104 protein-coding genes, 1 tRNA gene and 5 pseudogenes are annotated in these 112,227 nt (G+C 63.4%); 51 read left to right on the plus strand and 59 right to left on the minus strand.

Annotated elements, in window-relative coordinates; genetic code table 11:
- From K309_RS36565 to K309_RS42445, 7 genes and pseudogenes are all read left to right on the plus strand, one after another.
- The coding region (locus tag K309_RS36565; protein WP_051320464.1) for an aminotransferase family protein at window positions 1-1,236 on the plus strand (1,236 nt) is incomplete at its 5' end.
- A gap of 156 nt (window positions 1,237-1,392) precedes the next feature.
- Window positions 1,393-2,406 carry an ABC transporter ATP-binding protein gene (locus K309_RS36570; protein ID WP_051320477.1) on the plus strand — a complete coding sequence of 338 codons (1,014 nt, stop codon included), beginning with the start codon at window positions 1,393-1,395 and terminating at the stop codon, window positions 2,404-2,406.
- 90 nt (window positions 2,407-2,496) lie between these two features.
- Window positions 2,497-3,519 carry an extracellular solute-binding protein gene (locus K309_RS39205; protein WP_051320465.1) on the plus strand — a complete coding sequence of 341 codons (1,023 nt, stop codon included), beginning with the start codon at window positions 2,497-2,499 and terminating at the stop codon, window positions 3,517-3,519.
- Between the two features lie 62 nt (window positions 3,520-3,581).
- Window positions 3,582-4,403: an ABC transporter permease gene (locus K309_RS0114640; protein WP_051320466.1), complete on the plus strand. Its 822-nt coding sequence runs from the start codon at window positions 3,582-3,584 to the stop codon at window positions 4,401-4,403.
- Window positions 4,400-5,185 carry an ABC transporter permease gene (locus K309_RS0114645; protein ID WP_029047126.1) on the plus strand — a complete coding sequence of 262 codons (786 nt, stop codon included), beginning with the start codon at window positions 4,400-4,402 and terminating at the stop codon, window positions 5,183-5,185. Before K309_RS0114640 ends, K309_RS0114645 begins: the two co-directional genes overlap by 4 nt.
- Window positions 5,186-5,537: 352 nt before the next feature.
- Window positions 5,538-6,677 (plus strand): porin, encoded by a 1,140-nt coding sequence (locus tag K309_RS0114650; protein ID WP_035877541.1) that lies wholly within the window; start codon window positions 5,538-5,540, stop codon window positions 6,675-6,677.
- 206 nt (window positions 6,678-6,883) lie between these two features.
- Window positions 6,884-7,005 (plus strand): annotated as a pseudogene (locus K309_RS42445) (transposase); the annotation flags it as partial.
- 48 nt (window positions 7,006-7,053) lie between these two features.
- On the opposite strand, the gene K309_RS43955 reads toward K309_RS42445, so the two are convergent.
- The 3 genes from K309_RS43955 to K309_RS0114665 form a co-directional block, all read right to left on the minus strand.
- Window positions 7,054-7,560, minus strand: a complete 507-nt coding sequence (locus K309_RS43955) for a 5'-nucleotidase (protein ID WP_084402434.1) — start codon at window positions 7,558-7,560, stop codon at window positions 7,054-7,056.
- Window positions 7,561-7,743: 183 nt separating this feature from the next.
- Window positions 7,744-7,992: an XRE family transcriptional regulator gene (locus K309_RS0114660; RefSeq protein WP_029047129.1), complete on the minus strand. Its 249-nt coding sequence runs from the start codon at window positions 7,990-7,992 to the stop codon at window positions 7,744-7,746.
- A 695-nt stretch (window positions 7,993-8,687) separates the two neighbouring features.
- A complete protein-coding gene (locus K309_RS0114665) occupies window positions 8,688-8,999 on the minus strand; it encodes an H-NS histone family protein (RefSeq protein WP_029047130.1) in 312 nt (103 codons plus the stop codon).
- A 666-nt stretch (window positions 9,000-9,665) separates the two neighbouring features.
- Here K309_RS0114665 and K309_RS39950 point away from each other — a divergent pair.
- Window positions 9,666-10,040, plus strand: a complete 375-nt coding sequence (locus K309_RS39950; RefSeq protein WP_084402435.1) for a PHA-granule associated protein 4 — start codon at window positions 9,666-9,668, stop codon at window positions 10,038-10,040.
- 63 nt (window positions 10,041-10,103) lie between these two features.
- Here the strand turns inward: K309_RS39950 and K309_RS0114675 are convergent.
- The 5 genes from K309_RS0114675 to K309_RS0114695 all read right to left on the minus strand — a co-directional run bounded on the left by K309_RS0114675 (window position 10,104) and on the right by K309_RS0114695 (window position 14,631).
- Window positions 10,104-10,191 (minus strand) — tRNA-Ile (locus K309_RS0114675).
- 272 nt (window positions 10,192-10,463) lie between these two features.
- Window positions 10,464-10,919 (minus strand): hypothetical protein, encoded by a 456-nt coding sequence (locus K309_RS0114680; protein ID WP_029047132.1) that lies wholly within the window; start codon window positions 10,917-10,919, stop codon window positions 10,464-10,466.
- A gap of 455 nt (window positions 10,920-11,374) precedes the next feature.
- Window positions 11,375-12,373: a Bug family tripartite tricarboxylate transporter substrate binding protein gene (locus K309_RS0114685; RefSeq protein ID WP_029047133.1), complete on the minus strand. Its 999-nt coding sequence runs from the start codon at window positions 12,371-12,373 to the stop codon at window positions 11,375-11,377.
- A gap of 17 nt (window positions 12,374-12,390) precedes the next feature.
- Complete coding sequence (locus K309_RS0114690) at window positions 12,391-13,809, minus strand: amidase family protein (protein ID WP_029047134.1); 1,419 nt, start codon at window positions 13,807-13,809, stop codon at window positions 12,391-12,393.
- Between the two features lie 108 nt (window positions 13,810-13,917).
- Window positions 13,918-14,631, minus strand: coding sequence for a FadR/GntR family transcriptional regulator (locus K309_RS0114695; RefSeq protein ID WP_232232388.1), 714 nt, complete (start codon window positions 14,629-14,631; stop codon window positions 13,918-13,920).
- Between the two features lie 349 nt (window positions 14,632-14,980).
- Between K309_RS0114695 and K309_RS0114700 the strand changes: the two genes are divergently transcribed.
- From K309_RS0114700 to K309_RS41700, 3 genes are all read left to right on the plus strand, one after another.
- Window positions 14,981-15,922 (plus strand): histone deacetylase family protein, encoded by a 942-nt coding sequence (locus K309_RS0114700; RefSeq protein WP_029047136.1) that lies wholly within the window; start codon window positions 14,981-14,983, stop codon window positions 15,920-15,922.
- A gap of 289 nt (window positions 15,923-16,211) precedes the next feature.
- Window positions 16,212-16,454, plus strand: a complete 243-nt coding sequence (locus K309_RS41695; protein ID WP_255360113.1) for a KUP/HAK/KT family potassium transporter — start codon at window positions 16,212-16,214, stop codon at window positions 16,452-16,454.
- A gap of 918 nt (window positions 16,455-17,372) precedes the next feature.
- Complete coding sequence (locus tag K309_RS41700; protein WP_156914370.1) at window positions 17,373-17,531, plus strand: hypothetical protein; 159 nt, start codon at window positions 17,373-17,375, stop codon at window positions 17,529-17,531.
- Between the two features lie 148 nt (window positions 17,532-17,679).
- Here K309_RS41700 and K309_RS43890 read toward each other — a convergent pair whose 3' ends face one another.
- Together K309_RS43890 and K309_RS42935 are read right to left on the minus strand one after the other, a co-directional pair.
- The gene (locus K309_RS43890; RefSeq protein WP_369796430.1) at window positions 17,680-18,186 is read right to left on the minus strand and encodes an EAL domain-containing protein; all 507 of its coding nucleotides are present in this window, start codon (window positions 18,184-18,186) and stop codon (window positions 17,680-17,682) included.
- Between the two features lie 13 nt (window positions 18,187-18,199).
- A pseudogene (locus K309_RS42935) lies at window positions 18,200-18,901 on the minus strand (CHASE domain-containing protein); the annotation flags it as partial.
- A 610-nt stretch (window positions 18,902-19,511) separates the two neighbouring features.
- Here K309_RS42935 and K309_RS41705 point away from each other — a divergent pair.
- The 3 genes and pseudogenes from K309_RS41705 to gstA all read left to right on the plus strand — a co-directional run bounded on the left by K309_RS41705 (window position 19,512) and on the right by gstA (window position 20,841).
- Complete coding sequence (locus tag K309_RS41705) at window positions 19,512-19,685, plus strand: hypothetical protein (RefSeq protein WP_156914371.1); 174 nt, start codon at window positions 19,512-19,514, stop codon at window positions 19,683-19,685.
- Between the two features lie 87 nt (window positions 19,686-19,772).
- Window positions 19,773-20,006: pseudogene (locus K309_RS0114720) on the plus strand (methyltransferase); the annotation flags it as partial.
- Window positions 20,007-20,232: 226 nt separating this feature from the next.
- On the plus strand, window positions 20,233-20,841 hold the full coding sequence (gene gstA, locus K309_RS0114725; RefSeq protein WP_029047139.1) for a glutathione transferase GstA: 609 nt from the start codon (window positions 20,233-20,235) through the stop codon (window positions 20,839-20,841).
- Here the strand turns inward: gstA and K309_RS43960 are convergent.
- Entirely contained in the window at window positions 20,738-21,535 is a 798-nt protein-coding gene (locus K309_RS43960) for a TauD/TfdA family dioxygenase (RefSeq protein ID WP_369796431.1), read from the minus strand. The genes gstA and K309_RS43960 overlap by 104 nt on opposite strands.
- Between K309_RS43960 and K309_RS39960 the strand changes: the two genes are divergently transcribed.
- Window positions 21,455-22,159: a hypothetical protein gene (locus tag K309_RS39960; RefSeq protein ID WP_051320467.1), complete on the plus strand. Its 705-nt coding sequence runs from the start codon at window positions 21,455-21,457 to the stop codon at window positions 22,157-22,159. The two genes, K309_RS43960 and K309_RS39960, sit on opposite strands and share 81 nt — an antisense overlap.
- A gap of 1,065 nt (window positions 22,160-23,224) precedes the next feature.
- Here the strand turns inward: K309_RS39960 and K309_RS0114745 are convergent.
- Both K309_RS0114745 and K309_RS0114750 read right to left on the minus strand, forming a co-directional pair.
- A complete protein-coding gene (locus K309_RS0114745) occupies window positions 23,225-28,753 on the minus strand; it encodes an AAA domain-containing protein (protein ID WP_084402438.1) in 5,529 nt (1,842 codons plus the stop codon).
- Window positions 28,750-29,967, minus strand: coding sequence for a M48 family metalloprotease (locus tag K309_RS0114750; protein ID WP_029047143.1), 1,218 nt, complete (start codon window positions 29,965-29,967; stop codon window positions 28,750-28,752). The genes K309_RS0114745 and K309_RS0114750 overlap by 4 nt, the downstream gene beginning before the upstream one ends.
- A 155-nt stretch (window positions 29,968-30,122) precedes the next feature.
- Here K309_RS0114750 and K309_RS0114755 point away from each other — a divergent pair, with 155 nt between their 5' ends.
- The gene (locus tag K309_RS0114755; protein WP_029047144.1) at window positions 30,123-30,572 is read left to right on the plus strand and encodes a hypothetical protein; all 450 of its coding nucleotides are present in this window, start codon (window positions 30,123-30,125) and stop codon (window positions 30,570-30,572) included.
- A gap of 113 nt (window positions 30,573-30,685) precedes the next feature.
- Here K309_RS0114755 and K309_RS0114760 read toward each other — a convergent pair whose 3' ends face one another.
- The 6 genes from K309_RS0114760 to K309_RS0114785 form a co-directional block, all read right to left on the minus strand.
- Entirely contained in the window at window positions 30,686-31,066 is a 381-nt protein-coding gene (locus tag K309_RS0114760) for a DUF5676 family membrane protein (RefSeq protein ID WP_369796426.1), read from the minus strand.
- Window positions 30,987-31,652, minus strand: coding sequence for a methyltransferase family protein (locus tag K309_RS0114765; protein WP_029047146.1), 666 nt, complete (start codon window positions 31,650-31,652; stop codon window positions 30,987-30,989). Before K309_RS0114765 ends, K309_RS0114760 begins: the two co-directional genes overlap by 80 nt.
- Entirely contained in the window at window positions 31,652-31,912 is a 261-nt protein-coding gene (locus tag K309_RS0114770) for a DUF2933 domain-containing protein (protein ID WP_029047147.1), read from the minus strand. Before K309_RS0114770 ends, K309_RS0114765 begins: the two co-directional genes overlap by 1 nt.
- Window positions 31,913-32,269: 357 nt before the next feature.
- Window positions 32,270-32,491: a hypothetical protein gene (locus K309_RS0114775; RefSeq protein ID WP_029047148.1), complete on the minus strand. Its 222-nt coding sequence runs from the start codon at window positions 32,489-32,491 to the stop codon at window positions 32,270-32,272.
- Window positions 32,488-34,821, minus strand: a complete 2,334-nt coding sequence (locus tag K309_RS0114780) for a heavy metal translocating P-type ATPase (protein ID WP_232232390.1) — start codon at window positions 34,819-34,821, stop codon at window positions 32,488-32,490. The genes K309_RS0114775 and K309_RS0114780 overlap by 4 nt, the downstream gene beginning before the upstream one ends.
- 342 nt (window positions 34,822-35,163) lie before the next feature.
- Window positions 35,164-36,345, minus strand: coding sequence for a methionine adenosyltransferase (locus tag K309_RS0114785; protein ID WP_029047150.1), 1,182 nt, complete (start codon window positions 36,343-36,345; stop codon window positions 35,164-35,166).
- Window positions 36,346-36,763: 418 nt separating this feature from the next.
- Between K309_RS0114785 and K309_RS0114790 the strand changes: the two genes are divergently transcribed.
- Window positions 36,764-36,943 (plus strand): DUF3606 domain-containing protein, encoded by a 180-nt coding sequence (locus K309_RS0114790; RefSeq protein WP_029047151.1) that lies wholly within the window; start codon window positions 36,764-36,766, stop codon window positions 36,941-36,943.
- A 283-nt stretch (window positions 36,944-37,226) separates the two neighbouring features.
- Here K309_RS0114790 and K309_RS0114795 read toward each other — a convergent pair whose 3' ends face one another.
- A complete protein-coding gene (locus K309_RS0114795; RefSeq protein WP_029047152.1) occupies window positions 37,227-38,087 on the minus strand; it encodes an MBL fold metallo-hydrolase in 861 nt (286 codons plus the stop codon).
- Between the two features lie 83 nt (window positions 38,088-38,170).
- On the opposite strand from K309_RS0114795, the gene K309_RS0114800 reads away from it, so the two are divergent.
- The 5 genes from K309_RS0114800 to K309_RS0114820 all read left to right on the plus strand — a co-directional run bounded on the left by K309_RS0114800 (window position 38,171) and on the right by K309_RS0114820 (window position 40,241).
- Window positions 38,171-38,509: an ArsR/SmtB family transcription factor gene (locus K309_RS0114800; protein WP_029047153.1), complete on the plus strand. Its 339-nt coding sequence runs from the start codon at window positions 38,171-38,173 to the stop codon at window positions 38,507-38,509.
- Complete coding sequence (locus K309_RS0114805; RefSeq protein WP_029047154.1) at window positions 38,503-38,937, plus strand: YeeE/YedE family protein; 435 nt, start codon at window positions 38,503-38,505, stop codon at window positions 38,935-38,937. The genes K309_RS0114800 and K309_RS0114805 overlap by 7 nt, the downstream gene beginning before the upstream one ends.
- 1 nt (window position 38,938) lies before the next feature.
- On the plus strand, window positions 38,939-39,370 hold the full coding sequence (locus K309_RS0114810) for a DUF6691 family protein (protein ID WP_029047155.1): 432 nt from the start codon (window positions 38,939-38,941) through the stop codon (window positions 39,368-39,370).
- Window positions 39,371-39,596: 226 nt separating this feature from the next.
- Window positions 39,597-39,800 carry a YgaP family membrane protein gene (locus K309_RS0114815; RefSeq protein ID WP_029047156.1) on the plus strand — a complete coding sequence of 68 codons (204 nt, stop codon included), beginning with the start codon at window positions 39,597-39,599 and terminating at the stop codon, window positions 39,798-39,800.
- 93 nt (window positions 39,801-39,893) lie between these two features.
- Window positions 39,894-40,241 (plus strand): carboxymuconolactone decarboxylase family protein, encoded by a 348-nt coding sequence (locus K309_RS0114820; protein ID WP_029047157.1) that lies wholly within the window; start codon window positions 39,894-39,896, stop codon window positions 40,239-40,241.
- Window positions 40,242-40,800: 559 nt separating this feature from the next.
- Here K309_RS0114820 and K309_RS0114825 read toward each other — a convergent pair.
- The 9 genes from K309_RS0114825 to fisR form a co-directional block, all read right to left on the minus strand.
- On the minus strand, window positions 40,801-41,328 hold the full coding sequence (locus K309_RS0114825; protein WP_029047158.1) for a hypothetical protein: 528 nt from the start codon (window positions 41,326-41,328) through the stop codon (window positions 40,801-40,803).
- Window positions 41,329-41,411: 83 nt separating this feature from the next.
- On the minus strand, window positions 41,412-42,272 hold the full coding sequence (locus K309_RS0114830) for a sulfurtransferase (RefSeq protein WP_029047159.1): 861 nt from the start codon (window positions 42,270-42,272) through the stop codon (window positions 41,412-41,414).
- 361 nt (window positions 42,273-42,633) lie between these two features.
- The gene (locus K309_RS0114835) at window positions 42,634-43,455 is read right to left on the minus strand and encodes a sulfite exporter TauE/SafE family protein (protein WP_029047160.1); all 822 of its coding nucleotides are present in this window, start codon (window positions 43,453-43,455) and stop codon (window positions 42,634-42,636) included.
- A gap of 26 nt (window positions 43,456-43,481) precedes the next feature.
- Window positions 43,482-43,760, minus strand: a complete 279-nt coding sequence (locus tag K309_RS36585) for a cyd operon YbgE family protein (protein ID WP_051320468.1) — start codon at window positions 43,758-43,760, stop codon at window positions 43,482-43,484.
- Entirely contained in the window at window positions 43,757-43,873 is a 117-nt protein-coding gene (gene cydX, locus K309_RS39560) for a cytochrome bd-I oxidase subunit CydX (protein WP_029047162.1), read from the minus strand. The genes K309_RS36585 and cydX overlap by 4 nt, the downstream gene beginning before the upstream one ends.
- An 18-nt stretch (window positions 43,874-43,891) precedes the next feature.
- Window positions 43,892-45,028: a cytochrome d ubiquinol oxidase subunit II gene (gene cydB / locus K309_RS0114850; protein ID WP_029047163.1), complete on the minus strand. Its 1,137-nt coding sequence runs from the start codon at window positions 45,026-45,028 to the stop codon at window positions 43,892-43,894.
- Window positions 45,029-45,038: 10 nt separating this feature from the next.
- On the minus strand, window positions 45,039-46,613 hold the full coding sequence (locus K309_RS0114855; RefSeq protein ID WP_029047164.1) for a cytochrome ubiquinol oxidase subunit I: 1,575 nt from the start codon (window positions 46,611-46,613) through the stop codon (window positions 45,039-45,041).
- A complete protein-coding gene (gene cydP / locus K309_RS36590; RefSeq protein WP_035877549.1) occupies window positions 46,610-46,804 on the minus strand; it encodes a cytochrome oxidase putative small subunit CydP in 195 nt (64 codons plus the stop codon). The genes K309_RS0114855 and cydP overlap by 4 nt, the downstream gene beginning before the upstream one ends.
- 191 nt (window positions 46,805-46,995) lie before the next feature.
- A complete protein-coding gene (gene fisR, locus K309_RS0114865; RefSeq protein WP_029047165.1) occupies window positions 46,996-48,303 on the minus strand; it encodes a sigma 54-dependent transcription regulator FisR in 1,308 nt (435 codons plus the stop codon).
- A gap of 253 nt (window positions 48,304-48,556) precedes the next feature.
- On the opposite strand from fisR, the gene K309_RS0114870 reads away from it, so the two are divergent.
- Both K309_RS0114870 and K309_RS0114875 read left to right on the plus strand, forming a co-directional pair.
- Complete coding sequence (locus tag K309_RS0114870; RefSeq protein WP_156914373.1) at window positions 48,557-49,423, plus strand: MBL fold metallo-hydrolase; 867 nt, start codon at window positions 48,557-48,559, stop codon at window positions 49,421-49,423.
- A 29-nt stretch (window positions 49,424-49,452) separates the two neighbouring features.
- Window positions 49,453-51,129 (plus strand): bifunctional protein tyrosine phosphatase family protein/NAD(P)/FAD-dependent oxidoreductase, encoded by a 1,677-nt coding sequence (locus tag K309_RS0114875; protein WP_029047167.1) that lies wholly within the window; start codon window positions 49,453-49,455, stop codon window positions 51,127-51,129.
- A gap of 135 nt (window positions 51,130-51,264) precedes the next feature.
- Here the strand turns inward: K309_RS0114875 and K309_RS42940 are convergent.
- Window positions 51,265-51,418: pseudogene (locus K309_RS42940) on the minus strand (Tol-Pal system beta propeller repeat protein TolB); the annotation flags it as partial.
- A gap of 263 nt (window positions 51,419-51,681) precedes the next feature.
- On the opposite strand from K309_RS42940, the gene K309_RS0114880 reads away from it, so the two are divergent.
- Together K309_RS0114880 and K309_RS36595 are read left to right on the plus strand one after the other, a co-directional pair.
- The gene (locus K309_RS0114880) at window positions 51,682-52,725 is read left to right on the plus strand and encodes a UPF0182 family protein (protein ID WP_029047168.1); all 1,044 of its coding nucleotides are present in this window, start codon (window positions 51,682-51,684) and stop codon (window positions 52,723-52,725) included.
- Between the two features lie 178 nt (window positions 52,726-52,903).
- Window positions 52,904-53,323 (plus strand): annotated as a pseudogene (locus tag K309_RS36595) (FCD domain-containing protein); the annotation flags it as partial.
- Window positions 53,324-53,413: 90 nt separating this feature from the next.
- Here the strand turns inward: K309_RS36595 and K309_RS42945 are convergent.
- Window positions 53,414-54,193, minus strand: coding sequence for an MBL fold metallo-hydrolase (locus tag K309_RS42945; RefSeq protein ID WP_232232392.1), 780 nt, complete (start codon window positions 54,191-54,193; stop codon window positions 53,414-53,416).
- Window positions 54,194-54,386: 193 nt separating this feature from the next.
- Between K309_RS42945 and K309_RS41710 the strand changes: the two genes are divergently transcribed.
- Window positions 54,387-54,941 (plus strand): hypothetical protein, encoded by a 555-nt coding sequence (locus K309_RS41710; protein ID WP_029047169.1) that lies wholly within the window; start codon window positions 54,387-54,389, stop codon window positions 54,939-54,941.
- A 216-nt stretch (window positions 54,942-55,157) separates the two neighbouring features.
- Entirely contained in the window at window positions 55,158-56,279 is a 1,122-nt protein-coding gene (locus tag K309_RS42950) for a M24 family metallopeptidase (RefSeq protein ID WP_084402441.1), read from the plus strand.
- On the opposite strand, the gene K309_RS0114905 is transcribed toward K309_RS42950, so the two are convergent.
- Genes K309_RS0114905 through K309_RS0114920 form a run of 4 tightly spaced genes read right to left on the minus strand, consistent with a single transcriptional unit; the run spans window position 56,273 to window position 61,029 of the window.
- Complete coding sequence (locus K309_RS0114905; RefSeq protein ID WP_029047171.1) at window positions 56,273-57,463, minus strand: efflux RND transporter periplasmic adaptor subunit; 1,191 nt, start codon at window positions 57,461-57,463, stop codon at window positions 56,273-56,275. The two genes, K309_RS42950 and K309_RS0114905, sit on opposite strands and share 7 nt — an antisense overlap.
- Before the next feature lie 6 nt (window positions 57,464-57,469).
- A complete protein-coding gene (locus tag K309_RS0114910; RefSeq protein ID WP_029047172.1) occupies window positions 57,470-59,836 on the minus strand; it encodes an ABC transporter permease in 2,367 nt (788 codons plus the stop codon).
- Window positions 59,830-60,582 carry an ABC transporter ATP-binding protein gene (locus K309_RS0114915; protein WP_051320470.1) on the minus strand — a complete coding sequence of 251 codons (753 nt, stop codon included), beginning with the start codon at window positions 60,580-60,582 and terminating at the stop codon, window positions 59,830-59,832. The genes K309_RS0114910 and K309_RS0114915 overlap by 7 nt, the downstream gene beginning before the upstream one ends.
- A gap of 6 nt (window positions 60,583-60,588) precedes the next feature.
- A complete protein-coding gene (locus K309_RS0114920; RefSeq protein ID WP_029047174.1) occupies window positions 60,589-61,029 on the minus strand; it encodes a universal stress protein in 441 nt (146 codons plus the stop codon).
- 493 nt (window positions 61,030-61,522) lie between these two features.
- On the opposite strand from K309_RS0114920, the gene K309_RS0114925 reads away from it, so the two are divergent.
- From K309_RS0114925 to K309_RS0114935, 3 genes are all read left to right on the plus strand, one after another.
- A complete protein-coding gene (locus tag K309_RS0114925) occupies window positions 61,523-63,823 on the plus strand; it encodes a heavy metal translocating P-type ATPase (protein WP_029047175.1) in 2,301 nt (766 codons plus the stop codon).
- A gap of 488 nt (window positions 63,824-64,311) precedes the next feature.
- Window positions 64,312-64,797 carry a lecithin retinol acyltransferase family protein gene (locus K309_RS0114930; protein ID WP_029047176.1) on the plus strand — a complete coding sequence of 162 codons (486 nt, stop codon included), beginning with the start codon at window positions 64,312-64,314 and terminating at the stop codon, window positions 64,795-64,797.
- Between the two features lie 95 nt (window positions 64,798-64,892).
- Entirely contained in the window at window positions 64,893-66,446 is a 1,554-nt protein-coding gene (locus K309_RS0114935; protein WP_029047177.1) for a bifunctional aminoglycoside phosphotransferase/ATP-binding protein, read from the plus strand.
- A 60-nt stretch (window positions 66,447-66,506) separates the two neighbouring features.
- Here the strand turns inward: K309_RS0114935 and K309_RS0114940 are convergent, their stop codons facing one another.
- From K309_RS0114940 to K309_RS0114960, 5 genes are all read right to left on the minus strand, one after another.
- Window positions 66,507-66,869, minus strand: a complete 363-nt coding sequence (locus tag K309_RS0114940) for a TraR/DksA family transcriptional regulator (RefSeq protein WP_029047178.1) — start codon at window positions 66,867-66,869, stop codon at window positions 66,507-66,509.
- Window positions 66,866-67,777, minus strand: coding sequence for a ribose-phosphate pyrophosphokinase (locus K309_RS0114945; RefSeq protein WP_029047179.1), 912 nt, complete (start codon window positions 67,775-67,777; stop codon window positions 66,866-66,868). The genes K309_RS0114940 and K309_RS0114945 overlap by 4 nt, the downstream gene beginning before the upstream one ends.
- A gap of 43 nt (window positions 67,778-67,820) precedes the next feature.
- Window positions 67,821-68,153 (minus strand): ElaB/YgaM/YqjD family protein, encoded by a 333-nt coding sequence (locus K309_RS0114950; protein ID WP_029047180.1) that lies wholly within the window; start codon window positions 68,151-68,153, stop codon window positions 67,821-67,823.
- A gap of 99 nt (window positions 68,154-68,252) precedes the next feature.
- Window positions 68,253-68,939, minus strand: coding sequence for a dienelactone hydrolase family protein (locus K309_RS36605; RefSeq protein ID WP_051320471.1), 687 nt, complete (start codon window positions 68,937-68,939; stop codon window positions 68,253-68,255).
- A gap of 49 nt (window positions 68,940-68,988) precedes the next feature.
- Window positions 68,989-69,492, minus strand: a complete 504-nt coding sequence (locus K309_RS0114960; RefSeq protein ID WP_029047181.1) for a BCAM0308 family protein — start codon at window positions 69,490-69,492, stop codon at window positions 68,989-68,991.
- A gap of 703 nt (window positions 69,493-70,195) precedes the next feature.
- On the opposite strand from K309_RS0114960, the gene ftsH reads away from it, so the two are divergent.
- The 4 genes from ftsH to K309_RS0114980 all read left to right on the plus strand — a co-directional run bounded on the left by ftsH (window position 70,196) and on the right by K309_RS0114980 (window position 76,569).
- Window positions 70,196-72,082: an ATP-dependent zinc metalloprotease FtsH gene (ftsH, locus tag K309_RS36610; protein WP_051320472.1), complete on the plus strand. Its 1,887-nt coding sequence runs from the start codon at window positions 70,196-70,198 to the stop codon at window positions 72,080-72,082.
- An 18-nt stretch (window positions 72,083-72,100) separates the two neighbouring features.
- Window positions 72,101-73,414, plus strand: a complete 1,314-nt coding sequence (locus K309_RS36615) for an erythromycin esterase family protein (protein ID WP_051320473.1) — start codon at window positions 72,101-72,103, stop codon at window positions 73,412-73,414.
- Window positions 73,415-73,533: 119 nt separating this feature from the next.
- Window positions 73,534-75,171 carry a chaperonin GroEL gene (groL, locus tag K309_RS0114975; RefSeq protein WP_029047182.1) on the plus strand — a complete coding sequence of 546 codons (1,638 nt, stop codon included), beginning with the start codon at window positions 73,534-73,536 and terminating at the stop codon, window positions 75,169-75,171.
- Window positions 75,172-75,198: 27 nt separating this feature from the next.
- Window positions 75,199-76,569 carry a nicotinate phosphoribosyltransferase gene (locus K309_RS0114980; protein WP_029047183.1) on the plus strand — a complete coding sequence of 457 codons (1,371 nt, stop codon included), beginning with the start codon at window positions 75,199-75,201 and terminating at the stop codon, window positions 76,567-76,569.
- 16 nt (window positions 76,570-76,585) lie between these two features.
- Here K309_RS0114980 and K309_RS0114985 read toward each other — a convergent pair whose 3' ends face one another.
- From K309_RS0114985 to K309_RS0114995, 3 genes are read right to left on the minus strand one after another with little or no spacing between them, the layout of a single operon-like run.
- Complete coding sequence (locus tag K309_RS0114985) at window positions 76,586-77,242, minus strand: BON domain-containing protein (RefSeq protein WP_029047184.1); 657 nt, start codon at window positions 77,240-77,242, stop codon at window positions 76,586-76,588.
- 23 nt (window positions 77,243-77,265) lie between these two features.
- A complete protein-coding gene (locus tag K309_RS0114990) occupies window positions 77,266-77,892 on the minus strand; it encodes a phosphoribosyltransferase (RefSeq protein WP_029047185.1) in 627 nt (208 codons plus the stop codon).
- Between the two features lie 31 nt (window positions 77,893-77,923).
- A complete protein-coding gene (locus K309_RS0114995; RefSeq protein ID WP_029047186.1) occupies window positions 77,924-78,529 on the minus strand; it encodes a nitroreductase family protein in 606 nt (201 codons plus the stop codon).
- A gap of 439 nt (window positions 78,530-78,968) precedes the next feature.
- On the opposite strand from K309_RS0114995, the gene K309_RS0115000 reads away from it, so the two are divergent.
- From K309_RS0115000 to K309_RS0115010, 3 genes are read left to right on the plus strand one after another with little or no spacing between them, the layout of a single operon-like run.
- Window positions 78,969-79,361, plus strand: a complete 393-nt coding sequence (locus K309_RS0115000) for a hypothetical protein (RefSeq protein WP_232232393.1) — start codon at window positions 78,969-78,971, stop codon at window positions 79,359-79,361.
- A 4-nt stretch (window positions 79,362-79,365) separates the two neighbouring features.
- Window positions 79,366-80,112: an acetoacetyl-CoA reductase gene (phbB, locus tag K309_RS0115005; RefSeq protein WP_029047188.1), complete on the plus strand. Its 747-nt coding sequence runs from the start codon at window positions 79,366-79,368 to the stop codon at window positions 80,110-80,112.
- Window positions 80,109-81,884 carry a PHA/PHB synthase family protein gene (locus K309_RS0115010; protein ID WP_029047189.1) on the plus strand — a complete coding sequence of 592 codons (1,776 nt, stop codon included), beginning with the start codon at window positions 80,109-80,111 and terminating at the stop codon, window positions 81,882-81,884. Before phbB ends, K309_RS0115010 begins: the two co-directional genes overlap by 4 nt.
- A 460-nt stretch (window positions 81,885-82,344) precedes the next feature.
- Here K309_RS0115010 and K309_RS0115020 read toward each other — a convergent pair whose 3' ends face one another.
- The 3 genes from K309_RS0115020 to K309_RS0115030 form a co-directional block, all read right to left on the minus strand.
- Entirely contained in the window at window positions 82,345-83,184 is an 840-nt protein-coding gene (locus K309_RS0115020) for a universal stress protein (RefSeq protein WP_029047191.1), read from the minus strand.
- Window positions 83,185-83,663: 479 nt separating this feature from the next.
- Window positions 83,664-83,942, minus strand: coding sequence for a DUF1488 family protein (locus tag K309_RS0115025; protein ID WP_029047192.1), 279 nt, complete (start codon window positions 83,940-83,942; stop codon window positions 83,664-83,666).
- Window positions 83,943-83,988: 46 nt separating this feature from the next.
- The gene (locus K309_RS0115030; protein WP_029047193.1) at window positions 83,989-84,441 is read right to left on the minus strand and encodes a universal stress protein; all 453 of its coding nucleotides are present in this window, start codon (window positions 84,439-84,441) and stop codon (window positions 83,989-83,991) included.
- A gap of 170 nt (window positions 84,442-84,611) precedes the next feature.
- Here K309_RS0115030 and K309_RS0115035 point away from each other — a divergent pair, with 170 nt between their 5' ends.
- Window positions 84,612-85,151: a flavodoxin family protein gene (locus K309_RS0115035; protein ID WP_029047194.1), complete on the plus strand. Its 540-nt coding sequence runs from the start codon at window positions 84,612-84,614 to the stop codon at window positions 85,149-85,151.
- 129 nt (window positions 85,152-85,280) lie between these two features.
- Here K309_RS0115035 and K309_RS0115040 read toward each other — a convergent pair whose 3' ends face one another.
- From K309_RS0115040 to fnr, 6 genes are all read right to left on the minus strand, one after another.
- The gene (locus tag K309_RS0115040) at window positions 85,281-85,760 is read right to left on the minus strand and encodes a carboxypeptidase-like regulatory domain-containing protein (protein WP_029047195.1); all 480 of its coding nucleotides are present in this window, start codon (window positions 85,758-85,760) and stop codon (window positions 85,281-85,283) included.
- Window positions 85,761-85,822: 62 nt separating this feature from the next.
- A complete protein-coding gene (locus K309_RS0115045; protein ID WP_029047196.1) occupies window positions 85,823-86,290 on the minus strand; it encodes a universal stress protein in 468 nt (155 codons plus the stop codon).
- A 210-nt stretch (window positions 86,291-86,500) separates the two neighbouring features.
- Window positions 86,501-87,337 carry a universal stress protein gene (locus tag K309_RS0115050; protein ID WP_029047197.1) on the minus strand — a complete coding sequence of 279 codons (837 nt, stop codon included), beginning with the start codon at window positions 87,335-87,337 and terminating at the stop codon, window positions 86,501-86,503.
- An 84-nt stretch (window positions 87,338-87,421) separates the two neighbouring features.
- A complete protein-coding gene (locus tag K309_RS0115055; protein WP_051320474.1) occupies window positions 87,422-88,324 on the minus strand; it encodes a TPM domain-containing protein in 903 nt (300 codons plus the stop codon).
- Between the two features lie 182 nt (window positions 88,325-88,506).
- On the minus strand, window positions 88,507-88,968 hold the full coding sequence (locus K309_RS0115060; RefSeq protein WP_029047199.1) for a pyridoxamine 5'-phosphate oxidase family protein: 462 nt from the start codon (window positions 88,966-88,968) through the stop codon (window positions 88,507-88,509).
- A 378-nt stretch (window positions 88,969-89,346) separates the two neighbouring features.
- Window positions 89,347-90,138 carry a fumarate/nitrate reduction transcriptional regulator Fnr gene (gene fnr, locus K309_RS0115065; protein WP_029047200.1) on the minus strand — a complete coding sequence of 264 codons (792 nt, stop codon included), beginning with the start codon at window positions 90,136-90,138 and terminating at the stop codon, window positions 89,347-89,349.
- 368 nt (window positions 90,139-90,506) lie between these two features.
- Between fnr and K309_RS0115070 the strand changes: the two genes are divergently transcribed.
- The 6 genes from K309_RS0115070 to K309_RS39975 all read left to right on the plus strand — a co-directional run bounded on the left by K309_RS0115070 (window position 90,507) and on the right by K309_RS39975 (window position 96,482).
- The gene (locus tag K309_RS0115070) at window positions 90,507-90,929 is read left to right on the plus strand and encodes an Hsp20/alpha crystallin family protein (RefSeq protein WP_029047201.1); all 423 of its coding nucleotides are present in this window, start codon (window positions 90,507-90,509) and stop codon (window positions 90,927-90,929) included.
- Window positions 90,930-90,955: 26 nt separating this feature from the next.
- A complete protein-coding gene (locus K309_RS0115075; protein ID WP_029047202.1) occupies window positions 90,956-91,420 on the plus strand; it encodes a CBS domain-containing protein in 465 nt (154 codons plus the stop codon).
- Window positions 91,421-91,486: 66 nt separating this feature from the next.
- Window positions 91,487-92,134 (plus strand): BON domain-containing protein, encoded by a 648-nt coding sequence (locus K309_RS0115080; protein WP_029047203.1) that lies wholly within the window; start codon window positions 91,487-91,489, stop codon window positions 92,132-92,134.
- A 91-nt stretch (window positions 92,135-92,225) separates the two neighbouring features.
- A complete protein-coding gene (locus tag K309_RS0115085; RefSeq protein ID WP_029047204.1) occupies window positions 92,226-92,879 on the plus strand; it encodes a BON domain-containing protein in 654 nt (217 codons plus the stop codon).
- Between the two features lie 56 nt (window positions 92,880-92,935).
- A complete protein-coding gene (locus tag K309_RS0115090; protein WP_029047205.1) occupies window positions 92,936-95,635 on the plus strand; it encodes a bifunctional acetate--CoA ligase family protein/GNAT family N-acetyltransferase in 2,700 nt (899 codons plus the stop codon).
- Window positions 95,636-95,771: 136 nt separating this feature from the next.
- A complete protein-coding gene (locus K309_RS39975) occupies window positions 95,772-96,482 on the plus strand; it encodes a carboxypeptidase-like regulatory domain-containing protein (RefSeq protein WP_051320475.1) in 711 nt (236 codons plus the stop codon).
- On the opposite strand, the gene K309_RS0115100 is transcribed toward K309_RS39975, so the two are convergent.
- The 6 genes from K309_RS0115100 to K309_RS0115130 all read right to left on the minus strand — a co-directional run bounded on the left by K309_RS0115100 (window position 96,477) and on the right by K309_RS0115130 (window position 103,238).
- Window positions 96,477-96,698, minus strand: coding sequence for a DUF2188 domain-containing protein (locus tag K309_RS0115100; RefSeq protein ID WP_029047206.1), 222 nt, complete (start codon window positions 96,696-96,698; stop codon window positions 96,477-96,479). The genes K309_RS39975 and K309_RS0115100 overlap by 6 nt on opposite strands.
- A gap of 17 nt (window positions 96,699-96,715) precedes the next feature.
- A complete protein-coding gene (locus K309_RS36625) occupies window positions 96,716-97,246 on the minus strand; it encodes a hypothetical protein (protein WP_051320476.1) in 531 nt (176 codons plus the stop codon).
- A gap of 740 nt (window positions 97,247-97,986) precedes the next feature.
- Window positions 97,987-98,634, minus strand: a complete 648-nt coding sequence (locus K309_RS0115115; protein WP_029047208.1) for a response regulator — start codon at window positions 98,632-98,634, stop codon at window positions 97,987-97,989.
- A gap of 287 nt (window positions 98,635-98,921) precedes the next feature.
- A complete protein-coding gene (locus K309_RS39570; RefSeq protein WP_084402442.1) occupies window positions 98,922-100,589 on the minus strand; it encodes a PAS domain-containing sensor histidine kinase in 1,668 nt (555 codons plus the stop codon).
- Between the two features lie 385 nt (window positions 100,590-100,974).
- On the minus strand, window positions 100,975-101,817 hold the full coding sequence (locus K309_RS0115125; RefSeq protein WP_029047209.1) for a universal stress protein: 843 nt from the start codon (window positions 101,815-101,817) through the stop codon (window positions 100,975-100,977).
- Window positions 101,818-101,879: 62 nt separating this feature from the next.
- On the minus strand, window positions 101,880-103,238 hold the full coding sequence (locus K309_RS0115130; protein ID WP_029047210.1) for an MBL fold metallo-hydrolase RNA specificity domain-containing protein: 1,359 nt from the start codon (window positions 103,236-103,238) through the stop codon (window positions 101,880-101,882).
- Between the two features lie 230 nt (window positions 103,239-103,468).
- Between K309_RS0115130 and K309_RS0115135 the strand changes: the two genes are divergently transcribed.
- Window positions 103,469-106,180, plus strand: a complete 2,712-nt coding sequence (locus tag K309_RS0115135) for a cation-translocating P-type ATPase (protein ID WP_029047211.1) — start codon at window positions 103,469-103,471, stop codon at window positions 106,178-106,180.
- A 120-nt stretch (window positions 106,181-106,300) separates the two neighbouring features.
- Here the strand turns inward: K309_RS0115135 and K309_RS0115140 are convergent, their stop codons facing one another.
- Entirely contained in the window at window positions 106,301-106,765 is a 465-nt protein-coding gene (locus tag K309_RS0115140) for a universal stress protein (protein WP_029047212.1), read from the minus strand.
- 267 nt (window positions 106,766-107,032) lie between these two features.
- Here K309_RS0115140 and K309_RS41720 point away from each other — a divergent pair, with 267 nt between their 5' ends.
- The 5 genes from K309_RS41720 (at window position 107,033) to K309_RS0115160 (ending at window position 111,798) form a co-directional block, all read left to right on the plus strand.
- Complete coding sequence (locus tag K309_RS41720) at window positions 107,033-107,308, plus strand: hypothetical protein (protein ID WP_156914374.1); 276 nt, start codon at window positions 107,033-107,035, stop codon at window positions 107,306-107,308.
- Between the two features lie 25 nt (window positions 107,309-107,333).
- Window positions 107,334-108,281, plus strand: a complete 948-nt coding sequence (locus K309_RS0115145) for a lactate/malate family dehydrogenase (RefSeq protein WP_029047213.1) — start codon at window positions 107,334-107,336, stop codon at window positions 108,279-108,281.
- A gap of 50 nt (window positions 108,282-108,331) precedes the next feature.
- The gene (locus K309_RS0115150) at window positions 108,332-109,810 is read left to right on the plus strand and encodes a DASS family sodium-coupled anion symporter (RefSeq protein ID WP_029047214.1); all 1,479 of its coding nucleotides are present in this window, start codon (window positions 108,332-108,334) and stop codon (window positions 109,808-109,810) included.
- A 129-nt stretch (window positions 109,811-109,939) separates the two neighbouring features.
- Entirely contained in the window at window positions 109,940-110,362 is a 423-nt protein-coding gene (locus K309_RS0115155; RefSeq protein WP_029047215.1) for a DoxX family protein, read from the plus strand.
- 329 nt (window positions 110,363-110,691) lie between these two features.
- Window positions 110,692-111,798, plus strand: coding sequence for a hypothetical protein (locus tag K309_RS0115160; protein WP_232232395.1), 1,107 nt, complete (start codon window positions 110,692-110,694; stop codon window positions 111,796-111,798).
- Window positions 111,799-112,227 lie beyond the last annotated feature (429 nt).

Below are 112,227 nucleotides of genomic sequence, written 5' to 3' on the forward strand. Positions count from 1 at the left end.
GCGTCTGGCGGCCCGATGTCCGTCAACATTGGCCACGGCGACGCGCGGATGAAGGCGGCGCTGAGTGAACAGTTCGATCGTTATGCGTATGTCCACCCCACGTTTGCCAACCGCAGACGCGCCGAGCTCTGCGAGGCTCTGGCGACCATCGCCTCACCATCTCTGAATGCTGTTTATCTATGCAGCGGCGGCAGCGAAGCGGTCGATTCCGCGCTCAAGCTTGCCAGGCAATATCACGTACTGACCGGGGCCACCAGCAAATACAAGGTGGTGAGCTACTTTGAGTCCTATCACGGCATGACGCTGGCAACCATGTCGCTGGCAGGCAATCCCGGCTACAGGAAGACCTTCGATCCGGTCATGTCCCCTTGGCTTCACATGGCCCAATACAGCGAAGTTCACATGCCACCTGGCATGAGTCGCGATGCATGGGGCGTGCAGTGTGCGCAAGAGCTGGAGCGAGTGTTGTACTTCAATAACCCAGACACCGTGGCCGCCTTCATTGCCACGCCACATGGCGTCGGCGCGGACTACGGCCTTGTTCCCCCCGCAAGCTATTGGCAAGAAATCCGCCGCATCTGCGACGAGCACAACGTGCTCCTCATTGCGGACGAGGTGGTAACAGGGTTCGGCAGGACCGGCCGGTGGTTCGCAATGGAACATTTTGATGTCGAGCCCGATTTGATGACACTGGCCAAAGGCATCTCCGGTTCAAATCTGCCGCTCGCCGCTGTGCTGGTGAGCGATCAGGTGAACGAGCCCTTCCGCAAAGACGGCGCATATTTCCTGCACGGCTTCACGTACCAGGGCCATCCCATGGCCTGTGCGGCAGGACTGGCAACGCTGCAGATCCTCCAGGAAGACAAGCTGATAGAGCAAACCGCCGCAATGAGCCCTTACTTGTTCGAGCACACCAAGATGCTGAAGGAGCATCCCACAGTGGCTGACGTCCGCGGCTGGGGTCTGTTCATGGCGATCGAACTGGTTGAGTCGAAGGAGCGACGGGAATACTTCGACGTCGACAAAGGGGCAGAACGACTATTCCAGGCCTATGCCCTCAAAAACGGCCTCGCGATCTATGGGACCTTGTATGGCCCCCGTCGTAGTGCGGCGCTACGCAGAGGGTTGCCGATCATGATCTGTCCCCCTTTGTGCATTCGGCCCGACCAGATCGACGACATGATGGATCGGCTGGACACCGCGCTCAGCGAGTGGGAACAACGACTGCTTGGCTGAATTTGCCTCTTCCCTGCAGTTGAACAATCTTTAAGGACTTGGCTGCCTGGGCCTCGGTCCAGGCGCCGCCCGCCTATGCAGACTCATTGTCACGAAAGGTTGAACTCGATGGAAACGACGAGGGACCGAATCATCCGTGCAAATTCGAAGCCGAATATGCCCTCCCTGAAGGGAGATTCCAGGGCGTCATCGCGCTCAAACTCGATCACGCTGGAAGGCCTGGGAAAATCCTATGGCAGCACGACGGTGCTGCATGAGATCGACCTGCACGTCAAGCCGGGTGAACTCTTCACCATCCTGGGCCCCAGCGGATCTGGAAAAACAACGTTGCTGTCTCTGATCGCGGGGATGGCGGCTCCCACTCGCGGCAGGCTGTTGATTGGCGACCATGACGTCACTGCCCTGGAGCCGGCTCAGCGAGGCATTGGCGTAGTGTTTCAGAACTACGCACTCTTTCCCAACCTCTCGGTTTTCGACAACGTGGCCTTTCCGCTTTCGATCAGGCGCCGTCCACGGCACGAGATCGTCGAGAGGGTCAACGAGATGCTGGAAAGAGTTCAACTCACCGCAGTCCGGGACCGGCGCCCTTCGCAGCTTTCAGGCGGTCAGCAGCAGCGGGTCGCGCTTGCGCGTGCACTGGTATTCCGGCCATCGATCGTGCTGCTGGACGAGCCCTTGGGTGCGCTGGACCGGCAATTGCGCGAACGCCTGCAAGTTGAATTGAAGGAGCTGCAGCGGTCTCTTGGTGTGACCATGATTCTGGTCACGCACGATCAGGAGGAAGCACTCTCTCTTTCCGACCGCCTGGCCGTCATCGATCAAGGGCGACTGCAACAAGTCGCGCCTCCGAACGAGGCCTATCTCAGGCCGGCCAATCCCTTCGTCGCGACCTTCCTTGGCATGGCGAACTTCGTCGAAACGCCCGATGGCGGGCAAGCCGTCGTGCGCCCTGAGCGGCTCAGGATTAACCGTGAACAAGACGGCTTCGGTGTGTCGGGCCATGTTCGTCACACCGTCTACCTCGGACCATCCATACGCCAACACATCGCCCTGGACGGCGGTGGTGAGATGGTGGCCAATATCCCGGCGACCGCTCCTGCCGCAAGCATTTCACCGGGGGAGCGCGTGCATGCCTCCTGGCGTGCCGAAGACGCCTGGCCTTGCACCTGAAACATCGATATCACGCCGCGTCCACGGGGCACCCCGCCTCGTCCCGCTTCTAACGGCCCGACACACATCCCATTCCCTGGAGAACGTTCCATGAATCGTCGCGACTTCTTGCTGTCCGCACCCGCAGCCTCCCTGATCGTAGCCTCTCCCAAGGTATTTGCGGCAGGATCCACGAGCATTCGCCTTATCGATTCCGGCGGGACCACTGGTGAATCCATCGCCGCGGCCTACATTCCACCTTTTACTGAGAAGTATGGCGTGCGCGTGATTCGCGAGGCGCCCTCGTCCCTGGGCAAGTTGCGTGCGATGGTGGAGAGCGGCCGTATCAACGCCGCGCTGTTCGAGCTTGGCTCGTCGACCCTGGCACAAGCACGCGAGCTCAACTTGCTGGAGAAGCTCGACTGGGCGGCGATCAATCCGGACCCGATGTTCCCAGAGGCCCGCGATGACTACGGCATGGGCTATCAGTATTTCTCCACGGTCATGGCCTGGCGCGAGGGCAACAAGGCTCCGCAGACATGGGCGGACTTCTTCAATGTGCAACGTTTTCCTGGCAAGCGATGCATGTCTGCCTATCCGCATTACGCGCTGGCATTCGCCTTACTGGCTGACGGAGTGGAACTGGACAGACTGTTCCCTCTTGATGTGAATCGCGCCATGCGGAAGCTGGAAAGCATCAAGAGCCATGTCTCGGTGTGGTGGAAAACTGGTACACAACCGCTTCAACTACTGAAGGACAACGAAGTCCAGTATGCGGTGACCTGGTCGGCCGGTATCGAAAGGGAGCCGGGAATTCGCTCAACCTTCAATCAAGGCATGTACGACATTGCCTGGCTTGTCGTACCGCGCGGGCAGGACCCCGCTACCAAAGACCTGGCCATGAAGTTTCTGCATGAAGTGACTGTCGCGAAGAATCAGATGGTCGCGGCAAAGGTGTTGCCTCTGAGTGGCAATAGCCCGCAACTTGAAGGACTCCTGGGCGCCAAGGCGTTCCAGTCCTTCCCTACTGCGAAGGCCAACCTACAAGCCCAGTTCAAACAGAACGCCCAATGGTGGCAGAAGAACGGACCGGAAGTGAACAAGATCTGGTCGAACTTCCTTCTCAACGCCTGAACGCCTGAACGCCCCACGGTCGCACCATGACTACTATGTCCTCCTCCCGTTGGCATCGAATCATGCCTGACGCAAACGGCTGGCGCGCTTTACCGCTCCTGGCCCTTTTTCTGATCGTCTTTGATTACTCATTGGGCGGCCTGCTGGCGAAGTCGGTGCACGGCAGTGCTGGCCTCACCCTGCAGTACTTCAAAGAAGCGTGGACGACGAAAGCGTATTTTCGCGTTTTCGTGGACACCTTGCGCGTGAGCCTGATCGCTACGGTTGTCTGCGTCCTGCTTGGATATCCACTGGCGTACTGGATGCGCGGACTCCCGGAGCGCCGTCGCGCCGCGGTGATGACGCTGGTATTGATGACATTCTGGGTGAGCATCCTGGTACGCACCTATGCGTGGATTGTTGTCCTGGGAAACGCGGGCCTGGTGAATCGGACTCTCCTCGCCACGGGATTGATCCGCGAGCCGTTGACGCTTTTGTACTCAGAAGTCGGCGTCACGATTGGCATGGCCAATGTACTCCTGCCTTTTCTGGTGTTGCCCCTGCTCACCGCCATGTTGCGTATCGATGATCGCCTCCTGCGGGCGGCGGCGTCACTGGGCGCATCCAGGCGGCAGATCTTCTGGCGGGTCTTCTTCCCTTTGTCATTGCCCGCACTGGGGGTGTCCGCCTTGTTGTTATTCATGCTCAGCCTTGGCTTCTACATTACCCCGGCCATTCTCGGCGGGGGCAAGGTGCCGCTTCTCGGCAATCTGCTCGACACGCTGATCAACGAGACGTCGGAATGGTCGCTGGCGGCCGCCATATCAACAGCGTTGCTAGCGTTTGCGCTTGCAGTCTTTGCGGTCTTCCTTCGCCTGAATCGAATGACGGAGACAACATCATGAATGGGGCACGTATAACGACTGCGCTATGGCTCCGGATCTGGGCTTTGCTGACCCTCGGCTTTCTGTTGATCCCGGTGGCCATCGTGCTACCCATGTCACTCTCTTCAGCAAACGCCCTCACCTTCCCGCCACCGGGATGGTCACTGCGATGGTTTCAGGTTCTATTGTCGGATGATGACTGGATTGATGCGTTCTCCAATAGCGCATTGGTCGCGACGCTGACCGCGAGCGCGGCAGTCATGCTCGGAAGCCTGGCGAGCTATGGTCTGGGTCGCGGGCAACCGCGATGGCGCGCGGTGGCCGAAGCGAATCTGATGCTGCCGCTGATTTTGCCGGGCGTCATTATCGCCATCGCGCTGTATTTCTTCTACGCGCGCTGGAATCTGCTCGGCACGATCACGGGCTTGGTTCTCGCACACACCCTGCTCGCTATTCCTTTCGTGGTCATGGTTCTCAACACAGCGGTCCGCAGCTTCGATATCCGCATGGAACAGGTGGCATGGAGCCTGGGCGCGAGCTGGTCACAGACCATGCGACGGGTGGTGTTGCCGACGCTGGCGCCCAATCTGGCCGCAGCCTGGATCTTTGCCTTCGTGATCAGCTTTGACGAAGTCATCGTGAGCGTGTTTCTCGCGGGCACGATTAACACCGTGCCGAAGAAGATGTACAACGACTTGATGCTGGAGATCACACCGACCATCACAGCAGTGGCGACCGTTCTGATTACCGCGACCGCGCTAGTCCTGCTTCTTGTACGTTGGCTGACGCGACGGAAGCCATGACAGCTCACCAGAAATCGACAGGCTTCGGCTAACTCCATTCGCCGCGGAAGCCTCGCCCGGTCAACCATGATCGGCCGAGTCTGCTCGCCCCTCGTAGCGCGTGAGGCACTCGAGCTGACCGCTGACAGCACGCTGTTGCGGTGCTGTCAGCGTGCATTCACGCGCCGCGGTGTTCCCGCTTGCACGGACCTTCCGGCGTAGTACGTCCACCGCTGGCCCGTGCGGCTCTTGCCCTCTCAGTAGCAGTTCCGACCAGGCCGCCCGTTTCGACACGAACAGGGCGAATGGATGAACACGCCCATAAGAGGCGTCCCCTCATGCCAGAAGACTTCACCACGAAAAGGAGACAGGAATGAAATCGACGTATGGAATCAAATGCCGCAATGCCGCGCTGACGCTGGGCGCTTGGCTTGCCTGTGGCGGTGCGCAGGCTCAATCCGGTGTGTTGCTGTATGGAGGGGTTGACGCCAACCTCGAGTATGTCAATCACTTCTCGACCGTGACTCCGTCCGTCGAAAACGGATTTACCACCGGGCCCGGCACAAGCCTCTACCGCCTGAACTCGGGCGGCTTGTCGGGCTCTCGTTTTGGCATGCGGGGAACTGAAGATCTGGGTGGCGGCCTGAACGCGATCTTTGTGCTGGAAGGCGGCTTCGGTGTGGACAATGGCATGATGCAGCAAGGAGGGCGCCTGTTTGGTCGCCAGGCCTTTATCGGCTTCGATAACAAGGGGATTGGTACCTTCACTTTTGGTCGACAGTACATCAGCTGGTTCGACGCACTGGCGAACTTCTCGCCGACAGCTTTCTCAACGCAGTATGAACCGATCGTGGCACAGATCGGCATGGACTTCCGTTCTGACAACACATTGAAGTACACGGGAGTGTTCGGCCCGCTGACTGCAAGCGCCAACTGGTCGTTTGGCAATGGGTTCCTCGGCAACGGCGAAGTCCCTGGGCAGTTTCGTCGCGACACCGGCTATGGCGCCGCATTGACGTACGATTCCGGCCCCTTTTCCGCAACCGCGGGGTACAACCAGTACAACCCGACGCTGACCACGGCGGGCGACACTGGTAGCTTCAAGAAAGCCGCCGTCGCCGCAAGCTACAGCTTCGACGGGCGCGCCAAGCTGATGGCTGGCTACCGCTGGGGTCAGAGCAGGGGTGCCGATGGCTCAACGGTTTTGCGTGATGACTTCTACTGGGCGGGCGCCAACTACAACCTCACTCAGGCAATTGAGCTGACCTTGGCCTACTACTACGACGACATCAAGAAATTTGGCGATAGGAGTATGAAGAACCCGTGGCAGGTCTCCTTCATTGCCGACTACCGCCTTTCCAAGCGGACTGACATCTATCTGACCACCGCGTATTCAAAGAATGCCGGGCTGAATTTCGACACGTCCGCAGTCAGCTTTATTAACGGATACTTCCTGGGCACCGGACACAGCTCGATGTTCGGCGCGGCTGTCGGCATCCGCCATAATTTCTAATACAGATGCTATTTGCGTCCCCGCAGCAATACTAAGGGGCGGGGACGACAGGAACGTAACCGGTTGACTGGGTTGCGAACTTCACGTACCAGAAAATTCATCATACGATAGGCCGGCCGGTGCTCCAGCTTGTGCACGTAGGCAAAGCTATGGCCGGCTTCGTGACCCAGGGTGCGCTGAAAGAACGCGGGTGAACCATCCTCGGCCATCTTGTCGGCCCGCGCCACACAGAGTGGGTCGTCTATGCTAAGGAGCCGTTCGGCGGCCCCCGGCACGTCCTGGACTACTGGGCCGCTACACGCATCGCGTAGCGATCTCTGCTTCCAGGAGCGAGCCACGGGAGACCTTCGCTCGATGTACGGGCCGTCCGCGGTGGTCAGCGCCATGCAGCTGGAACACTCGTTTGGCGAGATCGATGCCAAGGATATCGATTTCCATGATGACCCCCCCACCTGTCAGGTTGAGGTCGACAGTGTCCACCGAAGGGAGGATCGTTTGCGGAAAGGTAACGCTCCGCCGCTTGGATGGTGGCCAGCTTTTTCAGGAACGGTGCCAGCGGACCAGGACTATGTGGAACATCTATGAGCTGTTGCTCATGGCGATGGAAGGCATCTAGCTGTCCGGCGTGGAAGACCGCTTCGGCAGCATCATCGGCAATGACCCTATCAAAGCCAAATGCAAGGCGTAGCTCATCAGAATCCGTGTCGACAGGCATTGTGCCGGCGAGGACTTGGCCTGCCGCGTGCCCGGCAAGAATCGCCTGACGGACATCTGCCGAACTCGCTGAAAGAAACAAGCTAATACGCAGCGCTTCAATGTAGCGCTGCGGTGCACCGCCCTGTAGAAACAACGCGCGAGTGATATTCAGATTGTAAGCCTTGATGGGGTGATGGTGCTTTCGGTGCTGATTGACACGGTTTCAGCAAGAAAGCCCGTTCTGTATCAACGAGTTGCGCAAAGAGCTTTCCGCGGAATTGTCGTTGTGCACAAACTGTTGATTTCAAAGAGGATTTCTCGCGCCGGCGTATCATTATTCAGCGGAAGCACAATCACCCCCGCTAGCGGGCTAGCTTAGCCGCTTGAGCCAGCCGTGTAGCTCTGTCGCGCGAAAAGCTTGGAACTTGCCGCAAAGGGCCAGGAGCAGATCCGCTTGGGATGCTTCCACGAGGGTGGCGGCCTGGCAAACCGTCAGTCCACGCCCCCGAATCCGTTCGGTGATGTCCCGCACAATGCCCGCCTTAAGCGGGATTTCATCTGCGTCAGCGAAGCCAAGCTGCGCATAGACATTGCTCGTTCCATACTCGAAGCGAAACACGTGGACTCCTTTACTTGTGGACAACAACCCCTTTCTGCCGCTGCTCGGCGGTGGCTGAGGGCGCGATTATTCCGGGAAGGCAATGTAAAGACAACTTCGGGAAAATACCAAGAGTGCCAAAAACATCGAAAGAACTGAGTGGTCCTCGCACGGACGCGTCACTACGGCTGTTCACATCAAGATGTGATATAAAATCCGCTTCGCAATCACGTGAGAGCTCGGGCCGTGGGCATCCCCTACATCGGGGGATGGAAGCGAAGGATCGCCCGATGGCAATATCACTACGCTGGTGGTTGCGACCCGCCAGCAGACGCTCCGCCCTCGGCGTTTTCACGCCGAGGGTTTTCTTTTGGTTCATCGAGGAATACCGGGGAAGGCTGCTGGGTCCGGGCCACTCTTCGCCTTGGCGGTTGAGGGCACGCATGCCGATAAACATGCGCGCTCCATGGACGCACGGCAGCGCGGCTTTTAAGCTTTCGCCAGTTACGCAATTGGCGAATCCGTCGACCCAAAACAAGTGTGCGGCGCGTGGTTGTTGGGCTTTAGGGTAAGTCCAGACAGCGGAAGTTAGCCAGCCATCCGTACGCCAGGTCTAGCCTTGGTTCCCTGCAAGAATGACTTGGCGCTTGCTCAGAAAAGAAAACCCCTGCATGCAGGGGTTGGACGCTATGCTGTCGGACGGGCGAGGGCCTGAATTACGCCGCCTCTGCGATCAGGAACTTGTTGGGGTTCTTGCCCAGCCAGGCCGGTTGGCGACCACGGCCGGACCACGTCTTGCCGGTCTTCGGATCTTGGTATTTCGGGGGCAGCGCCGATTTCGCCTTGACTGTGCCACTGCCTGCCGGACGGCCACGACGGCGCTTCGTAATGTCGTCGACAGTCAGCCCGTATTCGGCCATCAGATTCTGAATCTGTTCGATGACCGATGCGACTTCATTGGCACGTACTTCTTCCAGGTGAGCTTCCAGGGCGGCCTTCTGCGCCATCAGTTCCTTGTAGGTTGCCATTTACTGTTTTCCTTTCCTCGAGAGATCAGATAGAAGGCAGTTTAATACCATTTGAAACTTTATGGCAGAACAATTTACCTCTCTCCGGATTATGAACGGTCAAAAAGCGTGAAGGCTCTAAATCATCACCAGCAACCTAGAGGCAATGCTGGAAAATGACTAGACATCGCCGCGTTGCTGCGAGAAGCGCCATGCGATGACCAATGGGAACAGCGCTATCTGGACGCACATAGAACTATTGACCGGCTGTGTGCCACTCCCCAGGCATGAGCGAGAGGGACCAGCTAACCCGGGAATGCCCCTTACCTTAGTTGAAAGGCAAGGCAGCCTCCTTTCGGGCGAAGCGTATGCCTGATTCAGGTTTTCACAAGGCTGTTGCCACCAATGAGAGCCAGTACAGGATGCAATCGCTCGCTTCCAGGCAATCTGACATGCAACACCTGCCTGACGAAGTACTTGGCGAGAACCGATACCTGCTCTCCGTGCGCTAATTCTGAGCGCTTTAACGGCAACGGGCTTGCTTCTATCTCCCTTCCAGCATTTCAGCTTTTGGGCCTCGTTTTGGCCAAAATCGACGGATTCCGATTACAATTTTGCGACGCAACATGAGGCCTGGGCTATGAAGTGCGCGAACCGGCGCAAGCCCTGCCAGCGTTGGAGGAGAAGATGGGGATAGCTCGAGCTGGCACCAAAGGGCAGGCGCTGAAGCTCCTGGAAACGGCGGGAGTAACAGTCGTGGATCTGGATTACGAGACTGGCTGGCAAGATGCGGTTGAACTTGGCCGGCTGGGGGATAAGCGTGGGGTACGCGTCCAGTATCGCGGCCATGAGAGCATCGCGGTCAACACCCCCGCGGCGCTTGCTGCTGGACTGCGTCGGCGGAAGGAGACGTTCCGTCAGCGCAATCTCTACTGTCAATTTGCATTGAGCGATCTGCCTGCCAGTGAACTGGAGCGCCTGGAGGCAAAAGCGGCGCAGCTCGGGGATTACATTCTCGCGGGACATCTTACGAGGGATGTCGACGCGATATGGAGCGAGTAGCGCCTCGCCAGTCAGCTGGATAAATCGCAGCTCATCGAGCAGTAACGGCAGACGCAAACGTGGTGGTGGGCCGGGTGGGATTCGAACCCACGGTGGGATATCTCCGGCGGATTATGAGTCCGCTGCCTGCGACCAACACGGCGTCCGGCCCTGTAGCGGCGCGCGAGATTCTACCTTGAAGTCCGCACCATGTGCCATTGCAGCTGCTCGCGTACGATCTCGTCGTACCCATCGAGGAACCAATTTGCGCCAGGCGAAGCTAAAGCAGGACTGGCGGAATGAAGGTCGATCGTGACGGCATTGATTTGCCGAAGCGAATCGGCTCGATGTGCGGTCCAGGCGAGCATTAGGCTGGGCGCACGCTGTGCGCCCTCTTTCGTCATCGACCGGTTGGCGAAGTACCGTACCGGTCGAAGGCAACGATCACACCGAAGCGTCGGTTGCCGCGACAGTTGGAGCCACTTTCCTTGCGGCAGCCCGCTTCTTCGGCACGGCTTTCACTGCGGCCTGCGGAGCAGCCTTCGGCGAGGCCTTCGTACCGGCCGCTGCCTTACGCGGCGCCACCTTGGCGGCAACCTTGCGTGTTGCCTTCTTTGCGCCCGCAGCCTTTGCCTTCTTTGCCGCGAGCTTGTCCTTTGCGGCTTGCTTCTCGAAACGAGCTGCGGACTTCGCGGCTTCCGTTGCCTGTGCGACCTCGCGCTTTGCCGCTTCGATTGCCTTCTTCGTGTCGGCGCGCAATTTCAGCAGACGCTTCTTCGCTGCCTGGGCTTCACGTGCGAGCACGCTCGCCTTTTTCGTCGGTGCTGTCAGTTTTCTTGCGGCAGGCTTGCTTTTGGAAACTGCGCTCGTCCGAGTAATTGCTTTGGTTGATGCGGCCACGTCTATATCCGTTAGTTGTGAAGCGGGGAGTATAACCTTTGTGGCGCCCTCACTAATAGCGTTCCAAACTCGTCATGGTGTCGCGAGACTTTTGACTGCCAACGGATTAGCTGGCGTCGAAACGCATCTTTCCTTAAGGCGAATCGTCGCTATGTCTGTGAGATGTGCTTGGAGTTATGGTTCGTGATGTACTCGTGAATTGCGGGACTAGTTCCGGCGTGCTGGTGAATACGCCGCGGCGAAGTCGCTTGGCCCCCGCCAAGCGCGGCCTCGCACCGACCTCTCCCTTACCGTTCTCATCTCCTCCGTGGCCGGTACACGGATCAGCCGTCGCAGTTCCCTTTTGACCCGATCAAGGTGTGCCACACGCCAAGTCCGGATGAAATCGCAGCACTACTGCTGCTTGGCGATGCACCGGATCAACAATGACCGCGCGTCGACCACCACCGTGTCGGTCAATCCCCCTTGAATCCAGACGTCTTGATGACAGGTGCCCAGCGTGCAGCCAGTCCATTCGAGTATTTGGCAACCTCCTCCGCTGACGAACCGGACAAGAGATCGTAGCCGGTCCGATGGAGTTTTTCCCTTACATCGGGCATCGCGAGCGCCTTGCGTACCGCCTGTGACCATTGCGACATGGCATCGGTCGCCGTATTCGACCTGACGTAGAGCAGGTAACGGGACGATGCGACGAGATTCGGGAAGCCGAGTTCGGCAAAGGTGGGCACGTCCGGCAGGGCATCGGCACGCTTTTCGCCCGCCACGGCAAGAACGCGCAGCTTGCCGGCGCGATGGTGTTCCAGGAACGTCGTCGTGGCATCCATGGCGGCCGCGATCTGGTTGCCAAGCAGTTCCGTCACAAGCTGGCCGCCTCCGCGATAGGGTGCGAGAGTACTGCCGATACGCGCTTGCGCCACGAACTCGACCGCAAGGAAATGCAGCAGGGTACCGACCGTGCTGATCCCGATCGCCTGCTCTTTCGGGCGGGCCCTGGCTGCCTGGATGAAATCCCCAAGGTTCCTGTGCGGCGAAGCGGCGTTTACAGCGATGCCGAACTGGACGCCGGTGACATCGGTGAGGGCCTTGAAATCCACGGGGGGGTCATACCGCATGTTGCTGTAGATCAGGGGCCCGATGAACATGGGATCGACCGGTGCAAGCAATACAGTGTTGCCATCGGCCGGCGAGTTCTTCAGGAACTCGGCCGCGACCCGGGTGCCCGCACCGGGACGGTTTTCGACAATGACAGTGCGGCCAAGGAGATCCTTCAATTTTTCGGCCAGCAATCGGCCCATGAAGTCGGCAGGCCCGCCCGCAGGGAACGGCACGATAATGCGGCCAACGGCCTGAGCCAGCGAGGCGGCAGGCAGCATGCCGCTGAGCAGTCCGGCGCCGGCGGACGCAAGAAAGATGCGACGCGACAAGCCGTTTGATGCCGAGGTACGAAAGGTCATGGTGATTCTCGATCTGGTTACAGGGCTTGCCGGTCGGTCAATGGCGTGAAATTGGCGGCGTCTTCGATAACCTGGCCCGCCTGAAGCAACAGGTCCTCCCGAAAGCGCCATGCCACCAGCTGGACGCCGACGGGGATGCCCTCGGCAAGACCCGTCGGCACCGAAATGCCGGGTACACCGAGCATGGCCGTGGCCAGCAAGGGACTCTGCGCGTCGATCAGCGCCCTGGCCTGCTCGAGTCCCGCGATGTCCTCATTCTGCCGCGCCGGCAACTGCCAGGAAACCGGCAACAGCACCAGCGGATAGCGCTGCAGGAAGATCGACCAGCTTCTGGCCAAAGTCTGGCGACGCGCAAGGGCATCGAGAAATCCGTCACGATCTGTCTCGCGCATGCCGGCCAGCATATAGGCCTGGCTGCGCCGCATGGCCTCATCGCCATGCTGTTCGACGCCGGCAATGATGCTGCGGCGGCTATCGTCATTGATCAGGACGCGCCACAGTTCGGCAGCCTCCGCGAAGTGAGGCAGGTCAACTTCCTCGACTTCGTATCCCGCCTGACTCAGCCAATACGCGGCGCTATCCAATGCCTGGCCGACCGCGGGATCGAGCGGAATCCCGGGGCAACGCTTGAACAGCGCAACCCGGACCGGCACATCGGACGCCGGGAATTCGTGGGGAACGGGCACCCAGCCAGGATCGCGCGCATCGTAGCGCGCCATGGCGTGATACCCGATTCGCAAATCTGCAATGCTTCGGCCAAGCGGTCCCTGCACCGACATCATCTGCGGGGTAATGCTGCGTTCCACCGTGGCGCTGGGGTTGAAGGCTGGCACCCGGCCCGTGGTTGGCCGCAGGCCGGCCACGCCGCAGGCATAGGCCGGGTAGCGGATCGAGCCGCCGATGTCGTTGCCGTGGGCCAAAGCGCCCATGCCGCTCGCGACTGCGGCGGCGGCACCGCCACTGGATCCTCCGGGTGTGATATCGGGATGCCAGGGGTTCAGCGTGCGCCCGTGCACCGCGTTGTCCGTGAACCAGCGAGACGAGTATGTGGCCGTGTTGCTGCGTCCCACCATGATGGCGCCGGCGTTGCGCCAGTTCGCCACTACTGGTGCGTCTTCATGGGCGATGTGATCGCGCATGGTGACGACCCCGTTGGTGGTGGCGTGCCCGGCCTGGTCAACATTGATCTTGATGGTGACAGGCACGCCATGCAGCGGACCAAGCGGCCCGCCTCCCGCCACCAGCCGATCGGCGGCATCGGCGCTTGCGAGCGCTTCTTCCGCAAGGACTTCGGCAAGGGCATTGATGCGCGGATTGATCTCTTCAATGCGCGCCAGCACGCTCGTCACGACTTCACGGCACGACACTTCACGTTTTCTTACCGCGGCGGCAATGCTGGCGGCACTCCCGCGCCAGAGGGTTGAATCCAGGCTCATACTTGTGTCTCCGTTTATTTTTGGATAAAACGCTGCCCTCCCCTGGCTGATGGGGTCAGCAACGGAACATGCCAATGGAACCCCGTGGTTGCCACGGGGCGTAGGAACTCAGTCCGGCGCGTCCAGCAGCAAACGCTCCCGGGTTACCCGGACCTCGGCTTCGAGCGCGAGTTTTTCCGCCTGCTCGATGTGCTGGCGCATCAGTTCGCGCGCCCGCTCCGGATCTCGCGCATGGAACGCCTCCATCAGTGCGGAATGGCCATGGAAGATCTCCTCGTCGAACGCGCCGAAGCCTTCCTGCGTGTTGCGCACGGCGATGACGCGCCGAATGATGTCGTTGAGCAGACGGCAAAACAGCGCCAGCATGGGGCTGCTGCACGCGTCGGCAAGCCGGTCATGGAACAGCAGGTCCGCCTCGCGGCGCTCGTTCCAGTCGCCGCTGCCGCCGTGCTCGGGATGGCTGAGCCCGATCAGGGATTCCAGCTCCGACAGATCGTTCTCGGTCAGCCGGGCCGCAACGTTGGCGGCGAGTTCAGGCTCGACCACGCGACGCAACGCATATAGCGTCGCGATGTCGACCGTTTCGAAGTACATGAAGTTGGAAACCGCCTCCAGACAGCGGTCATAAGTCGGCTGCGTCAGCGTCGCCCCGCCATTCGGTCCGGTCTGCGTGGTGATCAGGCCCTGAGCCTGCAAGGTAGCCAGTGCTTCGCGCACCGTTCCCCTGGCTACCCCCAACTGCTCGATGAGGGCAGCTTCCTGGGGCAGCTTGTCACCTACCTGTCGGCGGGATTGCACGATCCAGCGCTTGATATCGCTCACAACCTGGTCGGACCGCTTGGTGCGCCGGGAACCGGCTATGCGTGGCTTGGGAGAGAGCTCCATGTCGAGGCAGTCAATTTATGATCATAAATATAATTATTATCCTCGTTACTCCATGCCTCAATGCGTGTTTACCCAGGCTCAAGAGCTTCGTACGCGCGGTTAGGCGCGCAGCTCATCCGCGGCGCGCTCGCGCCTCTGGCGCGGGACTGAGGGCCGACAGCGCTGCCCTGCCGATTTTGGCTCTACTGATATATTACATATCTGATACGATTGCCGTGACGATCGACGTGAGCCAACCGGTGTGCGATTAGGGAAAGGCGCCGGTTTAAACCGAGTACAGCCGAACATGACAACTACGATCATTTATACCCACACCGCGTGTCTGGAACATCGCCCCGGGCCGCACCATCCGGAGTCGGCCGAACGCCTGAGAGCCGTCGTGCAGGCGTTGCGAAGGCCGGAATTCGCTTCGCTGGAATGGCGCGATGCGCCGATGGGCACCGTCGAGCAGTTGCGATTGATCCACGAGTCGGACTACATCGACGAGATCGCGCAAAGCGCCCCCACCCAGGGATACGTGCCGCTGGACGCGGGCGATACGGTCATGTCGCCGGGGTCATGGGAAGCCGTCATGCGCTGCGTCGGCGCTGCTTGCGCGGGTGTCGATGCGGTGATGGACGGCCAGGCGAACGTGTTCTGCGCAACGCGGCCATGTGGCCATCACGCTGAACCGGCGAAGGCGATGGGCTTTTGCATTTTCAACCAGGCGGCGATCGCGGCAGCCTACGCCTATGAGGTCCACAAACTCGAGCGCGTCGCGGTGGTCGATTTCGATGTGCATCACGGCAATGGAACCCAGGCAGCATTCTTCGACCGCCCGGAGCTGTTCTATGCTTCCAGCCACCAGTCGCCTTTCTATCCCGGTACCGGAGCCCGGTCCGAAACAGGGGTGAACCACAATATCGTCAACGTTCCGTTGCCTCGCGGCTGTGAGTCTGCGCAGTTCCGTGCCGCAATTTCCGCCCTCGTGCTTCCCTCGCTAAGGGCGTTCGCCCCCGAAATCCTCATTGTCTCCGCGGGATTCGACGCGCACCGCCTGGATCCCCTCGCCGGCATGAACCTGGAGGACAGCGACTTCCATTGGATCACCAAGGAACTGATGCAGATTGCCGACGAGACGTGCGACGGCCGCATCGTATCGATCCTGGAAGGGGGCTATAGCCTCGACGCATTGGCCACGAGTGCGATGGCTCATGTCAGCGCTCTGATGCAGCTCGATGCCGAGTGATCAGGCAGCGGTGTTGTTGACTTGGCGGCCCGGCCAGCTATTGCCCCCGCTTCTCTCGACCGGCCGCACGATGACAGGAGGGTTCTGTGACTAAACCAGACCCCTGATAGACTGAGTTGACGCGCCGACAGCGTGGCTAGGGTGGTCAAAGCAGCCGACTCGGGGCCATTGCTATTCTGTAACCCCTCTAATTGAGCAGGCGCGGCGGTATGGCCGTTGTACCCTGGAAGCCGTCCTTACGGTACGCCGGGCATTCGATGCGAACTTCCACGGTGAGGGCACCACCGTCCTGCCAGTTTCAGTTGGCGTGCTGATCGCACTCTGCCTCGTCCTGCGCCACAGCACCGCCATGATCTGGGCGTTCTTCGGGCCCATCATGTTGCTTTGGTTCCTTGCCCTGGCTAGATCAAGCATTCAAGGCATCATCCGCTGCGCTGCGCAGTCGCCTATTGTGCGGCGAGGGCGTTCAGGATGTCTGCCGGCCGATGGCAATCACGTATGGTTTGCCGTCAACATGCTCGATACGCGGTAGGCCGCCCCCAGCAATATGCTGCCTCACCGCGACCAGCAGTTCAGCAGCATTCCATTGCCCTTGCTCAATGAGACCTAGAGCATCGCTAGTGACTGCAAATCGCCCGCCACATGCAGCACAGCGGTATATACGGGTACCACGCGGACGATCGTTAGGATCCAGCCAACGTCGCGCCAGTGCAGCGCATAGCAAGCAAGGAACGGTTGCGATTGTGCTCACAATATGACCCCCCGGCCGACTGCCCCGACTGGCCCCGACGGCCAGGCTAGCGCATTCTCACGTGTTGTCAGCGTTCCACCAGAGGGACAACGCTGACTCTTGGCTCTTGTCTCGCTACCCTAACCCACGCGTGGTCACGGCGAACAGCGACCGCTCGTTAGGAATTTATGCCCGGCAGCCCCGGGACCCCCTATTTCGGGCATCAACATCAGCACAGAACGCAGCACGGCAAGTCCATAGGCAAAAGTGCAAATGTCAAGACCTTCCCGGTCGCGCCAACATGGATATAAGTTTCATTGAGGAAACGTCCCATGGCGAGAGCGAAACGTTTGCCGTGCAACATAACTATCGGGCTGCTCTCCGCGCCGAAGGTCTTCAACTTGGCTCATTCGCCTCTCAGCGGAGGATCATCAGTTTGCCCCGGCCCTGGAGCGGTCCCCGAGCTGGTTTATGACGCAATATTCGGGAGACGGGACCGAGCGCAAGCCGGCTTCGATGCCGTCACGTAGTCACCTAGGTTCGCTACCGCCCGTCGGGTCTGCCTGGCCCTGGCGCCGTGAGCGATGTCGCACAGAGTATGCGCATTGTGGTGTGTCAATGTTTCTATAGAGAAACGGTCCGGATTCGAATATTAATCGCCGCTGCTTACTACGGGTAAACCGGGGGAACGCAGACCCAGGCACATAGCGAGGAGGCGTGATGAGCGACAGCCTTAAGGTGAGTTTTCTGGTCTTAGCTGCACTGGCGGCTGTCACTTACGTTTCAGGAAGAGCTTTGGGGATGGATATGAGCATTGCTGACATGGCGAGGCAACTCGTGCAGCTAGGCACTGATCTGCTGCATCGATTATTGCTCTAAGCAGTCCCCCTCGGTCGTCAAGCTGCCTGGATGTGCCGAAGCGGGGCCAGGTCGCGTTCCGGCATCGAATTGGCGATCTTGACCACATAGCATCTTGCGGATGATCGATCGCTTGCCACATACCTTCAACAATTCGGTCCTGCATGATTCATCTCCCCCTTCTTGCATTGACTGATATTGTCTGCCTGGAGTGCACTGCATGATGCGCGCCGGACTGGCAGTCACGCGCGCATCGGTTGCGGCCCCCGTTGCGGACGAAGCTGCGGTCGATCTTGACCGTATCGATCGGGAAGCGGCTCAGGTAAGCCAGCGACGAATAGCCGGTGCCAAAATCGTCGATTGCCAACCGCACGCCCGTGCGCTTCAGGCGCGATAACCAGTTTGAAGCTTGTTCGGCATCGCGCATGACCATGCTTTCGGTCAGCTCCAACTCGAGCAGGTTGCCTGGCAGGCCGGCTTGCCGCAGCGCATCGATGACGGAACAAACTCGTTCTGCTCCAGCGCGCGATGCAGGTGCGATTCCATGTCGATGCGCCGCTGCAAAGATGTACGCATATCGCGGCAGTAGAACTGGTAGCCGTTCTTGCCAAGTTGCCTGGCCCCGTACATATGGCCAGGTCAGCATGCTTGAGCAGCGTCTGCCATTCGTTGCCATCCTCCGGGAACGAGCTAATGCCGATGCTCGCCGTCATCCGCAACTCCGACTGGTTGACAACGAACCCCGGCGTAAGCGCGGGCTGGATTCTGCTGATCGTCCGACCCAGGATCGTCGGGTCGCCTTTCGGGTCCAGCAGCACCACGAATTCATAGCCACCGAACCGGGTGATCAGTTCTGCGTCGTTCAGGTTTTCGCGCAAGCGGTCCGCCATCACGCGCAGCACCGCATCGCCGGCATTGTGCCCAATGGTGTCGTTAATGACCTTGAACTCATCCAGATCAGCGAAGATGACATGCAGGGTCTGCAGTGCAATGCCGACATGCGGATTCTTTGCCTCGCTGAAGATCAGGCGCCCACTGCTTACCGATTGCCCTGAGTCGCGCGCGCGTTCGAGCGCAGCCAGCCGGCGTGGCTCGGCGCCCATGTCGATACCGATCGATGCAAGGTTGATGTCCAGTGGTTCGACATAGGTCAGGACATAGTGGCCGGGCCGCTTGCCCGGCGGGCGAACGCTGAACGTCACGCCTGCTTCGCGCAGGACCGGGTCGGCGCGCTGCTTTTCGACAAAGGCCTCAATCTCACCGGCCGGCACATACGGCGCGTAGTTCAGCGTCTGAAACCCGGGATAGCGCTGCGGCAGGTTCAGTCCGCTGACGAAGTCGCGAAATTCGCTTCGCGAAACGTGATCGCTGGCGCCGAACAGCGCCTGCATGGTCACCAGTACGTCGGTATAGAGTCGGATCCGCGTATCGATCTGCTGTACGACATCACCGGTATCGTTCTCAAAACGCAGACGAACGTCCCTTTCCAGCAGGTCGGCGCAGAACGCATAGACAACAGCCGTCGTCAACACGCCAAACAGCACGGTGCCCGCCGTAACGGTCCGCGACCCAAGGCGTCCAAGCGTGCGCGCAAGCGTCGGCGCAAGATTGTATCCCCGGCTGTCGATCGTGCCCCGGCTACAGGGCGACAACGACTGATGCTCAGAAAAGCACTTATTGGCTGGGCCTCGTTGTCGGCGCCAGTCCTTATCAATGTCTTAACAATCTATAGCAAGCGCGGGTTGACAGGGACCAATTGCCGAAGCGCAAACACCCCGCTGAAAAGGGGCATGCATGTCCTTCGCGGCGAGAGCGGCATGGGTCAGAGCCGAGGGGAAGGTGGGCTGTCTGCCGCGCCTGGCTGACCAAGGCTCTCCGGCCGTCCGTCCGTCGTGAAAGGGGAGTGGTTCCGTTGCGTCGCAAACACTTCCACCTCCACACGCTACGTTTCTTAAATGAAACTTAGGTTAGTGCTGAATTGAACTGTGAAGGGGTAAGGCTGTGCACGACCGCGACTTGCTCTTTGCCGTCTTTGGGGTGCTCGTGTTTTTGGGCATCCTTTATTTTGGTGGCGTGCCGCTCTACGACCAAGTTACAGCCGGCATTGATGTCATTCATGCTGTCATGGAAACCGCGAATCATGCCGGCGAAGACAGAGCCGGGCGCGTGCGCTGACTGCGGTGCCCGGTCAGTTGCCTGGCAAAGGATTAAAAGACCCCGCGTCTGATCAGCGGTATCTCTTGGGGTGACGCGTTCTCCCACGTGCTCGTGATGGGACACATCCTCTACGATTGGACCTCAGCCAGAAGCTTGAACTCTTGAGGAAATGCTATGCGGCATTGCCACCTGGGGGGATGCCTTATCGTCTACGACGCGGTGATCGACGAGGAGCGAAAGAAAAATGCGTTCGGGCTTCTGATGTGTCTGAATATGCTGATCGAGACGCCTGGCGGCTTTGACTATACCGGAGCCCAATGCTGTGATTGGATGAAGGATGGTTTGCTGCCGCCTCAGGATCCGGCACGTACATTGCTAATCCACACGTAACGCCGATAGGACCTTCCGTACGCATTATGAGGCGGCGACATCCGCTCGCTCCAAGCCGCCGGCCGGCTATTCGACATTCAGCCGGCAAGTTTCCGCAAATTCAGGCATCTGAGTCCAGAGCCGCCGCGGTGTCCACGGCTAACGCAAAAGCCTTATTACTTAGGAAACACAAATCATGAAGCTGTACTACGCTCCCGGCGCATGTTCATTGGCGCCTCATATCGTCCTCATCGAGGCCGGCCTTCCCTTCTCCACCGAGCGCGTCGACTTGCGCGCCCAGCCGCACATAACCGAGAGCGGCATTGACTACAAGACGCTCAATGCCAAGGGCTATGTGCCGACGCTTGCGCTCGACAACGGCGATGTGCTGACTGAGGCGGCAGTGGTCGTCCAGTACATTGCTGACCAAGCGCCGGAAAAGGGCCTCGCCCCGGCGTGCAATACGTTTGAGCGCTACCGCGTGCAGGAATGGCTGAATTTCATTTCGGCCGAGTTGCACAAGGGCTTTGGGCCATTTTGGAAACCGGACACGCCGCAGGAACAGAAAGATGCGACGTGGACGCGCCTGTCGCAGCGGTTCGACTGGCTTGCGCCACAGCTCACGGATAAGGACTATCTGATGGGCCGGTTCAGCATCGCGGATGCCTACCTGTTCACCATCCTCAGATGGCCTGACCATTTCAAACTGCCGCTTGACAGCTGGCCCCCGCTACTCGCGTACCGGGCCAGGGTTGCCGCGCGTCCAGCGGTGCAGCAAGCAATGAAGGATGAAGGCATAGGCTAAGCCAACAGCTTCGTGGCCTTTGGGAGCCTGGTCGCCGTCCTTGCCGGCACGCGCCGCCCTTCTTGCCCGTTCGCGGATGGCGGACAAAGGGATCGAGCACGTTCAGCACTGTCAGGCTGCCGTCGTCGTTCCAGATGGGTTGCAGTCCGCGCTCGGCGCAGAGGGTCTCGACCTTCTTGGGATCGTCGGTTTCAAAAGAGTGGTTCCAGCCGCGCTGGTCCATATGGCCGTACGATGCGCTCTGGTCTGTCGCCTTGGGTCCGAAATTGATCGCGGTGCGGGTGCCCAGCGCCTCGATCCGTCGCACTAGAGCGGGATCCATCTCGTCAACCAGATTCCGGACATCTCCGATCAACGTCTCTCCGCCGACCGGGGCCGTCCTGCGCGAAAAGAAAGCCACGCGACCGGGGTAGTCCCGACGATAGGCCATTTCCGAATGTAGGGCGAGTCGCACTCCCGACGACAGTCGCGTGGCTTCCATGACCCTACCGCTGACAGTCGCGCGCGGCGCGCGGCCGCCCGCATAGCCACCTTCGAACGGTGGGAGCCCTTCGATGAAATCGGCGAAATCGGCCGTGTCAGCGATCGGGAAGCCGCGCAGCACAATGCCGCCATGGGCGACGACAAGGTCATCGAGAACGGGTCGCACCGCACCGAGCCACTCCCGGAACCGGGTGCGATTGTGCAGGGCCACGCCGCGGGGTTCAATGAACAACGGAGGCCGGTCAGGTGCCAGTTCGTGGCACTGCACGTGTCATTCCTGGGCGGGCTGATTGCCGCGAGCCTGCTTTGCCTCGCGGCGTGTGACCGGCGGCCCGCTGATCGAGCACGCTCGAACGCACCAGCGTCGGCCGCGTCTGCGGCATCTCAGGCCTCCGCGTCATCCGCCGAGGCGCCTTCTCCTACCCTCCTCACGTGGAATGCATTCAAAGCCAAGGCTGGCTTTGATGAGGCCACGCCAGAAGAACAGGTCCTTATCTGGGAAATATATCGGGACCAGTTTCTGCCCGCCAATGCGGCCGACCAGGGCGTTACTGTCGATGAGTTGAAACGCCGATTCGAGGCTCAGATCCCCCGCCCTGCGCAAGGCCAGGCCAGCAATGAACGATTCTTAGGCGCCCGCTGCACCCAGGACTGCTCAGGGCATGAAGCGGGCTACGACTGGGCAGCTGACAACGATATCTCTGATCCGGACCAATGCACCGGCGACTCCCAGGCCTTCGTTGAGGGCTGCCAGGAGTATGCAGAGGAGCGCAGAGAAACCAGTAGCAATGCGGAGAATCAAATCGCGGGCGGCGATGAGCGGAATCGACGCTGACCCTGCAGGGACAGTTGATGGCGGCATCGCGGCGTCTCACCGCTTTTGTATGCTGGCGCAAACCGGTGGCCTTCGACGAACGGCGAGGAGAAGATGCTGCCGATGAGTGTTGCCCATCACCATGGCCGGCAGACAGTCTGTCCGAAAGGCCAGCTTTGTCCGAGCCGCCACCACCCATGCGACTGATTCTCGTCACTGGATGAGGTTGGCAGACGTTTTCGAAACGTACGCGATCCGCTGCACGTTGGGTTATTACAGTACGAAAACGGCAAGCGCCCATCCAACCAGGGCCGTTCCGGCAAGGGAAGCGGCAAGCGCCACGGGATCTACAGTCGGATGGTAGTGCATGTAAAGGAGCCTCTTCGGTTGATCTGGTATTCATCAGCAAAGCGCCGGCATTTCTACTCCAAGCCTGCCGAGCGTCCCTGATGTCGATGTTCGTTCGGAATAACGTCGCGAACTCATTATTAAGGTAGTTCCCCGAAGACGGGAGCGCTTTGCTTAGTCCGCCGACCACTTTGCAATTCATGCCTGGTCGAGTGGAGTCCCTGCTCATCAACTTTGATCGGTGCCCCACCTCAGCTCATTCGCTTCGGCCCGCGCGTAAGCGCGGGCGTCACATCGGTAGTTGCCGGCGTATAGTACTAAGCGGAAGGCCCCGCTCGCGCTGGGCTATTCCAAGCTTGCCATGGAGTGCCTTGCAAGATGCGTCTCAGATCCGTGCAAGTACTTGTGGCCCTGACCGTGCTGGGCGCTTGCGCCTCGAAGACCGACGGTACCCAGCCCGGAAAGACGGCCGCGGACGAGCGGCCTGGCGTGCCAGTCGGCCCCAGGCGCGACTGCCAGGCAGAGGCCGACGCGCTTCTCGGGACTGCCCCTCTGTCCGTTGTGCGGGCCGTGTTTAACTCCTGCACGGCGGAGAACCGAGGTAGCAAGCCAGGCCAGTGAGATCCTGGCGTATTCGTTCCGAAAGCGCGCTTGATGGAAGCAAGGACGGGAGAATGGAATTTGGGGAGGTGACGCAATGACGATGGAGCATTTTGCTGACCTCCCGCCTCCCGCGACCTACGCGTCCACGTAACCCTTGCGCAGTTTCTCCGCCACCAGCTTGTCCATCTCGCGCCGGGCCCGCTCGGCGCTGTCGAACGCCTTCACGCTCGTTTGCCCCGCGCTGCCGATGCGGCCATAGGTGACGCAAAGCTCCGCCCCCCGCACGCTGGCCCGCCAGAACTTGCGCGACGTACCCTGCTCGAAGCGCAGCGTCTGCGTGAACGCTTCTTGCACATCCAACGCGGTTGCCGCCGCCTGAAGTTCATCCGTTTCATCCGTTGCGGCTGCGCCGTGCAGGGTGGCAGGCTTCGCCAACGGGGCCGCCATCTCCACCTCCACGTCAAGTGCGCGATCTTCGCCTTTGGCCAGCATGGCTTCGATGCGGGCAAGCACGGCGTCCCGATCGTCGAGCCAGTCCTTGCCCGGGATGTCCAGCACCCGCCAGCCGAAGCTGCGCAGGATGCCGGGACGGAACACATAGCGTTCAGCGGTATCCGTTACCGCCTCCGACGGCGAATCGAGCAGGATTGCCAACGCGTAGCCTTGTCCCGACGGCTCGGCAATGGCCAGGTCGCAGCGGAACTGCGAGCGGCCAACGTTGGCGTGCACCTGGTGGCCGCGCGCGCGCAGCGCCTCGGCCAGAGCGTCGCGGATGCTGTCCGGCGTGGCCTCGCGCGTGAAGACGTCGCGCGCGCCCGGGTTCAGCGTGCCAAGCACCGCCTGGGCACGCGCGAACTGGCCGCGCGCGCTGGCCTGCGCGAACTGCAGGAACGCCCGCAGCGCGGCCGCGCCATCGTTGTGCACATTGGTGATCGCCTCGGCCTGGATCGTCGACACCACCGCCATCCGATGGCGCGCGCGGCTGAAGATCACGTTCAGGCGCTTCTCGCCCCCACGCTGGTTGATCGGGCCGAAGTTCATCAGCATCTTGCCATCCGGCCCCGGCGCGTAGCAGATGCTCAGGATGATCACGTCGCGCTCGTCGCCCTGCACGTTCTCCAGATTCTTGACGAACAGCCCGTTGAACTGGTCGTCGTCCTCGCGCACGTACTCGCGCTCGAGGCGCATCGCGAAGTCCGCGTCTTCGGCGGCCAACGCCTCGAGCGCTGACTCGATGGCGCCCTGCTGCGCCTCGGAAAACGCCACGATGCCCAGGCTCAGCCCGGTCTCGCGGCACAGCATCTCGCGCACGGTGCGGGCGATGTAGACAGCCTCAGGCGCATTGCGGCGGTCCGCATAGACGCCGTCGGCCAGCCAGTGGAAGCTGACTGGCCGTGCCAGCAACGCGTCGGCGCCAGCAATGCCGGCATCCTGCTGGTCCGAGCGAAGCCGAGCCGCCTCATCCTCGGCCTGTTCCAGCACACGGTCGGGAATGGTGACAAGGCGGCCGTCGTAGAAGGCGGCGTTGGAGAAGCTGATCAGCGATTCGTGACGGCTGCGGTAGTGCCACGCCAGCAGCGTCGCTGGCAGGTTGCGCGCGGCCTGGTTCAGCAGGCTGTCCGAATCGAGGTTGATGGCGATGCGGTCGCCCTCCTCCTCCACCACGATCTCGTCGTCGCCCTCGGCGCCACCGGCCGTAAAGAAGCTCGTCGGGGGCAGCTGCATCTCGTCGCCGACCACTACCACCTGGCGCGCGCGGCTGAGCGCGGGCACGGCCTCCTCGGTCGGAATCTGGCTGGCCTCGTCGAAGATCACCACGTCGAACAGGTCCGGCGACAGCGGCAGCGTGTCGGATACCGACAACGGGCTCATCAGCCAGATCGGCTTCAGGTCGTTGATGACGAGGCCGGTCTCGTCGTCGGAGAGATCGCGGATCGAGCGGTGGCGCATGCTCTTGCCGAACTCATGCTCCAGTTCGCGCCGGCCCGTGGCGTATTGCCTCTTGAACGCCTTGCCGTCGGCATCCAGCATCGTCGCCGACAGCGAGGACACGCGCACATGCTCGGCGAAGTGCTTGTGCCGCGTGGCGCGCACCACCTGGGCGTTCAGCGCGAGCAACTCGCGTTGACGCTGCGCCACGGCGCGCGCCGCCTGTGCCAGCGCCGCGCCGCCGCAGCGCGCCAGCACCGGGTTCTCGCGCGCGAGACGGCGCAGCGCCTCGTCGGCGACCAGCGCCTCCAGCTGCGCCGGGGCATGGTCGAGCCACTGCAGCGTGGCGGCGCAGGCGGAGTCGCCCGCATGCACGGCGCGCAACAGCGGCAACAGGTCCGGCAGCTCGTCGAGCGCTTCGCGCAGGTCGCGCAGCAGTTCGGCGATGTCGCCGAGGCGCGCATCGCCGGCCAGCGCCAGCCCGTCGCGCACGCGCTGCGCGAGCTTCTCCAGCGCCTCGCGCGCACCGGCCTCGGCGCGCGCCGCCGCGATCGGATCGACGGCCTGGCGCAGATGCGCGACCAGTTCGCGCGGGCCCGCGCCCGACTGCAGGCGCTGCTCGAGTTCGCTGAGTGCGCGCAGGAAGGCCTGCATCTCGCTCACGCCGTAGCGGCGGCGGCTGTCGGCATCGGCTGCCGCCAGCGCCGCACACGCGGCGTGTTCGGCGGCCAGCGCTTCCAGCACCTTGCCGTAGCCGGGATGGATGGCGTGCTTGCCAAAGTCATAGCGGCGCTTCAGTTCGCCGCGCAGCCGCCACCATGCGGGCTGCAGCCAGCGCGCGATCGACGGCTCCAGCCGCCGCGCGAGCGCCAGCGCCGACTCGGTATCGCCAGGGCTCAGCTTGTCGTGCCAGTTCGACGTGACGGCGCGCGCGTCCGCAAGTGCCTGCGTGCGTGCGTCCAGGTCCGCGCGGACATCGCGCAGTGCCGCTTGTGCCGGCGAGGCCGGATCGAGCAGGTCCAGGTGTGCGGCAAGGCCCGTGTCGAGCAGCCATTGGCTGTCGACGGCAATGGCGCATGCCTGTTCCAGGCTGGTGTCCGGGCCGGTAAGGCTCGCCGTGCTGTCCAGCAGCGGGTCAAGCGCATCGAACAGTGCCTCGGCGTCCTGGCACAGTCGCTCGGCGCGGCCATACGCGCGCTCGTCGGCCACCAGTTGCGCAGACAGGCGCGCGAACGGATGCGCGGCCAGGCTGTCGAGACCGAAACGCTCGCGCATCGCGCGGTGCACGCGGTGTGCAAGATCGCGCTGGCGGTCCCATGCGGCCAGCGCCGGCAGGCGCTCGCGCATCGCGGGCCCCGCTTCTGGCACGGCAGGGAGCGCTACCACGCGGCGCAACAGTGCACGCACGCTGTCGCCGAGTGGCTCAGGCGCCGCGGCCATTGCCGATTCGAAGGCGTCGATACGATGCTGGTGAGCGGCCAGGGCCTCCGCTACCTGCTTGCGGCGTGCCGCCAGTGCATCGCCGTCGTGCGGCTGCGCGATCCACTGCTCGTAGCAGGCGCGCAGGTCGGCAATGAAGGCCTTCTTGTCGGTCTGCGAGTCGTGGATCAGGCAGCACAGCGAATCCAGCCCGCTTTGCTTGAGCCGATGGAACACCACGTCGAGCGCGGCCCGCTTCTCGCAGACGAACAGCACGCGCTTGCCACGCCCCGCGTAGTCGGCGATCAGGTTCGTGATGGTCTGCGACTTGCCCGTGCCCGGCGGGCCCTGGATGATGAAGCTGCGCTGGCCGCGCGCAAGGCCGACCGCAGCGTTCTGCGTCGCATCGGCCGCCACCACGTTCCACTGCTCGGCCGGCGCGAGCGGCGCGGGCGCTTCCGTCTCCACGTCGCGCGGCTCGATCGAGAACACGCGGTCGAACGCCGGATTCGCGCCGGGCTCGTCGAGCAGCTGCGCGTAGTCGCGCACCAGCGACATCTTGCGATAGTTGAAGTTCGCGAGCGTCACCTGCGTCAGGTCCAGATCCCAGGCATAACGGTGGCCCTCGGACGCCTCGAGCACGAAACCCTGGCGCTTTTCGCTTTGCGCCGCGGCGGCGCCGCTCATCTGCGGCTGGCGCGGGCCGGCACCCGGGGGCGCGCCAGCCTCGAAACGCTGCGGCAACTCGCTCGGCCGCACCCAATGCTCGAACAGCGCGCGGCCCAGCGGGCGGTAGTCGTCCTGCGCATAGCTGTACGGCGGCAGCCAGCCGCCCGTGCGCGCAGCGGCCGTGCCTGGCCTGCGACGCTGGAACTGCTGCATCCGCTGCAGCGCCTTCTGCCGCACCAGCCGTACGGCGGCCTTGTCGACGAGGCGCAGCTCCACCGAAGGCTCGGAACGGCGAATCTGCGCGAGAATGCCGGCATGGATCTCCTCGAGCGACGTCTTGCCGAGATCCACGGTCTCCTCGAGCCGGATGTCATAGAGCTGGCTCAGGTAATGGCGCAGCACCGGGTTGAACTCGGCTTCGCCGCCCGCGCACTGGATCACGTACTGGTCGCGCACGCCCTTGCGCCTGACCAGTTCCACCGGCAGCCACAGCAGCGGCGTCACGATGCGCTCGTCCGGCGCCTCCTTCAGGTTGTGCCAGCGCAGGAACGCCACCACCAGGCGCAGGTTGCTGAAGCCATATTCGGCGCGATCGCGGCGCGTCTCGGCGATCAGGCGGTCGAGCGATGCCGGCAGGTATGGCTGGTCGTCGAAGCGCAGCCAGCGCTGCAGCGACACCGGTTTGCCCGCCACCAGATCGGCTGCGAACGGGCCGCCCCAGGTGCAGATATGCTCGGGCCGCACGCTTTCGACCTGCAGCATCAGCGGCACGCTGGCCACCGTCAGGTTGACACTGGCCGCGGTCGGACGGAAGTGCAGCAGGCGGTTGCGCCGCGACAGGTCGAACAGGCGGTCACGCAGGTGCGTGAGCACGGCGGCACGCCGCGGCGTGGCGCCAGTCGTGCCAGCCAGCGCCCGTTCCACGTCCAGGGCTGCCGGCTGCTCGCGCCATGTGCGCAGCCGCGTCACGAGCGCGGCGACATCGGTGGCGCGATCGTGGCGGTTGATCCAGGTCATCTCGACGATCACCGCGGCGACGATCGGGTGCAAGCGCTCGTGCAGCAGGAACAGGTTGCGGCGGTGCGCCACGAAGCTGCGCAGATCGTGCTCATCGGCGAAGTCCAGGCCGCAGGCGAGGCTCGCCAGCACCATGCCGAGCAGGAAGACATCGCCGATCTCGTCATGGTGGCCCAGAAGCCCTTCCCAGCTCGCCGGCCCGCGCAGGTAGACCGGGCGCTCGATCGGCGCGGTGGCATCAAGCTGCAAGGCCAGGTCGGTCTGGTCGCGCTGCCCGTCGTCGGCGTGGCCGAGCTGCAGCGCGCCGACGATATTCAGGCCCGAGGCCGGATGCGGCTGCACGCGATGCACCGCGCCGAGGTCCATGACGGGGAGTTCGCCATCCGGCCGCCGCAGGCGCAGCGCGCCGTCCTCGCTCACCAGTATGCTGTCGGGATCGAGTGCCGCCACCCTGCCCTGCGCATGCAACGCGGCGACCTGCGCGAACAGGGGCAGCACCAGCACCAGGACGTCGTCGACAGGCAGCGCCGCGCCCGCCTGCGCATCGATCAGTGACCGCAGCGTGCGCGGCTCGCCGCTATCGTTCATACCGGCGATGGTGTTCGTGCCGTGGGTCGTGCTGTCATTCATGCCCGGCCCTCCCTGGCCCGTTGGTGATCGGACTGGCGATCGAGCTGGCGCTGGTAGCGGTCCAGTTCGCGCTTGCCGAAGCCGGCGTCGCGGCGCAGGTTACCTTGCAGCGCTTCGACGCTGCCGAGCCCCTGAGCCATCTGGCCGGCGCGCAGCAGGGCCGCGTCCTGCTGGTCGGGGTCCGCGAGTGCCAGGTCCATCATCAATGCGTTCAGATAGCCGCGAACGCTGTCGTCGATCACGCCCTGCCCCAACTTTTCGGGATCGATCGCCGGTTCATCGTCACGCCAGTCCGGGAACATCATGCGCACCTGCGCAAGCACCGCCTCGCTCGCCAGCGGCGTGCCGGCGAGAAAGTGAGCCAGGAATCCGCGCGTGAGCGCCTGCAACCGGACCTGTCCGGGAAGGTCCAGCTTTTCCAGCGCCAACGGGCCGTGCAGGCGGGATTCGATCCACGGATCAAGATCGGCCGCGCCCTCCCACCACAGCGCCAGCGCGCGGGCGCGGATAAAGGTCTCGGGGTGGCTGTGGGCGGCGCTCGCGCCCGGCTCGCTGGATTCGATCTCGACCGCCTGGCGCAGGTAGGCGGCCGCGTCCACGCTGCCCATGCCGGTCTGCACCTTGACCAGCGTCGACACCGCCGGCGCCACCGCACCGGCCGCCACGGCGCCGCCACGGTCGGCAAACAGTTCGGTGTGCAACGCGTAGCGCCGCCAGGTCTCGCGATGGCTGGCACTCGCGCCTGGCGCGGCCAGTGCGTCGTTCAGGATGCGGTCAGCCACCAGGAACTGGTTGTCGTCGCGCGACCACAGCAGGTAGTGGGCCAGCTCGTGGCCGAACACCGCCAGCAGTTCCGGCGGCGCGAGCCGCTCCAGCAGCGGACCCTGCAGGACGATGTGGACCTCCCCGGGCACATAGACCAGCGACGCGTTCATGTCCTGGCCCGGTGACTGGTAGAGCGTTGCGCGCGCTTCGACGCCGAGCCGCGACATCGCCTGCGCCAGCGCCGCGTGGACGTCGGCGTGGGCGTCAGCCTCGATCCGGTAGGTGTCCCGCAGCAGCATCGAGCGCAACGCGTCGCGGTGGTCTGCGCCGGTAGCGCGAGCGCTGGCCCAGCGCCAGACCTCAGGCTCGTGGCGACGCAGATAGTCGACCACCGTTGCGTGATAGGCCAGCGGCAGCAGCGCGCCGCGATCCGGGGCTTGAGAGTCCATGCGGGACGTTCCAGGGTTGGTGGTAGCCGATTCTACAAGGTGGCGATCGCCAGGGGAGCCTCCGCGGCAACTTCCCGCGCGAGCCTGTCCGCATGCCGCGCCGTGTAAACTCCCGCACTGGCCGATCGCCGAACATCTCCTACCTGAGAAAGAACATGACTCGACAACCACTTCGTACGCTGTGCCTGACCCTGCTGCTGAGCGCTGCCATTGCCCCGGCGCTGGCCGATGACCTGAAGAACGCTGCGGGAGGCGGCCTTGGTGGCGCCGCGGGTGCGGCCCTCGGTGGCGCACTAGGCGGCAGCACGGGCGCCGTGATTGGTGGTGCGGTGGGTGGCGGTGCGGGCGGCGCGGTGACTGCCAACAAAAAGGAACGCACGGGCGCCATCGTGGGTGGCGCGCTCGGCGGCGGCGCAGGCGCGGCGGCCGGCAATGCCCTGGGCGGCCGGACCGGCGGCATCGTGGGTGCCGCGGCCGGCGGTGCAGCGGGGTCGGCGCTGGGCGGCAATGTATCCCGCAACAACCATGCCGATAACCACGAAAGCGGCAATCGCGGCAATCGCGGCAAGCACAAGGGTCAGAACAAACATCGCCACAACGACTGAGCGAGACGATGCACGGGCGCCCGGCGGCGCTGGCGAAAGCGTCCGCCGCGGCCGCCAGCCACGGCGTCACTTCGAGGTTTGCATGACCGCCAATAAATCTCGGCGCTCGAGGCTTACCGGTTGCTCGCAAGCGTGTTATAGAGCCAGGCAAAGAAGCTCCCGGCGGCAAAGAACCAGATCGCGAACAGAAAGCCTGGATAGACGATAGACCACCAGGACAGGGGCTCACCAGTTCGCAGTCGTCGGAATTCAAGTCCGTGAAAAAGCGCATTCACGAAATCCATGAAAGGCTCGGGGAATACCAGCCAAACTACGGTGCACAAGGTATAAAACAGCAAGATCGTGGCTGACAGTGTCACGCCGGTTCTAAAGGGCTTCATAGTAGCCTCCATCTCCAACGGTTTCCGCATGACCTCAATGAGGCTTGGCTCGAGGAACGTCACCTTCGCCGAAGTGCGGGATGAAGCCGGGAGTCTTTCTGCGATAATCCTCATACTCCTGACCAAATGCAGCCAGTGCGTCCTGCTCTTCGGCATGGGCAAGTCGTACGTACATCCAGACCAGGATGGGGAACATCACCAGCGTGAGTATCGTCGGCCATTGCAGCAGGAATCCGAACATGATCAGGATGAATGCAACATACTGCGGATGCCTCATGCGTGCATAGAGCCCCGATGTGGCCAAGCGCTGCTCCTGTTGGGCCTTGTACAGGACCCGCCAGGCAGCCGACAGCATCAAGAACCCGCCGAAAATCAGGATGTCACTAGCGATGTGAAATGGCCCCAGGTGCGGATTCCCTTGCCAGCCGAGAATCATCTCCGGGAGATGGCCTGCATCGTGGGAAAGGAAATCGGTACCCGGGAACTTCGCCGACAGCCATGGCAACAGGAAATAGATGGTCAGGGGAATGCCATACATTTCGGTGAAGAGCGCCACAATGAACGCCGAAAAGGCACCGAAGGAACGCCAGTCCCGCGATGTCTTCGGCCTAGTGAAACTGAAGGCGAAGATTAGGAAGACCGCAGAGTTAATGATCACCAGTGACCAGAGACCGTAGCCGCTTTGCGCATTGGATTCCATCATCGTTCTCCCCTCGTGTCCGAGCCCTTCGAGCCGTCACGCTGTCCATGTCCCTGGACATGGCCGTGGTGCATGAAGAGATGCATCAGTGGGCATGCAGCCAGGAGCAGGAACGGCAAGAACTGAATGACGTGCGCCCGGTGCTCCGTCCAGAGAAAGTAGCCAATGACCAGAACGAACCCAATTGTGACTACCTTGGAGCGGGAAATCTTTCGCTCGGTATCGTCCCGGGACTCATGATTGCGGTGGTCGTGATTCATGCCGTCCTCCAATGAGAAGGCCCTCGGATGTCGCTCAGCAGCACCGGCGGCGGCGATGATGTCGGTGCACATGTCCTTCTGGTTCTTGCCGAAAGACTGTGCCAGACGCCTCAGATTCGAAGAGGAGGATGTGCCCCTCGATGTTTTACATGATCGCGTGCGCCGTATTTACCTTGTTGCCGGCGACGGGGTATCGAGCAGTGGCGCTCTACACCCGCGTTGTGTAAGGGCAGCCCACCGTCTTGATTTGTTCGATGGCTCATGAATCGTCGCCACGCTATCAGAGCTGCGACACCCATCCCAAGAAAAATCCACGCCAGAATCTGCGAGAGCCAGGTCATGTGGAGGTCCTCCGCTTCAAGGATTGCCGCGAACCTTGCGCTCACGGTCCACCGCCTGCTGAATGTCGCGTTCGCACTGACGCGAAAGCTGCCAGCTCATCCACATGACGACGATTGGGCAGGAGAGCAGAAGGATAGCGAGCAGTATCGTGAGTGGTGAAATGCCAAACCAGTACACGACGGCGACGGCTAGCAGCGTCGCCAGTGCCGCGCAAATCCATGCGACAGTGCGCCTCATGTTGCCTCCGTACGGGCTTGGCCAAGCCGCACACGCTTAAGCAACGCGGAGTTGGCCACGACGCTCAATGAAGACAGCGCCATGGCCGCCGCTGCAAGTATGGGGTTCAACAGCCCGAGCGCCGCGATTGGAATGCCTATAGTGTTGTAAATGAACGCCCAGAAGAGGTTTTGCTTGATTTTGCGCATCGTGGCGCGGGAGAGCTGGATAGACGCCACTACGTCACGAACATCATTGCGGATGAGGATGATGCTGCCCGTCTCCTTGGCAACGTCAGAGCCAGAGCCGATAGCGATACCGATGTCGGCCGCCGCAAGTGCTGGTGCGTCGTTTACGCCATCGCCCACCATCGCCACGACATCGCCCTGTTTTTGGAGGTCATGGATGGTTTGGACCTTGTCTTCCGGCATGACCTCGGCAATCACGCGGTCGATGCCAACCTGCCGGCCAATGGCTTCGGCCGTGCGGCGATTGTCACCGCTGAGAAGAACCACTTGGATGTTGCGCGACTTCAAGGCGGCCACAGCCTCAGCCGCCTCCGGCTTGACCGTGTCCGCGACGGCCACCACGCCAAGCAGGCTGGTGGCGGCGCCAACCAGCATCGCGGTCTTCCCGTCGGCCTCGAGCCGGCGGAGAACAGGTTCGACATCACCAATCGGAATCCCCTGGCGTGCAAACAGACGCCGGTTTCCCAGCCACACCTGCTGGCCTTCAACCTGTCCGTGAATGCCCATGCCAGACAGCGCAGTAATGCCGGTTGCCATGGGAATGGCCACACCGCGATGCTGGGCGGCACGCACGATGGCTTCGCCCAGAGGGTGCTCAGACCTACTTTCCACCGCGGCCGCAAGGGTCAAGAGAGTTGATTCCTCCTGATTCGACAATGAGATGACATCGGTGACAGTAGGCTCTCCGCGCGTAATCGTGCCCGTCTTGTCAAAGACAACCGCCGTCAGTTTCTCGGCGCGCTCCAGCACTTCGCCACCGCGTATCAGGATGCCATTGTCTGCCCCCTTGCCGACGCCAACCATCAGTGCCGCAGGTGTCGCGACACCCAGGGCACATGGACAAGAAATAATCAGAACCGCGACAAACGCAAGCAGCCCATGGGGGAAATGCCCCGCCACGGTCCACCCAACCAAGGCCAACATGGCAACCGAGACAACCGCCGGCACAAAGTAGCCAGTGACCTGATCAGCGAGGCGCTGAATCTGCGCGGTGCTGGCTTGGGCATCCTCGACCATCCTGATAACTTGGGCGAGCGCGGTGTCAGCGCCGATCTTGGTCGCCTGGAAGGTGAAAGCACCGCTGCGGTTCAGGGTCCCGCCAATGACGGCGGTACCGGGCTTCTTCTCAACGGGCATCGACTCGCCAGTCAGCATCGACTCGTCGACACTGGTCTCCCCCTCGACGATCTTGCCATCCGTGGGAATCTTCTCGCCCGGGCGCACTACGACCGCCTCGCCGACCATGATGCTTTCCGCCGGAATCTCGGTTTCCTTCCCGTCGCGGATGACGTGGGCTACCGCGGGACGCAGGTCAAGCAGTCGGCGAACGGCGGCAGAGGACTTCTTCTTGATGATTTCCTCCATGTACTTACCCAGCAACACGAAGGCGATAATCACCGCGGATACCTCGAAGTAGACGTCCCGCTCTTCCACTTCTACGGGTAGCCACGACGGAAAGAACAGGACCACCACGCTGTAGAAATACGCCACGGATGTTCCCAGGGCGATGAGGAAGTCCATGTTGATGTTGCGCGTCCGGATGGCGTTCCACGCGCCCTTGTAGAAGCTCCAGCCGCCAACGAACTGCACAGGCGTTACCAGCAAGAACAGCCAGATCCCCCACGTGAACCATGGCAGCGCCGGAATCGGTGCCCACGTCAGCAGCGTCGCACCGGCCGCCAACGCCAGGAAGGCGCCGGCCCGTAGCACTGCCAACGCGAGGACGCCGGTGAGCGCTATCGTCACGCGCGTCTTCATGGCCTTCAACTCGCTCTCCGGCGACTCGAAGGTCCGCAGGCAACTCTCGCTGCAGAAGTAGTACTTGCGGTTGCCGCGCTCTGTCGACAGGGCCGTAGGCTTGTCGACCATCATGCCGCAGATGGGATCCTTGGCGAGTTGCCTGGAGCCACCGCGGGGCGGCGCGTGAGTAGTCATGGCGGGCGGCGCAGCGCTAGCATCTGCCAGGGGAAGCTCGCCTGATGGCCGGGGAATATATTGCGCAGGGTTGGCGAGGAACATCTGCTCGCAATGTTTTGAGCAGAACCAATAGCGCCTTTGGTTGACATCTGCACTGGCAGCAGCATCCCCGGGAGAAATTGCCATGCCACATACCGGGTCCCGTACTGGCACGTGACCTGTGCTCGCATCTTGGACGGCGACTTGAGGTGCCTGCGCATCGCCAGTACCGTAGTCGTCCCCTACGGGAGTCATAGACTTGGTCGGCATCTCATCCTCCTGGGGGCGATGGAGCAAGGCAGGACTTACATTTTCAGTATCGACACCCAAGAGAACTGGTTCTTGATGCCAATCAAGGAACGCGAATGCAGCGACGCCGTCGCGTGGCGACCCGGGTGCGCGACAGCGCACGAAAACTCAGGAGATGGTGCGGGACACCGGCGCCGCGCGTTCGGAAGATATGCTCAGCAGTCGCCGGGCCTGCCGGGCTCAGAAGACAGGCAACGTTCCGGTCGCCAGTTCCTTGACTAACGTGGGAAGGTCTGCCAGCTGCTGCCGGGCGATTTCACGGATGTGGTCATGTTCCACGGTCGTGAGCCTGTCTTCTGCAACAACATTGATGGCAACCAGCTGCGGCTGGTCGATTGGCCTTCCAATGCCGGAGAGAAGGCGGACAACAACCATATCCAAATCGGCTACGTCCGTCAGAATGCGCGCAGCCAATTGGTGGGCGAGCACATTGTAGAGCTTGCCAACATGTGCCGCCGGGTTCTTCCCTGCGGTGGCCTCCAGTGACATGGGGCGATACGGTGTAATCAAGCCATTGACCCGGTTTCCCCGACCGACCTGTCCGTCATCGCCGTGCTCCGCGCTCAGGCCAGTGACGGTCAGATAGACGCCACTCTCGTCATGGGCACCCAGGTCGTCCAGAGTATTGATGGCAATCTCGCACGCCGGTTGAATGCGCTCGGCAAGATACGACGCTATCCGCTCCTTCAGTGCGAAGTACTCTTTAACCCCGCTTACGTATCGGTCAACAAACGCCAACGCGATAGTAAGGTGGCGGCTCGCATCGAGCCGACTGCCCATGATCTTGAAATCGTGTCCTGCCACGTTGAAAGCGGCCTTGAATTCACTTGAGCGTAATAGTTGGGCGGATGAAAGCACGGCCATTTCGAGGTTTGAAAGAGGTGCGTAACCCACGCCAAAAGACGTGTCATTGGATAGCGGAATGGTTTGGGTACCAGTCACACGCCGGAGGTTTGGGGCCGACGGTCGAAGGATGGGCTCAATCTCGATTTCGCAACCGATTGTGCCCAGGTGGTCCCTGAAGTACTCGCGGATGGCCGACTCGACGATGACCTCCGCCTTGGCGGATGACAATTCGGTGACGGGTCCCGACACCAACAGGCGCATTGGCCGCAAGAGCTGGCCGCCGCCGAATTTTGGTGCACTGATGCCGCCGATGAGTAAGGCCTTGTCCAGGTTGAAATGCTGGATGACTCCGTAGGCGTCCAGGTACGCCCGACACAGGGCACGGGCCGCAGCCTCAACCGCACCATCGCAAAGGCTATCCGGGTGTCCGACGCCCTTGTGCTCGCACATCTCGGTCGGTCCTATCCACCCTGGGGCAGTAGAAACGGAAATCGCAATGGTCCCGGCGGTCGACATCACTCCCCCCAGCACGGAAGCGCCATATGGCCATTCTATGCTGCCGGCCCATGGCCCTAAGTTTGCCTTTTTCGAATGCTAACCTTCTGTCGAGCCTGCAGCGCAAGCGTTGGATTTGAGCCAGGTATGTGTGCCCGGTCTACCATTAACAACACATACTTTGAATGACCGAGACGGGTTGGCCTGGCCGCAGGCCTCCTCCACCAGGTGGGGCAGCCTTACTTCGGCGGGGTGGGTCATTTTTACATCGGGGCTTACAGGAAAGAACCTGTTGACGTGGATCAATGACCCGCGCCGGCCAGCCACTATCTTGGTGAAGCACAACCCTCACAAGCGTTTGAACGGGCATGCAACGATAACCTACGCACTGGCCCAAACTGTGGGCCGGGTTGCGTGGCAGCACAGACAGGAGAAAAGCATGATTAATGCAACAAGTGAGTTCAGGCCCTTGGATCCTGGCCGCGTCAACTTGGGAGATCCCCTTGAAGTGCAGTACTGGTGTCGCGAACTGGGCTGCAGTGAGCGGGATCTGGAAGACGCCGTGAGTACGGCCGGAGACCACATCGCGGCGGTGCGCGACCAGTTGGAAGCGAAATAGCCAGACACACGGCCTGGCTGAATCCCATTTCCATCCAACCCAGCAGTTCGGGAACGATGGCGACTCACGTTAGCCGCTGCTGCGGCAAATGCCGGCGCATTGCTCAAGTTGCTCGTTAGCCCGGACCTCGGCCAGAGAAATCGCCATGCGAGCAATTGCCGCTGGATAGTGCGTAAATGGAAGCCGAGGTCAAATTGCTCAGAGGAGGACTTGCATGAAGTATCGGAATTCCGACAAGTGGCGTGCCGCCACTGTGGTGTCCCGAATCGCGTGGCAGGCGGCCTTATAAGGCGTTGAGCGGAATCTTCAGATAGCGAACTCCATTCGCCTCAGGCGGAGGCAACTCACCGGCCCGGATGTTGACCTGTACAGACGGTAATATCAGCGTCGGCATCGCCAGCGTTGCATCACGCGCCTTCCGCATGCCCACGAACTGCTCCTCGCTCACACCGTCGTGCACGTGGATGTTGCATTTCCGCTGCTCACGCACCGTCGTCTCCCACGTAGGCCCGCGCCCTTCGGGCGGATAGTCGTGACACATGAACAATCGCGTCTCATCCGGCAGGTCCAGCAGCTTGCGGATGGAGCGATACAACTCGTGTGCGTCGCCTCCGGGGAAGTCGCAGCGGGCAGTGCCGACGTCCGGCATGAACAGCGTGTCGCCGACAAAGACTGCATCCCCAATCTGGTATGCCATGTCAGCAGGGGTGTGCCCTGGCACGTGAATCGCCTTGCCGGTCAGCCCACCGATGGCGAAAGTCTCGCCGTCCTCAAACAGGTGGTCAAACTGTGAACCATCGAGGCGGAACCCCGGCTCCAGATTGAAAAGCTCCTTGAACACGCCCTGCACACGACGGATGTTCTGGCCGATGGCAATGCAGCCACCCAGTTGACGCTTGAGGTAAGGCGCCGCAGAGAGGTGGTCGGCGTGCGCATGTGTCTCAAGAATCCATTCGACCCGCAGCCCATGCTCACGTATGAATGCGATGACCTTATCCGCGCTTGCCGTCGATGTCCGACCTGACTTTGGGTCATAGTCCAGCACCGAGTCGATTATGGTGCACTCGGAGCGCCCCTCTTGATAGATCGCGTAGGTCACGGTCCAGGTGGCCGGGTCGAAGAACGGTTGAATGGTCGGTTGCATGCTTGGCCCCTTGGATGCAAACATTCTATTCACACACATTCTATTTTTCAATATACTATTGATGTACGAAGTGTAGACGACCTATGAACCAGCCGCACCCAACTATCGACCTCGCCACCATGCAAGCTGCCGCAACAAACGCCTGCGCCCTGCTGAAGGTGCTCGCCAATCCGGACCGCCTGCTGCTGATGTGCCAGCTGTCACAGGGCGAACTGTCTGTCGGCGAACTGGAGGCGCAACTCGGCATCCGGCAGCCGACGCTGTCCCAGCAACTCGCCGTGCTCCGCGAAAACGACCTGGTGGCGACGCGCCGCGACGGCAAGAGTATCTTCTATTCGGTGGCAAGCGCACAGGCGCTCGCGGTCATGACCGTGCTTTATCAACAGTTCTGTGCTGACACGTCAGGGGACGCAACATGCTGATTGACCTCGCTAACTTTACGCCTGGCCTGTCACTAGCTGGCGGACTCATCATCGGCGCGGCGGCAGCCGTCCTGGTGCTGTTCAACGGGCGGATTGCCGGCATCAGCGGCATCCTCGGCGGCTTGCTCAGCCTGCCACGCGCCGACATGGCCTGGCGAGTGACCTTCCTCATCGGTCTGGTCGGCGCTCCTGTCATTGCGAGCCTGCTCGGCCAGCCCGCCGTGGCAGATATCCAGGCGAGCTGGGGCCAAATCCTGGTCGCGGGCTTTCTGGTCGGCCTTGGCACCCGCTACGCCAGCGGCTGCACTAGCGGCCACGGTGTGTGTGGCATCTCGCGCGGCTCCGTCCGCTCGCTGGTCGCCACCCTGACCTTCATGGCGGCGGGATTCCTGACCGTCTTCGTGCAATGGCACGTGATTGGAGGCTGATATGACCGCCATTACTGCACTGCTTGCAGGCCTGCTCTTCGGCGTTGGCCTGATGGTCTCCGGCATGGCCAATCCGGCCAAGGTACTGGGATTTCTCGACCTGGCTGGAACTTGGGACCCGTCGCTGGCGTTTGTGATGGTCGGCGCCATCGCTGTCGGCACCCTTGCGTTCATTGTTGCGAGACGGCGCAAGCGCTCATTCCTGGGGCTGCCTGTGCAACTACCGGCCAGCACGACCGTGACGCTTCGGCTGGTACTGGGTAGCGCCGCGTTCGGCATCGGCTGGGGGCTGGCCGGCTTCTGCCCGGGTCCCGCGCTGGTGGCCCTGGGTGCTGGCTATCCCAAGGCAGTTGGCTTTGTCGCCGCCATGATGGCAGGCATGCTCGCCTTCGAAGTCCTCGAGCGGGCGAAATCGAGCCTGCAGCGCGCCTAAGCAGCAGCGATTGCACTACCGCTGGGAAACGTTGAACCGATGGAAAATATCATTGCCAGCAGCGCGCTGCTCGGCGCTGAAGTTGGCCTCATCCTGGCATTGCGCTGAATCATGACCGAACATCCAGATAGACGTCAGAGTGTAAGAGTACGCCGAGGGGAGTGTTGGATGGCCAACCCCAACTGCCCTCGGTTCGCACAATTTCTTCCTTACCAAGGAGCCCGCCATGCAAGCAAATGTTGGAACCATTGACCGAGTCCTCCGCATTGTGATTGGACTGGTCTTGATTAGCCTGGCCGCGACAGGCCGCGTTGGTGCCTGGGGCTGGATTGGCATTCTCCCACTGCTGACAGGTATCGTGCGTGTCTGCCCTGCCTACAGCATTCTGGGCGTGAAGACATGCGCCACATCGAGGTCTGACGTGAAGTAACTTCAATTCGACCGGCCTGGCAGCCTCGGGGCTGCACAGCCACCTCGAACACCTGTCACGCGCCCTGCGCAATTCCCAGAAGAAGGGGTTTTCATGAGTGGTATGCCAGAATTCAAGACCGTGATCAAAGATGTGTCGGCGCAAATGCGCCGCCTGCGCGAGACCCAGCCCGAGTTAATGACAGCATTCAGCCAACTGGCAGCGGCTGGCACCAAAGAGGGAGCGTTGAGCAAGAAGACACGCGAGCTGATTGCGCTGGGTATCGCGGTTGCCTGCCGCTGCGATGACTGCATCGGGTTTCATATCCAGGCGCTCGTCAAGCTGGGCACCACTAGGGCTGAATTGGAGGAGGTGCTCGGAACCGCCGTGTATATGGGCGGCGGGCCTTCGATGATGTATGCCACACACGCGCTCGCGGCCTTTGACGAATTCTCTTCCTAACGCAGCTGGGGCGCTTTCCGAGCTTGATGCGCTGGGGGGGCCAGCGAACATACCCTGCTCTGCTCAAGGATCCCATCGAGCGTGAGCACTTGTAACCCAATGGCAGCGACGACGATGGCAGTGAACAGAGGCGACGCGGGCACCAGATCCCGAAAGCGCGCCGCCAAAGATGGCTGAAACTCCCCGATGCCCCCTCCATACGGCCGACTTCCATCAAGACGAATGCGAAACCGACCAGCGCTCCAGCTCGCGCAGTGTGCCCCTAGTCCTGCACCAAGCACTTTCCACGTATCCAGTTAGGTAATCCAGTTCGAGAGCGAGTGACCGGATTCAAGAAGAGGACCAAGGTATTCGTTGCCTCGCGTGACACCGGGCGCGAACTGCCCTCCCAGCCACGCTGCCAGACGGACCATGAACCCGGATGCACCGAGTCCGTGGCCAGTCAGCAGGAAAGCCAAGAGCAACACCATCCCTAGCGCAACACCGCCAAGAAGGGAGGGCCAGAACGACCGTACCTGCCAGGACGCTGCTTTGTCCTTGGTTGCCAATCCTGAGGAGGCTACCGTGGCATCTGCCTCCACATTTGATGGTTCAGCATCATCTGTTCCATCATCATGTGGTGGAGGTCCATATATTGGTCTGACATGTACTGCCGCTCTCTCAGTTGCTCAGGCGTGAGCTTTGAGTAGTAGCCCCCCATGTTTTGCCACCCCATCATAGGCCCGCCCATCATGCCCCCACCGTGCATTCCCGGGCCACCCATACCCCGCCTACCCGGGCCCCCCATCATTCCCGGTCCCCCTAGCCCACGCATCATGCCCATCGTGCTCTGCATAGTCACCCCGTGGGCTTCAAGCAGCTTCTGCCGTTCCTTTGGATCCTGGGTCTGCCGAATCTTGTCCATTTCTTCTTGCAGCTTCTTGATGTTCTCCTGGACCTGTGCCGCCTGCTTGTCGAACTCGGAAATGTTAACTTTCTCTTGTGTGGTTTGACTGCCCTTGCTCGCAGGCTTTGCTTGCTGCGCTACCGCTGGAACGGTAGAAAGTGCGAACGCCGACAGAACGGTAATGAGAATTTCCTTTTTCATCGTTACTCTCCTCCTATGAATTACTGAAAGAAGACATGCACAGCGAGCTGCGGAGCTTAGCGCTGGGATTCTGGGTGACCGCCCTAGTAGGGCAGGCCCTCTTCAATGGGCAAGGATGGGTCCCTGGACCACTCGTTCCAGGAGCCAAGATAAAGCCGCACGTCTTCGATGCCAGCCTCCTCCAGCGCGACAAAGGTATTGGAAGCACGCGCTCCTTTGAAGCAGAAGACCACAACGGGTGTGTCACGGCGAATTCCGACAGTGGCGCACTCAGCAAGAATTTCCGCTGGTGATTTGAACATTTGCCCAGCCTGCGTCGGCTTCATCATGCGATACCACTCGAGCCAGACTGATCCGGGAATGCGGCCCTTTCGTGGACAGAAGTCCTTGCCATAAGGAGATGAACTCTCCCCAATCCACTCATCGACATCTCGTACGTCGAGTTTTACTGTGTGCGGGTCTGCGACCGCTTTCTTCATCTCGGTCACGTCGACGAGGATGCTGCTTCCAGCCGTTCCGGAAGGGAATGTGACAGGTACCGGCGTAGGCACTTCCGTTGCGCTTGGTAACGCCGCCGCTCGCCATGCGCTGTAGCCACCGTGGAGCACCTTGATTCTGTCCCGAGGATAGCCAAGATAGCGAAGCAGGACGTAACCCCGACAGGACTGCCCGAACCCTGTTGTCATGGACTGCTCATAAATGACGGCAGTTTCCTTCCCGGACAGGCCAGCCTTTGCAAACGCCTCAGTGAATGTTTCGCGCAACGCGGCCAAGCCCTGCGGCGTGGTGCTTGCCAGGTAAGTAAATATCTCGTGGATATTGACCGCCCCGGGCAAGTGGGCTTCCGTGTAGCTTGCCGCATCCCTCGTATCGACCAGGACCACGGGCTCGGCCTTTATGATGGCCGCCAATTCCTCAGGTGTAATGAGAACTCTCGAGTACATGACAAGCCCCTCATACAGTTGCCTCGCACATTCGTTTGCAAACACGACCATGCTTAGTTGGGTAAGGCGCTTTCAGCTGAGGGCCCCTACACGAATGCCAATGCAGGAGCCGATAGGCTGAACATCCGTGAGTGGAATCTAGGTGAGAAGGGGGAGGCCACCTTGATGACCATCAAAGAAACCCTAAGGAGAATGCCGTTAGTGCCCTTGCCGGTCGTCGCCGTACCTGAGCACCTACAATTTGAATTGTGCTGTTCTGCGCCCTCGCGGATCAGCCCTGATTGCCCTTCGAATACACGGCGGAACGCAAGCGCAGCGCGCATCATTCGGCTTGCCTGCCCACGCAGCTTGTTTGTTCGCATCAGCCTGCCATCGCCACCTTCGCCACCATGCCGATAGCGATCAGGCCTGCGACCACGGCAAAACCTTGCTGCAGCCTTGCGCCGCTCAGCCGGCTCGCGAGCAGTCGGCCACCCAGCATCGCCAGCATGGCACCGGCGGCGAACGGCACGCCGACCTGCCAGTCCATGCGTCCGGCAATGGCAGTCGTGATGACGCCCGAAGCCGACACCAGCGTGATGACCGCCAGAGATGTCGCGACAATGGTATGCAGCGGCGCATTGGTGGCCTTCTTCAAGGCGGGAACGATGACAAAGCCGCCACCAACGCCGAGCAGCCCCGAAAGAAAGCCGGCGCCTGCGCCCGACAGCGCGAGGGCACGCGTGCACAAGGCAGTCCAGACAAAGCGTCCCGTCTGGTTGTCGAGCCGGCAAGGCTGCGCGGATTGGGCGGCTTCGGCTGCCTGTAGCGCCCTGCTCCCGGCTGCCTGCCTGAACATCCGCCATGCCACGAACGCCAGCACAGCGGCAAAGAGCAGCGTCAGCGGGCCGTTGGGCAAGCGATGAGCAAACCACAGGCCAACGGGCGAGAACAACGTGCCCGACACCGCCATCAGCAGCGCGGCGCGGTAGCGTACGACGCCGGCACGCAGGCCAAGCATTGCGCCGACGGCCGCCGACAGGCCTACCGCGAGCAAGGCGACCGGTGCCGCCTCCGCCACGCTCAGGTGCAGGACAAAAAGCAACAGCGGTACGGCAAGAATGGCGCCGCCCGCGCCCGTGAGCGCGAGAATGAGGCCGACAACGGCACCCAGTGCCGCGCTGGTGGCAACAATGTTTTCCATCTGGTCATTCACTCAAGATCCGGCGGCTACGCGAATCGCACCGCGAGGCAAGCGGCCAGCGCCATCGCGCTCGCCCAGCCTGAGAGCAGCCGACGTGCCACGGCATGCACCGGAACAAAGCCGACACCGCGAACCAGTGCCGCGCTCATCGCCCAGCACAGCAAGGCCGCGGCAAGATGCGTGCGGCCAGGATTGGCCGCGATCAGAAAGCGGGGATCAACACTGACGACAAGCATGACGACGACCCCCGCCATCAAGGCCGGCCAGTGCATGCCGGGCTGTTGCAGCTTCGCCGGCCGACTCATATGTCTTCCTCCCGGCTGGCGCGGCGCGCCTCCTCGTTCTCGCCCCACATGGCGTTCATCACGGCAAGCAGCACGGCAAATCCCACGCCAAGAACCCAGCTGAAGTACCACATTCGCAAACTCCTTTGATATCAGTAGGCGCTGTGCTCGTTGGCCTTGACGTATTCGACCGTCACCTTGCCGCGCATGACGCGGTAAGCCCATGATGTGTAGCCGATCACGAGGGGCATGAACACGACGGTCGCGCACAGCATGATCGTCAGCGTCAGCTGGCTGGAAACGCTGTCCCAGACCGTCAGGCTGTGGGCCGGCATGCTGCTCGATGGCATGACGAACGGGAACATGCTCGCGCCCGCCGTGCCGATCACGCCTGTCATGCTCAGGCTCGTCGCAACGAATGCGGCAAGCGTGCGCCCCAGCCGCTGAAGCCAGACTCCGGCCAGCGCGCCCGCCACGGCGAGCACGGGCAGCATCCACAGCGCGGGCACGCGTGCGTAGTTGGCCAGCCAGGCGCCGGCCTCGCGCACCACCGCCTTGGCAGTCGGGTCCGCGACGGCGGCCGGTTCGATCGCCGAGGCGATCCTGTACCCGTCCAGCTTGCCGACCCACAGTCCCGCGGCAACGAAGGCCACGCTCATGGCCAGCGCTGCCCAACCGGTGGCGCGGACCGCGCGCTGCTGCAGCGGCCCCTGCGTGCGGTGCGCAAGATACGCGGCGCCATGCATGGTGACCATGGCGCTGCTGACCACGCCGGCCAGCAGGGCAAAGGGATTGAGCAGCGCCCAGAAACTACCCGTGTAGGTCGACACCATGTAGGCGTCGAAATGGTATGGCACGCCCTGCAGCAGGTTCCCGAACGCCACGCCGAAGATCAGCGGCGGCACGGTTCCTCCGATGAACAGGCCCCAGTCCCAGGTACGGCGCCAGCGCGGGTCGTGGATCTTGCTCCGGTAGTCAAAGCCGACCGGGCGGAAGAACAAGGCCCAGAGCACGGCGAGCATGGCCCAGTAGAAGCCGCTGAACGCAGTAGCATAGACCAGCGGCCAGGCCGCGAAGATGGCTCCGCCACCGGTGATGAACCATACCTGGTTGCCATCCCAGTGCGGGCCGACCGTGTTGATGACGACGCGTCGCTCTTCGTCGCTGCGGCCGATGAAGGGCAACAGCGTGCCGACGCCCATGTCGTGCCCGTCCATGATGGCAAAGCCGACAAGCAGCACCCCCACCAGAAGCCACCAGACCAGCTTCAGGGTCGTGTAGTCAAACATGCGAATCTCCTTATGCGTGGGCGTGGGCGTGGGCGTGGACTGGCTCGTTCTGGTAGCGTCCGGTACCGAGGCTGCCGGGCCCCTGCCGCGCGAACTTGACCATCAGGTAGACCTCGACGATCAGCAGGACGGTGTAGAAGCCGACGAAACCGGCCAGTGACCCATACAGACTGGTGACGCTCAACGTGGAAACGCTGAGATGCGTGGGCAGGACGCCGTAGATAGTCCACGGCTGGCGGCCGTACTCGGCGACGAACCAGCCCAGCTCGCAGGCCAGCCATGGCGCGGGCAGCATCCAGATTGCCCAGCGCAGCAGCCAGGGGCGCGAGCGGAATCGTCCCTTCAGCGTGGTCCAGAACGACAGGGCAAACAGTGCCAGCATCGCGAAACCCAGGCCCACCATGGCACGGAACGCCCAGAACATCGGTGTGACGCGCGGAATGGTGTCGCGCACCGCGCGATCGATCATGTCCGGCGTGGCCTGGCGCACGTCCGTCGTATAGCGCTTGAGCAGGAGACCGAAGCCAAGGTCGGCCTGGTGCTGCTTCAGTGTCGCCAGCGCGTGCGCATCGTCACGATGGCTGCGCAGCGTCTCGAGCGCGGTGACCGCCTGGACGCCATTGAGGATCCGCTCGCGGTTGCGCGCCTGGATCTCGTGGATGCCTGGAATCTCCCGGGAGACCGACCGGGTGCCGATCAGGCCCATGACCCAGGGAATCCGCACCGCCCAGTCGTTGCGCTGCGCGCTCTCGTTGATGCCGGCCACGAGGTTGAACGCTGCCGGCGCGGGCTCCGTCTCCCACATTGCCTCGATCGCCGCCATCTTGGTCTGCTGCGCCTCGCCGACCGTGTAGCCGCTTTCGTCGCCGAGCACGATGACCGAGCAGACACTGGCGAGCCCGAAGGCCGCCGCCACGCGGAAGCTGCGCTTGGCGAACTCCACGTCGCGCCCGCGCAGCAGGTACCAGGCCGACACCGACAGAACGAACATCGCCCCGGTGACATAGCCGGCCGAGACCGTATGCACGAACTTGGCCTGCGCATCGGGATTAAAGACGATGGCCCAGAAGTCGGTCATCTCCATGCGCATTGTCTGCCAGTTGAACTCGGCGCCGACCGGGTTCTGCATCCACCCATTGGCGATCAGGATCCACAGCGCCGACAAGTTGGTGCCAAGCGCCATCAGGGCGGTCACGACCAGGTGCTGCACGCGCGAAAGGCGGTCCCAGCCGAAGAAGAACAGGCCGATGAACGTGGACTCGAGAAAGAATGCCATCAGCCCTTCGATGGCCAGCGGCGCGCCGAAGATGTCGCCCACGTAGTGCGAGTAGTACGCCCAGTTCGTGCCGAACTGGAATTCGAGCGTGATGCCGGTAGTCACGCCCAGCGCGAAGTTGATGCCGAACAGCTTGCCCCAGAAGCGGGTCATGTCCTTCCAGACCACATTGCCAGTCATGACATAGACCGTCTCCATGATGACCAGCAGCCAGACCATGCCCAGGGTAAGCGGGACAAATAAGAAGTGATAGAGAGCGGTGGCGGCGAACTGCAGCCGGGAAAGGTCCACCAGTTGTTCCGGGATCACGGACGGGCTCCTTGCAGGCGAAGGTTGCCGGACACCGTGGGTGCGGCGCGCAGGTGCGCGGAGGCAGAGACGGCGTCGACCGGTACGCGCTGTCCGGCGATGAAGGCCAGCCAGAGCCCCAACAGCAGTAACAGCTTGATTGCCAGGACCCAGCCCAGGTGACGCAGCAGGTTTTGATCGGAAGCGTTCATGACGACACATGAACAAGTTCCGTGCCAACCCGATGCGTTGATAAAAAAGGCTGACAAAACAATGGCTTGCCCGTCCAGCGGACGCAGGCGTTCGACTGCCTCGACTGTCAGGCAGGTGTCACCGCTGCCATCGGTGGCACTGAATGGCAGTGATCTGGCAGGAAAACGGCCGTGCGACCGCCTCGGGCGGATCAGCCGATGCCCAGATCCCGTAGCCGGCGGTAGAGCGTGCGCTCGCTCATGCCAAGGGCGCGGGCAAGTTCGCGACGTGTGCCCCGGAACTGGCGGACCTGCGCGCGCAGCGCCTCGTCGTCAGTCTCCCGGGCGCCTGCCATGCGGTGTGCGACCGGGGCCATGCCCGCTTCCCCCAGTCCTGGCGGGAGATCCTTGGCACGGATGACGCCGTCATCGGCGTACAGGCGGGCGCGATCGAGCACATTGCGCAGTTCGCGGATATTGCCCGGCCAGTGATATGCGCGCATCCGAGCCAGCGCCTCCGCGCTCAGGTGGAGCTGGTCCCTGACCCCGCCCCCGCGCTGCAGGATCGACTCCGCCAGCAGCGGAATGTCGTCGGGCCGCTCGCGCAGCGCCGGCAGGTGGATCGGGAAGGCGGCAATGCGGAAATACAGGTCCTGCCGGAACAGCCCCTGGCTGACCATCTGCTCCAGCGGCTTGTGCGTGGCCGCGACCAGCCGGAAGTCTGCCCGCCGCGTTTCCACGCTCCCCACGCGGCGATAGGTGCCGGATTCGATCAGCCGCAGCAGCTTGACTTGCATCGACAGTGGCACATCGCCCATCTCGTCGAGGAACAGCGTGCCGCCATCGGCGGTTTCGACCAGGCCCGGCTTGCGCGTGACCGCCCCCGTGAATGCGCCCTTCTCGTAACCGAAGAGCTCGCTCTCGAACAGGGACTCGGTAAGGCCCGAACAGTCCACCACGACGAACGGCCCGCTGGCGCGGCTGCTGGCCTCGTGCACCGCGCGCGCGAACATTTCCTTGCCGGTGCCGGATTCGCCGAGCAGCAGGACCGGCAGCGAAGAAGGCGCCACGCGCTGCACCGCCTCCAGTGCGGCGTTGAACGCCGCTGAGCGGCCGACCAGCCCCTCCGCACTCGGACGGGCCGATGCGCTGCGCACCGTGCTCAGCCGCTCGACATAGGCAACGACCTGCTGGTCCTCGTCAAGGATCGGGCGCAGTTCGACGTTCACATGCTCCGGACCGCGCGGCGTGTGGTGGATGTGCAGGACGCGGTCCGGGCCCCGCGTCTCGAACGCCTTGCGCATCGGGCAATGCTCGCCGGCCTGGTCGCATGGTACGTCATAGCCATGCGAAATCCGGTAGCAGTACTGACCGAGGTAGGGGCGCTCGACGGCACCGAACTGCCGGCGGTAGGCAGTGTTGGCGGCCAGGATGCGGTAGTCCGTATCGAGGATGATCATCGGCTGGCTTTCCTGTTCCAGGTAGGAAAGGAGAGCCTGGAGCGTGGCTTGGCGATCCATGGGGCGTGGGGGCTTGGGCGGGGCGGCATCGGGGGGGCCGCGCCATTCTGCCAAATCCCGCCATTACTGCCAAGTGGCAGCGCCACGCTTCGCCAGACGGCAGGCGGAACTGGCCGCTGCGCGCAGAAATCATAAAAAAATCAATAACTTAAGAATCAAATCAGTCTTGGCACGAGTTTTGAGTAGAAGCAGCAGTCCTCTCCTGACCTCGAATTGACCACTCATGACACCGACCAAGCCAAGCCCATCGCACATGGAGATTGAAGCCTTCTTCGATCCCGACACCTCGACGCTCAGCTACCTCGTACTGGACCGCGCGAGCCGGCAATGCGCATTGATCGACAGCGTGCTCGACTACGATCCGAAATCCGGACGCACGCACACGACCAGCGCGGATCGCTTGGTCGAGCGCGTACAGTCGCTCGGCGCGACCGTGCACTGGATCCTGGAGACCCATGTGCATGCGGACCACCTGTCGGCCGCGCCCTACCTCAAGCGCAGGCTCGGCGGCCAGACCGCCATCGGCAGCCACATCACCACCGTGCAGCAGGTATTCGGCAAGTTGTTCAACAGTGGCGCCGACTTCGCGCGCGACGGGCATCAGTTCGACCGTCTGCTGCAGGATGGCGACACCTTCAGCATTGGGGGACTGCAGGCACGCGCCATGCACACGCCGGGGCATACGCCGGCCTGCATGACCTATGTGGTCAGCGACGGCAACGATACCGCCGCGTTCGTCGGCGACACCCTGTTCATGCCGGATTACGGCACCGCCCGTTGCGACTTCCCAGGCGGCGACGCGCGCACACTCTACCGCTCCATCAACAAGGTGCTGAGCCTGCCACAGGACACCCGCCTGTACATGTGCCACGACTACCAGCCAGGCGGCCGGGAGCTGCAATACATGACCACGGTCGCGGACGAGCGCGAGCGCAACATCCATGTGCGCAACGGCATCAGCGAAGAGGAATTCGTCGCCATGCGCCAGGCGCGCGACGCCACGCTGTCGATGCCGACGCTGATCCTGCCTTCGGTCCAGGTGAACATGCGTGCGGGTGAACTGCCGCCGCCCGAGGACAACGGCATGCGCTACCTGAAAATTCCCCTCAACGCGCTCTGAGCCACCCGCCCCAAAGGAACAGACAGACCATGCAACCCCGCGCCCTCACCAACGATCTTTCGGTCAGCCAGCAAATTGTTCCCGACGATGTGCACACCCTGGCCGCCATCGGCTTTCGCTCGCTGATCTGCAACCGCCCGGATGGCGAAGGCCCTGACCAGCCAGGCTTCCAGGAAATCGAGCGCAAGGCTTTCGCACTCGGCCTGCAGGTACATTACCTGCCGGTGGAATCGGGCAAGGTCAGCGACGAACAGGCGCAGGCGTTCGGCCAGCTGCTGGACAGCCTGCCGAAGCCGGTACTGGCCTACTGCCGCACCGGCACGCGCTCGGCCACGCTGTGGGCGCTGTCGCAGTCCGCGCGCAGGCCGCTGCCGGACATCATCGAGCGGGCGGCGGCCGCCGGCTACGACCTCAAGGGCGTCGTCCGGCGCATCGCCAACGGCGGCCGTACACCCGTGGACGTTGCCGATGCCAGCCACGCAGTCGTCATCATTGGCGGGGGCGCCGCGGGAATCGCCGTAGCGTCGAGCTTGCTGGCACGCAAGCCGGGACTGGACATCGCCATCGTCGACCCGGCCGACATCCACTACTACCAGCCCGGCTGGACGCTGGTGGGCGGCGGCGTTTTCGAGCCGGCCCATACCGCGCGCACCATGGCTTCGGTGCTGCCGCGCGGCGTGGCGTGGATCAAGGCGGCCGTGGCAGCCTTCGAGCCCGAGCGCGATGCGGTCATTCTCGACGGGTGCCGCGTGGTGAAGTACGAACAACTGGTGGTGTGCCCGGGGCTCAAGCTGGATTGGGACGCAATCGAAGGGCTGCCCGAAACGCTGGGCCGCAACGGCGTGACCTCCAACTACCGCTACGACCTCGCACCGTACACCTGGAACCTCGTGCGCGAGCTGACCCGCAAGGGCGGCGGCAAGGCGCTCTTCACGCAGCCGCCCATGCCGATCAAGTGCGCGGGAGCGCCGCAGAAGGCCATGTACCTGTCTGCCGATGCCTGGCGCCGCGCCGGCATACTCGATCGCGTCGACATCGACTTCTGCAACGCGGGCAACGTGCTGTTCGGCGTGGCGGACTACGTGCCGGCGCTGATGCAGTACGTCGAGCGCTATGCCATTGCCCTGAACTTCGGCGAGACGCTGGTGAAAGTGGACGGCGCCGCGCGCCGGGCGACGTTCCGACGGGCCGCCGCTGGCGGCGAGCCGGAACTGGTCGAGCGCGAGTTCGACATGCTCCATGCCGTGCCGCCCCAGAAGGCCCCCGATTTCATCCGCGTCAGCCCGCTGGCCGATGCCGCCGGCTGGGTCGAAGTCGATCCCGCAACGCTGCGCCACAAGCGCTTTGACAATGTCTTCGGGTTGGGCGATGCCGGCAACATGCCCAATGCCAAGACGGCCGCCGCGGCGCGCAAGCAGGCGCCGGTCGTCGCGCACAACGTGCTGGCCACCCGCGGCGAGGCCGCGGGAGAAGCCCGCTACGACGGTTACGGCTCCTGCCCCCTGACAGTGGAACGCGGCAAGATCGTCCTGGCCGAGTTCACCTACGGCGGCAAGGTCGCCCCCAGCTTTCCGGTCTGGTTCATCGATGGCACGCGGCCTTCGCGGCTGGCGTGGTGGCTCAAGGAGCGGATTCTGCCGCCGCTCTACTGGCAGGGCATGCTGAAGGGGCGCGAATGGCTCGCGACACCCGAGTTGCAGGGATGACACAGACGGAGCTACCCGAATCTGTTGTACAAGGCTGCTGTAGCCTCCCGGCGCTGCTTCCGGAAATGGCATGTCCGATCCGATCCCAACGCCCTCGCCCCCCGACCGTGCCGGCAAGACTTCTGTAACTGCATGAAAGGCTCCCCAGGGCGTCAAGCGAACATCGCCGAACTTGAGGGATCAGAACCTGCCGGGTACGCCCGTCAGTGGGATCCGCCGCCAGCACTGCGCGCTCGTCCGCGGGTGTGGCGTAGAGAATGCTCTTGCCGTTGGCCGCGAAGCTTGGAGCCCTCGTCAGGAAGCCGCCGATGTGCTGGGGCACGCCTCGCTGGCGACGACAGCGCCGTCAGAGCTTGCATGGTGGCCATGGAGCCTCGCTGGTCGCCGCGACTGTCCTAACTGGCTGGTTCCCGGCGCCAGTCTTCTCTCCGGTCTAGAATTGCTGATGAGACATCATCACACACCTGTCCGGTCGGACATGATGATGGGTAGTCAACAGGTGGCCAAACATAGCAGCCAGGGCGAGCGATGCGGTCGGCAGAGAGATCCGGCATGCGCCTTGGACGCTATGCAATCGCGGCTGTAGTAGCCCTCGTCGGCCTGATCATCTTCGCGCTCCTGGCAGACATTCTGGTCGAATGGCTGTGGTTTTCCTCGATCGGCTACGCCAGCGTTTTCCGGGTCGTCCTTTCCGCTCAGGTGCTGGTGTTTATTGCCGTGTTTGCGATCTCGGCGGGCACCATATGGTTGGCAGGGTGGCTGGCGCATCAGTATGCGGGCAGCCCTCGCGTCCTGGCATCGCACGGCTTTCCTTCCGGAAGGCCGCAATTCATTGGCGAGCCCGGCGACCTCATGGCGCGCATTCCCTGGGGTGCCAGCATTGCCGGCGCCGCTGTGATCCTCGGACTGGTCATCGCCGGGAGCGGAATCCAGCAGTGGGACATGGCGCTTCGCTTCCTGCATCAAGTGCCCTTCGGCGAGCGGGACCCGATCTTCGGCAAGGACATCGGCTTCTATCTCTTCTCGTTGCCCGTCTATATTGCGCTGAAGAACTGGCTGCAACTACTGCTGCTCTGCAGCACGGCCATTTCAGGTGTGATCTATGGGGTGCGCGGCGACATCGCGCTCGCGCCGCCGGCCCCGCGGCTCTCTCCCGCCGCTGCGGTTCATGGCTCTGTACTCCTTTGCCTGTTCTTCGTGCTGAAGGCCTGGTCCTACTGGCTCGATCGCTATCTGCTGCTTTACGGCGATAACGGCGTCGTGATTGGCGCCAGCTATACCGACATACACGTCGAGCTGCCGGTCCTGTGGCTGCTTATAGGCCTTGCCATTGCCGCAGCCTTCGGATCGTTGGCCAATGTACGCCTGCGCGACTATCGAGTCGCCGCCGTCGCGGCCCTCCTGGTGTTTGGCGGCTCATTTCTGCTTGCCCTGATCTACCCGGCGCTGTTCCAGCGCTTCTATGTCAAGCCAAGCGAGCTGGAACTGGAAGCCCCTTATATCGCCCACAATATCGCACTGACCCGGAGGGCCTACGGCCTTGACCAGGTCACGATCAAGCCGTTCCCGGTCGAATCGCCGTTCGCACTGGCATGACCCGGTCATTCGGGAGTCGCCCCTACATCGGATTCCGGCCAGTCATATGTCTCGACTCGGAATAGTCCGGCAGGCAGCGTTTCAAACTCGCCCTTCCGACCTTCCTTCACTTTGATCGGAGCAACGAGAAACTCGCATCCCCTCCTTCCCATTCTCAGCCACGTGAGACCTCACTGACACACGGGTGAGGCTCGAAACCGAAGCACTCCGTCTGTCCATTCGCTACGGCGACACGCAATGGGAAGCGCAGTTGCGCGCGGCGTTCGACAACCTCAGCGCCTCGGAGGCCCCCGCCCCTTCGGCGGACCCCGCTGGCTGGGATCAGGCCAACCGGCGCTTCCACGAGGCCCTGATCGCCGCGCACCGCTCGCCGTGGAGCCAATATCTGCTGAAGCTACTTTACCGTCACGGGGAACGCTATCGGCACGTTGCCATCCGTCGCGGGACGAACCAATCTGCCTTCCGCAACGTGCATGAGGAACATGCGTTGATCTTCGAGGCCGCTGTAGCACGTCAGGAAGCGCGCGCTGCGCTCGCGCTGGAGGCGCATATTCGCCTCACCTTCGAGTTGCTGTCGAGCGCCCAAATTGAAATGTAAGCATCCGGCTGCGACTGATTGCTGATTTGAAGATAGAAGAATGGGGGCACCTGGTGGATTATCGTGCACACAGGAGCGGGGGCATGCCGCCTATTGCTTCATGAGAGCGCCATGATTGGGGTGTCGCTGATCGCCCACCATGGCATCGGCGCCGTGATCGGAAAGCTGTGCGTCGAACCAATTGTGCAGGGCAGCTACGAGTGTCTTATCTTCCGAACGGTAGGTCAGTTCCGCTCCTGCAGGAACTTCTTTGTACTCTATTTCGATTTGCCCTGGCTTGGCTGCCTTGAGCTCGGACAGCCCAGGCATAGCTGGGCCATGGATATGTGTGGGGCCAGAGAAATCGCCCTGCGAGAACTGCCGCTGGATAGTGCGTAAATGCTCGCGCACGAGCGAAACTTGTTCCGTATCCGAGGGAACGTTGACGATAACGCGCTGAATACCGCCGTCTTTCGTTTTGGTGAAGATGTGCGTTGTTCCCTTAAGGGTGAATGGCATGACGTCAGCCCCCAGTCTGGCGACTTCTGCCTGACGCTGGACATCCGCGGCCTTGACCGCACCGGCGAACGCGAGGGTGGTTAGAAAGGCTATTGTAAGAAAGGGCTTGCGGTGTGCCATGATTATCCTCCTCTCGCGCCATGTCACGATCTTAACGACTTCGACGATGCCTGCCTTATGCTCTACGCGCAGCCCATGCTCACGTATGAATGCGATGACCTTATCCGCGCTTGCCGTCGATGTCCGACCTGACTTTGGGTCATAGTCCAGCACCGAGTCGATTATGGTGCACTCGGAGCGCCCCTGTTGATAGATCGCGTAGGTCACGGTCCAGGTGGCCGGGTCGAAGAACGGCTGAATGGTCGGCTGCATAAATTGGAGCCGGCGCGCATCAGTACCCACCCGCCACGATGACAACCTCGGCGTCCGGCGCCAGGCTTGGCTGCTGGATGCCCGACGCCCCAACATCCGACATACCATCGCTTCGTTGATCCCAATCAACCCTCGTCCCTGACTGCTGCATACCTTAGACAAAGAATTACCATGTTTTCCCAGGAGGATTCCCATGTCCAGCATTCAGCGGCTCTCTACCCTGGTCACCGTCGCCACCGCGCTCGCTTGGGCGCCAGCGGCTTTCGCGGCGTCGCCAGCTACCGGGACGGAGCATGAACAGCACCATCCTGAAAAATCTGAAGATATGCCTCTGGTCGCAACCACTGGCGTTGCCAGCAATCCAAGGCTGGACGCCCAGGTTGCCCACCTGCGCGCCATCAGAGAGCGGCTTTCTCGGGCCAAAACGCCAGACGAGCGCCAAGCCCTCTTGGTAGAGCGCCACAAGGTGATGCAGGATGCAATGGCCATCATGCAAGATGACATGATGAAAATGGGCGGCCCTGGTCGTATGGCTCCTGGCAAAGGAGTCGCCAAGGGAAACGTCCCTTCAAATCAAATGCACATGTGCCGAGATATGGCGGGCAGTCATATGGCCTTCATGCAGGAAATGATGCAGACGATGGCCAACGACCAGGGTCCAGGTATGGGCCCGGGTATGGGCCCGGGTATGGGCCCGGGTATGGGCCCGGGGAGAGGAATGGGTGGAAGGATGACGCCTGGCGGATGATGGAGTCTGACCGTAAGGTTTGGCCCTCGGGCGCAACATTTCCGTGAGGCCGGATGCCTGCCAACCGCTTACCGTCCGGGTTCGACTAGGCCTTCTTCGAGGGTGCGGTTATCCCTGCGCGGTTGCTCCCTTGAATGGAGCAAGCGCGTGCCGAACTTGTGGCGTAGCGTCGTGGGCGCTGGTACTTGCCAGTATGCCCGAAGTGAGAACCAGATCATGGACAAGCCGGTATTCGATTATGCGGCCCGTTGGCAGCGCGCGGCGGCTTTGATGGAGCAGCATGGCGTAGACGCGCTGCTGCTGATGAAGCCTGCGAATCTTGCGTATCTCACTGGCGACGGTCGACCTTGCGCCCTGGCGCTGCTAACTCGCACTTTGCATTGCGTTGTTGCCGTACCAGCTTGTGATCTCACCAGCATTCGTCGCACTTCCGTCGCAACTGAGCTTCGCTCTTTCAAGAGCGAAGTCGAGATGTTCCATGGCTTCAGCGAAGTTTTAAAAGAACTTGACCTGACCCAGGCCACGATAGCCATCGAGAAGAATTTCTTTGACGCCGCCTTATACGAGGTTTTCGTTGCCCATATTCTACCGAAAGCCCATGTCGTATCCGCTTCCCCTATTGTTTCGCAGCTCCGCATGCTGAAGGACGCGACCGAAATTGCACGGATAAGGGCAGCCGCCAAAGTGGCAGACTCGGCGATGGATGCGGTTTCGCGTGCGTTGCGGCCGGGGGTACCGGAAATCGAGATCGCCGGCGAAGCGGAATTCGCCATGCGAAAGGCTGGCGCTGAGGGATGGGCCTCGGTCACGTATGTCGCCTCAGGGTGGAGATCGGCGATGGCTCACGGTCCTGCATCCCTGAAACCCATCGCGCCCGGTGAAGTCGTTCAGATTCACGTTGCTCCACTTGTGGACGGATACACTGCCGATTTATGCCGGACGTTCCTTGTGGAGCCTATAGCTATTGACGCGGCGAACGCATTGAGAGCCTATGTCCTGGCGCAGGAGCGCGGAATTGCCGCGGCAGTCCCGGGAATGGATCTGATGGGCATAGACCGTGCGATGGCAGCCGCGCTTGAACACGAAGGTTATGGGAGCAAATTCCTACGCCCGATGTTCCATGGTATTGGGATCGAACATGAAGAGGCTCCCATCCCGGGCGGTCACGCAGTGGTCCATGGTGAGCAAAAAGTCGATCACGTGATGGCTGGTATGGTCCTCGGTGTCGGAAACTGCGGCATCTATCGCGACGACTACGGTGTACGGGTCGAGGATACGATTTGGGTAAGCGAAGAAGGTCCGGTTGTTTTGACAGGCTATCCGAAGCTCACTCAATGAGACTTGTTGCGTTCGATCACACGCTTACCTTCCGCCAGATTGTTCGATGGATAGCGGATCAACTGGAGGCCCTCGGGTAGCGGGTCAAGCAATTCGGCCTCCTCGGAATTCCTGTGACCGATCCGCACTTCGCGCCGTGCGGCGCGGCCATTCACGACCGAGAACACGCACCATGACGCCGTGTCACACCGGAAGATGGAACTGACCGGGATCTTGAGCGCATTCTCTCCGCGCCATAGGCGGATCCTGACGATTACCCGAAAGCCATCCCCCAGCTGCGCAGGCGGTTCGATCACGTCAATAATCACATTGGTCCGTTTTTCCTCGATGCCGAGGACCGAGATCTTGGTGAAGGCATGCGGCTCGACCCGCCGCACGATCCCACGGACCAGCGCCTCGCCGCCCCAGCCGTCGATATGCACCGGCATCCCCGCTTGCACCTTCACCGCTTCGGTAGACAGCAGTTCCGCCACGATCTCCAGGTCATGCGGATCGCCGAGCGTCAGCAGCGGCGAGCCTGCGCTCACGATCCGTTCACTGCGCTCCGGCAGTTCCAGCACCACCCCTGCGATTGGAGCCGTCACTGCAACCATGGACGAGGACCCGCGGCTGAGCTCTCGCAATGCCAGCATTCCGGCCTCGGCCACCCGCACCTCCTCCTTCGCGGCGCTGGCCCGTGCCTGTGCCGCTGCCAGTTCATTGCCCGCCGTCACGCCAACATTGGCGGCCTGCTCCCCCGCTTGCGGCGACAGGAAGCGCTCGCGTACCAGGCGGTCGATCCGCTGCCGCTCGCGCTGGGCTTGCGCATAGTCCTCGGCAGCGTGCCGGACCCGTTCCAGCGCCTCCCGATGCATCGCCCGCGCGGCGGCCACCCTCGCCCGTACCTCCTCCTGCTCCCGTGCACTCAGCGGCAACGGTGCCAGTTCGGCGAGAACCTGCCCGGCTTCGACCAAGTCGCCTTCGCGCAGTCCGATGCGCATCAGCCTGCCGCTGACCGGCGCCGTCACCACAAAGCGCTCCTTGCTGCGAGTCTCGCCCTCTTCGCTGGTCGTGACCTCGAGCGAGCCGCGCATGGCCTGCACCGTGTCAACCACCAAGGGCGCAGGCGTCAGCAGGTAGGCGGATCCGGCGATTAGCCCGATGGCGGCGAGAACGATGGCGGCCGTACCGCCCGACAGGCGCATGGCGTGCTACTCCCGCGTTTTCAGCACCGCGACCAGGTCAAGGTGCTGGAGGCGCCGCAAGACAAGCAAGCCCGCGAGAAGCGCCGCGCACGCTGCGGGCACCATGGCGAAGACGAGTGTGGCCCGCTCCAGCGCAAGCGGAATCCGGAAGGCATCCCGGTCGAACACCGGCACCAGCATTGCGCAGAGGCCATAGCCTACGGCGATGCCGAACGGCAACGCCGCAGCCGTCAGCAGCGCCTGTTCGCCAATCAGGATGGTTGCGACTTCGCCCAGCGAGAAACCCAGGACTCGCAGGCTCGCCAGCTCGTTGCCGCGCTCGGAGAGCGCAATGCGGATATTGTTGTAAACCACGCCGGCGACGATGACCGAGGCAAAGCCTGCCAGGACCAGGCTCGAAATAACAAAGGTACGATCCAGCGTATTGCCGATACTTTCCAGCAGCGCACTGCGCACGATGACTGAGCTGATCGCGGGCAGGCGCTTCAGTCTCCTGTACAACGGCTTCGCCATCCGCACGTCGATGCGCAGATGAACGCCACTGATGGCGGGGCTTTCGCCGAGATACCGCGACAATGCCTGACGCTCCACATAGGCGCCAAGTCCTAGCAGGTCGTCAACGGTCGCTGTCACCGGCAGCGTAAGAACGTTGCGCCGTCCCTCGAGCAACGCCACCTCGACCCGGTCGCCGACCTGCAGGTGCAAGGCCGCTGCCAGCCTGGCGGAGATGACCACTCCATCCTCGCTGACCTGCTGGCGCCCCATGGTATGGCCGACCACCTCGCGCAGGTTCGAATCGGCGTCAAGGCCCGTGAGTTCCACCCGCTTCGCGCGGTGGCCGTGGCGTAGCCAGACAGGGGCAACCCGAAAGCCTTCAGCTCGCAGGATGCCGGGCAGCTGCACCACGTCGAAGACGGCGGCGGCAGGTTGTGCGTCGTTGAAGATCAGCGTCACGTCGTCGTGCTGTGCCCGGCCGAACTGCAACGCGAGAATCTGGTTCACGCCGTCCAGTCCGAACCTGCCGACCACCATCAACCCGACGGCCAGGGCGATCCCCATCGTCGAAAGCGCGGCCTTGCCCGGCCGCCGGGCAAGGTTGCGGAGGATGAGGCGCAACGGGATCGGCATCGCGCGCAGCAGCCCGATGCGATCCAGCAGGCCCGCGCGGAATCCCGCGGGCAGCTCTGGTCGCATGGCTTCGGCGGGCGGCAACCTGGTCGCGCGCCACACCGAGGCGCCGGCCCCAACCGTCGCCGCCGCTGTGCTTGCCAGCACGGCCAGCACCAGCGCGCGCGGGCTGAGCTCGGCCTGCAGTTGCGGAAAGTGGAAGTACTGGCGATACAGGGCCACCATCAGCTGCGCCAAGTAGAAGCCTCCGGGTATCCCGGCTGCGATGCCGACCCCGACGGTGACAAGCCCGAACCGCAAGTACTGAAGGGCGACAGTGCGACCTGCATAACCGAACGCCTTAAGCAAGCCGATCTCGGCGCGCTGGACGGTTACGAGTCGGCTCAGCAGCGCGTACAGCAGGAAGGAGGACACCGCGAGAAACATCGCCGGCACGTAGGTGGCGGTGATGCCGATCTCGGCGAGCTCGTCGGTCAGGAACCGATGGGACAACTGGTCCTCCCTGCCGTAGGCCCCGAGGCTGCCGTAGCGCCCCAGCAGGCGGTCGAGCGGGCCGATGACCTGGCGCGCATCCACGCCTGCGTCGAGCGTGAGCGCCACATCGTTGAACGCGCCCTCCATGCCGAACGCTGATGCAATCGCGTCCCGACCCATCCACAGCACGCCGAAGCGACGGTTATCCGGGAACACCATGCCCTGGCCGACTTCGTAGACATATTCGGGGGACATTCCGATGCCGACCACTTCCAACTGCCGTTCGCGCCCGTTAAGGACGGCTGTGACGCGGGAGCCCACCTCCAGATCGTTCGCGGCGGCAAATGCGGCGCTGGCCACGACCTCGCCCTCCCGGGCAGGGCTCGGATAGTTTCCGTATAACAGGAAGAGCGCGTTTGCCACTGGCACGCCGGTGGCCGGCAAGGAAACCAGGCGCAGGGTGGCGGGCTCGCTGAAGCCTGGCACATCGCCGGTCACGTCCCGCACGATCCGCGTCTCGACGCCCCTGACGCCCGGCAGGGCACGAATCTGGTCGGCGACACCTCCCGGCGCACGTTTGACATTGGCGAACACATCAGCAAATCGGTGGCTGGCGTAGTAGCGCTCCTGCGCGATCGCCAGTGACTGCCAGGCGCCTTGCATCCCGACCAGGACGGCGATGCCGCAGGCAACCACCAGCGCGGCGGCGATCACCTGCCCGCGCAGCCGCCATAGGTCGCGCCCCAGCATCTTCGTTCGGGCGCTTACCATGACAGCTCCGAGGGGCTCGCGCGCGTGGCATGGCGCTCGATGCGGGTGATGCTTCCGCTGCTGATATAAACAACGCGGTCGGCCATCGCCGAGATCGCTGCATTGTGCGTGATGACTACGGTAATAGCGCCCAGCTCGCGGTTCACCTGTTCCAGCACCTCAAGCACCAGCTTTCCCGTGCTGTAGTCGAGCGCGCCGGTTGGCTCGTCGCATAGCAGGATGTCCGGGCGCTTGGCCACAGCGCGCGCGATGGCCACGCGCTGTTGCTCGCCGCCGGAGAGTTGCGCCGGAAAGTGGTCCTTGCGCTGCGCCAGGCCCACGATGCCGAGCGCACGCAGCGGCTCCAACGGGTGCAGGGCGATCTCCGTGACCAGCGCGACGTTTTCCAGCGCGGTGAGACTGGGGATCAGGTTATAGAACTGGAAGACAAAGCCAACATGCTCGCGCCGGTAGCGGGTCAGAGCGGCGTCATCTGCCTCGGTAAGGTCGTGATCGCGGTACACCACTGTTCCGCTGCTGGGCCGGTCCAGGCCGCCGAGGATGTTCAGCAGCGTCGACTTCCCGCTCCCCGATGCACCCAGCAACACCACGAATTCGCCACCGAACAGGTCAAGATCGATGCCAGCAAGCGCGCGCACCTGGATCTCGCCCATGTCGTAGGTCTTGCCGACGTTCCGCAGCCGGAACAGCGGCTCGCGGCCCTTCGCGGCGCCGCTTCCTCTGGCTGTCGGGAAGACGGCGTTCATCTGCGCTTACGCTGGCGTGGCGTTCGGCTTGACCAGGACCACCGGGCACGGCGCATGTGCGATCACGCGGCTCGCAACCGAGCCCATGATGGCGTCGAGAAACGCGCCGCGTCCGTGCGTGCCCATAATAATGGCCTGGGCTCTGACCGACTGGGCGTATGCGACGATGCGCTCGGGGGCAAAGCCGACCAAACCGTGCCAGACTGTTTGCACCCCTGCCGCCTGGAGGATGTCGATCACGGATTTCATGACCCTGGCGTTTTCGTCGGCATGCCAGGCCTCGATGTCTTGCTTGTTGATATAAGACTTGACCTCGCCGGACACGTCGGGCATGCAGTGCACGACATGTACGCACACGTCTTCCCTGAACAGTTTCCGGCCCGCCACGAATTGCGCAGCCGCATCGCTATAGACCGATCCGTCGGTTGCCAGGACAACATTCTGCATTGCGCCCTCCCTGTAGATGGCTGTCGCTTCATATTAGACGTTGGGGGGATGATCCCTATTCGGCCTCTCCCACGTGGCGCCTGTCCCCTTGGTATGCTCTTCCAACGTAGATGTGTTGCGCAGCCGGGCCTTGATACACATCAGCATTTGCAGCGGCTATCAAAGATTCTGACCCAAGGCGCGGCTTTCCGTACGTTAGGTAAGCCTCGCTTTACACCGCGGGACGTGGCCTGGGCCTTGAGCGCCGGGTCAATCGCGTCGAGGAAGCGTACGTCGCGCAGCATGGACCATAGCAACCGCGGTCCCACTCCCGCCTGGGTCTCCGTGCCTGCCGCCGGCCAAACCTGTTATCGGCCCTGTGCCTGGTGCACTAACATCACCATTAGCGGGAGCAGTGCCTGATTCGGCGCGCGGCAGGATCGGCCGTCATCTGAAGGCATCTGCAGGAGTCGGCCGGCAGAGGGCGCGCAGTTACGCGGGGGATCGGTTCGCCATGCACATCGGGTTTCGCAAGTTCGACCTCGGCTTGCTGCCAGTCGCGGCCGGCACGCTGGGAGGTGGCTTGCTGCTCTTTGCCTTTGGCGCAGCGGCGGCCGCAAAGCTGGCCTGGGCGGTTGGCGCGCTGGTCGTCTCCGGCGCGCTGATCGTCGCCATCGTGCAGTCGCTGCGCCGTAAGGAAGCGGGAGTCGATGTCCTGGCGCTGCTGGCGATTGGGCTGGCGCTGGCGCTTGGCGAATTCCTCGCTTCTGCCGTGCTGGCCCTGATGATCGAGAGTGGGAGGGCGATTGAGAACTATGCGCAGGCCCGCTCCGAGCGGGAGATGTCCGCCCTGCTCAGCCGCGCCCCGCAGTCCGCCAACCGCTTCGAGGATGGCGAATGGCGCGCGGTTTCCCTCGATGTAGTCAGTCCGGGGGATCGGCTGTTGGTCCGACATGGCGAGGTGGTGCCCGTCGACGGCGCACTGCTGGGCCAGGCGACGCTGGACGAATCTGCCCTGACTGGCGAGTCGCTGCCACGGCCGCGCCTCGCCGGCGAGACCGTGCGCAGCAGTGTGCTAAACGCAGGCACCCCGTTCGAGATGGTGGCAGCAACCACCGCGGCGGACAGCACCTTCGCCGGCATCGCCAGGCTGGTGCGTACCGCTCGCGCGGAGCGCCCGCCCGCGGCGCGGCTGGCCGACCGTTATGCACTGTGGCTGGTGCCTGTCGCTCTGCTCGTCGCCGGGCTTGCCTGGCTTGCCAGCGGTGAGCTCACGCGGGCGCTGGCGGTGCTGGTGGTCGCCACTCCCTGTCCGCTGATCTTGGCTGTGCCCGTGGCGATCGTGTCGGGGGTCTCGCGTTGCGCGGGGCGCGGCGTGCTGGTCAAGGGCGGCGGCGCGCTTGAGAGGCTGTCGCAGGCGAGCATCCTCTTCTTCGATAAGACCGGGACGCTGACGGGCGGCAGGGCTCGCCTGGCGGCTATCGAAAGCGCACCCGGGTGGCCTGCGCCAGATGTGCTGCGCGTCGCCGCATCGCTGGCGCAGGCCTCCGGCCATGTCGTCGCCGAGGCCATTACGACTGCGGCGCGCGAGCGAGGCCTCGCCCTGGATCTCCCGACGGGCGTGACCGAGACCGCCGGTGCTGGTGTTGCCGGGCGGGTCGGCGAGCACGTGGTGGCGGTGGGATCGCCCGCCTTTGCCGGCGGTGGCGATGCCGGGCCGCCCTGGTGCCAGGCCATGCTGCAACGCGCGGCCTACGAGGGCGCCTCGGTCTCGCTGGTCACGGTCGACGGCGTGTTGGTCGGGGCACTGCAGTTCGTGGACCTGATTCGCATGGACACTCCGCGCGCGTTGCGCTTGCTGCGCAAGGCGGGCATACGGCGGCTGGCCATGCTAACGGGAGATCGGCCCGACGTCGCCGAGACGATCGGTGCGATGCTCAGCGTAGCCGAGGTCCATGCCAACCTCACCCCTACGCAGAAGCTTGCCGAGATCGAGGCGGCGCGCCACGACGGCATCGTGCTGATGGTGGGCGACGGTGTCAACGATGCGCCGGCGCTGGCCGCGGCGGACGTCGGTGTGGCCATGGGCGCACGCGGCGCCGCGGCATCGTCGGAAGCTGCGGATGTCGTGCTGCTGGTGGACCGGCTTGACCGGCTAGTGGACGCGGTGCACATTGCCCGCCGGTCGCGCCGGCTGGCCGTGCAAAGCGCCATGGCCGGCATGGGCCTGTCGTTCGTGGCGATGGCGGTTGCCGCGTTCGGCTACCTGCCGCCGCTGGCCGGCGCTGCATTGCAGGAGGTGATCGATGTGCTGGTCATCGCCAATGCGCTGCGCGCCCTGCGCGCCGACCCGTCGGTATTCGAAGAACGCCTGTCCACGGCCGACGCTGAGCGCCTGAACCAGGAACACGCCGCGCTGGCACCGCTGATGGACCAGATCAGGAGCCTCGCGGACAGGTTACCGACCATGCCTGGCCAAGCCGCGGGCATGGAACTGCGCGGCTTGTGCGCATCCCTCAGCGGGACGCTTTTGCCCCACGAACAGCGCGATGACGCACAGCTCTATCCGCAACTCGCGCGGCTGGTCGGGGGCGACGATCCGCTGGCGGCGATGAGCGCGATGCACCGCGAGCTCTTCCGCGTAATCCGGCTGCTGCAGCAGATGGCCAACAATTCGCCGCCGGACGGGCCGGACGCAAGCCGCATCAGGGAGTACCAGCGGCTGCTCTACGGGCTCGACGCGGTGTTGCGGCTGCACTGCGCGCAGGAAGAGGAGCTGTTCCATGCGCTGCGCCAAGACGCGCCAATGGAGTGAGCGCACGACGGCGTGCCGCGCATAAGCCACCTCGCTGATTCCCGGTAACCGATTGCCAGGCGATAAACAGGTTCATTGAGGATGGCGCTCCGGCGACCGCACCTCGCAAAACCTACCCAGCGCGCGATACCCCGGCTGAACCAAGGTTGGGCGAGACCGGGTGAGGGTGTAGGGAATGCTCCTTCTCTCAACATTGGCCGGGAAATATCGGGTTATACCGCCGCGCCCCTGTCAGATTCCGCTGACAGCCCGGTGCGCACGACGGACAAGCGCCGTCGCGATGCGCGTACAAGCCGCATGGCACCAAGCCGACACGTTTTTCGGATCCGGCTGATTTCCGCATAGCCGGCCGGCAACGATACTGCAAGCGTACACGGGGGCATACGACTATCGGCATCGGCAGCAAGACACCGGCGGGAGCAAGAAGCGAAACCGGGGCCACCCGAGGCAGGAGCGACCAGCGCAATAACGGCAACAAGGGGAAAGCGATGAGCGACGATCACCACATCGGACACGCACAGCGCCTTGCGGCAATCACCGCGGACATTCCTCTTGGCGCGCATCTGAAGACGGACCGCCGTGGCTATGTCCACCACGGTATTTATGTCGGAAACGACGAGGTGGTGCACTATGTCGGGTTCAAAGGCTTCCTGCGTTGCGGCCCGGTCGAAAAGACTTCCCTCGCCGGCTTTGCCGACGGCCATGGCTTTCGCGTCGAGCCGGCCACGCAGGCCAGGTACCTCGAGGCGGAGATCGTACGGCGCGCGACGGCGCGGCTTGGAGAGGACGATTACCGCCTACTTACCAACAACTGCGAGCACTTCTGCACGTGGTGCCTGTCTGGCGAGAGCCGCAGCGAGCAAGTGGAGACGCTGCTGAGCCACCCATGGCGCGCGCTGCTGGCTATCATGGGCGTGCTCTTTAGTGCGGCGGGCATCCTGGGCCAGGATCTGGCCGCGCGCGTGACGGCCTAGGGCGCCGCGGGGCCGACTGGCACGCGGAGACTGCCTGCCGAGGCACAATTTGAGGAAGCAAACATAACAGCGAAAGCGAGCAGGCGCCAAGGGACATGGAGAGTCAATGGGACGACGCGGCGTTGACGGCCGCCTTGCAGCAGCCTGACGCCTACCCACACTCGGCGCCGGCAGTACAGGTCATTGAGACGCATATCTCCCGTGTCTTCCTGGCCGGGGACTTTGCCTACAAGGTGCGCAAGCCGGTGCGGTTCGACTTTGTCGACTTCTCCACCGCGCAGGCACGCCTCGACGACTGTAAGACCGAGTTGCGCCTGAACCGCCGGTTCGCACCCGCCCTGTACCTGGATGTGGTGCCAATCGTGACGGGCAGCACGCCCGGCACGGTGCGCATCGGCGGAAGCGGCATGCCGATCGAGCATGCGGTCCGGATGCGGCGCTTTGACCAACAAGACTTGCTCAGCGCACGGGTCGCGGCGGGCCGGCTGGAACCGGGCCATATCGATGCGCTGGCGCGCAGCCTTGCGGCCTTTCACCAGGCGCAGCCGCCCGCGGTCCATTCCGATGGCTTTGGCACGCCGGCCCGCCTCGACGCGACCCTGGCGGAGTGCCTGGGCGGCATCGGGCGGCTGGCGCAGGCCTCGCACCTGGTCAGCCGCGTGGGCATGCGGGCGCGCAGCGAGGCCGCGCGGCTCGCGGGCGCGTTCCGGGCACGTCTGCGCAACGGCCATGTGCGCGAATGCCATGGCGACCTGCACCTGGGCAACATCGTGCTGCTGGACGGCGTGCCGACGCCTTTCGACTGCCTGGAGTTCGACGCCGCGCTGCGTTGGACCGATACCATCAGCGACCTGGCCTTCCCGGTCATGGACCTGCTGCACCATGGCCGACCGGCGCTGGCCTTCCGGCTGCTCAACGGCTACCTGGAACAATCGGGAGACTACAGCGCGCTGGCCGTACTGCCCTTCTATCTCGCCATGCGGGCCCTGGTGCGCGCGCGCGTGCTGCTGGAGCACGCTTGCCAGCAACACGCCGCGGGCGCGCCCATGGCGCCGGCGCAGGCCGAGGCAGGCAGGCTGCTGGCGCTGGCCTGGCGGTGCCTCGGTCATCGTCGCGTTCCGATGGTGCTGATGCATGGCCTGTCCGGCAGCGGCAAGTCCACGGTGGCTGCACAGATGAGCGAGGCCGGGGCGATGGTACGTGTGCGCTCCGACGCGGTACGCAAGGGCATGCACCGCGGTGTGATGCCTGCGGGTGGCTGGTATGCCGCCAGCGAAACGGCGCGGACCTACCGACGCCTACTCGCCGTCTGCCGGCTCGGTTGCCGCGCCGGCTTCCCGATGATTGCCGACGCCACCTTCCTGGTCCGCGCCGAGCGCGAACGCTTTGCGGCCCAGGCCCGCCGCCTTGGCGTCCCCTTCGCCATCGTCACCTGCGAAGCCAGCCCCGAGACGCTGCGCGCCCGCATCGCCGCCCGTGCCAGGGCGGGCCGGGACCTGTCGGATGCCGACGACGGCGTGCTGGCGTGGCAGATGCGTGTCCAGGAGCCGCTGACCGAAGCCGAGCGTGCCTTCATCGCGTCGCCAGGCAGCTTCACGGGCCGCGCTACGCCCGGCCGCGCTGACCCCAGGGCCACGGCCGCCATCTGAAGCAGCGCCAGCCTCGCTTGCTATCACACCCGGCAACGCCCCATCGACCTGCTTGACGGGTCACACATAAAGATGCTCGTGCCGGCGCTGGCACGCGGCGCAGCGCTTCGCGGTCGGGTACGCCTGCAGGCGCGAAAACGGGATCGGCTGCTGGCAATCGATGCAGTTGCCGTACTGGCCGCGCTGCATCCGTGCCCGCGCGGCGGCGATGTCGGCTAGTTGCATGCGGTAGTGGTCCAGCATCGCGTCTTCCTGCCGCTGCGTGGTTTCTTCGTCCGCGAGGTCGGCCTCGTCCCGCGCTTCACGCTGTGCCAATGGTGTCATCGGCGTATCGGCCGAACCAACAGCGGCATGGATGCGCGCTTCCTCCGCTTCAAGCTGCGCCGCCAGCGAGGCGGCTTCCTGCGCGGTTAGGCTGCTCATGATGATTCTCCTGAACCCGCAGGCATCTGCAGTGCCAGCCGGATACCGGCTGCCAGCTGCTCCGCCACGGGAATTCGGTTGGATGGGTGGGCAATGGTTTCGCACGTGATAATGTCGGCCGCCGCCGCTCGCAACTCGGCGTAAGCTGCCTCCGCGAACAGCGCATGGATACCCACGCAGACCGGCGTCGGGTAGCCATGTTCGCGCAGCAGCCGCGCCGCCGCCAGCATGGTGCGCGCGGTGGAGACCATGTCGTCGACCAGTATCGGCGTCCGGCCAGCGGCCGCGGGCAGGCAGCTCGCGTCGATGCTGACCTCGTGGTCGCCGAAGCGCTGCTTGGCCAGGACAATGCTATCCGCGCCACAGCGGCTGGCGATGTCGTCTACCCACTGCTGGCTCTCCTCGTCGGGGCCGACGAGCAACGGCGCGCGCACTGCCTGGCCGATCCATGACGCGATCGCCGGGGCGGCATGCACGGCAATCGCCGGCTTGGTGAAGATCTCGCCCAGGCTGGCGATTCGGTGAAGGTGCGGGTCCACCGTGACCAGCCAGTCGAAGCCAGCCCCCAACAGCGCCGCAAAATGGCGCGCCGACACGATCTCCCCTGTCTGGAAGACTTTGTCCTGGCGCATGTACGCCAGGTATGGCGCGACCAGTCCGACCCGCACGGCACCGCCCTCCCTGGCAGCGGCGGCGAGCCAGAGCAGCGGCACCAGCTTGGCGTCCGGACGATCCAGCGTGCACACCACCATGGCTTCGCAACCGGCCACTGGCTGCAGCAGCCTGACGTAGGACTCGCCGTCGGGAAAGCGCCGGACCTCCGCCTCGCCCGGACGGCCGGACAGGCAGGCGGCGATGGCTGCTGCCTGCCGTTCGTTGCCGGGCATGGCGAACACGATCGGATCCATGCAGGCTTCCTTGCGGGCTCGCATCGGGCATGCCGTGCCCGTGCTAGCGGCGGGCGACGGCCAGTGCGACAAGCGCGCCGGCCACGGCTGCGACCGCGGCGACGGAGCCGATGCTCTCCCAGGGATGCGTGTGGACGTAGCGATCCGTGGTGTCGACCCATTGCGAGACCCGCATCCGGGCCGCCTGGCGTTGCATGGCCAGGCGCTCTTGGAGCGCGTGCAGGCGTGCGCCCAGTTGTGCGCGTGCCTGGGTGCTTTCCAGACCGGCTTCGTCGGCCACATCGCGCAATAAGGCCTGTACATCCGCCAGCAGCGTGTTGGCATCACGGGCCAGTGCATCCTTGTGTAGCATCAGCTCGGCGCGAATATCGTTCATGTCATTCTCCTTTTTCACTGAGTCTTCGCCATGCGTCCGCACGGCACCATAAAAATCGTTTGAACTACAAACTACCACCGGCCGCAGCCGGGCGGGCGGTTAGCCGGCGGGGTCATGTGGCGCGGGATGCGCTGGCCCTTCAAAATGCGTGCAGAACCATTTGCCGGCCAGCTTGCCGACCTGGTCCAGCGCGCCCGGCTCCTCGAACAGGTGAGTGGCGCCGGGAATCACCTCCAGCCGCCTTTCGCATGGCATCCAGGCGATAGCGCGCGCGTTGAGATTCAGCACCGCTGGATCCGCTTCCCCCACAATCATCAGCGTCGGCGCCTGCAAATGGCACAGTGACTCATGGCCGGCCAGGTCGACACGGCCGCCGCGCGATACGACCGCGTCGATCCGCATGTGCGGCGGCGCCTCCACGGCGGCACGGACGGCCGCGGCAGCTCCCGTGCTGGCGCCGTAGTACCCGAGCCGCAGGTGGCGCTCGCGCACCAGATGCGCGACAGATACCGTGGCGGCCTTGAGCCGCTCACTAAGCAGGGCAATGTCGAACCGCCTCGACATGCCGACGTCCTCGTCCGTCGTCAGGAGGTCAAACAGCAGCGTGCCCAGGCCCATCCGGTTCAGCATCGATGCGACTTCGCGGTTGCGCACACTGTGGCGCGAACTGCCGCTTCCATGTGCAAACAGGACCAGGCCGGATGCAGCCTCGGGCAGGGCAAGGTCGCCGGGCAGCGCGATATCGCCGATGTGGATTCGCACCTGTTCCGTGGTGATGTGCTGCATGAGACGTCCCCTTCTCTCTCTTCCCGCTCTTGACGATGGCGCGCCGCCGTCACTCTCTGTGCCAGCGCACGTCCAGTTCGGTCTCGGCGTTACCGTAATCGATCGTGAGCGTTCCCCGGTAGGCATGGTGGATGGCATTACCGATGTCCCGCGCCAGGTGCAGCCCGGTCGTGGTGACCTCCGTGCCTTGCTCTCCGGAATCGATTGCCATCACGCGCTCCATCGGATGCTGTGCCCGGAGTTGGCCTTCGCGGTGCCGTACCAGCGCCAGCATCTCGGCCCGATGCGTCGCCTCGAATGCGCCGTCCAGCCTCACCCTCCCGGCGGGCATCTTGTCGGAAATGCGCTGGCAGGCCGAGCAGACCAATGTGGCGGCGCCCGGTGGTATCGAGCGCCATTGCCAGCGTCCGCGCATAAACACAGCATGGCAGATCGGGCAACTCGCCAGCGCCGGGGCAGCCGCCGGCTGCTTGTAGCGGTCAGGCATATGCTCGACGGGGAACGGGTGCCAGCGGACCGGCCGGACCTTGATTGACTGCGCGCGGACTTTCATCTTGATACCTCGTTGGTCATGGACATGCACGCCGGTCGCCGGCCCGCTGCAGCGCGAGTGGCGTCCCTGCATCATTGGCGCTCCATCCCAGGGGGAGGACGCGCCCTCACTGTTAAAGCTATGCGCCTGTGCGGCTACAAGCTTGGGCTGGATCAAACAATGGTCAGACATCCGTGCAGAGTGCCGGCTACATGGTCCGCCGCAGCAAACTGCGCAGTTCAGGCAACGGGCGGGCGTTGCGCACATCGGGGGCCTGGAGCCAGCCCCGCCGCGCCTTGGCCAGCCCTGGGCAGAGATTCTGGAAGTCGCGCACGCGATGGGCATCCGAGTTGATGGCACATCAAGGACGGCCGCTCGCCGCCCGCAGCGGGGCTCTGGGCTTCTGGGGCTTCTGGGGCTTCTGCAAGGCCGCCATCGTTGTGATGGTGCCCATTGATACTGATCAAAGACCAGCCCCGACGCGCCGCTATCTTGGAATGAAGCACAACCCTCACATCGACCCGAGCGATGGCGTGGGACACCTCCACGCAGCTGAAGTGAAGCGCTTCTTGCGCAAGTCGGCCGTGTATCTTTTCCACCCGCGGCGCATCGCCGCCGTCGCACACCACCCGTTTCGCCGGTCGGGCAGACCATTCGCCTCCGGCGCCACCGTGGCGCAGCGAGTTCCCGGGCGCCGACTGCCCACTGCCACCTGACGACGGCCATGGAACGTAGCAAACTGAATTTCTCACTCTGGTACCTGCTCGCGGCGGTCCTGACGACGCTGGCACTCCAGTTCTACGTCGCCACAGAAACCGTCACTACCCTTGCCTACAGCGACTTCAAGGCCCTGCTCAAGGCCGGCAAGGTGCGCAGCGCCACTGTCGGCGAGACGGCGATCAGCGGCACGATGGCGACCGCCGGGGTCGAGACCCTCCTGCCAGCCGACCAGGCGGCCGCGCTACAGCGCGGCGGTAGCCCCGAGCGGGCCTTCACCACGGCCCGCATCAGCGATTCCGGACTGCTCGCCGATTTGGACGCGGCCCATGTGCGCTATGCCGGGCAGGCCGATGCCAGATGGCTGGGCACGTTACTGTCCTGGTTCGTGCCGGCACTCGCTTTCTTCGCGATCTGGAGCATGCTGTTCCGGCGCATCGGGAATGCCGCGGGAGGGCTGATGGAGATCGGCAAGAGCAAGGCCCGGGTCTATCTGCAGCAGGAGACCGGGGTGACCTTTGCCGACGTGGCCGGCATCGACGAGGCCAAGGTCGAGTTGATGGAGGTAGTGGACTTTCTGAAGAATCCCGAGCGGTACCGGCGCTTGGGCGGCAAGATCCCCAAGGGGGTGCTGCTGCTGGGCGCCCCGGGCACCGGCAAGACCCTGCTGGCGCGCGCGGTTGCCGGCGAGGCCGCGGTGCCGTTCTTCAGCATGAGCGGCGCCGAGTTTGTCGAAATGTTCGTCGGCGTGGGCGCGGCACGCGTGCGCGACCTGTTCGCGCAGGCCGAGCAGAAGGCGCCGTGCATCATCTTCATTGACGAGCTCGACGCGCTGGGCAAGACCCGTACCTTCAACGTGGCCGGTGGCCAGGACGAACGTGAGCAGACGCTCAACCAGCTGCTGGTGCAGATGGACGGCTTCGACACCAACAAGGGCGTGATCATCATGGCCGCCACAAACCGGCCGGAAATCCTCGACGCTGCACTGCTGCGGCCGGGTCGCTTTGATCGCCATATCGTGCTGGACCGCCCCGACCTGAAAGGTCGCGAGCAGATCCTTGGCGTGCATGTGCGTCATGTCAAACTGGCTCCGGAAGTCAATCTCCGTGAACTGGCCGCGCGCACGCCGGGCTTTGCCGGCGCCGATCTTGCCAACCTGGTCAACGAGGCCGCCCTGCTGGCCGCCCGCCACGAAAAGCCGGCGGTCGACAACGCAGATTTCAACCTGGCCCTCGACCGCATCGTTGGCGGGCTGGAAAGGCGCAACCGGATCATGATCCCGCTGGAAAAGCAGACCATTGCCTACCACGAGGCGGGACACGCACTGGTCGCCGAATGCCGCCGCCATGCGGACCGGGTCTCGCGCATCTCCATCATTCCGCGCGGCGTTGCGGCGCTCGGCTATACGCAGCAGACCCCGACCGAAGACCGCTACCTGCTCCGCCGCAGCGAGTTGCTGGACCGGCTGGATGTGTTGCTGGGCGGGCGCGCTGCGGAACAGATCGTCTTCGGCGACGTCTCCACCGGCGCGCAGAACGACCTGGAACGCGCCACCGACATGGCGCGGCAGATGATCACCCAGTTCGGCATGAGCGAATCGCTCGGTCTGCCGTGCTACGAGCGCGCACGCAGCCCCCTGCTGCCCTCCGCGGCCGCCCTGTCGCGGCCGGAACGCGAGTACAGCGAGCGCACCGCGCAGGCCATCGACGAAGAGATCCGGCTCACCCTCGACCAGTCCGCCGAGCGGGCTCGGCAGACCTTGCTCGAGCAGCGCGCGCGCCTCGACCGGCTGGCGCACCTGCTGCTTGAGAAAGAAGTGGTCGACCGGGCCGCGCTCGACGCCCTGATGCAGGCGGGCGCGACAGCGCCGCACGACGAACCCGTCATGCAGTAGCCATCCGAGGAGTACCCCATGGCATCTCCGCTTACCCCTTTCCTTGCAGTCCGAGCGGCTGCACAGCGCCTGCAGGGCAATGCCTCCGACTACGAGCCACTGCTCGACATGGCCCGCGGCAAGGACTTTGTTCTGCTTGGCGAAGCCACGCACGGCACGGCCGAGTTCTACCGGATGCGGGCGCAGATCACGCAGGCGCTGATCCGTGGCCAGGGCTTCGATGCCGTCGCCATCGAAGGCGACTGGCCCGACGCCTGGCGTGTCAACCGCTATGTGCAGGGCGAGGGCGACGACAGCGCCGGGGAGGCCCTGAGCGATTTCGAGCGCTTCCCGTCCTGGATGTGGCGCAACCGGGAGTTCCTGGCGTTCATCGAATGGCTGCGCGGACACAATGCCGGCCTGCCGCCGGAGCGGAGGGTCGGTGTCTATGGGCTCGACCTCTACAGCCTGTATCGCTCGGCCGAGGCCGTGATCCGCTATCTGGAGCACGCCGACCCGCTGCAGGCCGAGGCTGCCCGGCAGCACTATGCCGCGCTCGACCATGTACGTGATCCAACCGCCTACGGCTACCAGGCCGCGTCCGGGCTGCGCGCGCCAGCGCGCGACGGCGCCATCCGCCAGCTGCTGCAGCTGCGCACCGACGAGGCCGCCTACATCTCCCGCAACGGCCTGGCGGCCATGGATTCGCACTACTTTGCCGAGCGCAACGCAACGGTGGTCGTCAATGCCGAAGCCTACTACCGCGAGATGTTCGGCCGCCGTGTCAGCACCTGGAACCTGCGCGACGCGCACATGGCACAGACGCTGTCTTCGCTGGCCGCCTACCGGCTGCGCCGCGGCGGCAGCGGACGCATTGTGGTCTGGGCCCACAATTCCCACCTCGGCGATGCGCGCGCCACGGAATCGCAGCTGCGCGGCGAGTGGAATCTCGGGCAACTGGTGCGCCAGCAGGCCGGTGTGCAAGCGCTGCTGGTCGGCTTTACCACCTACACCGGCCACGTCTGCGCCGCCTCCGAATGGGACGGCGACCCTGAACACAAGGCCGTGGTGCCGGCGCTGCAAGACAGTTGGGAGGCACTGTTCCACAGCACCGGGCTTGACCGCTTTTTCCTGCCGCTCGGGCCCCAGGCCAGCCACCCGCTCTTCGAGGTGATGCTGGAGCGCGCCATCGGCGTGCTCTACCTGCCGCGCACGGAGCGCGCCAGCCACTACTTCGATGCCTCGATCGCCGGCCAGTTCGACGCCCTCTTCCACCTGGACGAGACCACCGCGCTGGAACCGCTGCAGCCGGGGCATCCCGTGCCCGCGCTCGACAGCGACTGGCTGGACTGAAGCGCGCCTGTCACGGGCAGTATGCGCGACCCTGGCGTTTGCGGTGCATCAACGTGTGGACCGGCACGCCAACTATCGTAAAGCGAGCCAGACCCACCCGTGTCAACGTGGAGATCGTCATGCCTGCCAGAACACTTATCTTTCACCAGGGCGCGCGCCGGATGATGCTGAGCGGCGTGGAGCAGCTGGCCCACGCGGTCAAGGTGACGCTGGGCCCAGGCGGGCGCAACGTGATCGTGGAGCGGCCCGACATGGTGCCGCTGGTCGCCAATTCCGGCGTGGTCGTAGCGAAGTCGGTGACGCTGGCCAATCCGTTCGCCGACATGGGCGCCCGCCTGCTCTGCGAGGCTGCGGTGCGCACCAGCGAGATCGCCGGTGACGGCACCACGACCGCGACTACACTTGCCCACGCGATCGTGGCCGAGGGCGTGAAGTACGTCGAAGCCGGCCACGATCCCATGCAACTCAAGCGCGGCATCGAGGCCGCCGGAAAGCTGGTCGCCGGCGCCTTGCTGGAAAGTGCCCGTCCCTGCGGCAACACCGACGAAATGCGCCAGATCGCCACGATCTCGGCCAGCGGCGACCAGACCGTCGGCGCGCTGGTGGCGCAGGCGGTCGAGCGGGTTGGCAAGGATGGTGCCGTCAGCGTGGAGGATGGCTCCAAGCTCGACGACGCACTCGACATCGCCGACGGCGCGCTGATCGATCGTGGCTATCTCTCGCCCCTGTTCGCGACCAACGAGAGCCGAGCCGTCGTGCTGGAATCGCCATTGGTGCTGCTGTGCGACGCGAATATCGCCGCGATCGCACAGCTTCTTCCCGTGCTGGAGGCTGTGAGCCGCGCCAGCCGGCCCTTGCTGGTCATCGCCAACGACGTGGAGGGCGAGGCCCTCGCCACGCTGGTGGTGAACAATCTGCGTGGCGCGCTGAAGAGCTGCGCGGTCAAGTCGCCCGGTTTCGGCGACTCGCGTACCGAGCAGCTGGGCGACCTCGCTGCGCTGACCGGCGCCACCGTGGTCTCGCCGCAGGCCGGCATCTCGCTCGAGCACGTGACGCTGGAACAGCTTGGCGAAGTCCGCCGCGTGGAGGTGAGCAAGGATACCACCACCCTGATCGGCTCCGGTGAGGAACGCCCGCGCGTAGCCGAGCGCATTGCCGCCCTGCGCCTGCGCCTGGACGAGGCGCGCTCGGACTATGAGCGTGAGGCCCTGCAACGGCGCCTGGCCCGGCTGGCCGGCGGCGTGGCGGTGATCAAGGTGGGCGCGGCCACGGAGAGCGCGCTGCACGAGCGCAAGAACCGCTTCCAGGACGCATTGCACGCTACCCGTGCGGCGGTGGACGAGGGCATCGTCGCCGGCGGCGGCGTGGCGCTGCTGCGCGCCCGCGCCGCCCTCGAAGCCTGGCAGGCGCCGAATGCCGAGCAGGCCGCCGGTGCCCACATCGTCCACGCGGCACTGGCCGCACCGATGCGGCAGATCGCCGCCAACGCCGGCGCGGACGCCGACGCGGTGGTGCACCAGGTGTGCGCCGGCGCGGGCACGCTCGGCTACGACGCCGGCACCGAGCGCTATGGCGACATGATCGAACTGGGAGTGATCGACCCCGTCAAGGTGGTACGTACGGCCCTGCAGAACGCCGTGTCGGTCGCCTCCCTGCTACTGACGACGGACTGCATGATCGCGATCCAGCGCAGCCCGACCAGCCAGGGCGATGCCGGCACGAGCCTGGGGTCTTCGATGTTCGGCGAAGATTACTGAGTAACGCCACCGCCTGCGTGATCCGCCATGACTACCATCGATAGCGAAAGTCCATTGCTGACCGATCTGTACGAGTTCACCATGATGCAGGCGTACTTCGACAGCGGCATGAACGATATCGCCAGCTTCGAGTTCTTCGTGCGCAAATTGCCGCCGGGCCGTAACTTCCTGCTGGCCGCGGGACTGGAACAGGTGCTCGCCTATCTGGAACGGCTGCGCTTCAGCACGGACGACCTCGACCAGCTGGCGTCGACCGGGCATTTCAGCCCGGCGTTCCTGCAATCGCTCGCGCACTTCCGCTTCAGCGGGGATGTCCAGGCCATGCCGGAGGGAACGGTGTTCTTCCCGGACGAGCCCATCCTGCGCATTACCGCGCCGATCCAGCAGGCCCAGCTAGTCGAAAGCCGGGTCATGAACCTGCTGCACTACGAGACCATCGTGGCCAGCAAGGCGGCGCGCGTGGTGCTGGCGGGGCCGGGGCGCATGCTGGTCGATTTCGGCCTGCGCCGCGCGCACGGCGCCGAAGCCGGCCTGCTTTCGGCACGGGCCAGCTATCTGGCGGGATTCACGGGCACCGCGACGCTGCTGGCCGGTGTGCGCTTCGCCATCCCGTCGTATGGCACCATGGCCCATTCCTATGTGCAGGCGCACCTGGACGAGGCCGAGGCCTTCGCGTCGTTCGCGCGCTCGCAGCCGGACAACGCCACGCTGCTGATCGACACTTACGATACCGAGGCCGCCGCGCACAAGGTGGCGGCACTGGCTTCAACGCTGCGCGCCAGCGGGATCGCCGTCAAGGCGGTGCGCATCGACAGCGGCGACCTCGGCGAGCATGCGCGCCAGGTACGCGCCATCCTTGACGGCGCCGGCCTGCAGTCGATCGGCATCTTTGCCAGCGGCAACCTGGACGAGTTTCGCGTCCGCGACCTGGTAGCAGCAGGCGCGCCCATTGACGGCTTCGGGGTCGGTACGCGCATGAACACCTCGGCCGATGCCCCGTATCTCGATTGCGCGTACAAGCTGACCGAGTACGCGGGCCTGCCGCGGCGCAAGCGCTCGGAAGGCAAGGCCACCTGGCCTGGCCGCAAGCAGTGCTACCGTCGTTACGGCGCCGACGGCACCATGCTCGGCGATACGCTGACGATCGAAGGGGATGCCTGCGACGGGCTGCCGCTGATGCAGCCGTGCATGGCGGATGGCCGGCGTGTGGCGCCAGACGTGCCGCTGCTGACCAGCCGGGGCTATGCCGCACAGCAACTGGCCGCGCTGCCCGCCCGCCTGCGTGCCTTGGAGCAGTCGGCACCCTATCCGGTCATCGTCAGCACTGCCCTGCAGGACCTGGCGCGCGCTGCCGATGCGCTGACCGTTGAGGCCGGCAAGGCAGCCAGGCCTCGATAGTGCATCTTCGCAGAGCTTAGCCGGGCTTGACTTCGATCTGGTTGACGACCGCGCTGACGCCTGGCGCAGACCAGGCCGCTTCGAATGCCGCCTCGCGTTCCGCCAGCGTGCGCAGGGTGCCGGTCAGCGTCACCGCGCCGTCCCTCACCGTCACGGTTACCTGGTCGGCGTCGCTGGCGGCCTGGCGTGCGATGGCCGCCTGGATCCGTGCCGCGACGTCCTGCTTGTCGGCACGAGGCCGGATGGCTAGCGCATTGGTAACGCCGACCACGCCGAACAGTCCGGCCACGGCGTGCTCGGCGGTGGTGCGCTGGTAGTACCAGTCGACATCGCCGCTCAGCGTCACCACACCGTGTTCGACCAGGATCCGGATACGGTCGGCCGGCACCATCGCATTCCAGGACAGTACGTTGGCTGCGGCCCGGGCAATGTCGGCATCGGTGCGGCACGCATCGTCGGGCAGGTGAACGTCCAATTCCACGGCCAGCGCTCGCACGCCGGGAATGCGCCTGACGGCCGCTTCCGCCGCGTACTTCTCGGCAAAAGTGCCAAGGTGCCCGGTCAGCGTGACGACGCCGTCCTGAACCTGGACCCCGATCTCGTTGCCATGGACCGCCGGATTCCAGATCAGCGCCGCGGTCACGTCTTGCTGCAGCTGCCTGTCGCCTTTCATGAACCCCTCCTCGCGTGTTGTCTTTACCGCTCCTTCAGGCATGCCACGACCTCCGCATCCTCGACCTGCGAGAAGTCCCGGTAGAACTGCCCCACTGCCCGGAAGCCGGCCGGAGACTCCAGGCACACCACTTCGTCAGCATAGGGCTGCAACAGCTCCAGCGTCCGCGGCGGCGCGACCGGCACCGCGCAGATGAGTCGCGCGGGCTTCTGCTCGCGGATGGCGTGCAGCGCGGCGATCATCGAGGCACCGGTGGCCAGGCCGTCGTCCACGACGATAACCTCGCGTCCGGTGGCGGGGATCGGCTCCCGCCCCGGTGTGTAGGCAGTCCGGCGCCGCCGCAGCACTTCAAGCTGGGCTGCGCGCTCGCGGTCGATGTAGCCGCTGTCGGCGCCTGCCGCAGCAGCATAGGGTGTGAGATAGGTCCAACCGCTCTCGCTCACGGCGCCGATGGCGTACTCGGGGTTGCCTGGCGCGCCGAGCTTGCGCACCAGCACGACGTCAAAGTCTCCACCCAGCTTACCGGCAATAATGGCGCCCATCGGTACCGCGCCCCGGGGTACGGCCAGCACCAATGGCCGTTCTCCAACGTGGCCATCGAGCACACGGGCCAGCTGTTTGGCGGCGTCGGCCCTGTCAATGAATGGCATGGTCCTTCTCCTGTGGCTGCCTGGGGGTGGCTTACGCCGGATAGCCCACACTCTGGGCCAGGATCACGCGCTGGTCGGGCTCCAGCCGCATGGCCGCCGCCAGCGCGCGGCGGTCCAGCAGGCCGCGCGCCACGGTGGCCAGGCCGGACGCGGCGCAGAAGAGGTAGACGTTCTGGCTGATATACCCCGTATCCAGCGCGGTATAGAACTGGCGCAGCGGCTTGTCGGTCTCGTCGAGCCTGGAGAGCCGGCTGACGTAGACGAGGTTCAATGGCGCCTCGGCAACATAGTCCTGCAGGCCGGTGGCCGCGCGCAGGTCTTCGCCGATGACCAGCCGAAGGCGCCAGTCCGCCGGTTCGAGCACGTACAGGCCGTCGCGCAGCGCCACGTACAAGTCGATTTCCTGCCAGTTGCGGGCCGAGGGCGCGGTGCGCAGGCCGGTGCCCGGGCGATTGACGCCGAAAGCGGCCCACAGCAGGGACGACAGCAGTGCGTCATCCAGGCTCCGCGGGGCGAAATGTCGCGTAGAGCGGCGCTGCTGCAGCGCGGTCAGCAGCGGCATGCCGCCTTCGGTTTGCGGTGCCGGCAGCTTCAGGTATTCCACGCCGGCTTCGGATAAGACGATGGGATGTGTCACGTCGTGCTCCAGATGACGGGGCCGGCACGGCCCCCTGGAATTACCGTAGGCGGCGAGCGGGCCCTGCCATTTGGGATGGATCAAAGGAACGCCTGTTTGCGCGCGGCACGTAGGAGGACATCTTCAGTGTCGGGTTCCTGATCGGCCATGTCAGGCGTGGGGTACGGCCGCCGGCCATGCGACCCTTGTGCTCTGACAAACGCAGGCCACGGCCTGGCGATACCTGCGCGCTCCGACGCATTGCGCGCTCCTTGCGATATGTCAATTCCCGCCAGGATCGCCCTCCTAGACTTATCCAGGCCTGCGCGCCCCGGGCAGGTCATCCGCTTGCTATAGGAGTTCCACCATGCCAGACCATAGCGATCCCGCCTTCGAACTTGCGCGCTGCGCCGAGCAGTCCGCCGTGCGCATATGGCTGCGTTGGCAAGAATCGCACCAGATGCTGCTCAGGCTCCGCCTCAAGACCCTGGATGAGGACATCAAGGGCGCCCGGCAGGCCCTCGTGCGCGTCAACGATGCATCCGACTGGAACGCCTTCCATGGCCTGCCCGCTCAAATTCTGGCCGCGCAGTTTGAGCGCAGCGCCGCACATGCACGCGACTTTGGCAGCCTTTACATCGAGATGGCCTCCGCCTTCATGGAGCACCTGCGCGAGTCGACCGAAGCCTGGCAGGACTACCAGAGAAAAGTCATGGTGGAGGGAGGCGTCTACGCGCCCTTTGCGGAATCGGCGCGCGAGATGTTCGACAACGTCGGCCGCCTGATGGCTGTTCCAACCCCAGGCGCAAAGGCCCCGGCCCGGGCGCGCCCGGCTGCCGCGGCACGGAGCTGACGAGATGGCCGGACAACGCATCGCCCTGGTGACGGGAGGCATGGGCGGCCTCGGCGAAGCGATTGCCGTGCGGCTGCTGGCCGACGGCGTGCGCGTCGTAGTCACACACTCGGAACACAATGACCACGTCGCCCACTGGCTGGGTGCGCAACGCAACGCCGGCCGCGAATTCACAGCATTCCCGGTCGACGTGACAGACTTCGCGTCCTGTCAGCGCTGCGTGTCGCACGTGCGCAGCGAGGTCGGCGACGTCGACATCCTGATCAACAATGCCGGGGTCACGCGCGACCGGACCCTGCGGAAGATGGAGAAGGCCGACTGGGACTTCGTGCTGCGCACGGACCTCGACTCGCTCTTCCATATGACGCGCCCGCTGGTTGAGCCGATGGTGGCGCGGGGTTGGGGCCGGATCGTCAATATCTCTTCGGTCAATGCCTCGCGAGGCGCTTTTGGCCAGACCAACTATGCCGCCGCCAAGGCGGGGGTACATGGCTTCACCAAGGCGCTGGCGCTGGAACTCGCCCGCAAAGGCGTCACCGTCAACACGGTATCGCCTGGCTACCTGGATACGCACATGGTGACGGACATGCCCACCGAAATTCTCGAGCGGGACGTATTGCCGACCATCCCGGTCGGCCGGCTTGGCAAGCCGGCGGAGGTCGCGGCACTGATCTCCTACCTGTGCGGCGACGACGGCGCATTCGTCACCGGCGCCAACTTTGCCATCAACGGCGGGCAGCACCTGCAATGAGAATCGATGACCGGGCGCAGCCGCCCAGCCTTGCGGCCATACCAGAATGCGCGCCGCCGCCCGCCATGCCGGCACAAGTCTGGCTGGACAAGCAAACCCGCGCCAGCCTGGCCCGCGCCACCGGCGGCCTGTCGGTGATCTCTGCGAGCCTGGCCGGGCTCGACTGGGCACTGCAGCTCGGTATCGCCCCGGCAAAGATGATGCAGGCCTGGCAGGTGTGGCTGGAACACAGCATCGAGGATTCGCCACGGCTGTTGCCGACCGTGGCCGAGCCGCCGTCAGTCGATGTCAGCGACCAGCGCTTTGCCGATACCGGCTGGCAGGACTGGCCTTATCGTTGCTGGCGCGATGCGTTCATGCGCGACGAAGCCTTCTGGGAGTCGCTGACGCAGGATATCGACGGTCTGTCGCGACATCACCAGCACATCGTCGCCTTCTGTGCCCGGCAATGGCTTGACTTGTTTTCACCGGGCAACGTCTGGTGGATGAACCCGACGGTCGCCAGGACCGCCGCGGGCACTTTCGGCGCCAACTTCCTGCAAGGAGCCCGTCATTGGCTGCAGGACGCCAGCGAGTTGCTGTCGGAGTTGCCTGGCCTGCCCGCCGGGAGGCCCGCTCTGGAGTACTTGCCCGGGCGCGACGTGGCACTGACGCCCGGCAAGGTGGTGTTCCGCAACGCGTTGATCGAACTGATCGAGTATGCGCCCGCACCCGGCACCGATACGGTCTGGCGCGAGCCGGTGCTGATCATACCGTCCTGGATCATGCGATATTACATCCTCGACCTGAAGCCCGAGGATTCGCTGGTGCGCTACCTTGTGGAGTGCGGCCATACCGTGTTCATGATCTCGTGGAAGAACCCGGACGCCTCGGCCCGCGACTTCGGGCTGAACACCTACCTGGAAACCGGGCTGCTGGCAGCGATCGAGACCGTGCACGCGCGCTGCGACCGCGCTCACATCCACGCCGCCGGGTATTGCCTGGGCGGCACGCTGCTTGCCACGGGCGCCGCCATGCTGGCGCGCGACGCGGGCGGCGGGCCGCTGGCCAGCATGACGCTGTTTGCGGCGGAAACCGATTTCCATGATCCGGGGGAACTGGGGCTGTTCATCGACAAGAGTTCTCTTGCCACGCTCGACGCCCTCATGTGGAGTCAAGGGTATCTCGACGGGCCGCAGATGAAGTCTGCCTTTCAGATGCTCAATACCCACGACCTGATCTGGTCGCGGGGGATGAGCGAATATTTGCTCGGCCAACGTTTGCGCGCCAACGACCTGGTCTCTTGGAACCGCGACACCACACGGCTGCCTTACCGCCTGCATTCGGAATGCCTGCACAAGCTGTTCCTGGGCAACGAGCTGGCCACCGGCAAGCTGTGCGTCGGCGGACAGCCAGTCGCCCTTTCGGACCTCGACCTCCCGCTCTTTGTGGTTGGCACCGAACACGACCACGTCTCGCCCTGGCGCTCCGTGTACAAGCTGCACTTGCTGACCCAGGCCGAACTGACCTTCTTGCTGACTTCTGGCGGCCACAACGCGGGCATCGTGTCCGAGCCGGGCCACCCGGGCCGACGCTATCATGTGCATACACGACGGGCCGACGCGCCCTACCTGAGCCCGGAGCAATTCCTCAGCATGGCGGAGTACCGCGACGGTTCCTGGTGGCCGGCGTGGCATGACTGGCTGGCAGCCCACTCTACCGGGCGCTGCACGCGGCAGGCGCCGGCCCAAGGTCTCGCGGACGCACCCGGCACCTACGTGCTGGAACCCTAGCAGGGGGTTGTTCACAGCGCTGTGCCTTGGCACATTGCAGCCAGGCATCATTGGTAGCGCTGGATACGGGAGCGGCACACCTACCCTCGCGGCCTGGCGATTTCAGTACATCGCCGCCCGTACACAAACGCTCGTGCGGAAAAAATCCCCGGCAGAGAAGCCAGCCCTGATCGCGCGAGCTCGCCAGACAGCGTAGGTTCGACCGTGGACCTCGATGTACCGCTTACGGGTAGCCGGCTCGAACGGAAACATGCCATCGGAGACAGGAAATGCCGGCCGACGCCTAAGGAATTCGTTCCAAAAGCCCTCCGCAAACTGGCGGAGTGTCAGGCTGTCATCTTTCATCGCATCTCATCGAGCGACACGCTACCTGGACTGATGGCCATCGGCCGACTTGCCTCGGTATCCCGGGCAACTGCAGCATCGCACCTCCCCTCACATCTCCGATTCACCGCGGTGATTAATGCGACATCATTACCGGCACTGTCATCGACTCGAGCAGCGTTCGGGTAACACCGCCAAGGACCAGCTCATGCATCCGGCTATGCCCGTAGCCTCCCATGACGATCAGGTCAGTGTTTCTGTCCGCGGCGTGTGAGAGCAACAGCTGGCCCACGTCATCGCCGTCTCCCGCTGCAAAGGTGCTCAGCTGCGCTGCCACGCCATGCCGAGCCAGCCAGTCCACGGCATATTGAGGCGGCGAAACCCATGGTCCCTTCAGGACGCCATCCGGAGTCCACGAAACCACGGCTGCGGTGCCTGCGCGCTGCAGCAGCGGGAGCGCATCGCGGATGGCCCTCGCCGACTCGCGGCTGCCGTTCCACGCCACCATGATGTTCTTGCCAACGCTCGGAAACCGGCCCGCATAGGGAACCACCAGCACGGGGCGCCCGCATTGCAGCACAATGGACTCGACGAAGCCGGGCTCGGCGTAGGCCGCCTCATCAGTGGGATCGTGCTGTCCGAGGATGACAAGGTCTGCCCGATGTGCCTCCGCCTGGACGGTCGCGGCCGTAGCCCAGTCCGGTGCCTGCCATTCCGTCACGACGTCGACCTCATCAGTCGCGCCCATCAGCGCATGGCGGGCTCGCTCCCCGACCTGATGCTGCCATTCGTTGTAGGAGGCGAGATAGCGGTCACCATCCACCAGGTAGCGCACGGCCGTAGGGTCCGGCTTGCCGACGGCAAGCAGGCCGATCATCGTCGATTTGAACCCCAGCGCCAGCTGGGTGGCGAGTTGCAGCCGGTCGTACACGCGACGGCCAGCATCCAGATGAACCAGAATCGTTGCGTAGTCCATGGATTGTCTCCATCAGGCAGCCTCCAAACGGGCTTTGGTTAAATCTATATCGGCACCCCACCGCGGCTCTGTCGTGCATCAAGCCGGCTTCCTGGCCGCGCCACGATCGGTACTGGTGGTGCCCTGGTTCGCGCCACTATGATTTCCATAGAGCGAGCGTCGGAGCCTCGTCCAAATGCGCCCCGGTGGCAAGCGTTGCGATCAGGCCGTGCGGTCAGCCGAGCACGAGAGGCCGTGGCCCGGAACACCAGGTACAGGTCGCTCCAGGTTGCCTGCCAGCGCGGCCGTGCGTGGCTTAGGCGGCCGCAGCAGATCCGGTACGGCAGTGCACGCTGCGAATAACGGCACCAACGCGCATGCGGCAAGCCTGTACCATCCTGGCCGTCTTGCCCGCCTGCAGGAATGAAAGCGATTCTTCATGGGGCCCTCCTTGTCGGGCACACCGCCCCGGGGGGATTTCGCCGGCCACGACGTACGTCTCACACCGCGAACCGGAAGTGGCCGCTGTGCAGCACGATGTGCCGCGCACCTGTCATCTCGAACAGCGCTCCCGCGACGCGTTCGATGTCCTGGCGGTTGCGCATGAACGCCGGCAGCAAGTCTTCACTACGGTACGAGCGTGCGCCGAAATGATCCTCAAGCGCCTCGGCGGTGATCTCATAGGTTGCCGGCGCGTCGTCCACCTTCGCGGCACACTGCAGGCTTGGTCCGGTCGGGCAGTAGTCCGGGATTTCGCCCGAAAAGTCGATCTTGTGCATAGCTCTCCTCGCGTAACAACGTCCTCCAAAGTGTCTGTTCGCCTGCCTACGTCTCTTCGGCGCGCACAAGCAGGACGGGCGCGACGGCCAAGGTAATCACGCTGCGGGCGACGCTGCCCATGACAAGTCGCCGTACGCCCCGTCGGCCATGCGTTCCCATCACAACCAGATCGGCGCCCCAGCCATTGGCTTCGGTCGCGATCGCAGTAGCAACGTCGCCATCGGCCGTCGGCTTTCCCAGCATCCGGGTTACGTGGCGAATGCCCGACGCTGCGAGCCTGCTGGCGGCAGCGGCGAGGACGCCTTCCCCCGCCGTCGTGAGATCCTCAAGCAATCTCACCGGATCCAGGTTACTAACATCCAGGAACGGGCTACGGTCATCGACCACATGGACCACCTCTACTTCCGCATTAGCGGCGCGCGCGATGATCATTGCCTGCTCCAGGGCAAGTTCCGAAGCGGCGCCGCCGTCCATGGCGACGAGGATGCGCTTGTACATAGGGTCTTCTCCGCCGATGCGAGGCTTGGGGTGGCTCAGATTTTGACTGGGTGAATTCAGCGTAGGGCGGCCCAGCATTTCCTGGTTGATGCGCATCAACTGCAGGCGCGACGTAGCACCTACGCTGCAGAGGCAGCACATCCACGCTGCCAACCTGACTGGAGCTTGCGATGATCCAAGCCGCAATCGTTTACTACTCACGCACCGGCACCGTACGCCAGGTCGCAGAGGCCGTTGCCGCGCGATCGGGATGGCCACTCGCCGAGGTCGCCGACGTGAAAAGCCGCGCCGGGGCCCTTGGCGACCTCCGTTGCGTGATCGATAACCTCTTTCACCGCCAGGTGGAGTACCGGTACGAGGGCCCGGCTCTCGATCGCTGCGAGCACGTTGTGATCCTGGCACCAGTATGGATGGGCAGGCTGGCGGCGCCGATGCGCAGCTTCCTCAGTGCCAGCATCGCCAGGCCACCGCTGGCCGCGCGCGTTTCGACAATCTGTGTGATGGCAGCTCGCGGTGGCTTCCAGGCAGAGGCGGAAATAGCCAGGCTCACGGGCAAGACACCCGCGCCGGCACTCGTACTGCTCGAACGCGATGTGCTGAGTGGCGATGCCACCGCCGAGATCGATGACTTCGTCCAGGCGTCGCGCATCGCGGATTCCAGACCTGCCCACGTCGAGCGGCCCGCCTGGCTGTCCCCGAACGAGACCTGAACGCTTCTTCCTCTTCCCTGACGGCTCCGTCGTTCCTCGTCCGCGAGGTTGTCCATCAGCGGCCACGAACTAGCGAAGTGTGCAGTGGTGTGGTGCGCGCGGCGGGCACGGTCCTCCGGGGCGGCAGGCTCAACGACGCGCACAGGGGGATGCGCCGCAGAGCAGCCAGTCGTCCTCGAGCGTATTGACCGGCAGCCGGAACGTCATGTCGAGCGGCTCGCCTGCGACGACGATGTCACGCATCTGGTCCCGCCCTTGGTAGCCCACCGCGAGCCGATAGGCACCTGGCTTGAGTTGCATGTAAAACAGCGGCCCGCTTGCGGTAGTGTGCAGCACGGCGTGGCCCCCCTGGCTGGCTACGACCACCGTGGCGCCGCTCAACGGGTTGCCACGCCCGGCGTCCACCATCGTCAGCCGCACATTGAAACGCGCGGCAATGGCCAGCATCCTCCGCATGCCTGCTTCCTCTTCTCCGCCCGATACGTAGGAGACGCCATGCTGCTCCATGATCTGCACGTCAGCGGGCGCGGCGCGAGTGGCGCAACCGATCGTTGCAGCGGATATCGCCAGCGACGACAGTCCAAGCGCAAGCCTCCTAAGAATCTTCATTTGCGTCGCTCCTATAGGACTACCGGAATCTCGCGAGGTAATTGCCGGCTGGAACCGAACGGTCAGGCTCCCTCGCTATCGCAGCCTGGCTGTCGAACGAGCAGCACGGGGCGAACCGTCTTGTTGACGACGTGCTCCGAGACCGAACCCAGCACCATGCGCCGCGCGCCGCGATGGCCGTGTGTGCCCATGACGATAATGTCTGCGCTCCAGTGGTCCGCTTCCGCGACGATCGCCTCGGCAACTTTCGCGGGTGTGCCTGGGGTCTCGGTCAACCTGCTGCTCCAGCGCACGCCGGCGGCACTCAGGCGCTCGCCAGCGCGCGCCAGCACTTGCTTGCCATAGGCAATAATCTCGGCCATCAGCCAGGGCCGGTATCCCGGCCTGATCTCGAAGAGCAGGTCGCTGTCGTCGACGACGAACATGGCACTGACCTCGGCGTGGGTGGCCAGCGCCATGGACACGGCCTGCTCCAGGGCATTTAGCGAAGAGCGGCTGCCATCGATGGCTAGGAGAATGCGGCGGTACATGGCGGCCTCGGCGTCGGCTATAGGTTCCTTCCAAATTAGCGGCCGCGAGGACATTCGGGTTGATGCCCGTCAACGGAGTCCTAAAGTCATACCCTAAGTCGCCAGGCCGGTGGGTTGCGAATCCAGACCGGGTCAACGAAACACGCAAGCCACGCGTCTATGTGCAGCACAATCGCTGCGAGCTTGTGGCATAGAGCACTTCGCCGATATTCAATGCGACAGCAGCAGCGGCATCTCGGCATGGTGCATCAGCGTCCGCGTTGTGCCTCCCAGCATCACTTCGCGCATACGAGAATGTCCGTATCCGCCGGCCACCAGCAGGTCCGCGTTCAGGCTGCGTGCAGCCTCGAGCAGCACCCGACCCACCGCCTCGCTCGTCGGTTCGTTGTACACGCCCGCGGCGATGCCATGCCGTTCGAGGTATTGCCGCAGGCCCGCAACCGGCTCCGACTTCGGACTGGGCCGCTCGTCCCGGTTCCATACCGCCACGATAGTGATCCGCTCTGCGCGCAGCAACAGCGGCATAGCGTCCGCCACCGCGCGAGCAGCCTCTCGCCAGCCATCCCACGCGATCACGATATGTTCCAACCCCAGCTCCTGGTATGCATCCGGCACCAGCAACACGGGCCGCCCGGCATTCAGCAAAACATATTCGGCGGTCTCGGCTGCAAGGCTGCCTACCGAATACGGGTCGGGCGGTGGTGCAAGCACGACGATGTCCGATACGCGGCCTTCCTGCGCCAACGCCCATCCCGGATCTTCCTCAACCAACAAATGGGTGTGTCCAACCCCGGGAGCTGCCTGCTCCATGATGCGCCGGAACGCGGTTCCCGCTTCCTCCGCCTGTGCCGCCGCGCTGCGCCCGGCGACATCCGGATAGCGCCGCGCATCGCTGCTGATGTCCGGGATGCGCTCGAATGGCAGGCCGGTTGCTGTCAATCCCACCACATGACCGCCGCTGCATTTGGCGAGGTTCGCTGCAACGCCAACACGCGTTGCGCAGCCGATGTCGCGCCCAAGTTGGACCAGTACGGTCTTGAAGGCCATGATGCTCTCCTGCGTAGGAATTTCGAAAAGCGTCCGGCGACCCGGTTGGCGTGCCGATCTCGCATGACACCAGCGGCACTACCATCACCACTTGCCGGACGCACCACCACCGCCAAAGCCGCCACCCCCGCCGCCGAATCCGCCAGGGCCCGAGCGACCGCGACCTCTTCCGGAGCGGCCGCCAATAGTTAGCAAGCCCATGTGCGAGCCACCCATCAACGTGAACAAAAGCGCGATTGCACCCGCAACCATGCCGGCAAAGATGGTTCCGGAGAGTATCCACGCGACCACCCCAACGGCTCCACCCGTCGCGACTGAACCCGGGAGGCGCCCCAGCATGGAACGCAGTACCCCACCCAGAACCAGAGTGAGCACAAGGAGGATTGGCATCAGTTGCCGGACGGGGTCGTCCCTTCCCCCTGTCGTTTCCTTCGGCGGTGGCAGCGGCTCCCCTTCGATGACCCCAAGCATGCGATCAATGCCCGCAGAGACACCGCCATAAAAATCGCCCTGCTTGAATCGGGGCACAATGTCTTCACTGATGATCCGCTTGCTCGTGGCGTCCGTCAGGACGCCTTCAAGGCCATAGCCCACCTCAATACGAAGGGTGCGGTCATCCCTGGCGATGATGAGCAGCGCGCCGTCATCGACGCGCTTGCGCCCGAGCTTCCATTGCTCGACCACGCGAAGCGAATACTGTTCGATGGTTTCCGGTCGGGTCGTGGGAACCATGAGAATCGCAACCTGAGTTCCCTTCCTGGCCTCAAAATCCTGCAGCGTCTGATCCAGGGACGCCTGCTGTTCGCGCGTAAGCGTACCTGTCAGGTCAGTCACCCGCGCCGTCAATGACGGAATGGCGACTTCTGCAAGGGCGCCAAGAGACACGAAGGCGGTCAGCGCCAGAAGCAGCCCCCGCGCGATCGAGAGCAGATTTACCTGATACCCGCCGGGGCGCAGGTAGCCGCGGCACCGATTAATGGCGAGCATGACGACAACAGCTGCCCTTATGTTGCGCACAGGACACCTCGTTCCTCTTGCAGCCGTCTGAGCGAACTGCATGAGCCTGACATAGGCTTCCCCGGACGCAGGCGCTGCTGCAGAACTGGCTCTTCCACACGCTTCCCGGTTTGCAGGACGGACTCTCGCTTTCCGTCAAAGAGACCCACGGCTCAACAGGTGACAAGATCCGTATGTCCAAAGCCCTTGGAATAGTCAAGCACGGAAATGACCATCGGAGTCACCCTGAATATCCGGACGTCGTCCACGGTGGGCATCGGCACCGGCAAGGCCATTTGCTCCGGATACTCCGGATACTTTGATGGGAACAACTGCAAGATCCTGTGCGCGACAACTGGATCGACCACCAGTTGCGCGTGCGCCGCCATGGACAGGCCAGTAATCGCCATGAGATCTGACGTATCGTGGTCAATTGTCAGCGAGACACGGTCGTCCGATGCCAGATTCCCGGCTTTTTGGCTGCTCGGACCACAGAGGAAGTAGAGCGTGAGTCCCTCGTTCACATAACCGACAGTCGTAGCCTGAGGCCAGCCATCCGGCCTCAGCGTGGCAAGCGTCATGATCCTGTGCTGGCTCAACAAACTCAGGATCTTCTGTCTGATCTCATCGTCCATATTTGGCTCACTGTTACGTCCGTACGGACAAAGCTAAACACCAGGCGCGGCCGGCATGGCCGCGGAGTGACCGCCAGCCATCTTGCCTTTGGCTACACGCCTCATTCCAAAGTAGCGGTCGCCAGGGCATTCAGGTTGACGGCAGTCAACGAAGCCCTAAGTCACCCATGTCCGGCCGATTGCCGTCCCCATGACCTGGATCACTCCACCGCTGTCCACGGGCAATCAGCTCGGCATTCCCGGCCGGCTCGGAGACGTCATGGCCGCCGCCGCGTCCCGCGAAGTCGGCACGCTGTGTTCCGGCCGCTCGAGATCGATACGTGGCAGGAGCATGTCATCTACATGCGTTCACGCCATGGCTTACCGGGTATGACGCCGCTAGCGAGCATCCAGGGCGTCCAGGTTGATCAGCTCGATGGACTTGCCCTGCACCGTGAGCAGGCCTTCCTGCTGGAATTTTGACAATGTCCGGCTCACTGTTTCCAGCGTCACGCCGAGAAAGCTGCCGATGTCCTCACGCGTCATCCGCAGTACAAAGGACGTGGCCGAATAGCCGCGCTCCCGATAGCGTGCCGAGACGTTCAACAGGAATGCCGCCACACGCTGCTCGGCGGACATGTTGCTCAACAGCGTCATCTGCCGCGATTCCCTGACGATCTCGGCACTGAACATCTTGTGCAACTGTCGTTGCAGAGGCTTGATCTCGCGACAAAGCGCCTCGAGCAGGTGGAACGGGATCACGCAGACCACGCTATCCTCCAGGGCAATCGCATCGCAGTTATGGGATTCCTGGCAGACGCCGTCCATGCCGATGGAGTCTCCGGCCATGTAGAAGCCGGAGATCGTTTCCTTGCCCCGCTCCGGAGACACCACGGTCTTGAACGAGCCGGCGCGTATCGCATAGAGGCTTCGGAACGGATCGCCGGCCCGGTACAGCCGTTCGCCCTGCTTGACCGAGCGCCAGCCCTGCACGACGGTGTCCAGGCGAGCCATTTCGCCGGCCTCCAGGCTGGCGGCCATGCAGATGTTCCGCATCATGCAGCTCGTGCAACGGGCCCGGGAATCGCACGACACCTGGCCCGCAGGCGTCGGATCCTCCCCCCTGGCGAACGTGACGGATACGCTTTGTACATCATAAACACCATCAGATTCAGTACGCGAGTCAAACATGGTTATCTCCAGCCTGCCGGCCCTTTCCTGATCCCGACCCTCGCCTCGCCCGTCTCGTTTTGCCGACCGCATCGTCGTGCGCGCCGCCATCTGTTTGCTCGAAGTATTGGCTGCCCGCGCCCGGACAACCAGAAGCCTGCGCTGAGTTGCGTGTCAGAAATGCAGCGTCCCTTGTCAGGGTTCCCTGACAGGGGGCATGCCGAATCGCGAGGCATTCCGGGCGGGCAGATGTGAAGCATTGCCGGTACCTGCGCACGCCGCCGTGGCAATGTGCAAGCCTTTGATGCAAAACAAGCCGCAGCCGCTCCGGCTTGCCAAAGTAAGAAGCATCCGGTGCGCACCGCGCGCCGTCATCCCAGGAGACCAAGATGAGCAACCTCAAGCGCTATGACCCGTTCTCGATCGAACCGCTGGGCGACATGCTGCAAAGCATGCTGCGCAACTGGCGGATTGCGCCAGACAGCGAACTGGCGTTCAAGGTAGACGTGGCCGAATCCGACACCAGCTTCACCATTACCGCCGACCTGCCGGGCGTGAAGAAGGAAGACATTAACGTCAGCGTAGACCGTGGCACCGTGATGATCTCGGCCAAGCTCGAGAAGGCTTCCGAAGTGAAGGAAGGCGACCGCGTGATCCGCCAGGAGCGCTACAGCGGCTCGATGCAGCGCGCCTTTACACTGGACGGCAACATCGACACGGAAAAGATCGATGCCAGCTTCCAGGACGGCGTGCTGCGCCTGGTGCTGCCCAAGAAGGAAAGCTCGACCCAGCAACGTATTACCGTACGTTAAGCGAGTGCGTCAAAAAGGAGGCCGGGATGCAAGTCAAGGATATCTGTTCAGCGAAGGCCGTGCACGTGCCACTATCCTGCACCCTGCAGGAAGCCGCGGTGCAAATGCGGGACCGCCACGTCGGTGCGTTGATCGTGACAGAGAACTCACCGGCCGGGACGCGCGCGGTGGGCATGGTCACGGACCGGGACATCGTCATTAATGCGACGGCCACCGGGGCGGACCCCTGCCAGACCGACGTGGTCGAGGTGATGACGCGTGGCCTGGTGGCGATCCCGCGGGATGCCGTAGTCGCCGATGCATTGCAACTAATGCTGACGCATGGCGTAAGGCGCCTGGCGGTACTGGATGGCGAGGCCGTGACGGGGGTGATTGCGCTCGATGACCTGTTCGCCGCCCTCGCGACCGACTGGGGCATGCTGTTTTCGCTGGTGCGCAAGGAGCAGGAGCGAGAGCGTTCCAGCAGCGCGCCGACCGGGTTGCACACCTGACCACTCATCCGCCTATCGACTCCACACCCGGCGCTCCCTGGCGCCGGGTCCGAACAGAGATAAAGCATGAAAACAGATCATCAGATCCAGAGGGACGTCGCCGACGAACTCGATTGGGACCCGGCGATCGACGCAGCGTCCATCGGCGTGGAGGTCCATGAAGGGATCGTCACGCTGAACGGGCACCTGTCCAGTTATGCGGAAAAGCTCGCCGCTGAACGCGCCGCCGAACGCGTCTCCGGCGTGCGCGCGGTCGTCGTCAAGCTCGACGTGCACCCGCCCGGAGCCTTCCTCGACGAAGCCATTGCAGAGGCGGCGCGCGAGGCGCTGCAATGGCACGTGCATGTGCCCGCGGACGTCATCAAGGTTCGCGTCGAGCATGGCTGGGTAACGCTATCCGGCAACGTGGACTGGGGCTACCAGAAGAAGCTGGCCGAACGCACCGTAAGCCTGTTGCGCGGCGTGGTTGGTGTCGTCAACAGCATCCGGATGAATGAGAAGACAGCACCTCCCGACGTGGAAAAACGCATTGAAGAGGCGCTGCGCCGCCATGCCTTGCGCGAGGCCCACCATATCAGTATCGAGGTCGAGAACGGCACTGCCACGCTGAGGGGCCACGTGGATTCCCTGGCCGACCGTCGCGCCGCCATCGGTGCCGCATGGTCGGCGCCGGGCATCTCGGCGGTCATCGATCAGCTGGAACTGCGGCCATGACGCCAAAGGGGCGCGCCGGCGCCGGCACGCTCCGGGCAGGGGGCACGCGGGCCATCGCACGCGGCTACCAAGCAAACAGGAGGCAACCGACATGAAAGGCGATATCCAGCTCAAGCAGCACGTGCTCGAGGAACTGGCCTGGGATCCGGCCGTCGATGCCGCCGAGGTCGGCGTCCAGGTCAAGGACAGCGTGGTGACGCTGACTGGCCATCTCGCCAGCCATGCCGCCAAGTACGCCGCCGAGGAAGCCGTCCGGCGCGTGCCCGGCGTGAAAGCGCTGGCCGTCGAAATCGACGTGCGTCTTCCCAATGACGCGCAGCGCACGGACGCCGACATCGCACGCGCCGCTAGCAACATCCTGGCGTGGACCTCGGTGCTGCCCGCGGATCGCATCCAGGTGATGGTCGAGGACGGCTGTGCCACGCTGACCGGAACGGTCGACTGGAACTACCAGCGCCTGGCCGCCGAGCGCGCAGTGGCCGGCCTGTACGGCGTGGTCAGTGTAGCCAACGCCATCGCGGTCCAGCCCGCGATCGCTGCCAACGATGTGAAGGAGCGCATTGCGAAGGCCATCGAGCGCCAGGCGGCGGACGATGCGACCCATGTCGCCGTCGACGTCAAGGACGGTGTTGTGACGCTGCGCGGAAGCCTGCGCAGCTGGGCCGAGCGCGAGGCCGCATCCGAAGCAGCCTGGGCGGCGCCGGGGGTCACCGAGGTATCGAACATCATCCAGGTGAATCTCTGACCTGCACACCGGGCACGGGGGGCCTGCGGGCTCTGCAGTTGCCATGAGAGCCAGCCATGACTGTCCGCAATCTTGATGCCCTGTTCCGTCCGCGCTCGATCGCGCTCATCGGCGCGACGCTGCGGCCGCGTAGCCTAGGGGCGACGGTGCTGGACAATCTTTCAACGGGCGCTTTCGCTGGCCAGCTGTATCTGGTCAATCCCAAGTATGCAACGCTGGCAGGCCAACGCTGTTACGCATCCGTCCGAGCGTTGCCGGCACCGCCGGATCTGGCGGTATTATGCACGCCCGCACCCACGATCCCGGAGCTCATCGCTCAACTCGGCGCCGCCGGTACGCGTGCGGCCATCGTCCTGAGCGCTGGCTTCGAGGGGCCTGAGGACAGCGCCGGAGGCGCGCTGCGGCAAGCCATGCTGGACGCGGCGCGACCTCATCTGCTCAGGATTCTCGGGCCGAACTGTGTCGGGCTGATCGCTTCGGGGATCGGCCTCAATGCCAGCTTCGCACCCGGCACAGCCCGGCCAGGCAAGCTAGCATTCGCCACCCAATCCGGCGCGTTGGCCACCGCTGTGCTGGACTGGTCGCGTTCGCGCCAGATCGGCTTTTCGCACTTCATCTCGCTCGGCAACAGTGCCGATGTGGACGCGGCCGACGTGCTTGACTACCTTGCTGGCGATGCCGAGACGCAGGCCATACTGCTCTACGTGGAGGCGATCTGCCATGGCGCCAAGTTCATGTCCGCGGCGCGCGCTGCCGCCCGCAACAAGCCGGTCGTGGTGGTCAAGGGGGGGCGCTCGGCGCAGGCGGCACGCGCCGCCGCGTCCCATACCGGCGCCATGGCCGGTGCCGACGACGTCTACGACGCCGCCATCCGGCGTGCCGGCATGCTGCGCGTGGACAGCACCGAGGGCCTGTTCGACGCCGTAGAGGTGCTTGCCCGCATGCGGGGGCTGCGTGGCGAGCGCCTCGCCATCCTGACCAATGGCGGCGGCGCCGGCGTAATGGCGACCGACGCGCTGGCGGATGCCGGCGGGATCCTGGCGCGCCTGTCAGACCAGACTCTGGCACGGCTGGACGCCGTGCTGCCCGTCAGCTGGCCGCGCGCGAATCCGATCGACATCATCGGCGACGCGCCCATCGAGCGCTACCTGCAAGCCCACGCCATCCTCTGTGAGGCGCCCGAGGTTGACGCCGTGTTGATGATCCATGCGCCTACGGCCATCGTGCCGGCCGCGGAGATCGCGGCCGCCTTCGTCAGCGCGCCGTCGGGCGGCAAGCCGCTGCTGACCGCATGGCTCGGGGCGGATGCCGTGCAGCAGGCACGCCGCTTGTGCCAGCAAGCCGGCGTGCCGACCTTTGATACCCCGGAGGGGGCAGTGCGCGGCTTCCTGCAGGCCTGCGAATACCACAGGAACCAGCAATTGCTGATGCGCACGCCGCCCGCAGACGGCGCGTACACGCCGGCGGACAAGGCCCAGGTGCGCACGATCATCGGCAATGCCCTGCGCGCGGGCAGAGAGTGGCTGACCGAGCCGGAGGCCAAGGCCGCGCTGGCCGCCTATGGCGTCCCCGTGGTCGCAACCCGAACCGCGGCCAGCGTTGATGAGGCTGTCGACCAGGCCACACGGATCGGCTATCCGGTCGCGCTCAAGATCTTGTCTGCGGACATCACGCACAAGTCCGCCGCGGGCGGCGTGGCACTGGACCTCGCCGACGCCGCCGCGGTGCGCAGCGCCGGCAGCGCCATGCTCGAGCGCATCTGGCAGCAAGCCCCGGAGGCGCGGGTGCAAGGCTTTACCGTCCAGCCGATGGTCGGGCACGGCGATGGCTTTGAGCTGATTGTGGGCGCCTCCACCGATCCCGTGTTCGGCCCCGTCTTGCTGTTCGGCCATGGCGGCGTCAACGCCGAACGCATCGGCGACCATGCGGTTGCGCTGCCGCCGCTCGACGCACTGCTCGCGCGAGACCTGGTGTCGCGCACCCGCATCGGACGCCTGCTGGAAGGCTGGCACGGACACCCGGGCGTCGACGGGGACGGCTTGCTCCAGATCTTGGTGCAGGTCTCACGCCTGGTCTGCGATATTGACGAGATTTGGGAACTGGATATCAATCCCCTGCTGGCGAGCGCGGCAGGCATCATCGCGCTCGATGCCCGCATCGCCGTCAAGGCGCCGGCATTGGGCACGCGTCCGCGGCTGGCCATCCAGCCCTATCCCGAGGCGCTGGAGGAACGCGTCGAGCGGGACGGCCGCACCATCGTGCTCCGGCCCGTGCGTCCTGCCGACGAAGTGGCCTACCAGGCATACTTTCGCCAGCTGACGCCGGAAGATATCCATGCCCGCTACTTCTGCACGTTCCGCGAGCCGGTACACAGTCAGCTGGCAAGACTCACGCAGATCGACTACGCGCGTGAGATGGCGTTCATCGCGGCCACTACCGATGCGTGTGGCCACACCTCCATACTCGGGGAAATCAGGGCCGTTGCCGATCCAGACAATGTCCAGGCCGAGTTCGGCATCGCCGTGCGCTCGGACCAGAAGGGACAAGGACTGGGAAAGCTGCTGCTCGAGAAAATGATCCGCTACGCGCGCGCAAAGGGCATCGGCGCGTTGGTGGGCTGCACCATGCCGCACAACCAGCCGATGCTGGCGCTGGCGCGCGCCTATGGCTTCAGGATCGCCGCGGCCAGCGTCGACGGTGTCAGCCTGCACCTTGCGCTGGACAAAGAGAACGCCGACGTTCGCGCGCCTGGTTGAGGCATCGCAATGAGCGCGCGCAGCGGTCGGCCTACGCTGGTAAGAAGCGAGTAGCCTACTCGTTGCCTGCAAGCGCCTCCTGCGGCAAGCGGCGACGCTCTGCTTTCTTTCATCAACCCTGCGGAGCTATCCCACCATGAACCGACAACGTGTCTTCGTCTGCCGGACCCTGCTGCTGGTGGCCCTGCTGTGTGCCGGCACCGCGCCCGCGCTGGCCCAGCCCGATCCATCGCCGGCCGCACCGCGGCCCCGCGAGACAGTCCGCGCCGTCGATTTACTTACCGAGGCGGAGCGCGCCGACATTTGCGCAAGGCTGCGTAGCGCCGCGTCCGCGCAGGAGCGCCAGACCATCATGCAGCGCACCTTCGATCTGATTGCGACGCGCGCCAGCGAGCGCGGCATTACGCTGCGCCACGACCAGCGTGGCCACACGCGCAGGGAGATAGACGATCGCTTTGGCATGGAGTGCAGCCCGCGTGCCGCCTCGCCGGCCACGGCGGAAGGGATGCCTGCGCCGAGAGTCGCCGGGGACGTGCGCTACCTGACCGGTGGCGTGGGCCAGGACGAGGCGGCTTATCTGCGCAAGGCTGGCGGCGACTACACCCTGCGGCTCACCTTCACTGGAGGCGGCGGCCAGTACCTGGCCGGCGTTGACACGCAGATTTTTGACAGCCGCGGCAGGCAGCGCTTCGCGGCCGTGTCCGATGGCCCGTTCCTGTTCGTCCAGTTGCCGCCAGGCCGCTATCGCGTCGTAGCCACCGCCGACGGCAAGGCGCGGGAGCTGACACTGGTAGTACCGGGCAAAGGCGGCGTGTCCCGCACGCTGCACTGGGCATCTGCCTCATAGCCATTGGTCGCGATCTTGCCGCGCGGGTGGCGCGCTCGCTGGCTGATCCGGATGCGATCGCGCCCACCGCCGCGCACCGGCAATGGCAACACGGATCGCCATGCCTTCGTCATGGCCGCTGGCGAGCATGGCGTTGGCAATTTCGATTGCCTTCAGGCGCACCGCGGGCGCCAGCCGCTTCATCGCAGCAGGATAACGGTCAGGATTCCATGGCATTGCAGACTCCGCTTCTCTCAGTGGCGGCCCCGACCACTGTAGCGCAGGGACGGACCATGCCCGCTATGTGGCGCGCTGACTGCGGCCGGTGCCGGTGCAACGGGGCCGTCGCCTGGCAGGCGCAGCAGCAGCGACGGTCCACGACCGTCCTGGCGCACGCGCAGGCTGCGGGATTCGATCGCCCCGCCGGAGCGAACCAGCACACGATAGTCGCCTGGCGGCAGCCGCAAGTAGAGCAGCGGCCCCTCGCTCAGCACCAGCAGGACGATTTCGCGGTGGGCGTCGAACAGCGTTACCGTGACGTCCGACAAGCTACTGCCGTCCGCCTCGTTCACAAAGTGCATATGAACGTTAAAGCGCCCGGCCATGCTTTGCATGGCCGCCACCTGGTCCACGCCGATCCCGCCGGAAACGTAGTCGATGCCATTCATGTGGTGGACTGCGGGCGTTGACGGCATTACCGGCGGCGTAGGTGAAGCAACGCCGGCAGGAATAACGGCGAACAGGCCCGAGCAGAGCAGGCAGGCGGCAAGCGCAATCGCGCGCATGGGAGTCTCCTTGGCATGCCGGCCGCCGACAGATGTCGGCTGCGCCGGTGATGTCATTCAGAGTAGTTGCGCTTGCCGGCGCGATCTTGGGCTGCATCAAGGCAAGGCCACATCCGGAACCACGCCTGGCGATGGTGCTGCCACCTGCTTGCGGATTCAATGGCGCCCCAAAGATGGCGTAAAACTGCCGGATCACCGGACCTTGTCGACGAGCTGTCAGGGATTGCTGACGCGGCCTTTCTGCCGCCCTGACGCCACTCTCAGCCATCGCCTATTTTCCACAGCGAAGGGGGTGACCATACTGGGTACATGCCAGACAATAGCCAAGCCAAGATCGTCACTGTGTACCTGCTCGAGCGTGCAAATGCGATCCGCAGCAGACAACTTGGCATACTTGCACGCTTACCTCGGATAGAAGTCGCAGGTTCTGGCGCTAGCGCCCTTACGGAGCTGACTAGACTGATGCATCATCGGCCCGAGGTTGTCATGATCGGCTTGCGCACCGCAAGTGGAGGCGCGATCCAGGAGATCAGGATACTCAGGTCGGCCTTGCCTGACGCAATCGTGATCGTGCTGGGCGACGCCCTCAGCCTGCCGCTACGGCGCGCTTGCATTCGGGCAGGCGCGAGCTACTGTTTTGACAGGACGCTGGAATTAGACGCGCTGCGCGTGGCGCTGAGCGGGTTGAGGACCGCGCGGGCGCCATAAAGGAAGGGCGAGTTCGGGACTACCTTCGCCTGCTACAGGTCAGCGTCGTCGTCGAACAAATGATTGCGTATGGCATACCTCAGGAGCATCGCCTCATTGGGCATTTGCATCTTCTCCATGAGGCGCATCTTGTAAGTGCTAACGGTCTTGGCGCTGACACACAGTGCCGTGGCGATCGTCGTGATCGGCTCGCCCAGCACGAGCCGCCGGTACACTTCGAGCTCGCGATCGGACAAACGCAGGTGTGGCAAGTCATCGCTCTGGTCCTTCAGGCCGCTTGCGAGCTTCGCTGCGATCGCCTGGCTCACATAGGTACCGCCCCGGGCTACCTGTCCGATGGCGGACACCAGCTCCGTGGCCGCGCTTTCCTTGGTGAGATAGCCTGCCGCTCCGGCCTGAAACGCACGGACGATATATTGCTCTTCCGCATGCATCGTCAACACCAGGATTCGCAAGGTCGGGGCTTCGCCGCGCAACAGGCGAATCAGTTCCAGCCCGCTCCTGCCAGGCATGGACAGATCAAGGAGCAAGACCTGAGGGCTGCATTCCCTCACCATTCTTGGTACTTGCGAGCCATCAGCCGCTTCGGCCACCACCTCGAACAACCCCGCACGTTCCAGGATATGCCTTAAGCCATCCCGCACCACGGCGTGGTCGTCCGCAATCATCACGCGTGTCATGCATAGTCTCCCTGTCAGGGTCTGTTAGGGCTAAGGAAACAATCACGTGACGCACGCTCGAATCAATTGGAAGCTGATCCACGCGATTGCACCCGGCCCTATCGACCATAAAGGCGCAGCCTTCTGCATTACTCTTTCGGAGCGGTGCCAACGCTCGGCCCTACAACTAGCGCAGCCAATGTCTGCGCCGGCGGCGGGAATTTCTCGGCAAGCCGTGCCTTGAGGAGGTCATCATGGAATCCCCTGTCGCAGGCTGGAAAGTAAGTTTACTGTGTGTTGCCATGACGTTATCCAGGCGGATCTATTTCCAGCGTGGGAGCTCTTGCGCTTGAACCTCGCTGCCTTGGCGGCCGATGACCAGTGTCCTCCAAGCCGGCCTTCCGTTGCGGGACATCCACCATTAAACAAAATCCGTTGCCGGGGGCGCTTTCGACCGATACGGTGCCTCCGAGCAACCGAGACCGTTCCCGGATGCCCAACAGTCCCAGTGACTTGCGCGGCTCGTTGGCGTGTGGCTTCATGTCCCAGCCGGCACCATTGTCCTGTATTCGCAATGCAACGCGGCCGTCGTCACACCCCACGTGGATCTGAACGCTGCTCGCGTTAGCGTGGCGGACGACATTGCTTAGTGCCTCCTGCACGATGCGAAACAGTGCGATCGCTGTGTGCTCCGGGACATCGACGTCCGCTCCGTACACCGTTATTGCGAGCCCGTAGCGGTTGGAAAAATCGCTCGCCAACCACTCGATGGCGGGCAGCATGCCCAACTCGTCGAGCAGGGCGGGCCGCAGATCGCTGGCGATACGGCGGACAGAGGCTACCGTATCGTCGATGACCGCGTTCATCCCTGCAATTTCGTCTAGCAGGCCATCGATGGGCCTCCCCTCCCCCACATCCGTGCCCAGCATGGCTAAGTCCATCTTCAATGCGCTCAGGCGCTGGCCCAGGTCGTCATGAAGCTCACGCGCGATGCGACGCTTCTCCTCCTCTCGCGTAGCAAGGATGCTGTCAGAAAGCTGCTGCAGCTCCTCGCGCGAGCGGTGCAGGGCCTCCTCGGCCCCGACGCGGTCGGTAATGTCGCGCAACATCACCGTATATAGCTTGCCGCCACCGTCGACCGTTTGCGAGATCGAGGCTTCGATCGCAAACTCGCTGCCGTTCCGCCGCAAAGCGTAAAGCGCCAGGCGTTGACGCCCCATCTGCCGCTCCGATACACCGGTGACCCCAAAGCGGCGTATGTGCTCTGCATGGGCCGCGCGGAAGCGCTCGGGAATGAAGTCGCCAAGTGGGCGGCCGATCGCCTGCTCCGCAGGCCAGCCAAACAAAGTCTCGGCCATCGGATTGAAGAGCACGACCCGCTGGTCGGTGTCCACGGTGATGATCGCCTCCATGGAGGAACGGATGATGCCTGCCAGGCGCGCCTCGCTTTCCTTCACGCGTTGGAGACTGCGCTGCATGGTTTCTTCCGCGCGGACACGTTCGGTGATGTCGCGCAGCATCACGGTGTACAGTTTGGCGCCGCCGTGAACGGTTTGCGAGATGGATGCTTCGATCGGGAACTCGCTGCCGTCTCGACACAGAGCGTACAGTGCCAGGCGTTGACTTCCCATCTGGCGCTCCGATACACCGGTAACACCAAAGCGGCGCACATGTTCAGCGTGGGTGGCGCGGAAGCGCTCAGGAATGAAATCAGCCAGTGGGCGGCCAATCGCCTCCGCTGCTGGCCACCCAAACAAGGTTTCGGCCATCGGATTGAACAGCACGACGCGCTGCTCACTGTCCACAGTGATGATCGCTTCCATGGACGAGCGAATAATACCCGCCAGACGCGCTTCGCTTTCCTCCAATCGCTGGTGACTGCCTCCCGAGGCGCGCCTGAGCCGTCTCAGCCTGATCCAATAGAGACCGGCAACAAGTCCGATGCCTGCTCCTAATAGCGGCACCAAAAGCGCCATAAGCTCCCGGTGCCCTTCGACGCCAGCCTGCAAGCCGAAAGCCAGCGCTACAAAAAGGGCGACTACGCCACTGCCGATCGCTATGTCGATAGCATAAGAGCGCGGACTCTCGAACGCTGAGAACGGAGCCTTATCTTTGGGGGCGAATGGGTTAGTCACGCAACGCGCATAGTCCCGCCCGATTCCGGGCTTCTTGATCACTTCTGAATTGAATATAGAGCGACGACGCCGACCCGCAAGCCAAAACACAGAAATTGGCTTGGGAAGCCGTTGGGTTATGTTGGCAACCCATCCCTTGGACTAGCTGGCAGGATGTTAGCCAAACGGCATCTCCCGCCGCGTCCACAAGCGCACTGACCGTTGCCCGCGCGGCAGCGGTCCCCCCTCAGTGCGACATGAACACCGGAAACTCTGACTGGCGCAGCAGTGCACGCGTGGTTCCACCCAGCATTAGCTCCCTCAGCCGAGAACGGCCATAGCCACCGGCGATCAACAGGTCGGCCTGCATCCTGCCCGCAAGTTGCAGCAAAACCTGGTCGGGGTCGCCCTCCCCGACAAGAAGATTGGCGTGGATGCCATGGCTGGCCAGCCATGCTATCAACCGTTGCGCGCTTTCACGGTAGGCCTCACCCTCAATGGCAGCGCCATACTTGTCCGTGCTGACAATCAGGACGGACACAGCGCTGGCAAGCGCAAGCCATGGCAGTGCGTCTGCTACCGCCCGCGCGGCTTCCCGGCTGCCGTTCCACGCGATCGCGACTCGGCCACCGAAGCCCGGGCCGGCTACGCCCGGGACCAGCAAAATGGGCCGACCGGCATTGAGCATCGCATACTCGGCAACCCCCGCCAGCAACGCCGGCACATCCGCATCCGCCGATGGCGGGCCGGGCAGGATGATATCGGCGAAGCGTCCCTCGTCGGCAAGTGCCCAGCCGGACTCACCGTCGACAACGATGTGCCGGGTGGGAATGGCCGGCGACACCTGCCCGGTCAGCGTGTCGAGTGCTTCCTTGTGACGGGCAACCAGCTGATGCAAGTGACTCGCGGCAAGCGCGGCGTATTTCCCGGCTTCTTCGCCTGCCCCGCGAAACGGTTCGAGGTAAGTTCCGGTCGCTGTCAGTCCCGTCACGTTGCCACCAAACTTTTCGGCAATCCGTGCAGCCGTTTCAATGCGTGCCGACCGGGCAGAATCATCGCTGAGGTCGACGAGGATGGTCTTGAAGTCCATGACATGTTCCGGGAATTGGCCAAAAGTTGCGAAAAAACCATACTGCAGCAGCCAGCGCTGGATCAATCGAGCGGATATGACTGCCGATACTCCGGCATGGTGACCGCCCAGCGCAGGTCGCGCTCGATGTGCTGGCGTAGCGCATCGCTTGCCTGGGGCTCGCCGTGCACGACAAACGTGCGCCGCGGGGCCTGCTGAAAGCCGCCAAGCCAGGTCATGAGTTCCGCGGCATCGGCATGTGCGGACAGGTTCTCCACCTGCTCCACCGACGCATGCACCGCGATGTCCTTGCCATGGACGCGGATGTCGCGCCGGCCTGCGGCCAGGGCTGCGCCTCGCGTACCAGCCGCCTGGAAGCCGGAAAGCAGGATGGTGTTGCGAGGGTTCGGCCCGTAGGCGGCTAGATGGTGGACCACGCGACCGCCGGTTGCCATACCGCTGCCGGCCAGAATGATCTTGGGACTTCGGTCGTGGTTCAGCCAGATCGACTGCTCCATGCTCTGGACCGGGGTGGCGAGATTGCAGGCCGCGGCGCATTCTTCGCGGCTGATGCGTAGCTCTTCCGGATGCAGCGAGAAGATCGTGGTCGCGTCGATGGCCATCGGGCTGTTGAGATACACCGGCACGTCGGGGATTCGCTTGAGTTCGAGCAGGCGGTGCAGGCAGTAGAGCAGGCTCTGCGTGCGCCCCACCGCGAAAGCGGGGATGATCAAGCTGCCCCCGCGGCCAATTGTCCGGCAGACGATTTCTCCGAGCACGTCGAGCGGATCGCTGTCCGGATGCCGCCGGTCACCATAGGTCGACTCCACCAGCAGGTAATCCGCCTGACTAACCATCTCCGGCGCGCGCATCACGACGTCCTGCTGCCGCCCGAGGTCGCCCGAGAAGACGATGCGCTTGCCCTCGACGAACAAGGTGACGATAGCTGCCCCGATGATATGGCCAGCCCGGGCGAACTCGGCCTCTACGCCGGGCACTACCTGGAACCGCTTGCCAAACTGCACAGGCTGGAACTGTCGCAGTGCGCGCATAGCGTCGGTCGGGGTGTACAGGGGCAATGCGGGGTGGTGGCGCGAAAAACCCTTGCGATTGGCGTAAGCGGCATCTTCTTCGGCCAAGTGGGCGCTGTCAGGCAACAGGATGCCGCACAGCTGCGCGGTGCCCATAGTGCAGTAAACGCTACCGCGGAAGCCGTTGCGCACCAGCAGCGGCAAATACCCGCTGTGGTCGATGTGGGCATGGGTCAGCACCACGGCGTCGAGCTTGGCCGGATTGAGCGGCAGGGGCTCCCAGTTGCGCAGGCGCAAGGTCTTGTAGCCCTGGAACAGGCCGCAGTCGACCATGACCTGGTAACGGCCGGTATCGAGCAGGTACTTGGAGCCGGTGACCGTATCGGTCGCGCCGAGGAATTGCAGTTGCATGCTGGTGTCCTTTGACGCTTGCACGAAGCCGTGGCGCCTGCGCGGCTGCCGCTGGCCGATACGACCAGTCTAGGAGGCGGGCCGGGGTGGCGGTTGATCCGGATCAACCGTGCAGGACCCGCGAGTACCTACGCTTGAACAGTGTCGGCACCGCCCACCGCGCAGGCGTACGTGCACGGCCCACAGACTTGCGCACGCGTGGTTCCGCGCCGAGCAACTTGGGAGACCTCATGCAAGATCGCTCCAGCGCGCTGCACGCGGACCATCCCCAAACCAACGAAGAAGAAGGTTCCCGGGATGGCACCCACTCGGCTCACATGCCGTCCGGGCTGACCACTGCTCAGGCTCTTGTCCGGCTGTCCGAGTTCGGCCGTAATGTGCTGCCGCGGGCGACCCCCAGGTCGGTCATAGCAGTATTTCTGCGCCAGTTCCTTAGCCCACTTATTTACATCTTGCTGGCCGCGACAGTCGTGTCGCTCGTATTGGGTGACATAAAGGACGCACTTTTCATCGGGGCAGTCCTATTGATAAACGGTGTCATTGGCACCGCCCAGGAACACACGGCCGACAAAGCGACAGTGGCGCTGCGCAAGATGGAACAGCCCCGTGCCACGGTGATCCGGGACGGCGTGCAACAGGAGATCGACGCAACCACGCTGGTTCCGGGTGACCTCGTGGTGCTGGAAGCAGGTGCCCGAGTGCCCGCCGACCTGGAAGTGGTCTGCGCCATTGACCTGCAATGCGATGAATCCCTCTTGACCGGCGAATCGCAGCCTGTACGCAAAGTGTTGGCATGTGCCGAACAAGGATCTTTCGGAGGTGCGCAGCGGTGTTTGGCGTTCGCCGGCACGGTGGTGATCCGCGGCAGGGGCCATGGCATCGCGGTGGCAACCGGCGCGGCCACTCAAGTCGGCAGGATTGCCCGGGAACTCGGACGCGAATCCATGTCGCAGCCGCCGTTGATGCTCCGGCTCAAGCGGTTTTCTCGACTAATCGCGGTGGCTGTAGGCGTGGCTGTGGCGCTGCTGGTTGCGGTGGGAGTATTGCGCGGAATGGCATTGCGCGAACTGTTCATGATGTCAGTCGGACTGGCGGTGAGCGCGATTCCCGAAGGGTTGCCTGTCGCCATCTCGGTGGCGCTGGCGATCAGTATTCGGCGAATGGCAAAGGCCAACGTGATCGTGCGCAAGATGCCAGCGGTGGAGTCGCTTGGCTCTTGCACAATGATCGCCACCGACAAGACCGGTACGCTGACCATGAACGAGCTTGTCGTCACAGATATCCGGCTTCCGGACGGCACGGCCTTGTCCTGCGACGTCGGGCACGACTTGGACCACGGCACGATCCGCGCCGCCGGCACCACCGACCAGGAAGCGAGAACGCGGGTAGCGGCCCTCCTAAGGGCCGCCGCGCTGCCGAACGAGGCGCAGCTATCCAGGGAACGCGACGGGTGGACCGGCACGGGGGACAGCGTGGACGTGGCGCTGCTGGCGGCGGCGCACAAGGGCGGCACGGTAGCCGATGAGATTCGACAGCGATACCCCTTGGTTGCCCGCATACCTTACGAGCCAGACCGACGGTACGCGGCTTCGTTCCACCGGCACGGAGAGGCGATCCGGGTGTTCGTCAAGGGCGCGCCCGAGACGCTGATCGCCATGTGCGACCACGCGGATGTTCGCGGCCACGTCGTGCCGATCCTACGCGAGGCACTGCTTCGGGAACAGAAAGCGCTGGCCGCGCAAGGACTACGCGTGCTGGCGTTCGCAGAAGGCACTATTGATGCAGAGCCGGATGAGTCCTATGGACACGGGCATCTGGTCAACCTGACCTTTCTAGGGATGGCCGGCATGAAGGACCCGGTTCGTCCGGAGGTTCCGGAGGCTATCCGGCGATGCTTCCGCGCCGGCATCGACGTGGCGATGGTGACTGGCGACGATCCGCTGACGGCAAGCGCCATTGCCGCACAGGCGGGGCTGCGCTTTACCTCGGATCAGGTCGTGACAGGTGAGCAAGTGCGCCACGCTGAGAGCGAAGGGGCGCATGGACTCGACCAGCTGACCCGGCGTGCGCGCGTCTATGCCCGCGTCACTCCGGACCAGAAGCTATCCATTGTTCTGTCGCTGGCAAGAACCGGCCATTTCGTGGCGGTCACGGGCGATGGTGTCAACGACGCTCCTGCGCTCAAGCACGCGCACGTCGGTGTGGCCATGGGCCGAAAGGGAACTGAAGTGGCGAAGGAAAGCGCAGACATTGTCCTCACCGATGACAACTTTGCGTCTATCGTCAACGGCATCCGTGAAGGCAGAGTGGCGTACGCGAACATTCGCAAAGTCATCTTCATGGTGGTTTCCACAGGCGCGGCCGAAATGATCCTGTTTCTGCTGGCGATTCCCCTGGGCATGCCGATGCCATTGCTGCCGGTTCAGTTGCTGTGGCTCAACCTCGTGACCAATGGCATCCAGGACGTGGCGCTAGCTACCGAACAGGCGGAAGGCGATGAACTGTCGTATCCGGCGCGCAAGCCCCAGGAATCGATCTTTGACCGCGTTATGATCCGCCGCATCTGCTACTCGAGTCTTGCCATGGGCGTGGGCGGATTCGCAATTTTCTTCTGGCTGCTCGAAAACGGTTTCCACGTCGACGAGGCACGCAACCAATTACTGCTGCTATTCGTGTTGTTCGAGAACCTGCAAACCTTCAACAGCCGTTCCGAGCGCCACTCCGTGTTCCGTCAAAGTGTCTTCGCCAATCCGATGCTTGTGGTCAGCGTCCTGACCGCCCAGTCCATACATATCGCGGCCATGTACACCCCCGGGCTAAACGACACGCTTCGCCTCGCACCTGTTTCGGCTATGACGTGGGCCGTCCTGTTGTCTCTCGCGCTGACGTTGACGTTGGCGGTGGAGCTGGACAAATGGTGGAGCCGGAGGCGTTTACGCTGATTGCAGCGAATTCCAGGCTATCCAGACGGACCAGCTGGCGCTCGACAAGCGCTTCAATGTCGGCAGGATCGAGTTGACGGTCATGTTTGCAATTGCCAGGAATCATCCTCCACGCCAACTTCAGGCAATGCCGGACGGCTGCCCGCCGCCTTCGAGGTTGCGCAGGGGTACGAGCACAACCGGTATCGGTGCCTGAGCAAGCACTTTCGCCGCAATGGATCCCATGACGGCCGACAGGAACGCGCCCCGTCCATGTGTTCCCATCACAATGGCATCGGCGTGGCAGCTTTGCGACAGGTTCACGATTTCATTCGCTGGCTCTCCGATGCAATGATGCTCTGTCACGTAGCAACGATCGGCCTGTAGCAGCGGGGCGATCGCGATGAACGCATCATGAGCCGCTTCGCTTGCCCATTGCATCATCTGCTCTCTTGTGAGATAGGCTCGCGGGCGGCCAGTGATCTCAGGAAGAACGTGGACAAGGTGTATATTCAGCGGGCGTTCGAAGACCCCCGTCGACATTAGCGCTCGAGCCGCTGCAATGCTATAGGCTGATCCGTCGCTGGGAAGCACGACTGTGGTCATAGCAACTGCCCTCCTTCCGCCTACACCCCGATCTCTGATTGGCCGGGGCCGTCATTCAATCCTACGTGGCCGTTTGAATGCGTAGTTGATTGCTATCAAGCTGAAATCTGGAAGGCAAGGCTTAATAGGGTTGCGCCGAGCAGATCCCCTTTGGCCAGCTTTCTTGTCTCAACCAGAAGGGTGACCTGGCCCTCCTCGCACTTTGTCTGTGGGCATTTTCCATATTATGTTCGTCAAGTCGGCAATGTTTCCCCCTACCAGGAAAGAATGACACGCCACTTCCGCCACGGTGGCTCAGGATCGCACGTCTCCTGCTTCCGGAAAACCGGAACTCGCCGGGCGCCGCGGCCCTCGCTCAGTACTTCCGATTCGCTTTACCTACTGGCCCACGACGACATCGATCATCCCGCAGTGCGTCACTTTATTGCAAAGGCCTGCGAAAAGAGGCTCTCTCGACTCGTCGCGGAACAGCTAGAAATATTATTTGATATGGAACAAGAGGGGGAGATCCTCGCGCGCTTCAATACATTCAAGCGCACCTGAAGACAGGGTCGAAAGGAGGCTTGCCATGCGGCAACCGAAGATTGTCATTGTCGGCGCAGGCCTTGTCGGCGGCTCCGCGGCCCTGTTTGCGGCCGTGACCATCCCAAGCGCAGAGATCGTCATCATCGATGTTGAGCAAGTACGGGCCGAAGGCCAGGCGCTGGACCTGGCGCACGCTGCGGCATTCTGGGGCCACAATCGCTTCTACGCCGGTGATTACGAAAACGCGCGCGACGCGGACATTATCGTGATCACTGCAGGCGTCGGCGTGAAGCCCGGGCAGACCCGCCTGGACTTGGCCAGAACGAATGCTGGCATCGCCTCGGAGATCGTGGCTCGCATTGCACCATTAGCCCCGGATGCAATTTACGTCATCGCGGCCAACCCTTGTGATGTACTGGCCGGTGTCGTCTTTGACCGGCTGAACTGCGCGCGGGAGCGTGTCATCAGCACCGGTACTTCCCTCGACACCGGGCGACTGCGGTCGCTTCTCTCCGAGCGGCTGGGCGTCGCGGCACCTGGGATTCATGCCTACGTTCTCGGCGAACATGGCGAATCCGCGTTGATCGACTGGTCCAGCGCGACAGTCTCCGGCATGCCCCTCGAAACGTTCCTGGCCAGGACCGGCAAAGAACTCGGGCCTGCCAGCCGCGACCTGATCCTGCGCTCCGTACACGAGGCGGCCAAGCTCATTAAGGAAGGCAAGGGCGCTACCCATTATGGGATCGCCAGTGCGATCGGGCGGATCTGCCAGGCCATCGTCCACAACACCGACCTCATCCTCACGGTCGGCATCGTGCATGCCGAAGTCGAAGGGGTGCCCGAGGTTTGCCTGTCACTGCCGATGCTGATCAACGGCAACGGCGCACAGCTACTGGCCTATCCGGAACTCGATCCCGCCGAGCGCGAAGGCCTGCAGCGCAGCGCGCGGATCGTCAAGGAGGCAACTGACAGCGTGCTAATGGACCGGTAAGGACATTGCGCACGCTGCGGACTCAGGACATCGCCGCCAGGAGGTTGATCATGGATGTAGCACCCGTCAAGGCTCCCCCGCCTGCAAGCTCCCCGGCCACAAGACCAGCGGCACCGGCCGGCCATCTCAGGAATCTCTGGAAGTTTCTGGTTCCGGTGGGCATCGGCCTCGTGCTCTGGTTCGTGCCGGCGCCAGCTGGCCTCGCGTTGAAGGCGTGGCACATGTTTGCGGTATTCGTTGCCACCATCGCCGGCATCATGACCGCCCCGCTGCCCATGGCGGCGGTCGCCATCATCGGCGCCACGGTGGGCGTGCTGGTTGGCGTGGTGTCCTTCGCCGATGTCACCAGATCTACCGGCACGGACCTGGTCTGGCTGGTGATGCTCGCCTTCTTCATTTCCAGGGGTGTGATCAAGACCGGGCTGGGGCGTCGCATTGCACTGCTGTTCATGCGGCTGCTCGGCAAGCGAACCGTGGGGCTGGGCTACGGCCTGGCCATGACCGAACTCATGATCTCGCCCGCCATGCCAAGCATCACGGCCCGCGCCGGCGGGGTGATGCTGCCGATTACCAAGGCAATCGCGGAAGTCCTTGGCAGCCATGCCAACGACCCGGAAACCCGCGGCAAGGTGGGAAGCTATCTGATCCTCTGCGCCTTCCACGCGAATATCATCACCGCTGGCATGTTCATCACGGCGATGGCCGGTAATCCCCTTTCAGTCAAGCTGGCCGCAGACCAGGGCGTCTCGATCAGCTGGCTCGACTGGGCGGTGGCCGCCTCGGTCCCCGGTTTGGTATGCCTGGCGATCATTCCCATCGCCATGTTGTGGATTGTCCAGCCGCAGATCCGCCAGACACCCGATGCGACGGCTCTGGCCCAAAGGGAACTCGTCGCCCTGGGCCCTATCTCCGCTAAGGAGATCATCATGGGAGGCATTTTCCTTGGCTTGCTGGTGCTCTGGATTTTCGGTGAGGACCTGGCCATCAGTGCAACGCTGGCGGCGGCTCTCGGGGTCTCGTTGTTGTTCATCACCGGCGTACTGACCTGGGACGATGCCCTTAACGAGAAGTCCGCCTGGGACACCATGATCTGGATCGGCCTGCTGATCATGCTGGCCTCCAAGCTCAATGAGTACGGCATGGTTTCCTGGTTCGGCAAGGAGTTCGGGGCACATCTCGAGGGCTTCCACAGGCTGGCCGTCTACATGCTGGTGGCGGCCATCTACTGCTATGTTCACTACTTCTTCGCCAGCGCCACGGCACATATCAGCGCCCTCTTCCCGCTCTCGATGGCGCTAATGGTCGCTGCCGATATCCCGCCGTTCACCGCCGCGGTCGCCCTCGGCGTCCTGAGTAATGTCAACGGTTGTCTGACCCAATATGGGATCGGCTCCGGTCCGGTCATGTTCGGCGCCGGTTACGTCACCCAGGGGCAATGGTGGAAGGCTGGCTTCTTGATGAGCCTTATCTACATGTTTGTCTGGCTGGTCATCGGCCCGCTTTGGTGGAAGTTCCTTGGGCATGTATGAGACGGCCCTGGCAAGGAAACGGAGCCGGCGCCACCATTGGAAACCGGGTCCTTGCCTGCCGATCTGTACAGTCACACTGCTGATAGATAAGCAACACCCACGGGCGCAGTTTTATCTCGGAGAAATGCCATGGCCATGACCACTATACCGCTCGAGCCCACGATCGTTTCTAGAACGTATTCTGTCGGTCGTGCCCTTCTTGGCTCTCTTTTTTTATTCTCGGGATTATTGAAGATTGGCAGCTTCAGCGCCTATTCCGCGTGGATTGCCAGCGCTGAACTACCGAGCCCGGTCGTGCTGCTGGTGCTGACCATCGTAATAGAAATTGGTGGCGGACTTACCCTGATCTCGGGCTGGAACGCGAGGTTGGGCGCGCTGCTTCTTGCACTGTTCCTGATACCCACCACCATCATCTTCCACGGATTCTGGCGCGCGGATCCAGCAGACACCCTAAACCAGCTTAACCATATTCTGAAGAATGTCTCAATCCTGGGCAGCATGTTGATTGTATTCGCCGTCGAATCGTCACGTATGCAAGCAGGCGCCCCGTAGCCGCCATGGCCTCGATTCCACCAATTTGCTCTTGATCAAGTTACGCCATCCATGCACTCCTAGATTGATTAGAAGAAAGCTATGCTCGCCCGTGCCGGCGAGTTACCAGACCCTTGTGCCTCAGCGTGCACAGGATGGGGCTGCACCACCGCGCAGTTTCCTGAGGCTGAGTCGCTATAACCGGTGAAACGAACGTGAGTCGCACTCGGAGCCTCGGATTTAATCGACGTCAGCCCACCTCGGCTTCCGGCGACGATATTCTGCGAAATCGGCAGGATTTTTCGCTGGTTCTCGGAGGGCCCCTCTATCAACTCCTGCGTCGGGCACACTTGTCCGACGATGCACTGCTTCTGGTGCGCCAGCGCATTGTGTTCATCTCTCTGTTCGCGTGGTTGCCACTTCTGTTGCTTTCCGCGTTCGAAGGGACCTTGTTGAGCAAAGGCGGGACGGTGTCGTTCATGATGGACATAGAGGGCCACCTCCGCTTTCTTGTGGCGGTGCCTATGCTGATCGCCGCGGAACTGGTCGTGCATCAGCGCCTGCGCGGCATCGTGAATGCCTTCCTGGAGAGGAATCTGATTCCGGAAGCCGCCATGGCGCAATTTGACGCTGCCGTGGGCGCCGCATACCGGCTGCGCAACTCCGTAGTTGCGGAAGCTCTGCTGGTGGTTTTCGTATATAGCGTCGGCGTACTGGTCGTTTGGCGGCATTACACCGCGCTACAGGCGGCCACATGGTATGCGACGCCCGCGGCCGGGCATTCAAGACTCTCGCTGGCTGGCATCTGGTACGGCTACGTGAGCCTACCGCTTTTCCAGTTCCTGTTAATCCGCTGGTATTTCAGGCTATTCATCTGGATGCGGTTTCTGTGGCAGGTGTCACGGATCAGGCTCAGCCTCATACCGACGCACCCGGATCGCGTCGGCGGTCTCGGTTTCCTGGCCAATACGGTCTATGCTTTCGCACTGCTTCTTGCCGCGCATGGCGTGATGGTCGCCGCCAATCTCGCCAATCGCATCTTCTTCCTGGGCGCCGCATTGCCGGAGTTCAAGGCGGAAATCGGCGTGATGGCTGCCTTCCTGCTTGCGGTGGTGTTTGGCCCGTTACTGGTATTCGCGCCCCAACTTGCCCAAGCCAAGCGCAAAGGGCTGAGCGAATATGGAACTTTGGCCGAACGGTATGTGCGCGCGTTCGACGTTAAATGGCTGCGCGGTGGCGCACCTGCGGACGAGCCCCTGGTAGGAAGTGGCGACATTCAGTCGCTCGCCGATCTGGGCAATAGCTATGAAGTGGTGCGCGGCATGCGCCTCGCGCCCATCACTCGGGATGCCATCGTGCAACTCTCGGTGGCCATACTCATTCCGATAGTCCCGCTCGCACTGACCATGATGCCCCTGGAAGAACTACTGAAGTACTTATTCGGATTATTATTCTAGACTTCGCCTACCTGAGCGACGATTCGCAATAGAGGGCCATCACACTCGCACGGGCTTACATGTTTGCGCCGTTTGATCCGCAGCAAATCTGTTTGAGATCCGGATACTAGTATTTTCTAACGAGGCTCTGCCTCAGACCGACGAGTAGTACGGGTGACTGCGGAGCGCTGAGGGGGTAAGGTGGCTCCGGTCGAGCCGGCTGGGACAAGCCCAGCGATGTACGAGCTCGAAGCTCAATGGGGTCCGAAGACCCCGTGGACGACCGGAGCCAGACATGACGGTACCACACAGTGTGTGCGATGTTCTACGCGACCACGTCGTGCTCGAAAGCGAGTGCATCGACCGGATGTACCTCAACGTGTACGTGCCGCAGTTGCAGCGCGTAGGCGGCGTGGTGTGGTACCTGCGCGGCCACCTCGGTCAGCGCTT

Origin of the sequence: Cupriavidus phytohabitans, assembly GCF_000426345.1 — a bacterium.
Lineage (GTDB): Bacteria > Pseudomonadota > Gammaproteobacteria > Burkholderiales > Burkholderiaceae > Cupriavidus.

What these genes read in the sequence shown, in the direction of transcription:
- K309_RS36570 (WP_051320477.1), top strand. Translation starts at nt 1,393, where the DNA reads ATGCCCTCCCTGAAGGGAGATTCCAGGGCGTCATCGCGCTCAAACTCG.
- K309_RS39205 (WP_051320465.1), top strand. Translation starts at nt 2,497, where the DNA reads ATGAATCGTCGCGACTTCTTGCTGTCCGCACCCGCAGCCTCCCTGATC.
- K309_RS0114640 (WP_051320466.1), top strand. Translation starts at nt 3,582, where the DNA reads ATGCCTGACGCAAACGGCTGGCGCGCTTTACCGCTCCTGGCCCTTTTT.
- K309_RS0114645 (WP_029047126.1), top strand. Translation starts at nt 4,400, where the DNA reads ATGAATGGGGCACGTATAACGACTGCGCTATGGCTCCGGATCTGGGCT.
- K309_RS0114650 (WP_035877541.1), top strand. Translation starts at nt 5,538, where the DNA reads ATGAAATCGACGTATGGAATCAAATGCCGCAATGCCGCGCTGACGCTG.
- K309_RS0114665 (WP_029047130.1), bottom strand. Translation starts at nt 8,999, where the DNA reads ATGGCAACCTACAAGGAACTGATGGCGCAGAAGGCCGCCCTGGAAGCT.
- K309_RS39950 (WP_084402435.1), top strand. Translation starts at nt 9,666, where the DNA reads ATGGGGATAGCTCGAGCTGGCACCAAAGGGCAGGCGCTGAAGCTCCTG.
- K309_RS0114685 (WP_029047133.1), bottom strand. Translation starts at nt 12,373, where the DNA reads ATGACCTTTCGTACCTCGGCATCAAACGGCTTGTCGCGTCGCATCTTT.
- K309_RS0114690 (WP_029047134.1), bottom strand. Translation starts at nt 13,809, where the DNA reads ATGAGCCTGGATTCAACCCTCTGGCGCGGGAGTGCCGCCAGCATTGCC.
- K309_RS0114700 (WP_029047136.1), top strand. Translation starts at nt 14,981, where the DNA reads ATGACAACTACGATCATTTATACCCACACCGCGTGTCTGGAACATCGC.
- K309_RS41700 (WP_156914370.1), top strand. Translation starts at nt 17,373, where the DNA reads ATGAGCGACAGCCTTAAGGTGAGTTTTCTGGTCTTAGCTGCACTGGCG.
- K309_RS43890 (WP_369796430.1), bottom strand. Translation starts at nt 18,186, where the DNA reads ATGGCAACGAATGGCAGACGCTGCTCAAGCATGCTGACCTGGCCATAT.
- gstA (WP_029047139.1), top strand. Translation starts at nt 20,233, where the DNA reads ATGAAGCTGTACTACGCTCCCGGCGCATGTTCATTGGCGCCTCATATC.
- K309_RS39960 (WP_051320467.1), top strand. Translation starts at nt 21,455, where the DNA reads ATGGGCGACGACAAGGTCATCGAGAACGGGTCGCACCGCACCGAGCCA.
- K309_RS0114745 (WP_084402438.1), bottom strand. Translation starts at nt 28,753, where the DNA reads ATGAATGACAGCACGACCCACGGCACGAACACCATCGCCGGTATGAAC.
- K309_RS0114750 (WP_029047143.1), bottom strand. Translation starts at nt 29,967, where the DNA reads ATGGACTCTCAAGCCCCGGATCGCGGCGCGCTGCTGCCGCTGGCCTAT.
- K309_RS0114755 (WP_029047144.1), top strand. Translation starts at nt 30,123, where the DNA reads ATGACTCGACAACCACTTCGTACGCTGTGCCTGACCCTGCTGCTGAGC.
- K309_RS0114760 (WP_369796426.1), bottom strand. Translation starts at nt 31,066, where the DNA reads ATGAGGATTATCGCAGAAAGACTCCCGGCTTCATCCCGCACTTCGGCG.
- K309_RS0114765 (WP_029047146.1), bottom strand. Translation starts at nt 31,652, where the DNA reads ATGGAATCCAATGCGCAAAGCGGCTACGGTCTCTGGTCACTGGTGATC.
- K309_RS0114770 (WP_029047147.1), bottom strand. Translation starts at nt 31,912, where the DNA reads ATGAATCACGACCACCGCAATCATGAGTCCCGGGACGATACCGAGCGA.
- K309_RS0114775 (WP_029047148.1), bottom strand. Translation starts at nt 32,491, where the DNA reads ATGAGGCGCACTGTCGCATGGATTTGCGCGGCACTGGCGACGCTGCTA.
- K309_RS0114780 (WP_232232390.1), bottom strand. Translation starts at nt 34,821, where the DNA reads ATGGCAATTTCTCCCGGGGATGCTGCTGCCAGTGCAGATGTCAACCAA.
- K309_RS0114785 (WP_029047150.1), bottom strand. Translation starts at nt 36,345, where the DNA reads ATGTCGACCGCCGGGACCATTGCGATTTCCGTTTCTACTGCCCCAGGG.
- K309_RS0114790 (WP_029047151.1), top strand. Translation starts at nt 36,764, where the DNA reads ATGATTAATGCAACAAGTGAGTTCAGGCCCTTGGATCCTGGCCGCGTC.
- K309_RS0114795 (WP_029047152.1), bottom strand. Translation starts at nt 38,087, where the DNA reads ATGCAACCGACCATTCAACCGTTCTTCGACCCGGCCACCTGGACCGTG.
- K309_RS0114800 (WP_029047153.1), top strand. Translation starts at nt 38,171, where the DNA reads ATGAACCAGCCGCACCCAACTATCGACCTCGCCACCATGCAAGCTGCC.
- K309_RS0114805 (WP_029047154.1), top strand. Translation starts at nt 38,503, where the DNA reads ATGCTGATTGACCTCGCTAACTTTACGCCTGGCCTGTCACTAGCTGGC.
- K309_RS0114810 (WP_029047155.1), top strand. Translation starts at nt 38,939, where the DNA reads ATGACCGCCATTACTGCACTGCTTGCAGGCCTGCTCTTCGGCGTTGGC.
- K309_RS0114815 (WP_029047156.1), top strand. Translation starts at nt 39,597, where the DNA reads ATGCAAGCAAATGTTGGAACCATTGACCGAGTCCTCCGCATTGTGATT.
- K309_RS0114820 (WP_029047157.1), top strand. Translation starts at nt 39,894, where the DNA reads ATGAGTGGTATGCCAGAATTCAAGACCGTGATCAAAGATGTGTCGGCG.
- K309_RS0114825 (WP_029047158.1), bottom strand. Translation starts at nt 41,328, where the DNA reads ATGAAAAAGGAAATTCTCATTACCGTTCTGTCGGCGTTCGCACTTTCT.
- K309_RS0114830 (WP_029047159.1), bottom strand. Translation starts at nt 42,272, where the DNA reads ATGTACTCGAGAGTTCTCATTACACCTGAGGAATTGGCGGCCATCATA.
- K309_RS0114835 (WP_029047160.1), bottom strand. Translation starts at nt 43,455, where the DNA reads ATGGAAAACATTGTTGCCACCAGCGCGGCACTGGGTGCCGTTGTCGGC.
- K309_RS36585 (WP_051320468.1), bottom strand. Translation starts at nt 43,760, where the DNA reads ATGAGTCGGCCGGCGAAGCTGCAACAGCCCGGCATGCACTGGCCGGCC.
- cydX (WP_029047162.1), bottom strand. Translation starts at nt 43,873, where the DNA reads ATGTGGTACTTCAGCTGGGTTCTTGGCGTGGGATTTGCCGTGCTGCTT.
- cydB (WP_029047163.1), bottom strand. Translation starts at nt 45,028, where the DNA reads ATGTTTGACTACACGACCCTGAAGCTGGTCTGGTGGCTTCTGGTGGGG.
- cydP (WP_035877549.1), bottom strand. Translation starts at nt 46,804, where the DNA reads ATGAACGCTTCCGATCAAAACCTGCTGCGTCACCTGGGCTGGGTCCTG.
- fisR (WP_029047165.1), bottom strand. Translation starts at nt 48,303, where the DNA reads ATGGATCGCCAAGCCACGCTCCAGGCTCTCCTTTCCTACCTGGAACAG.
- K309_RS0114870 (WP_156914373.1), top strand. Translation starts at nt 48,557, where the DNA reads ATGGAGATTGAAGCCTTCTTCGATCCCGACACCTCGACGCTCAGCTAC.
- K309_RS0114875 (WP_029047167.1), top strand. Translation starts at nt 49,453, where the DNA reads ATGCAACCCCGCGCCCTCACCAACGATCTTTCGGTCAGCCAGCAAATT.
- K309_RS0114880 (WP_029047168.1), top strand. Translation starts at nt 51,682, where the DNA reads ATGCGCCTTGGACGCTATGCAATCGCGGCTGTAGTAGCCCTCGTCGGC.
- K309_RS42945 (WP_232232392.1), bottom strand. Translation starts at nt 54,193, where the DNA reads ATGCAGCCGACCATTCAGCCGTTCTTCGACCCGGCCACCTGGACCGTG.
- K309_RS41710 (WP_029047169.1), top strand. Translation starts at nt 54,387, where the DNA reads ATGTCCAGCATTCAGCGGCTCTCTACCCTGGTCACCGTCGCCACCGCG.
- K309_RS42950 (WP_084402441.1), top strand. Translation starts at nt 55,158, where the DNA reads ATGGACAAGCCGGTATTCGATTATGCGGCCCGTTGGCAGCGCGCGGCG.
- K309_RS0114905 (WP_029047171.1), bottom strand. Translation starts at nt 57,463, where the DNA reads ATGCGCCTGTCGGGCGGTACGGCCGCCATCGTTCTCGCCGCCATCGGG.
- K309_RS0114910 (WP_029047172.1), bottom strand. Translation starts at nt 59,836, where the DNA reads ATGGTAAGCGCCCGAACGAAGATGCTGGGGCGCGACCTATGGCGGCTG.
- K309_RS0114915 (WP_051320470.1), bottom strand. Translation starts at nt 60,582, where the DNA reads ATGAACGCCGTCTTCCCGACAGCCAGAGGAAGCGGCGCCGCGAAGGGC.
- K309_RS0114920 (WP_029047174.1), bottom strand. Translation starts at nt 61,029, where the DNA reads ATGCAGAATGTTGTCCTGGCAACCGACGGATCGGTCTATAGCGATGCG.
- K309_RS0114925 (WP_029047175.1), top strand. Translation starts at nt 61,523, where the DNA reads ATGCACATCGGGTTTCGCAAGTTCGACCTCGGCTTGCTGCCAGTCGCG.
- K309_RS0114930 (WP_029047176.1), top strand. Translation starts at nt 64,312, where the DNA reads ATGAGCGACGATCACCACATCGGACACGCACAGCGCCTTGCGGCAATC.
- K309_RS0114935 (WP_029047177.1), top strand. Translation starts at nt 64,893, where the DNA reads ATGGAGAGTCAATGGGACGACGCGGCGTTGACGGCCGCCTTGCAGCAG.
- K309_RS0114940 (WP_029047178.1), bottom strand. Translation starts at nt 66,869, where the DNA reads ATGAGCAGCCTAACCGCGCAGGAAGCCGCCTCGCTGGCGGCGCAGCTT.
- K309_RS0114945 (WP_029047179.1), bottom strand. Translation starts at nt 67,777, where the DNA reads ATGGATCCGATCGTGTTCGCCATGCCCGGCAACGAACGGCAGGCAGCA.
- K309_RS0114950 (WP_029047180.1), bottom strand. Translation starts at nt 68,153, where the DNA reads ATGAACGATATTCGCGCCGAGCTGATGCTACACAAGGATGCACTGGCC.
- K309_RS36605 (WP_051320471.1), bottom strand. Translation starts at nt 68,939, where the DNA reads ATGCAGCACATCACCACGGAACAGGTGCGAATCCACATCGGCGATATC.
- K309_RS0114960 (WP_029047181.1), bottom strand. Translation starts at nt 69,492, where the DNA reads ATGAAAGTCCGCGCGCAGTCAATCAAGGTCCGGCCGGTCCGCTGGCAC.
- ftsH (WP_051320472.1), top strand. Translation starts at nt 70,196, where the DNA reads ATGGAACGTAGCAAACTGAATTTCTCACTCTGGTACCTGCTCGCGGCG.
- K309_RS36615 (WP_051320473.1), top strand. Translation starts at nt 72,101, where the DNA reads ATGGCATCTCCGCTTACCCCTTTCCTTGCAGTCCGAGCGGCTGCACAG.
- groL (WP_029047182.1), top strand. Translation starts at nt 73,534, where the DNA reads ATGCCTGCCAGAACACTTATCTTTCACCAGGGCGCGCGCCGGATGATG.
- K309_RS0114980 (WP_029047183.1), top strand. Translation starts at nt 75,199, where the DNA reads ATGACTACCATCGATAGCGAAAGTCCATTGCTGACCGATCTGTACGAG.
- K309_RS0114985 (WP_029047184.1), bottom strand. Translation starts at nt 77,242, where the DNA reads ATGAAAGGCGACAGGCAGCTGCAGCAAGACGTGACCGCGGCGCTGATC.
- K309_RS0114990 (WP_029047185.1), bottom strand. Translation starts at nt 77,892, where the DNA reads ATGCCATTCATTGACAGGGCCGACGCCGCCAAACAGCTGGCCCGTGTG.
- K309_RS0115000 (WP_232232393.1), top strand. Translation starts at nt 78,969, where the DNA reads ATGCTGCTCAGGCTCCGCCTCAAGACCCTGGATGAGGACATCAAGGGC.
- phbB (WP_029047188.1), top strand. Translation starts at nt 79,366, where the DNA reads ATGGCCGGACAACGCATCGCCCTGGTGACGGGAGGCATGGGCGGCCTC.
- K309_RS0115010 (WP_029047189.1), top strand. Translation starts at nt 80,109, where the DNA reads ATGAGAATCGATGACCGGGCGCAGCCGCCCAGCCTTGCGGCCATACCA.
- K309_RS0115020 (WP_029047191.1), bottom strand. Translation starts at nt 83,184, where the DNA reads ATGGACTACGCAACGATTCTGGTTCATCTGGATGCTGGCCGTCGCGTG.
- K309_RS0115025 (WP_029047192.1), bottom strand. Translation starts at nt 83,942, where the DNA reads ATGCACAAGATCGACTTTTCGGGCGAAATCCCGGACTACTGCCCGACC.
- K309_RS0115030 (WP_029047193.1), bottom strand. Translation starts at nt 84,441, where the DNA reads ATGTACAAGCGCATCCTCGTCGCCATGGACGGCGGCGCCGCTTCGGAA.
- K309_RS0115035 (WP_029047194.1), top strand. Translation starts at nt 84,612, where the DNA reads ATGATCCAAGCCGCAATCGTTTACTACTCACGCACCGGCACCGTACGC.
- K309_RS0115040 (WP_029047195.1), bottom strand. Translation starts at nt 85,760, where the DNA reads ATGAAGATTCTTAGGAGGCTTGCGCTTGGACTGTCGTCGCTGGCGATA.
- K309_RS0115045 (WP_029047196.1), bottom strand. Translation starts at nt 86,290, where the DNA reads ATGTACCGCCGCATTCTCCTAGCCATCGATGGCAGCCGCTCTTCGCTA.
- K309_RS0115050 (WP_029047197.1), bottom strand. Translation starts at nt 87,337, where the DNA reads ATGGCCTTCAAGACCGTACTGGTCCAACTTGGGCGCGACATCGGCTGC.
- K309_RS0115055 (WP_051320474.1), bottom strand. Translation starts at nt 88,324, where the DNA reads ATGCTCGCCATTAATCGGTGCCGCGGCTACCTGCGCCCCGGCGGGTAT.
- K309_RS0115060 (WP_029047199.1), bottom strand. Translation starts at nt 88,968, where the DNA reads ATGGACGATGAGATCAGACAGAAGATCCTGAGTTTGTTGAGCCAGCAC.
- fnr (WP_029047200.1), bottom strand. Translation starts at nt 90,138, where the DNA reads ATGTTTGACTCGCGTACTGAATCTGATGGTGTTTATGATGTACAAAGC.
- K309_RS0115070 (WP_029047201.1), top strand. Translation starts at nt 90,507, where the DNA reads ATGAGCAACCTCAAGCGCTATGACCCGTTCTCGATCGAACCGCTGGGC.
- K309_RS0115075 (WP_029047202.1), top strand. Translation starts at nt 90,956, where the DNA reads ATGCAAGTCAAGGATATCTGTTCAGCGAAGGCCGTGCACGTGCCACTA.
- K309_RS0115080 (WP_029047203.1), top strand. Translation starts at nt 91,487, where the DNA reads ATGAAAACAGATCATCAGATCCAGAGGGACGTCGCCGACGAACTCGAT.
- K309_RS0115085 (WP_029047204.1), top strand. Translation starts at nt 92,226, where the DNA reads ATGAAAGGCGATATCCAGCTCAAGCAGCACGTGCTCGAGGAACTGGCC.
- K309_RS0115090 (WP_029047205.1), top strand. Translation starts at nt 92,936, where the DNA reads ATGACTGTCCGCAATCTTGATGCCCTGTTCCGTCCGCGCTCGATCGCG.
- K309_RS39975 (WP_051320475.1), top strand. Translation starts at nt 95,772, where the DNA reads ATGAACCGACAACGTGTCTTCGTCTGCCGGACCCTGCTGCTGGTGGCC.
- K309_RS0115100 (WP_029047206.1), bottom strand. Translation starts at nt 96,698, where the DNA reads ATGCCATGGAATCCTGACCGTTATCCTGCTGCGATGAAGCGGCTGGCG.
- K309_RS36625 (WP_051320476.1), bottom strand. Translation starts at nt 97,246, where the DNA reads ATGCGCGCGATTGCGCTTGCCGCCTGCCTGCTCTGCTCGGGCCTGTTC.
- K309_RS0115115 (WP_029047208.1), bottom strand. Translation starts at nt 98,634, where the DNA reads ATGACACGCGTGATGATTGCGGACGACCACGCCGTGGTGCGGGATGGC.
- K309_RS39570 (WP_084402442.1), bottom strand. Translation starts at nt 100,589, where the DNA reads ATGGCGCTTTTGGTGCCGCTATTAGGAGCAGGCATCGGACTTGTTGCC.
- K309_RS0115125 (WP_029047209.1), bottom strand. Translation starts at nt 101,817, where the DNA reads ATGGACTTCAAGACCATCCTCGTCGACCTCAGCGATGATTCTGCCCGG.
- K309_RS0115130 (WP_029047210.1), bottom strand. Translation starts at nt 103,238, where the DNA reads ATGCAACTGCAATTCCTCGGCGCGACCGATACGGTCACCGGCTCCAAG.
- K309_RS0115135 (WP_029047211.1), top strand. Translation starts at nt 103,469, where the DNA reads ATGCAAGATCGCTCCAGCGCGCTGCACGCGGACCATCCCCAAACCAAC.
- K309_RS0115140 (WP_029047212.1), bottom strand. Translation starts at nt 106,765, where the DNA reads ATGACCACAGTCGTGCTTCCCAGCGACGGATCAGCCTATAGCATTGCA.
- K309_RS41720 (WP_156914374.1), top strand. Translation starts at nt 107,033, where the DNA reads ATGACACGCCACTTCCGCCACGGTGGCTCAGGATCGCACGTCTCCTGC.
- K309_RS0115145 (WP_029047213.1), top strand. Translation starts at nt 107,334, where the DNA reads ATGCGGCAACCGAAGATTGTCATTGTCGGCGCAGGCCTTGTCGGCGGC.
- K309_RS0115150 (WP_029047214.1), top strand. Translation starts at nt 108,332, where the DNA reads ATGGATGTAGCACCCGTCAAGGCTCCCCCGCCTGCAAGCTCCCCGGCC.
- K309_RS0115155 (WP_029047215.1), top strand. Translation starts at nt 109,940, where the DNA reads ATGGCCATGACCACTATACCGCTCGAGCCCACGATCGTTTCTAGAACG.